Here is a 115343-nt window from a genome sequence, read left to right as displayed (position 1 = left end):
ATGGCCGCAGCGGTGCGGTTTCGGCAGCAGCCTTCGGTTCGGCCTCGATCCTGCCGATCTCCTGGAGCTATTGCCTGATGATGGGCGGCGAAGGCCTGACCCAGGCGACCAAGGTGGCGATCCTCAACGCCAACTACATCGCTGCCCGCCTCAAGGGTGCCTATGACGTGCTCTACAAGTCCAAGGCCGGACGCGTGGCACACGAATGCATCATCGACACCCGCCCGCTGGCCGCAAGCGCCGGCGTGACGGTCGATGATGTCGCCAAGCGTCTGATCGATTGCGGCTTCCATGCGCCGACCATGAGCTGGCCGGTGGCCGGCACGCTGATGATCGAGCCGACCGAATCGGAAACGAAGGCCGAGCTCGACCGATTCTGCGAGGCGATGTTGGCAATCCGCGAGGAAGCCCGCGCCATCGAGGACGGCCGGATGGACAAGACCAACAATCCGCTGAAGAACGCACCGCACACGGTGGAAGACTTGGTCGGCGAGTGGGATCGCCCCTATTCCCGCGAACAGGCCTGCTTCCCGCCCGGTACCTTCCGCGTGGACAAATACTGGTCTCCGGTCAATCGCATCGACAACGTCTATGGCGACCGCAACCTGATCTGCACCTGCCCGCCGCTGGAATCCTACGCCGAGGCCGCAGAATAGGATTTTTTGCAAAAAAGCGAAGCGGTTCAGTCGCTTCGCTTGAAACAGACATAAATCTATCGTGAAACTTGTCTATGAAAACGCCGCGTGTCCGAAAGGATGCGCGGCGTTTTTGATGACGCCACAGTGGGGCCTTGGAATTCAGATTTATGCCGGAACGATTCGACGTGGACAATCCCGACAACTACATCGCCGCCGCATTCGCCACGGACGATCCTGCTTCGATCGCCAAGGCTTTGGGCGAAGTCGCCCGCACGCGCAACATGAGCAAGCTGGCCAAGGATGTCGGCATGAACCGCTCGGCCCTCTACCGCGCGCTGAGCGGAGACGGAAATCCGGAATTCGCGACGATCCTGAAGGTTGTCAGGGCACTCGGCCTCAAGTTGACGCCGGTTCCGGCGCTTACCAAAGATTGCCAATTCTAGGCCGAGCGTCGCTAGCCGATCGCTTCTTCGAGCAGAAGCAGCACCAGAAAGCCCGCAAAGAACATGGCCGTCACCGCTGGGCTTGGCCGTGTATTGACGGCGACGGCGGCACCCGCAATGGCGACAGCCGCCGGAATCAGTGTGTAAGCCACGCTGCAGCCGCCATGAAGTTCTCCCGTTGCTCGCCATATCGACCTTATCCGGCTCAGCGGTTTAGCCAAGGAGACGGCAAAGACGGCATGCATCGATCAAAACATGAAATGCTGCGACGGGAAATATGGCGATATTTACCCTGGACTACCCGGTAACGCGGCTACCGACAATCACCAGATCACTTTAGACAATTCGGAAATAACCGGATTGCCGTAATCCGAGTCCTTCATGCTGAATTCCGCGTCACCTGACTTCAGATTGAAATTAAAATAGACTTCGGCCGCCTCCTCTCCGAGGAAGAGCTTTGTGGCGTACCAGTCTCCCGGACCGCCGCCGAAGCCGCCCTCGGGCAGGCGTCTAGTCGCTGCTCCGAGAAATGTTATGCCGAATGGCAGCGTTTCGAGCTTGGCGTTTGAAAAGCTGCTTACTTTTGCCGTCAAGGCTTTGGCCAATTGCTGAAAAAATCGTGTCGGGCGAGAACCGGGAACATGATGGAAGGCGCCACGCGAAAAACTTATCGGACCACCGACGTCAGCGCCTCGGTCGGAGCCACCCTCCGTATTATCCGGCCCTTGAATTTCAACGATAAACTTCGTTTCATCCTCACCGCTGCCGTAGGTAGCCATCAGTATGAGTGTTTCAGTATCCGAGCCGTGAGGTTGGAGAGCAACTCTGAAAGCGAGAGGTACGGGAAAATCATCAGCAGAAGGAACAGAGATTTCGATGCGATTCTGTGCCGACACCAAAAGACCTACTGGCAGAATCAGTACGGCGCGTCGTGTGATCATCCGACAGTCCGAAGTAGCGAATATCGTCGATCCCTCATATCGCGCCCGCGACCTGTCGCTGAGCCGCCAGCGCAGCGAGATCGGCGGGCTTTAGCTCGACGGACTCGCCGCAACCGCAAGCCGACGTCTGGTTCGGATTGGTGAAAATGAAGCCTGAGCGCAATGTTGTCGTCTCGAAGCCCATTTCCGTACCGAGCAGATAAAGCACGGCCGACGGCTCGACCCAGACCTTGGCGCCATCGCGCTCGATCAGATCATCCTTTGGGTTCGGCTCGGTGACGAGATCGATGGTATATTCCATGCCGGCGCAGCCGCCCTTTTTGATGCCGACGCGAACGCCCTTGGCATCAGGGCCGGAATTCTCGACGATCGCCTTGACGCGGGCTGCTGCCGCATCCGTCATGCTCATGACTGCAAAGCCCATGGGCTCATTCTCCTTCCACATCCGGGGTCAAGATCCGGTGCTTCGAGTCTTAATGTAAAGCCGGCGGCTTAAAGCTTCAATACCAACCCACCGCAACCTGCGCTTCTTCGGACATGCGATCCGGCGTCCAAGGGGGATCGAACGTCATCGAGACGTCGACGCCAGAAACGCCCTCAACGGCACCGACGGCATTTTCCACCCAGCCCGGCATTTCACCGGCAACCGGGCAACCCGGCGCTGTCAGCGTCATGACGATCTTCACCATGCGATCGTCTTCGATGTCGATCTTGTAGACCAGACCCAGCTCGAAGATATCGGCGGGAATTTCCGGATCGTAGACCGTCTTCAGCGCAGAAATAATATCGTCGCTGAGGCGCGCCAGCTCATCTGCGGGGATGCTGGAATGCACGATCCCTTCGCGCGCGTCGATCTTCTGTTCGCTTTCGTCGAGTGACATCGCTTGCCTCCTCAGGCAAAGAATTTCCGTGCATATTCCAGTGCATCGGCCAAGGCGTCCACCTCGGCGCGCGTATTGTACATGCCGAACGATGCACGGCATGTGGAGGTGACGCCGAAGCGTTTCAAGAGCGGCTGGGCGCAATGCGTGCCGGCACGAACGGCAACACCCTGTCGGTCGATCACCATCGAGACGTCGTGCGAATGAATTCCCGCCAGCTCGAAGGAGAAGATGCCGCCCTTGCCTGGCGCGGTGCCGATGATACGCAGCGAATTGATATCGCGCAGCCTTTCCGCCGCATAGGCGGCAAGATCGGCCTCGTGACGCGCAATCGCTTCCCGGCCGATGCTGTCCATATAGTCGAGCGCATAGCCAAGGCCGATCGCCTGAACGATCGGCGGCGTTCCCGCTTCGAAACGATGCGGCGGATCGTTGTAGGTGACGTTTTCCTCGGTGACATCGAAAATCATCTCGCCGCCGCCCTGGAACGGCCGCATCTCGGCAAGCCGTTCCTTCTTGCCGTAGAGAACGCCGATGCCCGAGGGACCGTAAAGCTTGTGACCGGTCATGACATACCAGTCGCAATCGATATCCTGCACGTCGACAGGCATATGCACAGCACCCTGCGAGCCGTCGATCAGAACCGGAATGCCGCGCTCATGCGCGATACGGCACACTTCCTTTACGGGAACGACGGTTCCGAGCGCGTTCGACATGTGGGTGATAGCCACGAGCTTCGTGCGCTTCGTCAGGCTCTTTTCAAAATCCTCGATATGGAACGCGCCCTCGTCGTCAACGGGCACCCATACCAGCTTCGCGCCCTGACGCTCGCGAATGAAATGCCAGGGTACGATGTTGGAGTGATGCTCCATGATCGAGACGACGATCTCGTCGCCCTCGCCGATCTCAGGCATGCCCCAACCGTAGGCGACCGTGTTGATCGCTTCCGTCGAGTTCTTGGTAAAGACGATGTCGTCGACCGATGGCGCATTCAGGAAACGGCGCACCTTTTCGCGAGCCGCTTCATAGGCTTCCGTGGCGGCATTGGACAGGAAATGCAGGCCGCGATGCACATTTGCATACTCATTCGAATAGGCATGCGAGATGGCATCGATGACGAGCTGCGGCTTCTGCGCGGAAGCGCCGTTGTCGAGATAGACCAGCGGCTTGCCATGCACCGTCTTCGCCAGGATGGGAAAATCCCGGCGAATGGCTTCGACGTCATAGGCCGTTGCCGGCACGATCTTGTCCACGAGCTTTGCCTCCAATCAGGCGTGCTTTTCCAGCCAGCCGGAGATAACGCCTTCCAGCGCCTCGACCAGGGCTTCGTCTTCCAGTTCTTCGACGATCTCGGCCACGAAGGCGTTGACCAGCATGGCCCGTGCCTTCTTCTCGGGGATGCCGCGCGCCATCAGGTAATAGAGATGGTTGCCGTCGATATCGGCAACAGTGGCACCATGGCCGCACTGTACGTCATCGGCGAAGATTTCAAGCTCCGGCTTCACCGAGAACTCGGCATCGTCGGACATCAGCAGCGTGTTGCAGGCCATCTTGGCGTCGGTCTTCTGCGCATCCGGTGCGACCCGGATCATACCCTGGAAGACGCCACGAGCGCGGTCGAACACGACGTTGCGGATAACTTCCGTGGAACCTGTGTTCGGAACGTCATGGCCAAGCACCATCGTCACATCGGTATGCGTATCGCCGCCGAGCAGGCTGATGCCGCGCAGCGTCAAATCCGCGCCCTCGCCCACGACCTTGATATACAGTTCCTGACGCACCAGCTTGCCGCCAGCGTTGATGACAAACAGCTTCAGCTTGGCATCTTCTCCGAGTTCGATGCGGAGTTGGCCAAGATGGGTGTCTTCACTGCCCTGCTCCTGCAGGATGATCCAAGTGATCTCAGATCCCTTGCCGATCTTGACTTCGCTGACCGAGGAAACCAGCGCGGCAGCGCCTTCGACCGCCTGATGACGCTCGATAAAGGTCGCCTTGACGTCAGCGCCGAAAGTAACCGGCAGACGGCTGTGGATCTGGCCGCCAGCATGGATGAACTGCACTTCGAGCGGCGCATCGAGTTCTGTGCCATCGGGGAAATCGATGACATAGCCATCGCGCACGAAGCTCGCATTGATACGCCCGATGGCGTCATCCTTGCCGAGCGCTTCGAGCCCGGCAGCAGCCGTGCCGTTGATCAGGCTGTCAGCATAGCGGCCGACCGTCAGGCTCTTGACCGAGGCCTTCTCGCTTGCCTTTCCCTGAAGGACGGCAATGACAGGCGATCCTTCGACCGTCGGCGGCAGCGCCTCGACTAGGCCCTTGCCGATATCGCTCGGAACCAGGCGCAGCAGGTTCTTGAAATCGGTATAATGCCATGCCTCGATCCTGCGCGTCGGCAGACCGGCGGTCTTCAGCTCGTCCAGAAGGCGATCGCGAACGGCGAAAACTTCGCCGTCGCCAGGCAGATCGCCCATCTGGTCGTTATACGCCTCGATCAGCGCCGTCTCCGCGGCGGTGAGGCGGTTCGTCGTCTGAATGTTCATCGACGTGTCCTTTCCGCCTCGATCAGGCTGCAGCTCCGATGATGTCGGCGTAGCCGTTGGCTTCCAGCTCATGCGCCAGCGTCTTGTCGCCGGACTTGATCACCTGGCCCTTGTAGAGGACGTGAACGGTGTCCGGAACGATATAGTCGAGCAGGCGCTGGTAGTGGGTGATGACGATCACGGCGCGGTCGGGAGAGCGCAGTGCATTGACGCCGTCGGCGACGATCTTCAGCGCATCGATGTCGAGGCCGGAATCGGTTTCGTCAAGCACGCAAAGCTGCGGCTCCAGGAGCGCCATCTGCAGGATTTCGGCACGCTTCTTTTCACCGCCGGAGAAGCCGACGTTCAGCGGGCGCTTCAGCATGTCCATGTTGATCTGCAGCTTGGCCGCAGCATCCTTAACGCGGCGCAGGAAATCCGGCGTCGTCAGCTCGTCTTCGCCGCGTGCCTTGCGCTGTTCGTTCAGGGCAACCTTGAGGAACTGCATGGTGGCAACGCCGGGGATTTCGACCGGATACTGGAACGCCAGGAAGATGCCCTTGGCGGCACGCTCGGCGGCATCGAGCTCCAGAATGCTCTCGCCGTTATAAAGGATGTCACCCTCGGTGACTTCATAGTCCTCGCGACCGGCGAGGATATAGGAAAGCGTCGACTTGCCGGAGCCGTTCGGGCCCATGATGGCGGCGACTTCACCGGCCTTCACGGTCAGGTTCAGGCCACGGATGATCTCGGTGCCGTCTTCGGCGATACGGGCGTGCAGGTTCTTGATTTCAAGCATTTGAGTATCCTATCGCAGGAATGAAGGTGCGGCGCGCGCGGCGCGCCAAAGCTAATTCTGTTTCGTGTGCGTCAGCCGACGCTGCCCTCGAGCGAAATGCCGATCAGCTTCTGCGCTTCGACGGCAAATTCCATCGGCAGTTCCTGCAGCACTTCCTTGACGAAGCCGTTGACGATCAGTGCGATCGCCGCTTCCTCGGGAATGCCACGCTGCAGGCAGTAGAACAGCTGATCTTCGGAAATCTTCGAGGTTGTGGCTTCATGCTCGAACTGCGCGGACGAGTTCTTCGCCTCGATGTAGGGCACAGTGTGCGCGCCGCACTTGTCGCCGATCAGCAGCGAGTCGCACTGCGTGAAGTTTCGGGCATTGGTCGCGCGGCGATGCGCCGAAACCTGGCCGCGATAGGTATTCTGCGAGACGCCGGCGGCAATACCCTTCGAGATGATGCGGCTCGACGTGTTCTTGCCGAGATGGATCATCTTGGTGCCGCTGTCGACCTGCTGATGGCCGTTCGAAACCGCGATCGAATAGAACTCGCCACGGCTGTCGTCGCCGCGCAGGATGCAGGACGGATATTTCCAGGTGATCGCGGAGCCGGTTTCGACCTGCGTCCAGGAGATCTTGGAGCGATGGCCGCGGCAATCTCCACGCTTGGTGACGAAATTGTAGATGCCGCCCTTGCCGTGCTTGTCGCCCGGATACCAGTTCTGCACCGTCGAATATTTGATTTCAGCGTCATCGAGCGCAACTAGTTCGACGACGGCAGCGTGCAGCTGGTTTTCATCGCGCTGCGGCGCCGTGCAGCCTTCGAGATAGGAGACATAGGCTCCCTCTTCGGCGATGATCAGCGTGCGCTCGAACTGGCCGGTGTTCTTCTCGTTGATGCGGAAGTAGGTCGACAGTTCCATCGGGCAACGAACGCCCTTCGGCACGAAGACGAACGAGCCGTCAGTAAAGACCGCGGAATTCAACGTCGCATAGAAATTGTCCGAGGTCGGCACGACGGAGCCAAGGTACTTGCGCACCAGATCCGGATGCTCTCGGATAGCTTCCGAAATCGACATGAAGATCACGCCGGCCTTCTTCAGCTCTTCCTTGAAGGTGGTGACGACCGAGACGGAATCGAACACCGCGTCAACGGCAATCTTCGACTTCTCGACGCCGGCAAGAATCTCCTGCTCGCGCAGCGGAATGCCGAGCTTCTCATAAGTCTTCAACAGTTCCGGGTCGACATCATCGAGCGACTTCGGACCGGCGAATTTCTTCGGGGCGGCATAATAATGAATGTCGTTGAAGTCGATCTTCGGGTAGTCGACACGGGCCCATGTGGGCTCTTCAAGGGTCAACCAGCGGCGATAGGCCTCGAGGCGCCATTCGAGCATCCAATCCGGCTCTTGCTTCTTGGCGGAGATGAAGCGGATAATATCCTCGGAAAGACCCTTGGGAGCCTTTTCCACCTCGATCGTGGTCTCGAAACCATACTTATACTGGTCCACGTCGATCTGGCGAACCTGATCGACCGTTTCCTGGACTGCAGGCATTTCGTTCTCCAATCTCGCCGGATCCAAGGTCCGGCAGCTTGTCAACGTTGCGGCAGACTTATGTCTGCCCTCTATGTAGTCGGCCAAAAGGGACTTTTCACCCCGCTTGACAAGCGGAAATTTCGGTTTCCGCAAAATTGTGGCCGTTAGGCCGCCGCACCCGCCAGCTTCCGCCTTCCCGCGATGCGGGCAAACGCGGCGATAGCGCGATCGATATCCGCTTCGGTCGTGGTCGGACCCAGCGAAATACGGAGCGCGCCGAGCCTGGGATCGCATCCCATCGCCACGAGCACATGGCTCTCTCCGACCTTGCCGGACGAACAAGCGGACCCGGCAGAAATCGCTACACCTTCGAGGTCGAAGGCGATCTGGCCGGTTTCGGATTTCAGTCCCGGCAGTGTGAAGAAGCTGGTGTTCGGAACACGCGCACCGCCTTTGCCATGAATGATGACATCGGGTGCCGCCAGTTCCATGCCCGCTTCCAGCCGGTTGCGCAAGGAACCGATCGCGGCATTGCGAACCTCGAAGTCTGCAGCAGCAGCCTCGGCAGCGGCACCGAAGCCGATGATGGCAAGCGTGTTTTCCGTACCCGAGCGATGGCCCTTTTCCTGTCCGCCGCCATGGATCAACGGCTTCGGCATCAGCACCTCGCCGCGAGAGACGAGCGCGCCGGCACCCTTGGGGCCGCCGATCTTGTGCGAGGAGACGATCAGGAAATCCGCGCCGATCGCATTGATATCGAGCGGCACCCGGCCGGCTGCCTGAACGGCATCCACCACGAAGAGACCACCCGCGGCCTGAACGAGCTTGGCCGCTTCGCCGACAGGCTGGAGAATCCCGGTCTCGTTATTCGCGATCATGATGGCAACCATCGGCAAGCCGCTGGCCTTGTCGTGGGCAGCAAGCATGGCCTCCAGCGCGAAAAGATCGACCGTACCGTCCGACGTTACCGGTATTTCGCTGACATTATCCCTGGTAAATCGTCCGCCTTCGCGCACGGCTGGATGCTCGACGGCCGATATATAAAGATGGCTGACGAGAAGCGGCGTGCGCCCCATGCGGAATTCCGGCGTCAGCACCATATTGGCCGCCTCGGTGGCGCCGCTCGTAAAAACGACATGGGCGGATTCGGCGCCGGTCAATCTTGCAACCTGGCGACGTGCAGTCTCGACAGCTGCACGAGCTGCCCTACCTTCACCGTGAACGGAATTGGGGTTGCCTTGAATATCCATCGCACGCAACATCGCATCGCGCGCCGCCGGATGGAGCGGTGCGGTAGCATTCCAGTCGAGATAGAGGCGTGTTGCCGCCATAATCTTCTTCCTGTGCGACTTTGCTTTGCTGCGCCCGGTTCATTTTCCTTGAAATTTCAGCCGGGCATGCCTTATGACACGTTCCACAAACCGTTGCGCAAACAACGCGCGGACCACCGCATCAAGTTTCGAATTGTTCTAAACTGCGTTCTAGAAAAGATGAGCGCATTCGTCAAGTCAACTTGCTGCGTACCGTAAGGTTTGAACGCAGAAAAAGAAGAGCCGGAGTATCGATGCCCGAAGTAATTTTCAACGGCCCCGCTGGTCGCCTTGAAGGCCGCTATCAGCCCTCCAAGGAAAAGAGCGCCCCGATCGCGATTATCCTTCATCCCCATCCGCAGTTCGGCGGCACGATGAACAATCAGGTGGTCTACCAGCTCTTCTATATGTTCCAGAAGCGCGGCTTCACCACGCTCCGCTTCAATTTCCGCGGCATAGGCCGCAGCCAGGGCGAATTTGACCACGGCGCCGGCGAGCTTTCCGATGCTGCCTCTGCACTCGACTGGGTACAGAGCCTCCATCCCGATTCGAAGAGCTGTTGGGTTGCCGGTTACTCATTCGGTGCGTGGATCGGCATGCAGTTGCTGATGCGTCGCCCCGAGATAGAAGGTTTCATGTCGATCGCGCCGCAGCCGAATATCTACGATTTCTCCTTCCTCGCACCCTGCCCGTCGTCCGGCCTGATCATCAACGGCGATGCGGACAAGGTTGCCCCGGAAAAGGACGTCAACGGCCTCGTCGAGAAGCTGAAGACACAGAAGGGCATCCTGATCACGCACAAGGTCGTGCCGGGCGCCAACCACTTCTTCAACGGCCAGGTCGAAACGCTGCTCGGCGAATGCGAGGACTATCTCGACCGTCGCCTGAATGGCGAACTAGTGCCGGAACCGGCCGCCAAGCGTATCCGATAAAGACGCGGCCCTTATCGAGCCATTCTGAACGTCGGGCAAGCGATCCCGTCGATCGTCATCGACGGGTGCTCCTGCATGCCGATCTTCCGCAAAACACGCTGCGATGCGACGTTCTGCGGATGCGTGAAAGCGATGAATTGCCGGGCAAAACCACGCTTGAAGAACCATTGCGCCAATGCGCCGGCAATTTCCGTCGCATAGCCGTTGCCCCAGGCATCCTTCTGAATGGAATAGCCGAGCTCGAACTCGCCCCTACCGCTTTCCCGATAAAAACGTGAGAAGCCGGCGCGGCCGATAAAGCGGCCGTCTTCACGCCGCAGCATCTTGTATTTGGTCGTGCCATCTCGCGCTTGTTCATCGAACCAGCTTTTCAGCCGTTCCTCTGCCTTCTCCAGCGTCCAAGGTGCCGCACCGGAAAGATAGCGGGTGGTCTCGATCGTCGAATGCAGCTGCCGAATCACTTCGGCATCACCCTTGTCCCACATCGTCAGAACGAGGCGCGGGGTTTCGAGTATGATGGTGTCACTCATCTGCCTGCCTGTTTTCGTGATGGATCTGCAGCCTGCCGTAACGTGCATGCCAGCGCCGATTGACAACCGGCGGCTCAGTGCTAACCGCTCGGCCTGATTTCAACAAGCCGGTCAAGCGACGATATTGAATGCGAAGGCCTGCCGAAGCGGGCCTCCAGATTACCGCTTGGTATTATCGGTCAGTGACATGCCGGCAGGCCGGGTGCGCCGCACTTCTTCTTTTCCGGAGGATTCTGCGGCGGAGGCGGAGGTGGTCTCTTCACCTGCTGCTGCACGACCTTCGGCTGCGGTTGCGGCTTCGGTTGAGCCTGTGGCTTGGGTGCCTGTGCCACTACATGGGGCGCGGGTTTGGGCTGTGCAGGAGCCGGATTGGCTTGCCGGGGCGGGGCGGCAGCGACATGAGGCTGACTGTTGACCCGAGCTTGGTTGCTGGGGACCGCCTTGGGCTTCGCCGGCGTTCTGGCGGCGACGGCCGGCGCTGCTGGGGCATGCGCATTGGGCTTCGGTGCAGCGGCAACCGGATTTGGTTTGCCGCTCGGCGCTGCTTGGGGTGCCGGGGTCTTGGCAATCTGGTTTTGCCCCTTCACGGTAGGTGCATTGCCAACCGCCGGCAGCGGTTGTCCCTTCGCGCCGGGAAGCGCATGGGCTTTGGCGTTCGGCGTGGTCTGAGGCTGTTGAGCCTGTTTCGTCTGAGCCGCGCCAGGGTTGGCTGGCTTGCCCGTGGCTGGCAAAGGCTGACCATTCGCGCCGGGAAGCGCGTGCGCATTGGCATTTGTGCCTTGCTGGGTAGGTTGAGTCGCAACAGCCGGATTATGCACCGCATTCGGCGTAGCTTGTGGCGATTGCCCCGGCTTCGTCTGAGCGGCTCCCGGATTGACAGGCAGCTTGCCACCAGCCGGCAGGGGCTGGCCATTGGCGCCGGGAAGCACATGGGCAGCAGCATTTCCGCCTTGTGGCTGGGCTGAAGGCGTGACCGCCGGAGCGGCTCCAGGCACCGTCTTGGCAGCCGCGGCAGGATTCTGCTTTTGCAGAACTGCCGCCTTCTTCTGTACCGATGGCGGCAAGGCAACATGCAGTGCTGCAGCCCCTGCTCCCGCGATGACGGCCGCACCGGCGAGTTTCTGGCCCGTCGTCAGCCCAGGGTTGGCAGATGCAGCGCCATTCTCGTTAACGGTGGTATTGTTGTTGATGACCGTCGTATTGTTCACGACCGTATTGTGGATGTTGTTGAAGATGATGTTGTTTTCCGGCGGTGCGATATCGCGTGGCTGCTCGACCCATTGAGGGACCGGAACGAAGGCCGGCGCCGGCAACACGTAGAGATCGACCGCGGGCTGAGGCGGCGGCAGCACGACGAAATCCGGCGGCGGTGGCGCAAGGAAAACGACGGGCGGCGGCGGGGCATAACCGAAATCGGCATCATCAAAATAAAGCACGGGACGGTCGACATAGACCACTTCCGGCGGTGGCGGTGGCGGAACATCATACTCGATGACGGTGAAGGATGGCGGCGGCTCGAGTGCTGCCTCGAAATGCTCGAGACGGCGGCGGGCATCCCACACATGGGGACCGCGCGGATAACGCCTCAGATAAGACCAATAGGCCTCAGGCGTATCGGCAATCCAGGTCTCGCGCCAGGTGATAGCCTCGCGGCGGGCGGCGACAATGGCGCGGACACGCCTTGCCATGGAGTCGTTCGGATAGGCGGCCAGAAAATCCTCATAGCCCTGCAGCGTGTCGCGATCGAGCGCGGCGAAATAGGCATCACGCTCGTCGAAATCGCGAATGGGCTTCGTCCGGTTTGCCACATCCTCGGTGCTCGACACTGCAGCAGCCGGTGCATTCGGACCGCGATCGAAGAAGGTAAAGGCGTTCTTGAACCTGGAGGCGTCCCAGGAAATTTCGGCACCCTTGGTCAAGTCGCCGACCCGCAACCGTGTGCGATCGAAGACGTCATCAAGCGAAAGGCCGCCAACACGGATCATCTCCGCCAGCGCATGCGCATAGGAACCATACGGACCGGCCTCCTGCGGTGCGACCGTGCCAGGCGCCGCATTGAAGGCAATCAGCTGGTTGACGTCGGGATCGACCAGCGCCAGACCGCCGGCCAGCGGCTGATTGGACTGCACGAACGGATTGGCCCTCGCCGCATCCAGCACGACGATGCTGCCACGATTGTTAATGGCGGACAGCGATTTGGTGAAGTCGCTCACGCGGACTGCCTGGACGGGGACATCCGTGGCATTGGCGATCTGTGCATCGACAGGCACGAAATAATTGTCGCCCTGATATTGCACACCATAGCCCGCCAGATAGACGAAGACGACGGTATTAGGACCTGACGCGTTGGCTTTCGTCAGAAAGTCGCGCATCGCGTCGCGCAACCCGTTCTGGTCGAGGTCGCGCGCGCCGATCACATCGAAGCCCGCAGCCTGCAGCGTCTGCGCGATCAGGCCGGCATCGTTGGCCGGCGTCGGAAGCGCACCCACCGTGTAGGCGGCGTTACCCACGACAAGCGCTATTCTCTTTTCAGGGGAACCTTGAGCTTCGGCCGGATTCGCAGCAGCGATACCGGCCAAAACCAACATCATGGCAAAAAAAGCCCAGATCGTCTTTTTGGATGACAATCCCATCTTCGAAAGCAGAGGCGACATACCGGTTTCTTTCACGAAACATGAGGTGCGTACGGGATCAACAGGAAATCATTAGGATTTGATTCGGGCGAATGCGCGACTTATTCCCGGCGGCTTCGCGGCGATGTTACGATCTATTGACGTTCGGAAACGCTCGTTTACACATCCCGCTGGCGCCGAAACTTGTCGTCCTCCCCACCAAAATGGTGACGCGCCGGTAAATCGGTGATAAACGCGCCCCGCGACATCAAACAATAGCGACTTCGCCGCGCCTTCCAGAGTTGCGGCATCGAGAGACCAAGATCATGGCTGAGTTCAAATCCGATTTCCTGCGAACCCTGCAAGAGCGCGGCTTCATTCATCAGATTTCCGATGAAGCCGGCCTCGACGACCTCTTCGCCAAGGAAACCGTGACGGCCTATATCGGCTTCGATCCGACGGCATCGAGCCTGCATGCGGGCTCGTTGATCCAGATCATGATGCTGTACTGGATGCAGGCGACCGGCCATCGGCCCATTTCGCTGATGGGCGGCGGCACCGGCATGGTCGGCGATCCCTCCTTTAAGGAGGAAGCCCGCAAATTGATGACCATCGACATGATCGAGGACAATATCGCTTCGATCAAGCGCTGCTTCTCGAACTACCTCACCTATGGTGAAGGCCCGAAGGACGCGTTGATGATCAACAACGCCGAGTGGCTGCGCTCGCTGAATTATCTGGAATTCCTGCGCGATGTCGGTCGCCATTTCTCGGTCAACCGCATGCTGTCCTTCGATAGCGTGAAGACGAGACTTGACCGCGAACAGTCGCTGTCGTTCCTCGAATTCAACTACATGATCCTGCAAGCCTACGACTTCGTCGAACTGGCCAAGCGTTATGATTGCCGCCTGCAGATGGGCGGCTCGGATCAGTGGGGCAATATCGTCAACGGCATCGATCTCGGTCACCGCATGGGGACCAAGCAGCTCTTTGCCTTGACCTCACCGCTGCTGACCACGGCGTCCGGCGCCAAGATGGGCAAGTCTGCTACCGGCGCAGTCTGGCTGAACGCTGACCTGCTGTCGGCCTATGATTTCTGGCAGTACTGGCGCAATACCGAGGATGCAGACGTTTCCCGCTTCCTGAAGCTATACACGACGCTACCGATGGATGAAATCGCTCGCCTCTCCGCGCTTGCCGGTTCAGAGATCAACGAAGTCAAGAAGATCCTCGCGACCGAAGTCACGGCGATCCTTCACGGCCGCGCGGCAGCCGAACAGGCAGCCGAAACGGCACGCAAGACCTTCGAGGAAGGTGGCCTGTCCGAAAACCTTCCGTCGATCGATGTTCCCTCCTCCGAACTCGAAGCTGGCATCGGCCTGCTGGCTCTGATCGTGCGCGCCGGTCTTGCCGGTTCGAATGGCGAAGCTCGCCGCCATGTTCAGGGCGGCGCAGTACGCATCAACGATCAGGCTATCAGCGACGAGCGCAAGGTGATTGGTACCGGCGAAGTCACAGCCGATGGTGTCATCAAGCTCTCTCTCGGCAAGAAGAAGCACATCCTGATCCGTCCGGCCGCTTGAGCGTCTGAATAGAAAGAGAACAAAGAGAGCCGGCGCCCTCGCGCCGGCTTTATCATTTGTGCCGGTGCAGATGCAGAACATTATCACCGCTGGCCGGATGATTTTTTCATCCCGATGTCGGATTACGGCCCGCCTATTCGTCCTCAGTCCAGATCGCATGCTCGGAGGTGACTTATGGATGAATTGCCGGTGATCAAAACGAGGCGCAAAGGCCGAAACCTTACGCAAAGCATGTTGATTCCCAGCGAGCAGATGCTCGCCCGCGCCCTCTGGGCAGCGCCACCGGGTCGGTTGTCCGATATTGCGGGAGTAAGACAGGCGCTTGCCAGGCAATATGGTGCCGACGCCTGCTGCCCTGTCACCGTTCAGCGACATTTGGTGCAGATCAGTCAAAACGGCACGGCTCCGTTTTGGCGCATCGTGGACCCCGATCGACCATTCGCACGGCGCATGAACGGCGGGCCGGAACGCATACGAGAGCGACTGGCGGAAGAGAAATAATCTGCGCTGCCTCTGCTATCGAAAGGCGGAGCCTAAGCTTCGCGCCGCTTCAATACTCAAATATCTGCCTGAAAACACCTGGCGCGATGATCGAGAGAGGATTGATCTGCAGGTTCGATTTCTCGATCGTACCGGTCAATCTGAAGGTAATGCCGATCAGGCCGCGATCGCTGCCATTGCCCAGGATGAAGCCGACGATCGGAACTTCCGCGAACAGCCGGTTCAGGCCATAGGCGGGCATGAAGGTCCCCGTCATGTCCATCTTGCCATCGGCGTCCTTCAGCACGCCCTGGAACGTCGCTCCGACCTGTACGCCCCGCACCACGCCATTTTCGACGGAGAGCACCCCATCGCGCATCACCAGCCGCGCAAAGCCGCGCTCGAAATTCTGCGAACGCGTATCGATATTCTGCTTCACGGCCGAATTCAGGCTCTTGCCGTTCTTTCCGCTCGGCGTCGATACGATGGTCGAGAGTTTCTTGTCGTCGATGATGGAGAAGTTGCGGATGTCGAGCGAACCGTCCCAATCATCCTGCCCGATCGAGCGCAGCGACAGATTGAGCAATCCACCTTGCAGATGCCTGTAGAGATCGGTGAAACGCGCAACGGCACCGGCATCGCCGCTCGTGATACGGATGACGCCGTTGGCGCCTTTGCTCATCTGGGTAACGAGCGCTTCGCCGCTACGGGTCACACCGGAAAAGTCCGCAGCCGTCGTCTTGCCGCCGGCGATCGAATAGACGCCCTTGACATTGCCGATGGTCTCATCGTTGAAGCCGATGACCTTGTCGAGATTGGCACGAACGGTCGCGCTCGCCGAAGCGTCTCCGTCCGAACTCTGCTGGCCGCCCGATGTGGACGCCTTCAGGCGCGCGAGGATCGGACGTATGTCGGCGGAACTGCCCGATATCGCCACGTCGTAGCCGCCACCCTTGCCCCGCTTCAGCGAGAGGGCAAAATCATCGAGCGCCGAGAGCTTCACGCTGTCGAAGCTTGCCGAGGTAAGGCTCCCCTTGCTGATCAGAAGATCGCCGCTGGCGCCGAACCCATCGCCCTTGAGCGTGAAATTCTTGAGCGTCGTCTGGCTGTCCGGACCGGAAGCCTCGAACTGCGCGGTCGCCGCAATGCCGCTGCCCTTCGACCAGCCCACCCACGGCACGGTCAGAGCCGCTTTGCCGAGATCGACCTTGACACCCTGGCGGTCGTCGTCGATGCGCGTCAACTCCACTTTGACGGGCCCATCAATTATATCCCGAAGTCCGGGTAGAACGGTGTTGCGCTGCGCATCGGTCAGCGTTGCTGTGATCACGCGGGCGCGCTTGACCGGCGATTTGCTGTCGGTCGGCTCCACCATGTCGATCTGGGCCGGAATACTGTCGATCTGGGCCTGGGCTTGCAGATGCACGGATTGCGGATCGGCCGAGATCACGCCGGTCAGATTGTCGATCTTGCGATTGTTCATCGGCTTCAGCAGGTCGACATTGTCGAGATTGAGCTTCGCCTGCCACTCCGGCGGGGGCGGCTGCTGATCCTTGATGAGCCCTATCCTGGCATCGACCTTGGCGACGATCTTGCCGTTGAAATCCTCCGGCTTGAACTCGGTCCGCTGCAGCACCTCCAGAGGTTTGTAGGTCAGAAGTTCGCCGATCGCATCGCCGGAGCCTGAAATCGTCAAATCAAGATCGGCCATCAGCGGCTTGTCGTAGGTCGCCGGGATCGAGAAGCTGCTGTCACTCAGCGTGATCGTACGCCCCGTTGGAAAATAGGAGGTGGCCGTGGCGATATCGACGACCATATTCGGACCGGTCAGATCGAAATGGGCCTTGGTATCGCGCAACGGCGGAATTTCGCCGGGAACGTTCATCCGTGCGCCATCTATGTCGAAGGCGATATGCAGCTCGTTTTTGCCAAGCTGCAGCTTGCCGGTCTGCGATGCCTCTCGCAGTCGTCCGGCCGGAATGAAGACCGATATGGCAGCATTGGTCACCGAGCCACCGAAAAGATTGCCCTCGACCCAGACCCGGGGTTTCGAAGCCATCCAGAAAGGCCAAAGCTGCTTGACAACAGTTGTGTCGAGTTTGTCCGCCCGGCCGCCGAAACTGATTTCCGGCGAGCTGTCGCCGAGTTTCATATGCAGAGAGCCGAAAAGGGCGCCTTGCGGCGTCGATATGCCGAGATTGTCGAACTGGAATTCCTTCGTTGCGGAAAAAAACCGCCCTGTGGCGCGGCCATCGAAGCTGACAGGCTTTTCCCCCGAGAGAGACGAAGCGGCAACACCGTCCTTGATCACGAAATCGATGCCGAAACCCTTGCCTGCACTGGCGTCGACACGATCGAGATCGATGACCGCGCCGGAAAAGGGCGCGATCGTCCGGAGGAACTGCGCTTTTGACGGCGCAATCTCCAAAGTCTGGTGATCGAAGTTGTAGGCGAGGTTGATATTGGCCTGCGTCAACTCCTGCATATCATGGTCCATATAGAGGACGCCGGGCTGGACATTGATGGTGGCGCTCAGCTTCGGATCGATGCCTGCCTCGCCCTTGACCGCCGAAAGCGTGATGTCTCCGAAGGTCATCAGACCCTGTCGCGGCGTCCCGTTCGGGTCATAGGTCATCGTGAGTGGCTTGAGATCGAGATTCGATATCCTCGCCGTCAGCGACGAGCTGTGACCGGTCTCGTTTTGATCCGCCCTCACATCCAGAAGCGCCACGGACCCGTTGAGCGCGACTTGGCCATATAAATGCAAAGAATTCGGTGCCGCCCGCTCAAATGTGAGGTTGTCGACGACGAGGGAGATCGGATCCCCCTCCTGTCGCGCCAGCTTCATCGAGAAGCCGGAAATGCGCACGGAATTCGTGCCGCCGCGCTGGACGAAGTGTTCGAGAAAATCGAGATTGTCGAAGGCCGCATTCAAGGCCTTGGGTAAAGCATCGACGCGCAAGGCGGTCAAATCCACCGGGTCGCCTTGCGGCAGCAGTGAGGTATCGAGCGCGATCCCCTCTGCCGCTACACTTGCCACTTCCACCCTGCCCTCGATGAGGGCCAAGGGGTCCAGCTCCATATTGACGGCTGACATCGTCGACAGATGCTTGCCGCTCTCCTGATCGACGACATTGACGTCGCGTGCCTCCAGTGCCAGGCGCAGGTCGGAGGTAAATCGGATCACGGTCGCGCCGACCTCTGCCTTGTAACGCGGGCCGATGGCCTGATCGAGAGCCGTCTGCGCTTTCTGTGACAGCGGCGCATCGAAGATACCGCCTTCGATGGTCGCGATGACGGCACCGAGAATAATGGCGAGAAACGCAAAGAAAACCAGCGTTATGCGGCAGACATGCCAAACATGCGATCGCCTGCGTCGACGGCGCTCCGGCACGTGCACGATCAACGGATCTTCGACCTGAGCGGACGGCAGATGGTCGAGCGACACGAGATCCTTTTTGCGGAATGTTACCTTTTCGCCTCGGATCACTCCTGCGCGTGCCTTTCACTTATACAATTTTGTTGGTGACGCTGCGTCCCATTGGACGGCACACGCGAGCAGTATATATGCCTTACCTCAAGTGTCATCTAAAAAACCGGCAAAAGAAAGGTTTTCCCGTGGCGGAAGTTTTTCCGATTCAACTGAACATCGGTGACAAGGCGCCGGATTTCGATCTTCCGCGCGATGGCGGCGATCGCGTTCACCTTGCCGATTTTGCCGGCAAGCCGTTGGTGATCTATTTCTATCCCAAGGATGACACCACCGCCTGCACGACGGAATCGATTACCTTCACGGCACTGTCAGCCGATTTCGCAAAGCTCGGCGTTGCCCTCCTAGGCGTCTCTCCCGATACTGTGAAAAGCCATGATAAATTCGTCAAGAAGCATGCGCTTTCCGTGCCGCTCGCCTCCGACGAGGAAAAGACCATGGCGATGGCCTATGGCGTCTGGCGCGAAAAAAGCATGTATGGCCGCACCTATATGGGTGTGGTGCGCTCGACCTTCCTGATCGGCGCCGATGGGCGCATCGCTGCAATATGGGACAAGGTCAAGGTCGCCGGACACGCCGAAGCCGTTCTGGCTGCGGCCAAGGAACTTTGAAGGCATGTCCGGCAGTCCCGAAACCATCACGTCGCTGCGCGGCGGCGCCATCGCCGCCATCCGTTCGGCCGATCTCGATATAAAGACCGAGCTCGCCCAGGAATCGGCGACACGTTGGTTTGCCCGCACCCTGTCGCTGCGTTCGCCGCTCGACCCGCCGCTCGCCGATCGGCCCGGTCGGCCCGAAAAGCCGGAGCTTGTGCCACCGAAAAACATGGAGAAGCGCTCGCTGCATACGCTGAAAGGCCGCATCGCGCTCCTGCATGCCATCGCCCATATTGAGCTGAATGCCGTCGATCTCGCATTGGACATTGTCGCGCGTTTTGCGACGGGACCGGTCCCCAATTCCTTCTTTGATGGCTGGATGCAGGTTGCCTTCGAGGAAGCCAAGCATTTTCGCATGGTGCGGGCGCGCCTGCGCGAGTTGGGTGCCGAGTATGGCGATCTGCCGGCCCATGACGGGCTGTGGCAGGCGGCCCATGCGACCCGCACCGATCTGACCGCGCGCCTGGCAGTCGTGCCTCTGATCCTCGAAGCGAGAGGTTTGGACGTGACGCCGGCCCTTCAGGCAAAGATGCGCGAAACCGGCGATCTCGAAAGCGCCGCCATACTCGACGTCATCTATAATGACGAGAAGGGCCATGTTGCCGTCGGTGCGAAATGGTTTCGCTTCCTGTGCGCGCGGGAAAAGCGCGATCCGGCCCGAACCTTCCAGGAGCTGGTGCGCGCTAATTTTCGGGGCTCGCTGAAGGCACCGTTCAACGATATCGCCCGGGCGGAAGCCGGACTGACACCCTCTTTCTACCGTTCACTGACATCTACAAGCAATGCTTGATATACTAACGTAAAATGGCTTTTCCGGTATTTAATACTGCCATAGAAAGCATTCATTAACCATAATGCCGTGTACTTCCATCGGGTGCCAAAGGGCACCGATTGGGAGAGTCTCGGTGACAGCAAAGCCTCAGAACCGGGTTTTCGGCAAGCAAAGGCGACATCACACTATCATCTTCGCCAGCGGCGATACGGTGCGCCACATGACCGTGCGCCCATGGATGGCGGCTATTGCCGTCTGCATGGTCGGAATTTTTTCGATCGGCTATCTCCTTGCTACGTCCTATCTTGTTCTGCGTGACGATCTGATCGGCGCGACGATGGCCCGCCAGGCGCGCATGCAATATGACTATGAAGACCGTATCGCCGCCCTGCGCGCCCAGGTCGATCGCGTCACCTCTCGCCAGCTTCTGGATCAGCAGGTGGTGGAGGAAAAGGTCGACAAGCTGATCGAACAGCAGCAGCAACTCTCATCACGCAACGGTAAGCTCAGCACCCTGCTCGACCGGGCAGAGAACTCCGGCCTGACCGGCAAGGGCGCGCATTCCGACGCCGACGCTGCCGCGCCAAAGAACGAACATGCCCAGCTGACGTCGCCCAAGGCAATCGAAAAGCTTCTCATGAGCGGCAAGCCGGCCGACGCCACACCCGACAACTCAACGCTTGCCTACGTCCCTGCCCCCGAAACCGTGGCCGACCGTGCCGATCGGGTCTTCTCCAAAGTGACGCTGTCGCTGAAGCATATCGAGCAGGATCAGTTGTCCCGCATCCACAATCTCACCGCCGATGCGTCGGAAACTGCCACTTCGATCCAATCGATCATGCAGAATGTCGGCATTAAGGTGCCGAACGAGGTCGCCGGCATTGCGCGTGACGATGCGGATGACGGTGTGGGCGGTCCATACGCACCTCCGGAAAATGTCGACCAGTTCGAACGATCCATGGCGGAACTCGACACCGCCCTGACACATCTGGAAACCGTTCGGGGGGCGGCCGAAAGACTGCCCTTCCGCAATCCTGCACCGGGCAAGCTCGTCACCAGCCCTTTTGGCAATCGCAAGGATCCCTTCTTCGGCACGCTGGCACTTCACACCGGCACGGATTTCCATTTCAGCCCTGGTGAAAAGATCAAAGCGACCGCCCCTGGCAAGGTGGTTTCGGCTGGATGGACCGGCGGCTACGGCAACATGGTGGAGATCGACCACGGCGACGGCATCTCCACTCGCTATGGGCATATGGAACAGGTGCTCGTCAAAGTCGGCGACAAGGTCGGCGCCGGCGATGCGATCGGTCTTGCCGGCAGTACGGGGCGCTCGACAGGAACACATCTGCATTATGAAGTGCGCGAGAACGGACATCCCATAGACCCGATGTATTTCATCGGCGCCGGCACGAAACTAGCAAGTTACATCAGCGGATTGGGCGCAATTTAGCTGCCGGAATTGTGACAAACGCGCAACAAAGATGGCACTAATCCAAAAATTGCGTTATGAATGAACTTCGAGGCTGTTGAAGCGCCTGCTTTCCTTGACTTCCCGGGTATTTGGTTCTATGTCGCGCTGCATTGCGGCACGCTCCTGCGTGTCGACTCATGGTGTTCGACTGAACCAAGACGGAATTAGATTTCCCTTTGACAACATTTGCTGACCTTGGCCTGAGCCAAAAAGTCCTTTCCGCGGTAACTGACGCGGGCTACACCACACCGACTCCGATCCAGGCCGGTGCAATCCCCTTTGCGCTTCAGCGCCGTGACATCTGCGGCATTGCCCAAACCGGAACCGGCAAGACGGCCTCCTTCGTGCTGCCGATGCTGACGCTGCTGGAAAAGGGTCGCGCCCGCGCTCGCATGCCGCGGACGCTTATTCTGGAGCCGACGCGCGAACTCGCAGCGCAGGTCGCCGAAAACTTCGAAAAATACGGCAAGAACCATCGCCTGAACATTGCCCTTCTGATCGGCGGCGTTTCCTTCGAAGAGCAGGATCGCAAGCTTGAGCGTGGCGCCGATGTGCTGATCTGCACGCCCGGCCGCCTGCTGGACCATTTCGAACGCGGCAAGCTGCTGATGAGCGCCGTCGAGATCTTCGTCATCGACGAAGCCGACCGTATGCTCGACATGGGCTTCATCCCGGATATCGAGCGCATTGCCAAGCTTATCCCCTTTACGCGCCAGACGCTGTTCTTCTCGGCAACGATGCCGCCGGAAATCCAGAAGCTAGCCGATCGCTTCCTGCAGAACCCGGAACGCGTTGAAGTCGCAAAGCCGGCATCGACCGCCAAGACCGTGACGCAGCGCTTCGTTGCCTCGCATGGCAAGGATTACGAGAAGCGCGCTACGCTGCGCGATCTCATCCGCGCCCAGACGGATTTGAAGAACGCGATCATCTTTTGCAATCGCAAGAAGGACGTTTCTGACCTCTTCCGCTCCCTGGACCGCCACGGCTTTTCCGCCGGCGCACTGCATGGTGACATGGACCAGCGCTCGCGCATGACCATGCTTCAGAATTTCAAGGACGGGAATCTGCAGCTGCTCGTCGCCTCCGACGTTGCTGCTCGCGGCCTCGACATCCCCGATGTCAGCCACGTCTTCAATTTCGATGTTCCGATCCATTCGGAAGACTACGTTCACCGCATCGGCCGCACCGGTCGCGCCGGCCGCTCCGGCGCCGCCTTCACCATCGTCACGAAGCGCGACACCAAGCATGTCGACGCCATCGAGAAGCTCATTGGTGAAGACGTTCAGTGGCTGAACGGCGATCTTTCGGCTCTGCCACCGGCAGACGAGAGCAGCGACGACAACCGTTCGTCTCGCCGCCGTGACCAGAAGGGCAAGGGCCGCGATCGAGATCGCAGCCGTGGAGGCCGCAACGCCTCGAGTCATAAATCTGATATCGACGTCGAGGATAATGACGTCGTAGCGATCGAAGCAGCACCAGCAAAGGCCGAAAGCGTGAAGAACGAGCGCAAGTCTGAGAACAACAATAACAGATCCCATAACGGTTCTCGCAACAACCACCGGCCCTTTCCTGCTGCCAATGACGATCACCGCGAGCGCCGCAACCGTTATCGCGATCAGGATGACGGTCCGACGCCAGTCGGCTTCGGCGATGATATCCCGGCTTTCATGCTCATCGTGGCAAACGCCAAGGCCTGATAGATTCCGCTCAGACACGCAGCAGATCGGCTTGCCGGATGTTGCGTCCAATCTCGGGATTTGAATATTGGGCAAGCCGGGCATCGATTTCCCAGGACTGGGAACCGGTCTCGCAATCTTGCAGGACGGCAAGCTTTTGCTCTATCGCCGCCTCAAGGCACCGGAAGCCGGATGCTGGAGCATCGTCGGCGGCAAGGTCGATCATATGGAGCCTGCCACCAAGGCCGCAATTCGCGAAGCGGAAGAGGAAAGCGGCCTCTCCATCGGCAGGATCGACTATCTTTGCACGCAAGAAGTCATCATCGAGGCCGAGCGGCAGCACTGGATCTCGCTGATCTACGTCTGCAAGGATTTTTCCGGCGAACCGCGCCTGATGGAGCCGGACAAGCTCTCCGATTTCGGCTGGTTCGGCCGCGGCGAGCTGCCGGCTCAGCTTTCCGAGTTCGCCAAGGCAACGATCGCCCATTTGAGCGAAGCAGATTTCCGCTGACGCCTATTTATCCGAGCGAAGCGCAGCCTCATACGCCAGCCGCACCCAACGCGCCATTTCATCCGGATCGTCGAACGCGTCGTCGGGTATCGACCAATAGGGCATGTTGACGGCCTTGCCTTTCTTGCCTTCGTAGGCCCAGCGTCGCGCGCCGGCGGCCTCAAATTGGGAGGCACTGGCATCGTCCGCTTTCAGGAGAATCTCGTCATCGACCTCGAGTGCCAATATTCGCCCCATATGATAAATTCCCTTCCCGCCGAACATCCGTTTGATGGTGATCGGCCCGAGCGACTGAAACATCTCCTCGATATCGATATTGTCCATTCCCTACTCTACCCCTTCAAAGTCCCACCGGCCGCAACAACGGCCTCAGGCGTATCGACATCGAGATGTGCCGCCTCGCCGATCTCGACATCAATGACCGGAAGCCCCGATGTTTCGATGATATGCCGGGCGCCCACATCGCCCTCCAGCCGCATCACGGCGTTCAAGACCGAGCGCGGCAGGATGACGGGATTGCCGCGCTTGCCGCTCGATACCGCCCGCACGATCGCCTTGCCGTTCGCCTCCCGGAAGGCGGCCATCAGGGCTTTCAGATCATCGCTGGTGACGCCGGGCATATCGGCCAGCATAACAAGAACACCATCGGCCCTACGTGCTGCCCGTGTGCCGACACCTGCAACCAGCGAACTGGCCATGCCCGAGCCATAATCCGGATTGAATACCGCCTCGACGGTGAGACCATTGAGTGCGGTTTCGATCTCATTGCGCCGGTGCCCCGTGACGACGACGATATCCGATATGCCGCTTGCAATGGCGATAGATGTCGACCGGCGTACCAGCGGCACGCCGTCGAATTCCGCCAAAAGCTTGTGCGAGCCCCCCTCACCCATGCGGCTCGCCTTTCCCGCAGCCAGCAGGACGATGGCAACCGAGATCTCCGACGGCGGTTTGTTGACGATGTCGCGCGGCCGCGGGCGTGATTGAATTTCCATGAGCAGCCCTCCAACGCCCATGGCACTGATATCCCGCCGCGTCGGTTGTTCGCCGGCTAATATGCGATCCAGCACCCAGTCGAAGCCATTCTCCTTCGGACTGCGCGCGCATCCCGGCGCCCCGACGACATAAATGTCGCCCACCCTGCCAAGCACCAGCAGATTACCCGGATCGACTGGCATGCCGACCTGAATGACCTCGCCGCCGGCAAGCCGGATCGCCTCCGGAATGACATCACCGGCATCGATGACAGCCGACGCTCCGAAAACGATCACCAGTTTCGCCAGCCGGTCCTGCGCAGCAAGAGCGCGACGGATCGCGCCGGCAACATCGGCTGCTCTATGGGCAACCCGCTCTTCCCGCTGCAACACACTGCCCGAAGGCTGCAGTCGCTGCGATAATATCCGCGCCGTCTTGTCCATCACCGAAGCCTTCAGCGACGGCAGCTCCGTGGCGACAAGCGATATGGCGTGCGGCATGAAGGGCTTGACCTCGAAAACCGGCATCCGCCGCAAAATTTCGACACCTGAAGCGATTTTGACTCCGGAAACGGCGAGCGGAATGATCTTGAAGGTCGCCACCATGTCGCCTGCTCGAACAGGTACATGGTCTGCAAGACAGGCAAGGGTGATCGCCGGATCGAGATTGTTGACGCGATCGACCGCTATACGATTTGCAACAAACAGGCCGTCGACGGTGCTATGGACATTCACCCGTCCCGTCGCGGCTTCAGAAAAAGTCAGATGATCGGGGGCGACTGCCCGCGCCAGCTGCTCGGCCGCCTCGTCTTCCATGAGGTCGCCCGGTTCGATACGCGCGGCGATAACGCGGTCAATTCCAGCCGCAGCGAGCCGCTCGATGTCTCCGCCGGTGAGCTTATGCCCCTTGGAAAAGCCGCCGTCCGCCAGCCGAACGGAATGCGCGAGAACAGCGCCCTCCGCCTCCATTGTCAAAAATTCGCCGAAGATCATGGATAGCCGCCTTTTGGCGACGAGACATCCCGCCCGCGAAGCGAGCCGATGATTTCAGCCAGGATGGCGACGGCGATCTCGGCCGGACTTGCAGCACCGATAGGGAGCCCGATCGGCGCATGGATGCGGCCAAGCTCAGCTTCGCTCACGCCTTCCCGCTTCAGACGTTCCAGGCGGCTGGCATGCGTCTTGCGGCTGCCGAGCGCGCCGACATAGAAACAGCCCGTCTTCAACGCCTGAATGATCGGCTCGTCGTCGATCTTGGGATCATGGGTCACGGCGACCAGCGCCATATAGCTGTCCAGCGGCCGCTCTTTCAGCGCATCCACGGGCCAGTCGGCAATTAGGTCTATGCCTTCGAAGCGCTCCGGCGTTGCAAAGGCGGTGCGCGGATCGATGATCGTCACATCGAAATCCGCTAGGGCCGCCATTCGCGCGAGAACCTGGCTGATGTGCACGGCACCGATGATAACGATGCGCGGCGGCGGCAGATGCACGTTGAAGAACAGGCTCTGTCCGTCCACCTCGAGAGCTGTTGACTTGCCCGAACGGAATGCCGATGCCGCGGCGTCGGCGAGTGAGCCTTCCAGCACATCGCCTTCAACGATGAGCCGATCCGGGCCTCCGGAGAGATCGGTGACAAGGATCGCCGCCTGCCGCCTGCGTCGCATCTCATTCAGCCGCGCCAGTATCTGCCGATCCATCAGGCGAGCCTTTCGACATAGACGCGGATGCGGCCGCCGCAGGAGAGACCCACGCGCCAGGCCGTTTCATCGGCGACACCGAATTCCAGCATGCGCGACTTGCCCGTTTCGATGACGTCCAGTGCCTCGGTAATGACGGCACCTTCGACGCAACCGCCGGAAACCGATCCGTGAAAATTACCCTCGCCATCGATCACGAGATGACTGCCCGACGGGCGCGGCGCGGAACCCCACGTATCGACAACGGTCGCCATCGCGACGCTGCGTCCCGCCGACACCCATTGCTCCGCAATCACGAGCGGATCCAGACTTTCGGATATATCTGACATCGGAGCCTCATTGCTTGCCGAGAAACCGTCGCGGATCATAGGAATCCGCGCGGCCGGCGGTGAGCGCCGATACGAGATCGGCTAGAGATAATAGATTGTGAACGGGACGGAATTCGTCAACATGCGGCAGCATTGCTTTTACACCGCGCGCTCGGGCCTCGAAACCCGCGAAGCGCAAGAGCGGATTGAGCCAGATGAGCCGCCGGCAGGAGCGATGCAGCCGATCCATTTCCGCGCTAAGCAATTCCACGCCTTCGCGCTCCAGCCCGTCTGTGATTAAGAGCACGATTGCGCCCTGCCCCAGCACGCGGCGCGCCCATAATCTGTTGAACTCCTTCAGCGTCTCGCCGATGCGTGTTCCGCCCGACCAGTCGCGCACAGCTGCCGCGCATTCGTCCAGCGCCTGATCCGGGTCCTTGTGGCGCATCGCTCTGGTGACATTGGTCAGGCGCGTTCCAAACAGAAACGTATGCACACGCCGGCGGCGCTCGGTCAGCACATGCAGGAAATGCAGGAAGATGCGCGTATATTGGCTCATCGAGCCTGAAATGTCCGCGAGTACTACCAGTGGCGGCTGGATTTCCTTCGGCTTCCGGAAGCGCGGCAGGATCAGCGCTCCTCCGGTGCGCAGCGCGGAACGCATTGTCGCGCGCGGATCGACCTTGGCCGCTGTGCGAGATGGTGCGAAACGGCGCGTGCGCACACGATCCAGTGGCAGTTGCAGCTTCTCCAGCTCCTTCTTGGCAACAACAATCTCTGCCGCTGACATCTGCGCGAAATCCAGATGGCGCAGTACCTCGCTGCCGGAGCTTGTAAATCGCGCATCTATCTCGATATCGGGCGTCTCGCGCTGCGGGCTCCGGTCGCTCCGATCGCTCAATAATGCATCGCTTGCCCGACTCTCGCCCGGTTTCGGCTTCTCCTTCTCGCGATGGTCAGGTGCGACCGGCGACATCATCGCGATCATTTTCGCAACGAGATCGCGCGAGCGCCAGAACAGCCGGAACGCCTCGTCGAAGACGACCAGATCTTCATGCCGCTTGACGAAAACGGAACAGAGGGCAGCATGAAACTCCTCGCGGGAACCGATGCCGATGGCCTCGACCGCTTCTATGGCGTCGGCAATCGCCCCAGGACCGATCTTCAGGCCGGCCCTGCGGAGCACCCGGCCAAATAGCACGATATTGTCAGCGAGGCGCCCGTCACCGGGCGGTGACGGCGCAACGATGATGCCATCGTCTACACTCGGCTCCATGGCTCATCCCGCCGCAAGCAGTTCGGATTTGACTTCGTCCAACACACGCTTGCCTTCGGCGCCCTGAATGCGGGCGATATCGTCCTGATATTTCAGCAAGGTGCCGAGCGTATCCGAAACGGTCTCCGGATCGAGCGCCAGCCGATCGAGCTCCGTTAAAGCGGTCGCCCAGTCGATCGTCTCGGCGACTCCCGGATTCTTGAAGAGATCGAGCGTACGCAGCTTCTGGACGTAAGCGACGATCTGGCGCGAGAGCACTTCATTGCAGCCAGGCACCTTGCGGCGGATGATCTCAAGCTCCTGTTCGGCCTCAGGATAATCGACCCAATGATAGAGACAGCGTCGTTTCAAGGCGTCATGCACTTCGCGCGTCCGGTTGGTGGTGATGATGACGACAGGCGGCTCTGCTGCCCGGATCGTCCCGAGTTCCGGCACAGTCACCTGAAAATCCGACAACACTTCCAGCAGGAATGCCTCGAAAGCCTCGTCGGTGCGATCAAGCTCGTCGATCAGGAAAACAGGTGCACGCCCGCCGACACCGGACAGTGCCTGCAATACCGGCCGGCGGATCAGATAGCGCTCGGAAAAGATATCGGCTTCGATACGGTCGCGGTCGGCGAGGCCGGATGCTTCCGCGAGGCGGATTTCCAGCATCTGCGCCGGATAGTTCCATTCGTAGACGGCCGAGGAAACATCCAGACCTTCATAGCATTGGAGGCGGATCAGCGGCCGGTCGAGCGCCTTCGCCAAGACCTTGGCAATTTCTGTCTTGCCGACACCAGCCTCGCCCTCCAGGAAGAGCGGCCGCTTCATTTTCAATGCAAGAAACAAAACGGTGCCGAGCGTGCGTCCGGCCAGATAGTCATGAGCGCCGAGCAACGCCATCGTCTCATCGATCGAACCCGGCAACGAAGGTAAAATCTGATCCGCCATGATAACTCCCTTGCAGGGGTTATAGCGCGTGATAGCCCCGGTTCATATAGAGGAGTGCCGGCTTCGGCTCGCTATAGCGTAGAGCCATCACCTCGCCAAAGATGATGTTGTGCGTAGAGGCCTGCTTGATCTCAATCACACGGCAATCGAAGGCGGCAAGAGCATCGGCAAGCACTGGCGCACCCGTCACCAGCGTCTCGAACTTGCCGGTAGCGAAACGTTCATCGACGGTCAGCTGCGTCTTGCCGGAAAAGGCATCGGCCAGGGCCTGATGATCCGCACCGAGCGAATTTAGAGCGAAAATGCCGCTTTTGAAGAAGATCTCGTTCTTAATGTTGCTGTTGTTGAGGCAGATCAGAACCGTTGCAGGGCTGTCCGATACCGAGCAGGCCGCCGTGATCGTCACGCCGCGCCGCTCAGCACCGAGCGCCGTCGTCACCAGTTGCACATGCCCCGCATAGCGGCTCATGGCATCGCGATAAAGCGCCGGGTCCATACGTTGCCTGTCTAGCACCACCGTCTCCTTTGTTGAGTCGTGCTTGCCTAACATTCAATATGACGGTCAGGTGTTAGCTTTTCTACAATAGCATTATTGAAAACAGAGCGATTTTGCTGCTTTTTCTTTGACGATGCCCCGCAGATGGATAAATAGGGCAGGAAAATTGTCCGGGATACTCCATCGATGAACGTTCTGCGTCGCCTTCCACTCCTGCTTGCGCTGCTTTCGGCAGCCGGCAGCAGCTATGCCGCAGGAATTCACATCGGCGTGGTCGCACCACAGGACGGCAATTTCGCAACGCTCGGGGCAGAGATAACCGGTGGCGCAAATTTCGCGATCCAGGCCCAAAAGGATACGGCGACCGTGGTCAACGAGCCTTGTACCGAGGATGGCGGCCGAGCCGCAGCTGAAGCGCTGGTAGCCGCCAAAGCACAAGTCGCGATCGGCTTTCTGTGCACGGAGACCTTGGAAGGCGCGCTGCCGCGCCTCAAGGATGCCGGCATTCCCGTCATCACCGTTTCCGTACGCTCGCGCATTCTCATGGAAGACGCGCTGAAGAATGGCTGGCCGCTCTTTCGCCTCGCGCCGGTCGATAGCGCCGAGGCGGCCGTGGCGATCGACACCATTTTGAAAAATTGGGCCGCGGAACCGATGGCGCTGATCGATGACGGTACGATACACGGTCGCGAACTGGTCGGCGCGATCCGCAACGCGCTCGAGGAAAAGGGGCTAAAACCGGTCTTCACCGATACCTATCGCCCCGGTCAGGATCAACAGATCGCCCTCGTGCGACGACTGAAAAAGGCGGGTGCGACACGCGTCTTCATCGGCGGCGACCGCAGTGATGTTGCCGTGATCGCGCGCGACGCTAAGAGCGAGAATATTCCGCTGGCCCTGATGGGCGGCGATGCCATGCGTGCCGCAGATCAGCCTCTTCCCTTGCTGGAGGGTGTGCAGGCAATCGCTCTGCCCGACTATGCCAGCCTGCCGGCAGCTCAGCCCACGGTACAGGCAATGCGTGCGGCCGGTACCGAACCTGACGGCTATACTCTGCCGGCCGCAGCATCGGCTCAGATTGCCAGCCAGGCAGCGGACAGCGCCAAGGCGGACAATAAACCCGTCGCAGAAAAGCTCGTGGGGACAGTTTTCCAAACAGCGATCGGTCCGATCTCGTTCGGACAGAACCACGAATTGACAGAAAATCCCTATCGCCTGCTGGAATGGCGGGGCAATGCCTTCGTGCCGGTGACGCCATCGAACTGATGGTAAGCCGTTCTGGCGGTTGTTTGCCCGCGATAGCGGTGCTAATCCAGGCGCGAAATAATCAGTTGGAGCTCAGCTACCCATGACCTTGCCGATCCGTATTGCCCCTTCCATTCTCGCCGCCGACTTCGCCAAGCTCGGGCAGGAAGTCAAGGATGTGACCGAAGCCGGTGCCGACTGGATCCATCTCGACGTCATGGACGGCCATTTCGTGCCGAACATCTCCTTCGGCGCCGATGTCATCAAGGCACTGCGCCCCTATACGACCGCGACCTTCGACTGCCACCTGATGATTTCGCCGGCCGATCCCTATCTGGAAGCCTTCGCCAAGGCCGGCTGCGACCGCATCACGGTTCATGCCGAAGCCGGCGTGCATCTGCATCGCTCGCTGCAGACGATCCGCCATCTCGGCAAGAAGGTCGGCGTCACCCTCAACCCGGCAACACCGCTTTCCGTGCTGGAAAACGTGCTCGATGATATCGACCTGATTTTGATCATGTCGGTCAATCCGGGCTTCGGTGGCCAGAAGTTCATTCCGGCCATGGCTGATAAAATCCGCAATGCCAAGTCCCTGATCGGTGACCGTCCGATCGAACTGGAAGTCGATGGCGGCGTCTCCGTTGAAACAGCCCCTCTGATCACCGCTTCCGGCGCCAATGTCCTCGTTGCCGGTTCGGCGATCTTCAAGGGCGAATCGGTCGACGCCTATCGTCAGACGGTCGGCGATCTCCGGGCTGCCGCCGAACGAGGCCGCGTTGGATCAAATTAATCCGACCGATGTCTTTATCGCGACGGGCCGAGTACGGACCGTCGCCTCGCATTGCCTGGAAGTTCTGGGTGGTGCTCTCTGCTGGGGTGCGGCCATGTCCACCTCGGCGATTACGGCGCTCTATTTGCGCAACGGATTGCTGACCAGCCACATTGCCGCCCTTACCCTCGTCTATTTCTTCGGCGGCGCCCTCTCCTGGCTCATCCTCGTGCCGCTCACCCAACGTTTTGCCCGTCGGCGGCCGACCGGCGCACGCTTTGCCGCCTTCTTTCTGGCCCTCTCCATCGGCACCGCGGCCATAACGGCCTTCCTCTTCGCCATGGACTACCGCTGGTTCTATTCGCGCTGGCATGCGCCATTCGGCTCGCTTATCTGGATCTTCCAGTTCCTGTTCACCGGCGCCAGTGCCGTCTACCAGTTCGCCGTCCTCGGCCTCACCCTGTTTTTGCCATTCGGCCTGCTATGCCTGACAGCTGTTTCGGCCTATCTTGCGCGACGGGCGCGTTGAAGTCCCGCTAAACATTGTGCCCATGAAACATTGTGATTACCGCCCGTCTTTGTTATGGGGGCGCCGAGTTCTCCTTGTCCCGTTAGCCAAGAAAGCTTTGAGCCTATGATCCCGCGCTACTCCCGACCGGAAATGGTCGCCATCTGGTCTCCCGAAACGAAGTTCCGTATCTGGTTCGAGATCGAGGCCCATGCCTGTGACGCGCTGGCCGCGCTCGGCGTCATTCCGAAATCGGCGGCGGATACGATCTGGGAAAAAGGTGGCAAGGCCACTTTCGACGTCGCACGCATCGACGAGATCGAGGCCGTCACCAAGCATGACGTCATCGCCTTCCTGACGCATCTGGCCGAAATCGTTGGACCGGACGCTCGCTTCGTGCATCAGGGCATGACCTCCTCGGACGTGCTCGACACCTGCTTCAATGTCCAGCTCGTGCGCGCCAGCGACCTGCTCATCGCCGATATCGACAAGCTGCTGGAAGCCCTGAAGCGTCGCGCTTTCGAGCACAAGGACACCGTCACCATCGGCCGTTCGCATGGCATCCATGCCGAGCCCACCACCTTCGGCGTCAAGCTGGCCCTCGCCTATGCCGAATTCGAGCGCTGCAAGCAGCGCCTGATCGCGGCGCGCGAGGAAGTCGCCACCTGCGCCATCTCCGGCGCCGTCGGCACCTTTGCCAACATCGATCCGCGCGTCGAGGAACATGTCGCCGCCGCCCTCGGCCTGAAGCCGGAGCCGGTCTCCACCCAGGTCATCCCGCGCGACCGCCATGCGATGTTCTTCGCCACGCTCGGCGTCGTCGCCTCCTCGATCGAGCGTCTCGCCACCGAAATCCGCCATCTGCAGCGCACCGAAGTTCTGGAAGCCGAGGAATATTTCTCGCCGGGCCAGAAGGGTTCTTCCGCTATGCCGCATAAGCGCAATCCGGTGCTGACGGAAAATCTGACAGGCCTCGCCCGCATGGTCCGCTCCTATTCCATCCCGGCCATGGAGAACGTCGCTCTATGGCACGAGCGCGATATCTCGCACTCCTCCGTCGAACGCATGATCGGCCCTGACGCGACCGTCACGCTCGATTTCGCGCTGGCCCGCATCACCAGCGTCATCGACAAGCTTCTGGTCTACCCGGACAATATGATGAAGAACTTGAACAAGTTCCGCGGGCTTGTTCATTCGCAGCGCGTGCTGCTGGCGCTGACCCAGGCCGGCGTATCCCGCGAGGATTCCTATCGCCTCGTCCAGCGCAATGCCATGAAGGTCTGGGAAGAAGGCAAGGACTTCCTCGAGGAACTGCTGGCCGACCAGGAAGTGCGCGCCGCCCTTTCGGAAGCAGATATCCGCGAAAAGTTCGACCTCGGCTATCACACCAAGCATGTCGACACGATCTTCAAGCGGGTTTTCGGCTAGAATTTCCCGCTTTCGATTGCGCTTTGCTTGAGGCGGTGCGGCTGACGCGCCGCCTCTTTCCTTTGTCGGCGGATTTGGCCGCGATAGCGCGGTCATACTCGATGCTCTCGCCAGCCTTGCCCTGACTTTGTCCAGGTTCGCGCTTTGCCGCCTTTTCGACCAGCCGGTCGAGGTGCTTCAGATCCTCTTCGTCAAGATTCTCGATCCCGACAAAGCGGTTCTCGGCCGCGCTCGTCAGGATGAGTTCGTTGAGCTTGGCCTGGATGGCCCGCGTATCGCGCGTCTGCGCATTCTGGAGCAGGAAAACCATCAGGAAGGTGACGATCGTTGTGCTGGTATTGATGACCAGCTGCCATGTGTCCGAGTAGCCGAAGATCGGCCCGGTCGCGCCCCAGAGAACGACGGAGAACAGGGCAAGCACGAAGATGGCCGGTTTGCCGGTCCATTCCGAAACGACAACCGCGAACCGAGTGAAAATATGCGTAAGTCGCGTCATGATCCGCATCTCCTGATGATGCGGATCAACGTAAGAAACCGCCCCGCGGTTCCAATGATGACGGCTTCGGCCTATGCCGATTTCGTCTAGCTCTCGGTCACAATCAGCTTGCGATAGAGATGCCAGGACGCGTGACCGAGAATAGGCATGACGACCGCCAGTCCGGCAAAGATCGGGATAGTGCCGATGACGAGCAGCGCCGTCACGATCAGGCCCCAGACCGCGATCGGTACCGGATTGGTCAACGTCGCCCGGATGCTCGCATCGACCGCGGCGACGACACCGACGTCGCGATCCAGCAGCAGCTGGAACGTAACGACCGTTGTCACCAGCGCGACGAGAGCGAAGAGGAAGCCGATTAGATCGCCCCAAAGCATCATCGCCATGCCCTCGCGCGTCGTCAGCACGCTCGACACGAAGGATGAAAGCGTCGGAGGAACACCGTCGCCGAAGTAGATGAAGTAGATGCTCTGCGCCACGAAGAGCCAGACGATGAACAGACCGAACAGCATGAGGCCGGCAACGATGATCGACGGCAAGGCCGATGAGAAGCGCACGTCGAACGCATGGCTCCATGACGTATCCAGCCCCTTTTCCCGCCGCCTGCTGATCTCGTAGAGGCCGATTGCGGCCAGCGGCCCGAGCAGAGCGAAACCGGACATCAGCGGAAACAGCAATGGCAGCAGATTCTGGTCGGTGCTCCAGATCGCCAGCGCAATGCCGGCAATCGGATACATCAGGCACAGAAAAACATAATGCGATGGCTTCTCGCTGAAATCGTCCAGCCCCATCTTCAGGGCGTCGACGAGATCGGCGACACCGATCTTACGGATGGCGGGGCGCGTAAAAGTGTGGTCTGCTCCAGCCATGACGTGAAAGGCCGTCATAATGCTCTCCTCCTCAACCGTGGTACTCGGCTGGCGGTTCAAGATGGCGGCAAACGGGGCGCCGACATCGTCATTCGCTACCGGCAGCGGCAATCCTAGCAAATTTTGCCGCAATTGTCGCCTTTTTCCCTTGACAGTTGGCCTCCCCTTTTCCACATCGGCGAAATCATGAAAGCCTCCGACGCAAACATCCTCATCATCCCCGGCTATACGAATTCCGGCCCCGACCACTGGCAGACGCGCTGGGAGCAGAAGCTCTCGACCGCACGGCGCGTGGAACAGGCGGAATGGTCGAAGCCCGTACGCGACGATTGGGTGGCCCGCATTGCCGAGGAAGTGAATGCCTCGGACAAGCCCGTCGTCCTCGTCGCGCATTCGCTCGGTGTTCCCTCGGTGATCCATGCGATCCCGCATTTCCGCAACAAGGTCGCTGGCGCCTTCTTCGTCGCGCCGCCCGATGTCGCCAATCCGGCCATCCGGCCGAAACATCTGATGACGTTCGGCCCCTATCCGCGAGACCCCCTACCATTTCCGTCGATCACGATCGCAAGCCGCAATGATCCCTTCGGCAGCTACGAACATGCGGATGATATTGCCAACAGCTGGGGCTCGCTGCTGATCGATGCCGGCGAATCCGGCCATATCAATACCGAATCCGGTCATGGGCCCTGGCCGGAGGGCACTATGGTCTTTTCGAAGTTTCTCAGCCAGCTGAAGCCGTAGTATTATTCATAAACGATGATGGATGGAGGCGTGCCTCGCCTCACTAGCCTGTGAAGTACCTGGCACTTTCATTCCATCGACAGATAAAAGCCTGTAAAACAGGCCATGACTGGACCCCGAATCTTGCATTGGCACCCCGCCAAGGCCGGAATTCCGAGGAAGGAGGCGCAGGCGGATTGTGAATTCGCTTCTTATCCGTTATGGGGACGCCCACATACGATCCACTTGCGCTGTCCCATGAGCGCCAAAGACAGAGAACAATACCAATGAACCGTCGCCGCCGTATTTACGAGGGCAAGGCCAAGATCCTTTACGAGGGGCCTGAGCCGGGCACGCTGATCCAGTTCTTCAAGGACGACGCCACCGCCTTCAACAAAAAGAAGCATGAAGTCATCGATGGCAAGGGCGTACTGAACAATCGCATCTGCGAGTATATCTTCAGCCATCTGAACAAGATCGGCATTCCCACCCATTTCATCCGCCGCCTCAACATGCGCGAGCAGCTGATCAAGGAAGTGGAGATGATTCCGCTCGAGATCGTCGTGCGCAACGTTGCCGCCGGCTCGCTCGCCAAGCGCCTCGGCATCGAGGAAGGCGTGGTTCTGCCGCGTTCGATCATCGAGTTCTACTACAAGTCCGACGCGCTCGAAGACCCTATGGTTTCCGAAGAGCACATCACCGCCTTCGGCTGGGCCAACCCGGCCGAGCTGGATGACATCATGGCGCTTGCCATCCGCGTCAACGACTTCATGACCGGTCTTTTCCTCGGCGTCGGCATCCAGCTCGTCGATTTCAAGATCGAATGCGGCCGCCTTTTCGAAGGCGACATGATGCGCATCATCCTCGCCGACGAAATCTCGCCGGACTCTTGCCGTCTCTGGGATATCGAAACCCGGGAAAAGATGGACAAGGACCGCTTCCGTCGCGACATGGGCGGCCTGCTCGAAGCCTATTCCGAAGTGGCTCGCCGCCTCGGCATCATCAATGAAAACGAACCCGTGCGCGGCACGGGCCCGGTTCTCGTCAAGTAAGTTCAGAAAGGACAATCGTGATCAAGGCTCGTGTAACCGTCACGCTGAAGAACGGCGTTCTCGATCCGCAGGGCAAGGCAATCGAAGGCGCACTCGGCGCACTCGGCTTTGACGGCGTCCATCAGGTCCGCCAGGGCAAGGTCTTCGATCTCGAGCTTGAAGGCACCGACAAGAACAAGGCGGAAGCCGATCTCAAGGCCATGTGCGAAAAGCTTCTCGCCAATACGGTCATCGAGAACTTCAGCATTTCGATCGACTGATTGTCCTCTTTCGCGAGCCATTCTTCCTTTGTCTGAGGCAATGGAGTATGGCTCACGAAGCACTTCCAGCGATTATCCCTTTGCCTATTGCGGGACCAGCATCATGAAATCAGCAGTCGTCCAACTTCCAGGCCTCAATCGCGATCGCGACATGATCGCCGCGCTGACCAAGATTTCCGGCCATGCGCCCGTAACGGTCTGGCAGACGGAGACCGAGATTCCGGATGTCGACCTGATCGTCATTCCCGGCGGCTTCTCTTACGGCGATTATCTGCGCTGCGGCGCGATCGCCGCCCGCATGCCGATCATGCAAGCGATCAAGGACAAGGCCGACAAGGGCGTCAAGGTCTTGGGGGTCTGCAATGGTTTCCAGATCCTGCTCGAAGCCGGCATGCTGCCGGGCGCGCTGATGCGCAACGCTTCGCTGAAATTCGTCTGCCGCGAAGTGAAGCTGGAAGTCGTCAATGCCGAGACGGACTTCACCGCTGCCTATGCCAAGGGCCAGGTCATCCGCAGCCCGGTCGCACATCACGACGGCAATTATTTCGCCGATGCTGAGACGCTGAAGGCGATCGAGGACAACGGCCAGGTGGTCTTCCGCTACGCCGAAGGCACGAACCCCAACGGCTCCGTCAATGACATTGCCGGCGTCATGAACGCCAAGGGCAATGTGCTCGGTATGATGCCGCATCCGGAGAACCTGATCGAGGCGGCCCATGGTGGCAGCGATGGCCGCGGCCTCTTCGCCTCCGCGCTTGGCGTGGTCGCAGCCTGATAACGACCGATCCCCTATCGGAACCATAAAATCGGCGTCTTTGCATAGAACAGCAGGGCGCCGCAAAGCGATCCGGTACACTTTAGCAGACCAGACCTAATCGCCTCATTGGAAAGAGATTGATGCGCCCTCGCCTCCTGACAGGACTTTATTCCGCCGCCGCCATCGCGATGCTTGGGCTGTTGGTCACGTCGTGCGGCCCGCGTCCGCCGAGCATCACTGCGACCGATCACAGCGCCCTGTCGACGATGGAGCGTATCATGCTCAACGCCAATGCCTGCTGGTTCAAGTCTTCGGACCCGGCTTTCGCGAATTATCAGCTCGCTCCGGAGCTCAACTCCTTCACCGGTCGCCCACGCATCCTCGTGGTCGACAAGAAGCATCCGACCGGTCGGCCATCGCTCGTTGTGCAAGCGGAAGGCAATCCCGCGCAATTACAGGCCTTCGGTCCGATGATGTCAGGCGCCTCCGGCGGCCGCATCACGGGCGACGTCAACCGTTGGGCTGCAGGCTCGAAGGGCTGCCAATAACGGTTCCGCCGCCGTCGTTCTGTTGCCAGCGAATAGGGTAGCGCTCGGCGCGAAACAAGCTCACCTTCAGGGTTTCCCAATCCACGCTTCGAACGCTTTGGGTTCGACATTGCCGCCGCAAAGAACGGTTGCCACAGTCTTGCCGGCGAAACGCCGTGGATCCTCAAGAATGGCGGCAACGCCCAGGGCGGCAGCGGGCTCCACGATAAGTCCGGAATGTAGGTATAGGAGTCGCATTCCCTCCTTGATGCCGTCCTCGCTGACCAAAAGAGCGTCGTCGGCGACGACCAATAGATCATCGAGAACTTCCGGGATCACATAGCGCCCGGCCACGCCATCGGCGATGGTGTTCGGGGCGCCCGCGTCCACGATCCGCTTGGCCTTGAAGGAAAGAGTCATAGCCGGTGCATTTCGGGGCTGGACTGTGATGATCTCCACACTTGGCTGTCGGCACTTCAGGACATAGCCGATACCGGTAGCCATCGCCCCGGCGCCCAGAGAAACCAAGACGGCATCCAGCGCTTGAGGAAATTCGGAAAGCTCGAGCCCGATGGTCGCGGCACCTTCACAAGTATCGAGGTTCTTGCTGTCCTCCACGAGGAAGGCACCCGTTTCCTCGGCGAGATCGGAGGCTGCTTGGAGCGCGGCTTCGATCTCCCCTTCGACCAACACCACATTTGCTCCGAATAGCCGCATCTTTTCCACTTTGAGGGCATTGGCGGCGACGGACGCCGTTACCGTGACGTCAAAGCTTCTCAGTCGGCCGCCATAGGCGAGTGCCTGGCCCAGATTGCCCGCGCTAGCGCAGACGACCGATTTCGTATCGCCTTGTGACTGGAGCCTAGCCAAAACCATCTCGGTGCCACGCCCCTTGAAGCAGCGCACAGGATTCATCGTTTCGACCTTGAGGACAATCCGGCAGCCCAGCGCCCGGCTCAAACTTTCGCAGACGTATTGCGGTGTATGCCGAAAGACCCAGTGTATGGTTGTGGCAGCAGTTTCGATTCGATCGATATCCAAGCGCATATGAGCCCCCATTGCGTTTCCTTATAGGGCCCAGGCGGTCGGCATTCAGGGCTGCGTTCCACGATGGTTCTCCATCACAATCCGCCAGTCGCGCAGCCACTGCAAACTCGTTCACAAGCTAGGCGATGTCAAGGATTTGAAATGGGCCGGATAAGAGGCACATTGGCCTGATATGCGGCTCAGCCCACTCAATCCCAGAAGAACGACTTATTGACTTCCTTTACCACCTCGCGACGCGTCAGGCCGATGTCGTGTAACTGATCATCGGTCAGATCTCTTAAAACCCGCCGTCCCTCGCGCTTCTCCAGCCAATCCCAATAGGACGTCCAGAGCCGGCGCAACATATGCGGCCTTGGCTGCGCCGCTCTAATTCCCACGCCCGCCGCGCAGGGGTCTCCCGCTTCGGTCGAACAGATTGTAGCCATTGTACTCATCTTCATTTCCACATGATGGTGACAATTTCGATGCATCGAGCCAAACGATGCAAATTGACTCATACTCTTGACTCGACGACAGGGACAATCTAAGAAATTGTCATTATGACAAATTGGCTTCCTGACATTTCCAGCGGAACCGGCCCGGTCTATATCCGCGTCGCCGACGCCATCGAACACGCGATTACCCATGGCGTCTTGCCGCCCGGCACCAAGCTGCCGCCGCAGCGCAATCTCGCCTATGATATCGGCGTGACCATCGGCACTGTGAGCAGGGCCTATGCCCTTGTGCATGAACGCGGTCTGGTCGCCGGCGAAGTCGGCCGCGGCACCTATGTTCTGGAACGTTCGAACGGCAAGCAGATCGAACTCGTGGATCCGATCACGCAGGCGCTTGCCGGCACGCGCGGCCTGAACACGCCGGATGCCAAGATCCGCTTCGATACGACCGCCGCTCCCGATATCGGTCAGGGCACGATCATCGGCAAGCTTTTCGCCGACATCAGCAGTGAGCATCAATCCGAGATCTCTTCTTATTCAAGGAATTTCCCGGCGAGCTGGTTTGAGGCAGGACAGATCTGGCTTGCCCGCAACGGCTGGCAGCCGGCAATCGAGACAATCGTGCCGACGCTCGGCGCCCATGCCGGCGCCATTGCCGTCATTTCGGCCGTTACCTCCCCGGGGGACAAGATCGTCTTCGAGAATCTCACTTATACGCAGATCAGCCGCGCCGCACGCCTGCTCGGACGCCGCACGATCCTGGTGGATTCGGACGAGCATGGCATGATCCCTGAGGATTTCGAGCGCCTGTGTCAGCAGCAGCATCCTCGCCTCGCCTTCCTGATGCCGACAGCCCATAATCCCACCCTGGTGACAATGCCCGAGGCAAGACGCCGCGCGATTGCCGCCATTGCGCGCCGACATAGTGTCTGGCTGATCGAGGACGATCTCTATGGCGGCATGACCGGCGACCAGAACCCGCTTATGGCCACCATTGCGCCGGAGCGAACTTTTGTCGTCAGCAGCCTTTCGAAATCGGTGACCGCTGGCGTGCGCGGTGGCTGGGTCGCCTGCCCGCCGCATTTCGCCCAACGCATCAAAGTCACCCATAAGATGACGACCGGCGGCCTGCCCTTCATCCTGGCCGAAACCTGCGCGCGGCTCGTCCTTGGTGGTCACGCATTGGAATTGCGTCGCAAGGCGGTCGAAGAAATCAAGGCCCGCGAACAACTTGCGCGCGTGGCATTGGCGGGCTTTGAATTCAATTCGCATCCGCATCTGCCCTTCCTGTGGCTGAAGCTGCCCGAACCCTGGCTGTCAGGCACCTTCAAGAACGCCGCCCTGACCGAGGGTGTGTTGATAGATGACGAAGACGAGTTCAAGGCGGCGCGAATCGAACGGGTTTTCCACAGGGTCCGTGTCGCCTTTTCGTCGCCCCCACAGCGAGAAGATGTTGCGGCCGGCTTTATGACATTACGCAGGTTGTTGGAAAACGGCTCATCGGGATACGATAGTCACATTTAAGCAAGCCTTATCAATTTATCGACGTACATCTTGCGCAAATGCGATTTCGCCGTCTCGACTCTTAGCACGCTACCATTCTATCAATGAAAAATGAGGATTCGCCCGCCACACCAGGGGGAGTGCATGGCTATTGCAAGCTTTTTCAGCAAACGTTTAGTTCCGAGTTTTCTGGTAATCAGTTCGGTATTTGTTGCAGGTCAATCGGCCGCAACCGCTGCAGATGCGGTGGCAGCTACTCCCGCCGCCCCAGTCAAGATTTTCGACGAATTGCGTTTCGGCGCGAGCGGCTCCATCCAGAGCGGCAACGAGCATGAAAGCGGTGTCTTCCCGGATGTCCAGGTACTTTTCAATCCGTTCGGCTATAATCCGACAGCAGATTGGAAGGATCAGCTGACGCATCCGCGTATCCACGTAGGCACATCGATCGGCACGTCAGGTTCCGCGACGCAGGTCTATGGTGGCCTTTCCTGGACGCTGACTCACAGCAACGGCATCTTCACCGAACTCGGCTTCGGCGGCACGGTGCACACGGGTAACCTGGACGACTGGCGAGAGCATGGTCCGATGCTCGGCTGCCGTCTGCTCTTCCACGAATATGCCGGCCTCGGTTATAATTTCGACAGCCATTGGAACGTGATGGCGCAGATCGCGCACTCCTCGCATGCCAATCTTTGCGATGGGCCTAATGGCGGGATGACGCGCGCCGGCATCATGGTTGGCTATAAATTCTGACCGCGCGAGGCGGTCTCCTATGGCCGCGCGCTTGATTTTCGTTGCATCTACGCCGGCGTGTTGTGAACGCCGGTGATTTTCCTGTCGCACGACAGGGAGACTTGCGCTAAAGAGACCCCGATCCCTGACCGGTCTTCAAATCCTTTACAGGCAAGGACACTCGAGCGCCCATGACCATTTCCAATTCGATCCAGATCACCCCCGAACTGATTGCTGCTCACGGCCTCAAGCCGGATGAATATCAGCGCATTCTGGATCTGATCGGCCGTGAGCCTTCCTTCACCGAGCTTGGCATCTTCTCCGCCATGTGGAACGAGCACTGCTCGTACAAATCCTCCAAAAAGTGGCTCCGCACTCTGCCGACCAAGGGACCGCGCGTCATTCAGGGCCCGGGCGAGAATGCCGGCGTGGTCGACATCGATGATGGCGATTGCGTCGTCTTCAAGATGGAGAGCCACAACCACCCCTCCTATATCGAACCCTATCAGGGTGCTGCGACCGGCGTCGGCGGCATTCTGCGCGACGTCTTCACCATGGGCGCCCGCCCGATCGCTGCCATGAACGCCCTGCGTTTCGGCGAGCCGGATCACCCGAAGACCCGCCACCTCGTCTCCGGCGTCGTTGCCGGCGTTGGCGGCTACGGTAATTCCTTCGGCGTTCCGACCGTCGGGGGCGAAGTCGAGTTCGATGCGCGCTATAACGGCAATATCCTGGTCAACGCCTTCGCGGCCGGCCTCGCCAAGTCGAATGCCATCTTCCTGTCGGAAGCCAAGGGCGTCGGCCTGCCGGTCGTCTATCTCGGCGCCAAGACCGGTCGCGATGGCGTCGGCGGCGCGACCATGGCGTCGGCTGAATTCGACGAATCGATCGAGGAAAAGCGCCCGACCGTTCAGGTCGGCGATCCCTTCACCGAAAAGTGCCTGCTGGAAGCCTGCCTGGAACTGATGCAGACGGGCGCCGTCATCGCCATCCAGGACATGGGTGCCGCCGGTCTCACCTGCTCCGCCGTCGAAATGGGCGCCAAGGGCGACCTCGGCATCGAGCTCGATCTCGACAAGGTGCCGGTGCGCGAAGAGCGGATGACGGCCTATGAAATGATGCTGTCGGAAAGCCAGGAGCGCATGCTCATGGTGCTGCAGCCGGAAAAGGAAGCCATCGCCAAGGCGATCTTCGTCAAGTGGGGCCTGGATTTCGCGATCGTCGGCAAGACGACGGACGACCTGCGCTTCCGGGTCATCCATCAGGGCGAAGAAGTCGCCAACCTGCCGATCAAGGATCTCGGCGACCAGGCCCCGGAATATGATCGGCCGTGGCGCGAGTCAGACAAGCGCGCCGCCCTGCTGGCCGATCTCGTTGCCGCGCCGGAAGACTACGCGCAGGCTCTGCTGAAACTCGTTGGCTCCGCCAACCAGTCCAGCCGCCGCTGGGTCTACGAGCAGTACGATACGCTGATCCAGGGTAACTCTCTGCAGCTTCCCGGCGGCGACGCCGGCGTCGTCCGCGTCGAAGGCCATCCGACCAAGGCTCTCGCTTTCTCGTCCGACGTCACACCGCGTTATGTCGAAGCCGATCCGTTCGAAGGCGGCAAGCAGGCCGTCGCCGAATGCTGGCGCAACATTACGGCAACCGGCGCCGAGCCGCTGGCTGCGACCGACAACCTGAACTTCGGCAATCCGGAAAAGCCTGAGATCATGGGCCAGTTCGTCGGCGCCATCAAAGGCATCGGCGAAGCCTGCCGCGCGCTGGATTTCCCGATCGTCTCCGGCAATGTCTCGCTCTACAACGAAACCAATGGCGTCGCGATCCTGCCGACCCCGACCATCGCCGGCGTCGGTCTCCTTCCGGACTGGAAAGCGATGGCCCGCATCGGCTCAGCCTCCGAAGGCGACCGCGTGTTGATGATCGGCCTCGACGGCAGCCATCTCGGCTCTTCGATCTATCTTCGCGATATCATCGGCTCGACGGATGGCCCTGCTCCGGAAGTCGATCTCTTCGCCGAACGCCGCAACGGCGATTTTGTGCGCTCCGCCATCCGCAACGGTCAGGTCACCGCCTGCCACGACATCTCCTCCGGTGGTCTGGCGCTCGCTCTGGCGGAAATGGCGATGGCTTCAGGCAAGGGCCTGCGGATCGATCTCGGCGAATGCAAGACATTGCCGCATGCAGCCCTGTTCGGCGAGGATCAGGCTCGCTATGTCATCGCTGTTCCGGCCGATGTCGCCGACTTCGTCTGCATCAATGCCGAAAGCGCCGGCGTGCCTTTCCGCCGCCTCGGTACCGTTGGCGGTGACGCACTCGTCGTCGACGGGCTGTTAACGCTTCCGGTTGAACAGTTGCGCGAGGCGCATGAATCGTGGTTTCCTGCCTTCATGGATGGCGGCGCGCTCGCCGCTGCTGAATAATCGAGGTACCACTCATGCCCATGAACCCCGGCGATATCGAAGACATGATCAAGGCCGGCATTCCCGGCGCCAAGGTGACGATTCGCGACCTGGCCGGGGATGGCGATCACTATGCTGCGGAAGTTGTCGCGGAAGCCTTCCGCGGCAAGAGCCGCGTGCAGCAGCACCAGATGGTCTATGATGCCCTGAAAGGCAATATGGGCGGCGTGCTGCACGCCCTTGCGCTGCAGACGTCAGCGCCCGACTGAGAGCGCCTGCGCCTCTTCGCCGGAGTTGAAGCTCAGCTCCGGCAATCTCTTCGGTGAGAATTCAGCGAAATCCGAGGCCGGCAGCGGACCGGCCGTTATCAGCGTGAAATCGAAAAACGCCTTCACATCGGGGCCGAGCACATATTGCCGGTGAACCCGCAGGAAATCGCGCTTAATCTTCTTGTAATGCGTCTCCGACAGCATCTGCTTGAAACGTATGAACAGGATCGAAGCCTGCCGGGCATCCTCGTGCCCGCAAACGGCGGCAACCTTTGTCTTATAAAAATGGATCGCATCGGTCAGACAGTGAACGTCGAGCCAGAAGATGTCCTTGCAGCGTGCGATCAATCCCACGCGTGAGCGCAGCACCTTTGCCGGCCGCATGAGGGCGCATTGCAGGATGGCACTGCCAAGCGTCGTAAATACCACGCGCTTGCCCAGCAGCAGCTCCGGCTCGCGCTCAAGCAACAGGCCGACCACGTGAGCTGCCACGGACGAGCCCATACTATGCGAGGAGATGACGAATTCTTCGACGTCGGGCTCATCCAAGGCTTGCCGGACGCTGACGGCGCTCGCTTCCAGCCATTGTTCTGCGCCTATTCCGTTCAGCCCCGCCATCGCGACTGCCATTTCCCAGTCGGAGAAAAGATGCAGAGTATGCAACTTCTCGGCCTGCGGCAGGAAGACATAGACGAAGAAGGCGACCGCGAGCGCGATACTGCCGATATGGCTCCAGGCCGGCAGTCCGAACAGGATTGGCGTAAACGCAATCGACAGGCTGAGAACAAGGCCTGCGAGCATCAGCAGAAAGGGAAAGATGAAGAACAGGCCGAAGCGCCATGCATGACGGAAATAGCCGGCCATGCCGCCCGAAATGGCAACCCTTGCGGCAGCGAGATAGCCCTGGATGAGCCGCGTAAAGAACGGCCTGCCGTTCAGGACGGCAACCAGATCGTTATGATCGACGATATGAATGCGGCTTTGGGTATGCCAATCCGCAGCCGTCGCCGTGACATCAAAATACGGTGCCCTGCCAAAATTCTTCAATTCTCCCACCGAGGCGGAAAAATCCCAGGTGGCGGCGCTCTGCCGGGCGGAACGCTCATAACGAGCCCGATGTGCGGCAGCATTCAGCGGCTCGAAGCCAGGGAAGTGGAGAACCACCCTCTTCTTGATAGAATTCATATTGTAGTCTGTCCCCGGGGCGCCAGTAGCACTGATGAAATCTGAAAATCAGCCAAGACCATGGCCTGCTGGCTTTTTCATGGCAGACCGCAACAAATCGTCCAAAAACAAAAAGATAGGGGCAAACGCTTATAATCGCGTCAGCCCGCATGACGGATGCACATCGTCCTCAGCCGGCTTTTTCGCCATGCCGAGGGTAAAATCCGAATTCCGGCATATCAGCATTCCCGGCGCGGATATGGAGAGATATCGGCACAGGAGTCCAGCGACGGCGCAGTTATTACTTTCTCGGCGACCGGCGGCGTGGTCGATTGCGGCGTCGGTGCGGTCGAGGCCCGGTAACCGAAAGCGATGCTCAGAATGAGCACGATGGCACTGACGGTCACGGTACTGTTCAGAATCGATGCTCGTGGTGTGCGCACATGCTCGTAATATTCCCGCTCGCCTTCGCTCGTATCTTCAGAGCTATAAAATTCCCGCTCTTCACCAACCTGCCCTTCGGAATAGTGATGGTGGCTCATGGAGTCCGCTCCCTCAAGAAATATGCGAATGCAATGCCGACAGGGACCGATACGCGCCAAATCGCATCAATCGGTAAACTCTAACAAACATACCGATGGTTTGTAAATTAGGTAGCATACTAATATTCATCGTCCCTTGATTTCAAATTCATGTGTGTTGTTCAGGGCTGGAGTTGAAGGGGTGATTTCAAAACGCACTGTTCAGAAAAGGCAGTCAATCGACACCTTTTGAACGTTCCTGTTAACGACTGATGCCGGAAATCTATTCATGCGATGAAAAAGACGGCACCTACGTTTTGCCGCTGGAAATCAAGCCGGACGCTTGCTATTTAAGGGACAGATGTAACGCTGCGGACCTTGACCCCGCATGTGAAAGGAACTGGACAATGAGCGGCATTCAGGAATTCATCGCCAACGAAGTTAAGAACAACGACGTCGTTCTCTTCATGAAAGGCACCCCCCAGTTCCCGCAGTGTGGTTTCTCCGGCCAGGTGGTCCAGATTCTCGACTATATCGGCGTCGATTATAAGGGCATCAATGTCCTAGCCGACGCTGAAATCCGTCAGGGCATCAAGGACTATTCCAACTGGCCAACCATTCCGCAGCTTTACGTAAAGGGCGAATTCATCGGCGGTTGTGACATCGTGCGCGAAATGTTCCAGGCGGGCGAATTGCAGCACCACCTTCAGGAACACGGCATCAGCGTTCGCGGCGCCGCCTGACCGGGCACCGGGCTCCCCGTCCGGTTTCCATAGTTCAATTTGATCGATAAGGCGCTGCCGCCGGGCGGCGCCCTTGACATGTTTATGGGAATAAAACCGTGACGACTTCATCCCAGGCCATGTCCCATGGGCAACTGCCCATGGGCAAACGTGAGTTCATCGCACTCGCGGCCTTCCTGATGGCGATTAACTCACTCGCAATCGACATCATGCTTCCCGCGCTGCAGCAGATCGGTTCCAGCCTCGGCGTGATGAATGAAAACCATCGGCAATATGTGGTAACAGCCTATCTGATCGGCTTCGGCTCGGCCCAGCTTATCTATGGCCCCTTGTCGGATCGCTTCGGCCGCCGCATGCCACTCTTGATCGGCATCACCATCTACGTGATTTCGGCGTTCGGCATCGCCCTCATCCCGTCTTTCGCCGGCCTGCTGGCACTCCGCTTCATTCAGGGCCTCGGCTCGGCGGCCACCCGCGTCATCACCGTCTCCATCGTCCGCGACGTCTTCGGCGGCCGCCTGATGGCCGAAGTGATGTCGCTCATCATGATGGTTTTCATGATCGTTCCGGTCATCGCGCCGGGAAGCGGCCAGATCATCCTGCTGGTCAGCACCTGGCATATGATCTTCGTCTTCATCGGCGCCATGGCAACCCTCGTCGGTCTCTGGATGTATTTCCGGCTTCCGGAGACGCTTAAGCCTGAAAATATCCGCCCCCTGACCATCAGATCGGTTGCCGCCGGCTTCAAGATCGTTCTGACGGACCGGGTAGCACTCTGTTACACCTTGGCGAGCACGTTCCTGTTCGGCGCGCTGTTCGGCTTCATCAATTCCGCCCAGCAGATCTACAACAACATCTACGGCCTTGGCATCTATACGCCGCTGGCATTCGGCGGCGTGGCGGCGTTCATGGCTCTGTCGTCTTTCGTCAACTCCCAATTCGTCGGTCGGTTTGGCATGCGCCGGCTGTCGCACACGGCCTTGCTCGGCTTTGTCGCCATCACCTTCTGTTGGCTGCTGGTGCAGCTTTACGGGCCATCACCGATGCCGTTCCCTCTGTTCATGGTCTTTTTCGCACTGGCCATGTTCCAATTCGGCTGGATCGGTTCCAACTTCAACTCTCTGGCGATGGAACCCCTCGGCCACGTCGCCGGCACGGCATCCTCCGTTCTCGGCTTTATGAGCACGGTCGGCGGCGCATCGATCGGCGCCTGCATCGGGCAGTTCTATAACGGCACGGCGACACCGATGGTCATCGGCTATTTCACCGTTTCTCTCATCGGCGTCGTCTTCGTGCTGATTGCCGAAAAGGGAAAGCTGTTCCGCCCGCACAATGCGCCGCCTCCGGCCGACCAGTCTCTCGCTTTACATTGACAGGCATATTCGAATGACAACCCCGCCTCAATCCCAGCAGCCGGCCCAGCAGCCTGCACAGTCCGGCTCCAGCCGCATCGGCCTCGGCATCGTGGAATTCATCCTCACGATCGCCCTGATGACGGCGAGCATTTCGATGGGCATCGACAGCATGCTGCCGGCACTGCCGAATATCGGCCAGTCGCTTCATGTCGCCAATCCGAATGACACCCAGCTCGTTATCGGCGTCTATTTCCTCGGTTTCGGCATCTGTCAGCTTTTCTTCGGCAGCTTGTCGGACACCTATGGCCGACGGTACATCCTGCTCGGCGGTCTGGCCTTCTATACGGTGACCCTATTTGCCGCAGCCTGGAGTGGCAGCCTGTTTGCCTTGCTGGCAATGCGTTTTGCGCAGGGCGTCGGCGCCGCGGCCGTGCGCATCACCACGCTTGCCATCGTCCGCGATTGCTTCGGCGGTCGCGAAATGGCCCGCGTGATGTCCTATATCATGATCGTCTTCATGATTATGCCGATGGTTGCGCCCTTCGTCGGCCAGATGATCGTCGCCTATTCCAACTGGCAGTGGATTTTCATTCTGCTCGGCATCGTCAGCGCCGGCCTTTTCTTGGTTGCCTTCTTCCGCATGAAGGAGACGCTGCCCGCTGAAGAGCGCCTGCCGCTCTCGGTCACCTCCGTACTGTCCGGTTTCAAGACAGTGCTGACCAACCGCATCACCTGCGGCTACATGATCGGCCTGACGCTCTACACCGGCATCATATGCGCCTACGTCGTTTCGGTGCAGCAGGTCTTCGGCGAAGTTTACGGGCTTGGAGACACGTTTCCGATCGCCTTTGCGGCAACGGCAGCCGGCACCGCCGTCGCACAGTTCGCTAATGGCTATTTCGTCCGCAGCTTCGGCATGCGCCGTATTTCCCACGCTGCCATGATCCTTTTCACCGTTTTAGGCGCCATCGGCTACATCGTCGGCATGTTCGGCCAGCCGAGCTTCACCTTCATCTATGTACTGATCTCGGTGATGCTGATGATGTTTGCAGTGATCACCACCAATTGCATGGCGATAAGCCTCGAGCCGATGGGACACCTGGCGGGTACGGCAGCCGCCATCACCAGCTCGATCTCCACGACGGTCGGCGTCCTGCTCGGCGGCATCGTCGGCCAGATGTTCGACGGCACGGCACAGCCGCTGCTTGCCGGCTTCACGGTGTTTGGCGCGCTGTCGATCGTCGCGACGCTATGGGCGGAACGCGGCAAGCTCTTCACCCATCCCGGCGATGCGCCGGCGCTGGAACCGGGCATGGGGCACGTTTGAGCGCGACGTGCCTCCCTTCCCTAGGCGCCGCTGCGCGGCCGACTGACCCAGCGCAACGCAGCGGCGATCGCAAGCCCGAAAAGCGGCCACATCGCCCAAGGTGTTCCATGCCAGGTGAAAAGGTTGATGGCAACGATCCCGACGCCAGTAATCACAAGGCTGGCAATCGCCATATCGATCTGTCTGTTGCTGCGGACGTAGCGGAACGCCGCACCCCATAGAATCGCGAGTATGGGCCATTTCGCCCAGAATTCGCCCTGCCAGGTCAGCCCATTGATGATGGCGAGAGCGACGCAGATGATGACGACGCCACCATAACTCCGCCGCCAGTCTTGCAGCAAGGGTTCCCGCATCGCCGGCTCGGGCGCCCGCGCGGGAGTGGGCTCCGGGGCGGAACGATAATCCGGCGTGGTATCTACGACCTGCACGCCGCCGATCCTCACAGCATAGCTCGGTACGCCGCCTTCGATGTTCTTGACCTCGAGCTGCCCGAGAAAATCGAAACCGACCGCCACCTTGTTGCGAACCTGATCGTAAACCGTGTTGGAAATGACAATTCCACCCGGAGCGGCGCGCGACTGCAGCCGGGCGGCAATATTGACGCCGTCGCCGTAAAGGTCATCGCCATCGGCGATCACATCGCCGAGGTTGAGCCCGATGCGGAACAGCATCTGCTTGTCGGGGTCGGCCACGGCATTGTAACCGGCAAGTTCGTTTTGCGTATCGATTGCAGCGCGCACGGCTTCGACAACACTTGGAAACTCGGCAAAGACGCCATCGCCCCAGGTATTGATGACCCGGCCGCCATGCGCTTCGATCAGCCGTTTCATCGCATCGCGGTAACGACGAAGAGTAGATAACGTCCCCTCCTCGTCCTTCCCCATAAGGCGCGTATAATCCTGCACGTCGGCGCAGAAAATGGTGGTCAGCTTGCGGCTCGTCTCGGACATCTGTCTCATCCCCGCGGCAAGCGCCGACCAAGGCTCTTGCCTGTTGAAGCAAAGATAGCCCCGCCGCAGTGACTTTCCAAGGGCCTCGCGGACTATCCTCGCGCGTGGCTCACCTTAAAGAGTGAAGACCTCGCGCCGGAGCAGCTCCCAGGTATCCTTGTCCGCCGCGACCAGCAGCCCGCCATCGAGATGATGCGGCAGATAGGGCGAGCCGTCGAAACGGCGGACATATGCGCCGGATTCGGCCGAGATCAGCGATCCCGCCAGATGATCCCAAGGCATCAGCTTGTTGTACATGAGATAGTGCACATAGCCGCCAGCGAGCGTGCGGTACTCATGCGCAGCACAGCGATAGCAGGTCGTGTAGCGCACCTTGGCAAGATTGCCCATGATTTCGGCGCGCTTTTCCTTCGGCAGGAAGCCGGTAGCCGCCATGCCGACCAGCTCTTCCAGCGGGACGGAAGGAGCAACGTTGAGACGCAGCGTCTCGCCATCCGGACGGCGTAGCCATGCGCCGCTGCCGCGCTCCGCAAGCACCCAGTCATCACCCATCGGATCGAAGATGATACCGGCAACGGTCTCGCCCTTCGACACGACCGAGGCCATGACGCCGAAAGCCGGAATGCCGGCGGCAAAATTGAACGTGCCATCGACGGGATCGACAATGATTGCGAGATCGGCATCCTGCAGCTTCTTCAGTAGCGACGGGTCGGCCGCAACCGATTCCTCGCCGATGAACAAAGCTTCGGGCCAGAGCCGGGCAACTTCTGCCTTGATCATGCGCTCAGCCCGTTCGTCGGCTTCCGTCACCAGATCCGTCGCCTCGCTCTTGGCGCGGACATCATCGCTGCCGAGCCTGCGAAAGCGCGGCAGTATCTCCGTCTGCGCCGCGCGGCGCAGCACATGAGCGAGCGTGGTAACGTCAACGAGCGATGTCATGCTTTTTCCTTTCGCGTCAGGCGCCGATGATCTCGCGGCGGATCATCCGCCAGCTTTCCTCGTCAGGCGCAGAAATGATGCCGCCGATCGTTTCGCCGGGCCTGTAGGGCGTACCATCGAATTTGGCGGTATAGCCGCCCGCCTCCTGATGCGCCAGCACGCCGGCCAGATGATCCCAGGGCATCAATTTGGAATGGCCGATGAAATGCCACTTGCCAGACGCCACCATCCAATATTCGTAAGCTGAGCAATTCACTGAGAAAGCCATGCGGGTCTTCGATAGATTGGCGCTGATCCGCGACCGGTCGGGCTCATCCATATGCCCCCAGGATATAGCGCCGGTCATAGCACTCAAAGGGGCAGGTGCGGCAACGGTGAGCCGCCTCGCCTCCCCGGTTTGCCGGCGCAGGAAAGTGCCGCCGCCCTTCATGGCAGTCACGGTGTCACCCAGCACGGGATCGTGGATAATGCTGCCGATCGTCTCGCCATTGGCAATGACGGCGACGATCGTTCCGAAGACCGGCAGTCCGGCCGCGAAATTGAAGGTGCCATCCACCGGATCGATTGTAAAAGCCAATTCCGCATGCGCCAGCGCCGGCACGACGGACTTATCCGCCTCATAGGCCTCTTCGCCAACGATCAAAGCGCTTGGAAACCGTGCCTTCAGCGCCGTGGTAATATGGCGTTCGGCCAGAAGGTCGGCCTCGGTTACAAGATCGATAGCCGAGGTTTTCTCCGATATGTCGCCGGCATCTAGATTGCGGAAGCGCGGCATGATCTCCTTTGCCGCCGCTGCGGCAACGGTCGTCATCACATAGTCGAAATCCGTATCGGAGAAGGTCATCGGAAGCCTCTGTTTTGAAAGGGCTTCCTCTTATGCCCGATTCGATGACATCGGTGTGGCAAAAGCGCCGAATTTACGCCGGATCGCTCGAAGAGCCCTGCGTCATCAACCCTGCAAAATCGAACAGCTTGGGATCGAGCAGGTGCGACGGGTTCACATGGGCCAGAGCGCGCAGCATCGTGTCCTTGCGGCCCGGCATCCGCCGCTCGATATCCGCGAGCATGTCCTTCATGGCATTGCGCTGCAGCCCGTCCTGCGAGCCGCAGAGATCGCAGGGAATGATCGGAAATTGCATGGCCGCAGCAAACTTGGCGAGATCGTCCTCTGCCGCATAGGCGAGCGGGCGCAGCAGCATGAGGTCGCCTTCGTCGTTGAGCAGCTTTGCCGGCATCGAAGCCAAGCGACCGCCATGGAAGAAGTTCATGAAGAAGGTCTCGAGAATATCCTCGCGGTGATGGCCAAGCACCAGCGCATCGCAACCTTCCTCGCGGGCGATGCGATAAAGATTGCCGCGGCGCAGGCGGGAACAGAGCGAGCAATAGGTTGCCCCCTCCGGCACCTTCTCCTTCACGATGGAATAAGTGTCGCGATATTCAATGCGATGCGCAACGCCGATCTTCGTCAGATATTCCGGCAGCACATGCTTCGGGAAATTCGGCTGGCCCTGGTCGAGATTACAGGCAATGAGCTCCACCGGCAGCAAGCCTCGCCATTTCAGATCAAGGAGCAGCGCCAGCAAACCGTAGGAATCCTTGCCGCCGGAAAGGCCAACCAGCCAGCGCTTCTGGCCCTTCAGCATCTGGAAATCTTCCATAGCCTGGCGCACCTGCCGCAACAGGCGCTTGCGAAGCTTGTTGAAAGAGACCGAACGCGGCGCCTCGAAAAACATCGGATGAACGGCAGAGCCGCCATCTTCAGCCTCGATATCGATGTCGTCTTTCACCGTGGTTGCGATATTCATTCCGTCATTCCTTGCGGCTCGCCACGCTGATAGCAGAAAGCGGAACGAGAAGACACCGTATCAATCGCCGAACACCGACCAGCCGGTGCGCACCGCCAGCATTTCCAATGCCACGGCGCCAAGCTGTGAATTGCCGACCTTGTTCAGGCCCGGCGACCAGACGGCGATCGAGCCAATGCCCGGCGCTACGGCCAGAATGCCGCCGCCGACGCCGCTCTTGCCCGGCAGGCCGACATGATAGGCAAAATCTCCAGAGCCATCATAATGGCCGCAGGTCAGCATCAGCGCATTGATACGCCGCGCCCGCTTCGGCGAAACGACGGAATGCCCGGTGATCGGATTGCTGCCGCGCGCAGCGAGATAGAGCCCCGCCTTGGCAAGCTGCTGGCAGCTCATCGACAGCGCGCATTGATGGAAATACACGCCGAGCACATGCTCGACCGGATGGTGGATATTGCCATAGGCCCGCATGAAATTGGCAAGAGCAAAATTGCGATACCCAGTCTGGGTTTCCGAACGCGCGACCTTGTCATCGATGCTGATCGTCTCATCGTCGGCCACATAGCGGACGAAGCGCAGCAGCTCGCCGATGGCCTCGCGCGGTTCGTGGCCGGCCAGCACGACATCGCTGACGGCGATGGCCCCCGCATTGACGAAGGGATTGCGGGGAATACCCTCTTCCCGCTCCAGCTGGACGATAGAGTTGAAAGCCGTGCCGGACGGTTCGCGCCCTACCCGATTCCACAAGCTCTCGCCGACCTTGCCCAGCGCCAGGGTCAGCATAAAGACCTTGGAGATACTCTGGATGGAGAAAGGAACGCCGGCATCACCGATGCTGTAGACTTTGCCGTCGATGGTGGCGATTGCCATCCCGAACTGCTTCGGGTCGACCTTTGCCAGCTCGGGAATGTAATCGGCGACCTTGCCTTCGCCGATGCGCGGCGAAAGCTCCGCATGAATGCCGTCGAGAATGGCCTGCAAATCCGTCATGAGGCGCTCCAAAGACAAAAAAGCCGCTCGAACCGAGCGGCTTTTCATTCATCAAGAAAGTTATCCGCTTATTAACGCGAATAGAATTCGACGACCAGATGCGGTTCCATGACGACGGCGTACGGTACGTCGCCGAGAGCCGGAACGCGAGCAAAGGTCGCAACCATCTTGTTGTGATCGACTTCGATGTAGTCCGGAACGTCGCGCTCAGCCAGAGCAACCGATTCGAGAACGGTTACGAGCTGCTTGGACTTTTCGCGAACTTCGATAACGTCGCCAGCCTTGCAGCGGTACGAACCGATGTTGACGCGAACGCCGTTAACGGTGACGTGGCCATGATTGACGAACTGACGGGCTGCGAAGACCGTCGGAACGAACTTGGCGCGGTAGACGATCGCGTCGAGGCGCGACTCGAGCAGACCGATCAGGTTTTCCGAGGTATCGCCCTTGCGGCGGTTGGCTTCGTCGAAGATGGCACGGAACTGCTTTTCACGCAGGTCGCCGTAGTAGCCCTTCAGCTTCTGCTTGGCGCGCAGCTGCACGCCGAAGTCCGAAAGCTTGCCCTTGCGGCGCTGACCGTGCTGGCCCGGGCCGTATTCGCGGCGGTTTACCGGGGACTTCGGACGGCCCCAGATGTTCTCGCCCATACGGCGGTCAATTTTATACTTGGACGATTCGCGCTTGCTCATCGCATTTCCTTTCAAGTGTTATGGCGGCCCGTTGCCGAACCGCGAAGGAAACACGCCCTCCTCTGAACTCCGTTTTCGAGCTCTGACAGGCCTCTCACGTTAGCGAACGGACGAGGCCACGGGACATGTCAAATGAAACACCGGACATTTCTGCCCGGCGTTGGCGCGGTCTGTAAGGGGTCGTCATGAAAATGTCAACAGCCCGCGCGGTTGCTGTTGAGAATGAAGCAACAAATGCTATATTTGATGCGTGATGACTGATGCTCGATCAAGGTGCAATGATGCGAACAACCCTTGCAATTGATGACGACGTACTTGCCGCGGCAAAGGCGATGGCAGAGCAGCAGCACCGCAGCATCGGTGATGTCATTTCCGACCTTGCTCGCCGATCGCTAAACCGCTCACAGCCGGCAAAGGAGCGGAATGGTATTCCGTTGCTCACGCCCAAGACAGGCAATCCCCCTGTTACGCTCGATCTTGTCAACAAACTTCGTGACGAGCTTCCGTGACATTTCTGTTGGACGTCAATGTTCTGATCGCTTTATTCGATCCGAGCCATGTATCGCATGATATCGCCCATGAGTGGTTTCACTCCCTAGGCGGCGACAGTTGGGCAACGTGCCCGTTAACGGAAAATGGCGTTGTCCGAATTCTCAGTCAGCCGAGCTATCCCAACTCGCCCGGTCCACCGTCGACGGCCGCGCTTCTTGTTGCCCAGCTTCGCCGTTTGCCGGGTCACCAATTCTGGGCCGACGATATCAGTCTGCTGGATGATACTCTGGTGGATTCGACACGCATTCTGACTCCTGGACAGATCACCGACACCTATCTGTTGGCATTGGCGAAATTCCATGGAGGCCAACTGGCAACGCTCGACCGGCGCCTATCGACTTCAGCCGTTAAGGACGGCAAAGCCGCACTCCATATCATCAGCAGCAACGCGTAACCCGGTAGCTATTCCGCCGCCGCCTGCTCGCCGCCCTCCAGATCGGGCGCATTGGCATCGCCCGGCGCGGTCTGCGAGCCCATGTCCGGAAAGGCGACGATACGCTTGCCCGAGAAATCCGTATGGACGACGACGCTGCCCTGTTCTTCGAAATAGCTCAGCAGTCGCCGTGCACGCCGTGCAGAATGGGTGCCGTAGGCGCGGGCGATGCGGGCGTCGGACGGGCATGGCTCGCCGCTGATGGCGGCTTTCGCTAGCATCAGGAACACGCCCTGCAAGTCATCGGTGACGCTGGAGGAGAGCGAGAGCGCGGTCGCCCATTGGTCCGTCGCCATGACCTCTTCGTCCGCACCGGAACGGACGATCGCCACGCGCCGACGGAACTCCGACAGGCTCATCGGCGCGCCGGGAACGCGGCGCATGCGCAAACGAACGAGAAACTCCTGATAGAGCACCGAATCCGTGCGGAAGCCGGAGGCCGGGTCGTCGAGGATTTCGGAGAGTACGGCGCTCACTCTCGCCTCGCGATCCTCGCTCGATAGTTCCGGCTGGCTGACCTTCGGCTCAGAAGATGCCGGGCTTGCCGCCGGCGCGGAGCGGGAAAGCTCTGCCAGAATATCGGTCGTCGGGCGTGGCGCGGGCGTGGCACGGCGGACAACGGGCCGTGTGAACTCTTCCGGATCCGGCGTGAAGATCAGATCTTCGACATCCTGCGGTGCATCCGGCAGCGGCATCAGCTTGGGGCTGGACGAGCGCGCCGAGGTTTCCACCGTGCCGATAGTGATCGGCAGCGGCCGGCGCGAGAGTGCCGGCCCGAGGGCTACGAAATTGCCGCGCTTCAGGTCGCGGAACATTTCCGCCTGCCTGCGATCCATGCCGAGAAGGTCGGCCGCGCGAGCCATGTCGATATCGAGGAAAGTACGGCCCATCAGGAAGTTGGAGGCTTCCGCTGCAACGTTCTTGGCAAGCTTCGCAAGCCGCTGCGTCGCGATGACGCCGGCAAGGCCGCGCTTTCGGCCGCGGCACATCAGATTGGTCATGGCGCCGAGCGACATCTTGCGCGCATCTTCCGAAACATCGCCGCCGACCGAAGGCGCAAACATCTGCGCCTCGTCGACCACAACAAGCACCGGATACCAGAATTCGCGATCGGCATCGAACATGCCATTCAGGAAGGCTGCGGCAGCGCGCATCTGCTGCTCGATATCGAGCCCCTCCAGTGTCAGCACGCAGGAAACGCGATGCTGGCGGATACGGTTGGCGATACCGGCAAGCTCGGCTTCCGTACGCTCGCCGTCGACGACCACATGACCAAACTTGTCGGCCAGCGTTACGAAATCGCCTTCGGGATCGATGATGACCTGCTGCACCCATTGCGCCGACTGTTCCAGCAGCCGCCGCAGGAGGTGCGATTTTCCGGAGCCGGAATTGCCCTGCACCAGGAGACGCGTCGCCAGCAGCTCCTCGATATCGAGCTGGGCGCTGGTCCCGCCGGACGCCGTTCCCATGTCGATGCCGACTTGCAATGCACTTCCCCTATGAGCAAGAATCAAATGTGGATGCATCCCATCTTTCTGAAAGGACGCGCCTCCGTCTAGCAAAGATTTCCAAGCTTCGCGCCCGTGGATTGAAAAAACCCACAGGCGATTGCGAGACCTACCTGAAGCGCAGGTTCGCGCGCGAAAGCTGGCTGACCGACGTGCAGCCCATCAGCTTCATGTCGCGCTCGACTTCCGTGCGCAGATGCCTGAGCGCCCGCTCCACGCCCGCCTGACCGGCAGCGGCCAGCGGATAGAGATAGAAGCGGCCGAGGCCAACGGCCTTGGCGCCGAGCGACAGAGCCTTCAGCACATGCGTGCCGCGCTGCACGCCGCCATCCATCATCACATCGATGCGATGGCCGACGGCATCGACGATCTCCGCCAGCTGGTCGAATGCCGAGCGCGAGCCATCCAGCTGCCGGCCGCCATGGTTCGACAGCACGATGCCGGTACATCCGATATCGACCGCACGCTTGGCGTCCTCGACCGACATGATGCCCTTCAGGCAGAACTGTCCGTTCCAATGCGTCACCATCTCAGCGACGTCGTTCCAGTTCATCGACGGATCGAGCATCTCGGTGAAATACTTGCCGATAGACATGGCGCCGCCGCTCATATCGACATGCTCGTCCAGCTGAGGCAGGCGGAATTTCTCATGGGTCACGTAGTTCAGCGCCCAAGCGGGCTTGATGGCGAATTGGGTGATCCCGGCCAGATTGAGCTTAAAAGGAATGGAAAACCCAGTGCGAAGATCGCGCTCGCGATTGCCGCCGGTAATGCTGTCGACAGTCAGCATCATGACGTTGACGCCAGCTTCCTTCGCCCGCTCCATCATTGCCCGATTCAGGCCGCGATCCCTGTGGAAATAGAATTGGTAGACCTGCGGTCCCTGATGCTTCTTGCGGATTTCCTCAAGACTGACGGTGCCGAGCGAGGAGACGCCGAACATGGTGCCGAGCGAAGAGGCGGCAGCTGCAACCGCATTCTCGCCCTGATGATGGAAGAGCCGCTGCAGCGCCGTCGGCGAGCAATAGAAGGGCGTCGCAAGCTTTTGTCCCATAACGGTGACAGACATGTCGATCTCGCTGACCCCGCGGAGAACGTTGGGCACGAGATCGCAGCTTTCGAAGCTCGTCGTGTTCCGCCGGAGCGTCACTTCGTCGTCGGCAGCACCATCGATATAGTTGAAGATCGGACCGGGAAGACGCTTCTTCGCGAGAAGGCGAAAATCATGGAAGTTATGGCACTCACGCAGACGCATAGCTTGCCCCGACAACACTGCAATCAATCTCAAAAGACATCAAATATCGCCCTCCCAATATTCCGCCACTCAGCCCAATCCTGCATTACAACCGGTGCAAGCGTGCCTCCCACTTGTAAAGCACATCCGGCTCCTTTTCCTCATTGCCTGCCCCATCCGACTCGTCAACCACGAAGAAGCCGTGCTTCTCGTAAAAGCGGCGCGCCGGCTCATTTCTCTGGAACGTCCAGAGCGAGAGCTGCGGATAGGCCGACTTGGCGATATCGAGAAGCCGGCTGCCGATGCCGCGCCCTTGCGCCTCAGGCAACACGTAGAGTTGGTCGATCCAATCCTCGAGAAAGGCGATGACGCCGACGAGACGACCGCCCTCTTCCGCACCCCAGATTTGGCAATCTTTGAAAACGACGGCACTCCAGAAGCCAACATCTTCTTCGGGCGTATGAAGCCCGGCAAGCGTCGGCAGCCTTTCGTTGAAGGAAGCGCGGTGAACGGCGGCAGCCGCCGGCATATCCGCGAGATTGAGTTTACGCAACGAGACCTTGTCTTTCATGATCAAGCCTTGAGCCCAAAGCCCTGCATCAGCCGGCGCGTGGGGAAATCCGGTGCCCCGGAGGTAAACACCGCAAAGTCGAGATTATCGGGATGGACGGCATCGGCCACCTGCGGCACCAGGCTGCGTGCGCGCCTTGCGATCGCTTCGGCAGGATCGAGCCAATCGACCGGCCAGGGCGCAAGGCGACGGAAAATATTCGCCATGAAAGGGTAATGCGTGCAGGCAAGCACCACGATATCGGTCTTGCGGCCATCCATCTCGACGAAGCACTGATCGATCTCGGTCATGACGGCCTCGTCTGTAATTGCATCACCGCGAATATAGCTCTCCGCCAGACGTGCCAGATTTTCCGATCCGACAAGCCGGACATGACATTGCGTGGCGAAAGACTGGATCAGGTCGCGTGTATAGGCGCGCTTCACAGTGCCTGGTGTCGCCAGCACCGAAACGAGGCCTGAACGTGTGCGCTCCGCAGCTGGCTTGATCGCTGGCACGGTACCGACGAAGGTCATCTGCGGAAAGGCGGCACGAAGAGCGGCTCCGGCCAGCGTGAACGCCGTGTTGCAGGCGATGATGCAGACTTCCGGATCATATTGCACGAGCAGCTGTGCGAAGAGATCGACGATGCGCTCCTTCAGCGCCGCTTCTTCCCAACTGCCATAGGGAAATGCGGCATCGTCGGCGATATAGATGAAACCCCGCTCCGGCATCAGCACGCGTGCTTCGCGCAACACCGTCAAACCGCCGATCCCTGAATCGAAAACGAGTATTGGTTTCAGCTCATTCGCCGCTGCTGTCATCGCTTGGAGCTTCCTTCGGTGCTTTCGAGGATCGGGGATGCGAGCCACTGCCGCGCGGGGACTTCCGCGAGAAGCGGTCGAGAGACGAGATCACCCCGCGCAAGACGCTGATTTCCTGTTCCGTGAAGGCCCGGCGCGAGAGGACGGCGCGGAGATTGTCCACCATTTTCGGCTTTTTCCCGGCAGGATGGAAATAATTGCGCGCATCCAGCGCTTCTTCGAGCTGGTCGAACAGACCGAAAAGCTGCTCCTTCGTCGAAGGCCGCTGCTCGATAGCCTGGAAAGGCACATCGCCGAGATCCTCCATGCCCGATTTCATCCATTCATAGGACATCAACAGCACGGCCTGCGCGATGTTCAAAGAAGCGAAGGCGGGATTGACGGGAAAGGTCACGATCTCGTCGGCCAGCGCCACTTCCTCGTTCGTCAGGCCCCAGCGCTCCCTGCCGAAGAGAATGCCCGTACCCTCGCCCGCCTTGAATTTGGTACGGAGCGTTTCGGCGGCAATGACAGGCGAACGCACCGGCTTGTATCCGTCCCGCTCCCGCGCGGTTGTCGCATAGACGAAATTGAGATCAGCGATCGCCTGCTCCAGCGTCTCATAGACCTTTGTCGCCTCGATAATATGATCCGCCTTGGAGGCCGTCGCCTGTGCCCTCTCGTTCGGCCACCCGTCGCGAGGATTGACGAGGCGCAACTCGGCAAGGCCGAAATTCGCCATGGCGCGCGCCACCATACCGATATTTTCGCCCATCTGCGGCTCGACCAGAATAATGGCCGGCCCTTCGGCCAGAAGTTGACGCTCGCTGTTCGTGCCTGCCATGATGCCTAAATCTCCGCGCGCGAAACCAATCGCGCTAATTCGAGCATGATGCCGAAAAGTGTCAGCGGTTTTCGGGCGACATCATGCTCAATGTCCTGATTCCGGTGTCGCAATAGCGAGACGCCAGCCGATCGGCAAGGTTTTTGCGCTTGAATGGCAGAACGAATCCCGCCCGATTATTCCGGATTGACGGGCTTCTTCTGATCCGACGGCTGCTGCGTCTGGTCTGCCGGCTGTTGCTGCTGCTGTTTGACAAGATCCACCATCACGCTCTTGAGCGAGCTCGGATTGCCGTTGTCGTCGTTGGTGACAATATCGTCCACCACGGGCCTGCCACCCTCTTCGATGACCTCGAAACGAACCGTGGTCACCTTCTGATAATCGGCGTCGGAGCCCATACAGGTCGATTTCTTGAAGGTCGCCAGCACCTCCGTCACATTGTTCTTCGGCGGCTGCGCGGCAATCTTCACGTCCTCCAGCGGGCACGCATCCTGCGCATTGACGATGACATCGTAGTCGAATGGCGAGATACCATCCTCGTCGGCGGCGGGAAATTGCGCCGCCGCCTGGTATTTCGCTCCAAAATCCTTGCTATAGATATCCTTGAGTTTGTCCTCGCCGAAAATATCCTGCCAATCGCTGTCGCCGCCCGCCCAGTTGGAGACGGTCGCGTCCATGATGGCCTTGACCGGCGTCGTCGCATCGGCCGCAAGCGCCATATGCGCGCCAAGCGAGAACTGAAAAAGCGTCAAGGCGAGTGCGGAGGCGGCAAATTTCTGCATGATTTGATTCCGTGGCAGCAGGCAAAACATGCGCGACATTAGACCCATGGATCGCTTTGGCAATGGCCGGACTGCAAAAAGCGGGTGATGTCACGAATGATCAAAAACGCGATGCCGAAGGCTCTATCGGCTTTGCGTTCCGCACTTGCGGTGCTATAGCCCTCGGGACTTCATATTACCCACAGGACCATCGGGTCCCATCAGCTTAAACGAGGCAGAAGCATGAAGAAGATCAAGGTCGCAAATCCCGTTGCCGATCTCGATGGCGACGAAATGACTCGCATCATCTGGCAGCTCATCAAAGAAAAACTGATCTTCCCCTACCTCGACATCGATATCGACTACTATGACCTCTCGGTCGAAAACCGCGACGCCACCAACGACCAGGTGACCGTTGACGCCGCCAACGCCATCAAGAAGTACGGCGTCGGCATCAAGTGCGCCACGATCACGCCGGACGAAGCCCGCGTGAAGGAATTCAACCTCAAGGAAATGTGGAAGAGCCCGAACGGCACGATCCGCAACATTCTCGGCGGCGTCATCTTCCGCGAGCCGATCATCTGCAAGAACGTTCCGCGCCTGGTTCCGGGCTGGACGCAGCCGATCGTCGTTGGCCGTCACGCTTTCGGCGACCAGTACCGCGCCACCGACTTCAAGTTCCCCGGCAAGGGCAAGCTGACCATCAAGTTCGTTGGCGAAGACGGCACGATCATCGAGAAGGAAGTCTTCAACGCTCCGGGCGCCGGCGTTGCCATGGCCATGTACAACCTCGACGAGTCGATCCGCGAATTCGCCCGCGCCTCGATGATGTACGGCCTGATGCGCAAGTGGCCGGTCTACCTCTCGACCAAGAACACTATTCTCAAGGCCTATGACGGCCGCTTCAAGGACATCTTCGAAGAAGTCTACCAGAACGAGTTCAAGGCTCAGTTCGATGAAGCCGGCATCACCTACGAACACCGCCTGATCGACGACATGGTTGCCTCCGCCCTGAAATGGTCCGGCGGCTATGTCTGGGCCTGCAAGAACTATGACGGCGACGTCCAGTCCGACACCGTTGCCCAGGGCTTCGGCTCGCTTGGCCTGATGACCTCCGTTCTGCTCACGCCGGACGGCAAGACGGTTGAAGCCGAAGCCGCACACGGCACGGTGACACGTCACTACCGCCAGCACCAGAAGGGTCAGGAAACCTCGACGAACTCGATCGCCTCGATCTTCGCCTGGACCCGCGGCCTCGCTCATCGCGCCAAGCTCGACGATAATGCCGAACTCGCGAAGTTCGCTTCCACGCTCGAAAAGGTTTGCGTCGACACGGTTGAAGCCGGCTACATGACCAAGGACCTGGCGCTGCTGATCGGTCCCGATCAGCCTTGGCTTTCGACCACCGCTTTCCTCGACAAGATCGACGAAAACCTCAAGAAGGCCATGGCTGCCTAAGCCTTGCCGGCATAAGCAGATACGGGAACCCGGCCTCAGAGAGCCGGGTTTTCTTTTGCCCGGAATCTTGCCGCCGGGGCTAAGCAGTGGCAAGAATGCGCGCAACAAAAAGGAGAGGCAGATGGCTGAGGAACTCGTTTTCTATACCAACCCGATGTCGCGCGGACGCATCGCCCGCTGGATGCTCGAGGAGATCGGCCAGCCCTATCGCACCGAATATCTCGACTTTGGCACGACGATGAAGGCCCCTGAATATCTGGCCGTAAACCCCATGGGAAAGGTTCCCGCCATCAAGCATGGCGATACGGTCGTCACCGAGGGTGCGGCCATCTGTGCCTATCTGGCGGAAACCTTCCCGCAGGCAGGTCTTGCCCCGACAGCAGCCGAGCGCGGCCGCTACTTCCGCTGGATGTTCTTTGCCGCCGGCCCGATGGAGATGGCGGTGACCAACCGCGCCCTCGGCTTTGAAGTTCCGACGGAACGCCTGCGCATGGCCGGCTGCGGCAGTCTGGACCATGTTTTCGATACATTGGAACAGGCGGTCACAGCCTCGCCCTTCATAGCAGGCGACCGCTTTACGGCCGCCGACGTCTATGTCGGTTCGCATGTCGGCTGGGGTCTCAATTTCGGCACCATTGAGAAGCGCCAAGCCTTCATCGATTATTGGGCCAGGGTCAGCGATCGCGACGCCTACCGCCGAGGCAACGATATCGACAATGCTGCTATGCCGAAGCCGGCCAATGCCTGACAATACGAGGCATTAAGAGGAAATCTTCGATCGAAGTCATATGCCTCTATTGCAGCGGCATATAGATATCGGTCAAAAGCTCCGTCGGCGGCACGTCGCGCGGATTGTTGATATATTCCTCGAACATGACGGTATCGCGCAACTGCCGACCCGAGGCTGGCAGCCATTGTGCATAGAGCCACTGATATGCCCTATGCATGTTTGCGTAAGGCCCTTTGTGGCGCAGCACGGCATATTCGCCACCATCGAGAGAGCGGCGCTCCAGCGGCGCCTCGACTGTTACGCTTTCACCGGCGGTGACACAGGCGTACGACCGCAGCTTCTCTGCCTCCACGGCATCGGGATCATCGAGATAGATGCCGACCATGCGCATGTCAGGCGCGGCAAGGCCGCGAGCAAAGATGGTGCCGAAGAGTGTTTCGAATGCCTGACCGATCTGCATATAGGAGCCGCGATGGGCGACACCGATCAGTGACATCCGGGAAATCGTGCGAAGCGTAACGTCGAACATAACCGTGATCCTTCCTTGGGTACTGGGTTCGAAGATCGTATGGCTTCCCTCATTCCGATATCGCGCCGGCGGCATGCCGTAGACGGATCTGAAGATGCGGTTGAACGATTGGAGGTTGGGATAGCCCGACCGCTTTGCAATGTCGCTGACGGATAGACGGGTGTTGACGAGATCGCCGGCGGCGCGATGCAGCCGCAGCCGCTTGACGGTCGCTGCTGCCGTCTCGCCATAGATCGCCCGATAGATCCTGTGCCAGTGATAGCTGGACATGCAGGCGATCTCGGCGAGCTTTTCCATATCGAGCTCATCATCCAGATGCTCATGGATATAGGCCGAAACCCGCCGCAGCCGGGTCTCGTAAAGCGTCCACGCCGTGCCGCCACTCATATTAAACCTCTTGCAAATTCGATCGGCCCGACAAGAGCATAACCCGATTTGACAAATCCTGCGGAGTTGTCCGGACAAAGAAAAATGGCGGACACCTAAGCATCCGCCATCCTTGTTTATCCATCGGAGATTAGCGTCTTAGCCGGCAAGCGCCGCCGCAATCGCCTCAACGGCTTCATCAGCTTTGGCGCCATCTGGGCCGCCGGCCTGAGCCATGTCGGGACGGCCGCCGCCGCCCTTGCCGCCGAGCGCAGCCGAAGCGACGCGTACGAGGTCGACGGCGCTGAAGCGGCCGACTAGATCTTCAGTGACAGCGACGACGGCGCTTGCCTTGCCATCATCCGAAACGCCGATCAGCGCAACGATGCCAGAACCGAGACCTGCCTTGGCTTCATCCGCCATGCCCTTGAGATCCTTGGGGTCGACGCCGGAAACCGGCTTGCCCAGGAACTTGACACCGTTGACGTCCCGTACCGCATCGGCCGAACCGCCCTGGCCGCCGCCCATGGCAAGCTTGCGCTTGGCGTCAGCCAGTTCGCGTTCCAGCTTGCGGCGCTCGTCCATCAAGGCTTCGACGCGCGAGACGACGTCGGCCGGCTGGACCTTCAGCGCCGAGGCGAGGCTCTTCACGCGATCGTCCTGTTCGGCGAGATAATCGCGCGCGGATTCACCGGTGACGGCTTCAATGCGGCGTACGCCGGCACCAACTGCGCTTTCGCCGAGAATACGCACGAGACCGATCTGGCCGGTGGCCGAGACATGCGTACCGCCGCAAAGCTCGACCGAGTAGGGCTTGCCGGCCTTGGCCCCACGCACGCCCTGCCCCATCGATACGACGCGCACCTCGTCGCCATACTTCTCGCCGAACAATGCCATCGCACCTTCCGCGATCGCATCGTCGACGCTCATCAGGCGGGTCGTAACCGGCGAGTTCTGCAGGACGATCTCGTTGGCCATATCCTCGACGACCTTCAACTCCTCAGCCGACATCGGCTTGGGATGCGAAACGTCGAAACGCAGACGCTCTGGCGCGACCAGCGAGCCCTTCTGCGCCACGTGGGTGCCGAGCACTTCGCGAAGTGCTTCGTGCAGCAAATGGGTGGCGGAGTGATTGGCGCGCAGGCGCGAGCGCCTGTTATGATCGACCGTCAGGACGACGGCATCGCCGACCTTGATCTTGCCTTCCGACACTTCCGAACTGTGAACGAAAAGGCCCTCGCCCTTCTTCTGGGTGTCGTTGACGGCGAGCTTGCCGTGGTCGCTGGAGATCACGCCGGTATCGCCCATCTGACCACCGGATTCGCCGTAGAAAGGCGTCTGATTGACGACGATCTGCACCTTGTCGCCGGCCGAGGCGCTATCGACTGCAACACCGCCCTTGACGATCGCCTGGATCACGCCTTCAGCAGATTCCGTATCGTAACCCAGGAATTCAGTGGCACCGTTCTTTTCCTTGAGCTCGAACCAGATGGTCTCGGTCGCCTTGTCGCCGGAACCGGTCCAATGCGAGCGCGCTTCAGCCTTCTGGCGCTCCATCGCATCCGTGAAGCTGGAAATATCGACGCCGATGCCGCGGGCGCGCAGCGCGTCCTGCGTCAGGTCGAGCGGGAAACCATAGGTGTCGTAGAGCTTGAAGGCAGTTTCGCCGTCCAAGCTGTCGCCCTTATGCAGGTCCGAAGTGGCATCGTTGAGCAGCGACAGGCCACGTTCCAGCGTCTTGCGGAAACGGGTTTCTTCGAGCTTCAGCGTCTCGGAGGTGAGCGCCTCGGCGCGAACCAGCTCGGGATAGGCGCGGCCCATCTGCTGGATCAGCGCCGGCAGCAGCTTCCACATCAGCGGTTCCTTGGCGCCGAGCAGCTGCGCGTGGCGCATGGCGCGGCGCATGATACGGCGAAGCACGTAGCCGCGGCCTTCGTTCGACGGCAGCACGCCATCGGCAATCAGGAAGGCGGAGGAACGCAGATGATCGGCGATGACGCGATGGCTGGCGCGATGCTCGCCCTCAGCCTTGACGCCCGTTGCCTCTTCCGAGGCTTCGATCAGCGCGCGGAACAGGTCGATGTCGTAATTGTCATGCTTACCCTGCAGCACGGCGGCAACGCGCTCGAGACCCATGCCGGTGTCGATCGACGGGCGTGGCAAGTCGACGCGCTGCTCCTTGGTGATCTGCTCGAACTGCATGAAGACGAGGTTCCAGATCTCGATGAAGCGGTCGCCGTCTTCTTCCGGAGAGCCAGGAGGGCCGCCCCAGATATGATCGCCATGATCGTAGAAGATTTCCGAACAGGGACCGCAAGGACCGGTATCGCCCATTGCCCAGAAATTGTCGCTGGTGGCGATGCGGATGATCCGGTCGTCGGAAAGGCCGGCGATCTTCTTCCACAGGTTAAAGGCGTCGTCATCGGTATGATAGACTGTGACCAGCAAGCGCTTGGCATCGAGGCCGAATTCCTTGGTGATCAGGTTCCAGGCAAGCTCGATGGCGCGCTCCTTGAAATAGTCGCCGAAGGAGAAGTTGCCGAGCATCTCGAAGAAGGTGTGGTGGCGCGCGGTATAGCCGACATTATCGAGGTCGTTGTGCTTGCCGCCGGCGCGAACGCATTTCTGCGCTGTCGAAGCCGTCGTATAGGGACGCTGCTCCAGACCGGTGAACACGTTCTTGAACTGCACCATGCCGGCATTGGTAAACATCAATGTCGGATCGTTGCGCGGCACCAGCGGGCTCGACGGCACGATCTCGTGGCCGTTTTTCTTAAAATAGTCGAGGAAGGTCGACCGGATTTCATTCACACCGCTCATATGGGGCCCTTCAGTCCTGCGCTCAGCAACTTGCATCAAAGTCAGTGGCTTTTATCGTCCGCTCCGGGCGCTGTCCAGCCGCACGAACAAAACCGGCCGCACATCCCTTGGACAATGCGGCCGGTTCCAATTCTTAATCTCGGTCTCAGGTCGGGAACTTCTCCCGAAAATCCTTATTCCCCGGAGGCGTCGCCATCATCGGCATCGGGACCGCCATTCTGCAGGAAGCGGTCGGCGATGAGACCGGCATTCTGGCGGAGCGACAACTCGATTTCACGGGCGAGATCCGGGTTGTCGCGCAGGAAGAGTTTCGCGTTTTCACGGCCCTGGCCGAGGCGCTGGCTATTATAGGAGAACCAGGCGCCGGACTTTTCGACGATGCCGGCCTTGACGCCGAGATCGACCAGTTCGCCGGTCTTGGAAACGCCTTCGCCATACATGATGTCGAACTCGACCTGCTTGAAGGGGGGCGCCATCTTGTTCTTGACGACCTTGACTCGGGTCTGGTTGCCGATCACCTCTTCGCGCTCCTTGACGGCGCCGATGCGGCGGATATCGAGGCGAACCGAGGCGTAGAACTTCAGCGCGTTACCACCCGTCGTCGTTTCCGGCGAGCCAAACATGACGCCGATCTTCATACGGATCTGGTTGATGAAGATCACCATGCAGTTGGACTTGGAGATCGAAGCCGTGAGCTTGCGCAGCGCCTGGCTCATCAGACGGGCCTGCAGGCCCGGCAGGCTGTCGCCCATCTCGCCTTCGATTTCGGCGCGCGGCGTCAATGCCGCAACGGAGTCGACGACGAGAACGTCGATGGCCCCGGAGCGCACCAGCGTATCGGTGATTTCAAGCGCCTGTTCGCCGGTATCGGGCTGCGAAATCAGAAGGTTTTGCAGGTCGACGCCGAGCTTGCGGGCATAGACCGGATCGAGCGCATGTTCCGCGTCCACAAAGGCGCAAATGCCGCCCTTCTTCTGGGCCTCTGCGATGGTCTGCAGCGCCAGCGTCGTCTTACCCGAGCTTTCCGGCCCATAGATTTCGATGATGCGCCCCTTCGGCAAGCCGCCAATGCCGAGAGCGATATCGAGGCTCAGAGAGCCGGTGGAAACCGTTTCGATTTCGACCGCGTTCTCGTTCGAGCCGAGTTTCATGATCGAGCCCTTGCCGAACGACCGCTCAATTTGAGAGAGTGCCGCTTCAAGTGCCTTGCTTTTATCCACCGATTTGTCCTCTACAAGCCGCAAAGAATTCTGAGACATTCGATCCACCTTTAGGTTATTGAAGCCGCTCTAGCAATGTCGCCGCCGATGAGAATTGTGTACTCGATTTGTTCTCATATCGCAAGGGCACAACAAGCGATTGAAAGAAAAAGGTAAAATGAATTTCGTTCTATTTTTGTTTTCTTCTTTCTTCCCAGGCACTTACATGCCAGAAACGGTGAATTGCGAGATGTTTGCGGCTCGCTCGATTCGCCTTTTCGACTGCTGAGGATAACCCTATGGCGAAAAAGATTCTCGTTCTTGGCGGTGCCCATATCGACCGGCGCGGCCGCATCTTCGGGGAGACGGCGCCCGGCGCCAGCAATCCCGGCGCATGGTTCGAGGAGCCCGGCGGCGGCGGCTTCAATGCGGCGCGAAATCTTGCCCGCCTCGGCTTCGACGTAAAGCTGATCTCGCCGCGCGGCGGCGATCCCTCCGGTGAAATGGTGGCGGAAGCCGCAAGCCATGCCGGCATCGACGACAAGCCCTTCGTTTTCCTCGATCGCAAGACGCCGAGCTATACGGCGATCCTTGAGAATGATGGCAATCTCGTCATCGCGCTTGCCGACATGGAGCTCTACAAGCTCTTCGTGCCAAGACGCCTGGCGATTCGCGCCGTTCGAGACGCCTTCGAAGAAACCGACCTTATTCTCTGCGATGCCAATCTGCCAGCCGAAACCTTAGGCGCAATTGCGGCAAGGGCCGTCTTTTGCGGCAAGCCGGTCGCTGCTATCGCCATCTCGCCGGCCAAAGTCGTGCGGCTGAAACCGAGCCTTGCCGGCATCGATCACCTGTTCCTCAACGAGGCCGAAGCCGCGGCGCTGACCGAAATCCGTCCGGAGGATCCGCGCGAATGGGTAAATGCTTTGCGTGCGCTCGGCCTGCGCAATGGCGTGGTCACCCGCGGGAAACGCCCCCTGATCGCATTCTCGCGTGATGCCATCGTCAGCCTGCAGCCGCCCATTGTCGAGGATGTTGCCGATGTCACGGGAGCGGGAGATTCGCTGGCGTCAGGCGTTCTTTCGGCATTGCTGGCCGGCCACGATCTCGCAGAAGCCGTCCGTCATGGGGCAGCGGCGGCAGCAATCACCGTCCAGTCCCCCTATGCGACGGCAGAAAATCTCTCTCCCGAGCTGCTAAAGGCGGCTTTGGCCCTTGTTCCAGAGGCCGAAATTCTGTCATGAAGCCTGCTCAAGACGCGTATACTGTTTCAGTGAATTGGAAACGACAATGACCCAGCCTATCTCGCCCCTGCTTCCGATCTCCTATTCGAAGGAAGTCGCTGCCGCCAAGCTGCGCGGTGCACCGATCGTCGCCCTGGAATCGACGATCATCACCCACGGCATGCCCTATCCGGGCAATATCGAGATGGCCCGCAGCGTTGAGGCGATCATCCGGCAGGAAGGCGCTGTGCCGGCGACTATCGCCGTCATTCACGGCACGCTGCATATCGGCCTTGAGCCGGAAGAGCTGGAAGCCCTCGCTAAGACGGAAGGTGCGATGAAGGTTTCGCGCGCCGACATCGCCTTTGCGATCGCCGAGCGCCGCACGGGCGCGACCACGGTCGCCGCCACGATGATCGCCGCCGCCCGCGCCGGCATCAAGGTTTTCGCCACCGGCGGTATCGGCGGCGTGCATCGCGGTGCCGAAGAGAGCTTCGATATTTCGGCCGATCTTGAAGAGCTTTCCCGCACCGGCGTCATCGTCGTTTGCGCCGGCGCCAAGGCGATCCTCGATATTCCGAAAACGCTCGAAGTGCTGGAAACCCGCGGTGTTCCGGTCGTCACCTACGACAGCACGGAATTCCCGGCCTTCTGGTCGCGCTCATCCGGGCTCACGAGCCCTTTGACGCTGAACAGCCCCGCTGCGATCGCCAACTTCCAGACGACACGCGAACAGCTCGGTATCGATGGCGGCATGCTGATCGCCAATCCGGTTCCGGAAGCCGACGAGATCCCGCGTGAGGAGATGGAAATCTACATCGAGCGCGCCCTCGACAGCGCGGAACGGGACGAGATCAGCGGCAAGGCGGTTACGCCCTATCTGCTGAGCACGATCTTCGACATTACCGAAGGCCGCAGCCTCAAGACCAACATCGCGCTTGTCGAAAACAATGCGCGCCTGGCCGCCGAGATCGCCGTCGCGCTCGCGGAATAATCAGACAGCAGCTACGAGAGCGGCCGGGCGCGTCAGAAGATCGCCCGGCCCCTTGTTTCAGGTGAGCGTGAACAAGCCCAAGGCGTCGCGCAATTCGGCAAGCGTCGCCTCCGTCCGCTCCCTCGCCTTTCGCGTACCCTTTCGCACGACTTCCATGACATAGTTCGGTTCGGCGGCATAATGCGCGCGGCGTTCGCGGATCGGCGCGAGCAGCGCTTGCAGGACGTCCTCGAGATGTCTCTTCAAGGTGACGTCACCAAGGCCGCCATGCCGATAATGCGCCTTCATCTCTTCGATGAATTGCCGATCCTCGCAGAAAGCATCGAGATAGGTGAAGACGACGTTTCCCTCGATCTTGCCGGGATCGTTGACGCGCAGGTGATCCGGATCGGTGTACATGCGTCGCACCGCATTCCTGATCTCGTCAGGCGATGCCGAGAGCGGGATCGCATTGCCCTGCGATTTGCTCATCTTCGCCCTGCCGTCGACACCCGGAAGGCGCCCGACTTTTGGCACCATGGCTGCAGCCTCGACGAGAATGTCTCGCCCGATCTGCCGATTGAGACGGCGAACGATCTCGTTGGTCTGCTCGATCAATGGCGCCTGATCTTCGCCGACGGGAACGACGGTCGCCTTGAAGGCCGTGATATCGGCGGCTTGCGCGACCGGATAGCAGAGAAAGCCGGCCGGGACATCGCGTTCGAAACCGCGCAGCTGGATCTCCGTCTTGATCGTCGGATTTCTCTCCAGGCGGCTGACCGTGACGAAATTCAGATAGAGCAGTGTCAGCTCCGCCAGCGCCGGCAAGGCGGATTGCACGCAGATCGTCGTCAGCGCCGGATCGATGCCGACGGCAAGATAATCGGTGGCGACCTCAAGAACGTTGCGCCGGACCTTTTCGGGATCATGGGCATTGTCGGTCAGCGCCTGGGTATCCGCCAGGAGCAGGAATTGCTCGTGACTATGCTGAAGTGCAACGCGGCTTTTCAGCGAGCCGACGTAGTGGCCGAGATGGAGTGGACCCGTCGTCCGGTCGCCCGTCAGGATGACAGGGCGGGTATCTATAGGGGAAAACATTTCGTTGCTCCGCAAAAGGAGCCGCCGCAATCGGGAAGGAAAAACGGAATGGACCATGCCTGCCGGATCACGGCGGCAGGGTCGATTTCAAGACATGACGACTGCCGCTCCTAGAAGGAGCGCCACCACATTTGGCAAATGGGCTTGGCAAGGTCGATCATGGGCGGTTGATTACACCGTTGCACCGCAATCGGCAACATGGAGAGGCGCGAAACGCCCCTCAGTTAGTTCTTGTCCAGCGTCTCGCGCACGACGACGGCAAGCTGCTTCAGCGAGAACGGCTTCGGCAGGAAGCCGAATTGCGCATCCGCTGGCAGATTGCGGGCAAAGGCATCCTCGGCATAGCCCGAAACGAAGATGAATTTCAGGTCCGGATATTTCTTGCGCAGTTCGCGTAGCAGCGACGGACCATCCATTTCCGGCATGACGACATCGGAGACGACGACATCGACCTGACCGTTGAGCTCGTCCATGATATCGAGCGCCTCGACGCCGGACCCGGCCTCGTGGACGGTATAGCCGCGCGTCTCGAGCATGCGCTTGCCGCCGCGACGCACCGCCTCCTCGTCCTCGACAAGTAGCACGACAGCGGACTTGCCGGTGAGATCGGCCGGTTCTTCTGCAGAGGTGGCTATACCGACACTCTGGTCCATGGCCGCGACATCGCGGCTTTCCGACACTTTCGTCTCGGTCACCGCGGGCATTTCCACGATGTGGCGCGGCAGGAAGATGCGGAAGGTCGTTCCCTTGCCCACTTCCGATTCCGGCTGGATATAGCCGCCGGACTGCTTGATGATGCCGTAGACCATGGCAAGACCGAGGCCGGTGCCCTTGCCGACTTCCTTGGTCGTGAAGAAGGGCTCGAAGATCTTGTCCATGATTTCGGGCGCGATGCCGGTGCCGGTATCGCTGACCTCGACGAGCACCATGTCCTCATGCGGAAGATAGGGATAGTTGAAGGCGCTGACATCGGCCGCAAGCAGATTGCGGGTGCGCAGCGTCAGCGTTCCGCCGCCCGGCATGGCATCGCGGGCATTGACGCACAAATTGATGAGCACCTGTTCGAACTGCGACAGGTCAGTTTTGACGGGCCAGAGATCGCGGCCGTAATCCACGTCGAGCTTGACATGCGTACCCGACAGCAGCCGGTCCACCAGCATGCGGAGATCGCCGATCACATCGGTCAGATTGAGAACCGTTGGCCGCATCGTCTGCTTGCGCGAGAAGGCGAGCAGCTGCCGAACCAGCACGGCCGCGCGATTGGCATTGCGCTTGATTTCCATCAGATCCGCAAAGCTGGCATCGGAGGGCCGCGCCTGAAGCAGCAGATGGTCTGATGAAAGCAGGATCGCCGTCAGAACGTTGTTGAAGTCATGCGCGATGCCGCCTGCAAGCGTGCCGACGGCATTGAGCTTTTGCGTCTGCGCCATCTGTGTTTCGAGCGCCTTCTGCTCGGTCACCTCGACCGCATAGACGATGGCAGCCTCTTCGGGCGCCTCATCGGTCTGGTCGATGACGGCATTCACGTAGAAGCGGAAATGCCGCGTTTCGTCTTTCGGATTGCGGGAGTCGATCGGCGGAATATCGCCCTGCCGGTCTTTGGCGGCCGCCAGCGCCTGCCGCAGCTGCGGCCGGTCACTTTCGTTGACGACGCTCTCGAGGGCAGCACCGCGCTCGATATCGTCGCGCGACACCAGATCCGAGAAGAGCTTCAGGAAAGGCGCATTCGTCCGCAGAATGCGGCCGTTGCCATCGACGGATGCGATCGCCATCGGCGTATTGTTGAAGAAGCGGCTGAAGCGCATCGCGGCGGCGGAGGCCGATTGCTCGGTATCCGCACCATTCTGGCGAGTCAGGACGATGGTGCGGCTCTCACCGGGCGCGCCGTCGCGCATCGACGTGACACTGTGGACGATCTGTACGGGTAGGCTCTGGCCATTAGACCGGCGCAGATCGAGATCGAGCGTCACCGTCTTCTTGAGACCCGGTTCCGCCTGCACCGATTGGATCAGCGCCAGCCCCTCGCCGGCGACGAGATCGCCTATGGTCAGCGAGCCCGGTACGAACTTGGTCAGATCGAAGCCCAGCCATTCGGCAAGCGTTGCATTGAGATAGAAGATCTCGCCCTTGCGTCCGGCGGAAAAAAAGCCGGCCGGCGCATGGTCGAGATAGTCGATCGCGTTCTGCAATTCCTTGAAGAAACGTTCCTGGTCGTCACGCTCGGAGGTGATGTCGGTGACCTGCCAGATATGTAGCACCTTGCTGCTGCCCTGCTCCGGCGGTAGCACCCGCGCTTTCAGCCGGTACCAATGTGCACTATTGCCGCTTCCATCAACCGGGCCGAGCGGCTTCAGCAGGCGAAACTCTTCCGATCCCTCATTGCCATCGCGCAGGCCATTAGCAAGACGATAGAGAGCCTCGTTGGATTCGCGATTTCGCGACAGCAGCATTTCCAGCGACTGCACTTCCGTCGCCTTCGTCGCACCGGTCAGGCGGCCGTAGGCGGCATTCGCGTAGACGATGCGGCCCTTCTCGTCGGTGATCAGTGTCCCGTCGGGATGGCTATTGAGGAAGGACCGCGCCAAACTGTCGGACTGCGGCTGCGGCATGACCTCGACGAAACCGATGATCGAGGAGACCAGGAAGAAGATGCCGACCATGGCAAGAATGCCGAGACCGCCGAGAACCGCTTCATTGTCGAGCTGGTTCTTGAAGACGACAAAGGCCGCCGCGGCGGCCACGAGAACGAGCGCGAGCAGGATGATGCGCAGCACGGTTCCAGAACGAACTCCGCGATCCACCAGCGGCACGCTATACTCGTCGGACGGACGCTGCTTCGTCATAAACCCCTCGTACCGGCCGTTCTCCTCGCGACATGTCATACACCTTGGGGTCGCCGGAGCCGGACCTTTCGAATCTTCTTTATCAATTTGCGTCATCCGCAAAAAGCTTTGCCGGACCAGAAAGACTTGAATTCACAAGCAATAGAATACAACAGCCTGCAATCGCATCTTGTCTCCGGCGCAATCCTGTTCATATGATCGCGATATAGAAGGGTCACGGTCAAAGCATTACCCGCAACAGTTGCGCCTACTGCATAATTCCTTAAATAGGATTCGATTTAAGGGTAAAATTATGCAGTGGATTTAAAGTACTACAGCGACCTTTGCGCGTCACATCTGGCGCGCTGCGCTGTAAACCGCGACATCGGGGACAATTACGGAGTATCTCGATATGTTGGACGATATCGCCGGAGCCTATGGCAGCCGCTTCTTTCTCGCAGCCGGTGGAGTTGGCATTGCCCTGCTCGTACTCATTGGCATTCTGTGGATCATGCGCAACCGAGCGCCTTCTCCCTTCGTGCGCGGCGGCAAGAACCGTCAGCCTCGCCTGCAGGTGCTGGATGCCGCCGCCGTCGATGCCCGCCGCCGTCTCGTGCTCGTGCGACGCGATGGGATCGAACATCTGATCATGATCGGCGGCCCAACGGACATCGTCATCGAATCGGGCATTTCCGATGCCACCCGGGCTGGAACCGCCGCGACGCCGGTCGAGATTCCCATGGCATTTGAAGAGAGGCAGTCGCCGCAGCAGAAGGCGACTGCGGTGGAAGCTCCTCCCGCAGCGCTTCCGCAGCGCCAGCAATCCGCCGAAGACAAGATCGAAGCCTATTTACGCAACGAACCCCGCCTTGCGCCTGCAACGGAACCCGCTCCAGTGCCGCAGGTGGCCGAGCACCCACAAGCAGCCCCTGTCAAGCCGCCGCAACCCGCCCAACAACCCGCTCCGGCAATCAGCGAGGCTGAGGCAGCCGACATATTGGATGCTGCTCGCCACGTTGTCCTGCCGCAGCAGCAGCCTGCTCCCGCGCGCCAAGCGGCAGTCGAACCCACCGTCGCATCGGTGCCGACGCCTGTTGCCGAGCCCGGCAACGATTTCCAGCGCATCCTCGAAGCGGAAATGTCGAAGAATTTGACCGCCGAACGGATCATTCCGAACGCGCCGGCACCACGGCAGGTACAGCAGCAACCAAATGCCGCGCCATCCCCAGTCTCAAACCCCGCAAAACGCGTCGAACCCGAACTTGCACCGCTGACCGGAGCCGACAGCGCCCTTCAGAAAGAAGTCGCTCGCATCTTCGGGGAAATGAGCGTCAGCCGCGACAAATAGGGCGCGTCCTCGCAACCGCCGGAATGGAAAAAGGCACGACGGATATCCCCGTCGTGCCTTTGTTCTATAAGCCCCGTTAAAACCGAAGCGCCATTCACTCGTCGCGGTAAACCTTTTCGCGGCGCTCGTGGCGTTCCTGTGCTTCGATCGACAAGGTGGCAATGGGACGAGCGTCCAGACGCTTCAAGCCGATCGGCTCGCCGGTTTCTTCGCAATAGCCGTAAGTACCATCTTCGATACGCTGCAAGGCGGCATCGATCTTGGAAATGAGTTTGCGCTGGCGGTCGCGAGCCCGAAGTTCGATGGCTCTGTCGGTTTCCGAGGAAGCCCGATCAGCGAGATCGGGATGATTTGCGCTTTCTTCTGCAAGATGATCCAGGGTTTCGCGCGCTTCTCTAAGGATGTCGTTTTTCCATGCTATCAGCTTCGCTCGAAAATAAGCTCGCTGGTTCAGATTCATGAACTCCTCGTCTTCCGAGGGCACATAGTTGCTAAGATCGATCTTCTCACTCAACGCGATTCTCCTGAAGAACATCTCATATGGCTGGGGTGTATATCCCAACCAATAGTACCGATTCAAGCCAAATAGATGCTGTCAACTGATTTTTAAATTTGTCATAAAATTCGGCTAAGGGTCTATTTTTTCATCACTTCTTCTCGCCAGCCCCGATTCTCCGCGCTCGTAACCTTCCCGTGAAGACGAGGCATTTCGCCCTCTCGCGGATCGCCTCGCAGTTGACGGCGCATGCGAACAGACGCTACCTCATTGAGGAAATCGAGCCCCGGAATTTCGCCATGACCAGAATTTCGCCGCCGCCGTCCAGGATCTATCTTCTACGCCATGCCGAGGCCCGGCAGGCTACGCCCGGACAGAAGGATTTCGATCGCCCTTTGAGCGACAATGGCTATGCGGCGGCCGAGATCGTCGCGGAGAAAGCGGTCGGCAAAGGCTATAAGCCGGACCTCGTCATTTCCTCCACTGCCTTGCGCTGTCGTCAGACGGCCGCAGCCATGCGCCGCGCCGTCACGCCCTCAACGGAATTCCGCTTTGTCGACGCGCTCTATAACGGCACGCCGGATATTTATCTGTCGCTCATTTCGGCGCAGACCGACCAGGAATCCGTCATGCTGGTCGCGCACAATCCGATCATCGAGCTGACGCTCGCCGCGCTGATCGGACATGAGGCCTTCGCCGATGCCCTCCCACGTGGTTTTCCGACAGCCGGCCTTGCTGTAATCGATGCGACATCGTCAGGCTGGACTCTGACGGATTTTGTCACCGAGTAGGGACTTGCCAATATGAGCCGCAATCCCGCTCGCGAGTGATTGCAGAGCCATATCTGCTCACCTTTTCGGCGCGAGTTTCGATCCCTATATTCACCGCCACGCTGTCATCCAGGGATCCCGCCTTGCCCCCAAGCCTGACCTCTTTTACCGACGACGCCCTCATTGCCTTTGACAATCTGGCCGATCGCGCCGCCGGCCTCGTCAATCCGACGATCCGTCTGGGTGTTACAGGCCTCTCCCGTTCGGGCAAGACCGTTTTCATCTCCTCATTGGTGCATAATCTCCTGAATGGCGGACGTCTGCCGCTGTTCGAGCCGGTGCAATCCGGTCGCGTCTCCGCCGTCCGCCTCGAGCCGCAGCCGGACGATGCCGTGCCGCGCTTTCAATACGAGGACCACATCCGTGCCCTGGTCAAAGACCGCATCTGGCCGGATTCGACGCGTGCCATCTCCGAGCTGCGTATCACGCTGGATTATCAAAGCGCCAGCGGCTGGAACCGCCTGTTCTCCCCCGGCCGCCTCTCCATCGATATTGTCGACTATCCCGGCGAATGGTTGCTCGACCTGCCGCTGCTCGCCAAGGATTTCCGTACCTTCAGCGAGGAAACGCTGGCTCTGGCAAACACCGGCATTCGCGCCGAGCTTTCACGTCATTGGCTTGCCATGACGGAGGCGGCAGACATCGCAGCATCGGCGGATGAAATGAAAGCACGCGACCTCGCCACCGCCTTTGCGGACTATCTCAAAGCCTGCAAATCCGATGAGCGCTCACTCTCGACATTGCCGCCCGGCCGTTTCCTGCTGCCTGGCGATCTTGACGGCTCGCCGGCCCTCACCTTCGCGCCGCTGAAACTGCCCCCCGAAGGTAGCGCGCCGAAGGGCTCACTCTGGGCGATGATGGAACGCCGCTACGAGGCTTATAAGTCCGTTGTCGTCAAACCCTTCTTTCGCGAACATTTCGCACGCCTCGACCGGCAGATCGTCCTTGTCGATGCCCTGCAGGCCATCAATCGCGGCCCGGAAGCCGTGCAGGATCTGGAACGGGCGCTGACGGACGTACTGGCCTGCTTCCGACCCGGCACGAATTCGCTCATTTCCTCGCTGCTCGGCCGTCGGATTGACCGTGTGCTAGTGGCCGCGACCAAAGCCGACCACCTCCATCATGAAAGCCACGACCGCCTGGAGGCTCTCACTCGCCGGCTCGTCGAGCGTGCGATCGAGCGCATCGGCATGGCGGGTGCCGGCATAGAGGTCATGGCCATAGCCTCGGTGCGCGCAACCCGCGAGGCAACCGTGACCCGCGACGGCCAGACGCTTCCCGTCATCGTCGGCACGCCGATGGACAAGGAAACTATCGCTGGCGAGGCTTTCGACGGCAATCGCAAGACGGCGATCTTCCCTGGCGATCTGCCGGAAAACCCGCGCTGGCTGTTCGAAGCCCTTGAATCGGATGGGGCGAAGGTCCATCTGCCCGAGGTGAACGTTGTCCGGTTTCGCCCGCCGGAGCTCGACGAAACCGGTGAAGGCATCAAGCTTTCGGTGCCGCATATCCGCCTCGACCGCGCCATGCAGTTCCTGTTCGGAGACCGTCTCGCATGACGAAATCGACCGAAAACGAGCCGAACGGCAATCGTCGTCCCAGCGCTTTCACAGTGGAACCTGAAACCTCCAGAACAGAAGCGACACCACCAACGGTTCGCAAGCCGCAAAGCTTCGATACCGACATCGTGCTGACGCCCGACGCGGAAGATCCGTTCATCAATCCGGCCCTCGGCGCCGATTCGGATGCAACTGCCATCGCCAAGCCCCGCCGCAAGAGATTCTCCTTCGGCAAGGTGGCGCTCGGTGCGCTCGGCATTCTGGTGTCCCTCGCCTTCGGCCTCTGGACGGATCAGCTCATCCGCGACCTGTTCAGCCGGGCCGACTGGCTTGGCTATACCGCCCTTGCGGTCGTCGCCATCGGCATTCTGGCCGTCCTTGCCATAGTCATCCGCGAGACCGCAGGAATGATGCGGCTCGCCGCCGTGCAGACCATCAAGGCGGAGGCGGAAGCTGCCATCGTCGAAACCCGACCGGCGCGCGCCAAAGCATTGGTCAAGCGACTCTGCACTCTACTCGAATCCAATCCAGACACGGCGAGAGGCCGCGCAACCCTGAAGGCGGCAGAAGACGACATCATCGATGCGCCTCAGCTCATTGATCTTGCCGAACGCGAGCTGCTCGGCCCACTCGACCGCCGCGCCCGGGCGCTGATTCTTGGCGCGTCGAAACGCGTGTCCGTCGTAACAGCCGTCAGTCCCCGCGCCCTCGTCGATATTCTCTACGTTCTCTATGAAGCGGCCAAACTGGTCCGCGCCATGGCCGAACTCTATGGCGGCAGACCCGGCACGCTCGGCATGGTCAGATTGATGCGCGATGTGATCGCTCATCTCGCCGTCACCGGCTCCATCGCAGTCGGCGACAGCATTGTCCAGCAGTTGATCGGTCATGGCTTGGCGTCGAAACTCTCCGCACGCCTCGGCGAGGGCGTCGTCAATGGCATGATGACCGCGAGAATCGGCATCGCCGCCATGGACCTTTGCCGACCGCTCCCCTTCAAGGCGCTCAAACGTCCGGGCATTACCGATTTCGCCGGCGACCTCACGCCGAATGTCACCGGCCGCAACCCGGCGTGATGACCTGCAAATTAGGGACTTCAGCACCTTCGGAAACCAAGCATTAACCATTCTCGGGCAAAAGTGACAACCAGTTTCACGGTTTCGCCTCGCTAGGGAATGTCCATGTTTTCGCGTCGATTTCTTCTTGTAAGCAGCCTTGCCGCCGCAGCCATCTCCACCGGCGCCTGGACGCAATCAGCCGAAGCGGCTCCCCGCGACAAGGCGTTCTTCCAGTCGATCTCGGGCACATGGAGCGGCCCCGGCGAGATCGTTGCCGGCAAGTACAAAGGCACGAAGTTCACCTGCAATCTCACGGGCAAGCCATCCGATGGCAGCAGCGCCGGCGTCAAGCTCGACGGCACCTGCCGCGTCGGCGTCTTCCAGCAGCCGATGTCGGCCGAGATCACGCAGAGCGGCGGCTCCTATAGCGGAAAATTCCTGGATGGTGCTGCCGGCAAGGGCCTCGATGTCACCTCCGGCACAGTCAACGACAATACGGTCGTTCTTGGACTGAACCGTCAGAAGCTGAACGGTGCCATGATCGCCCGCATTCCGGACAGCAAGTCGATGAACGTCACCATTTCGGTGAAGGTCGGCGAACAGATGGTGCCAGTCATCGGCGTCACGCTGAAGCGCGCCGACGTCGACCAGATGGCGGTTGGATCGATCCAATAAGCGTCCGGCAGCAGCTCACAAAGAGAAAGGCCGGCAATTTTGCCGGCCTTTCTCTTTATAGTCATATGGTCCAGCTCAGGCCGTTCGCCACCAGTCACGGTTTTCGTCCGCGACCTCGATACCTTCGACATCAACATCCCGCAGCCAATCGGCGATTGCCCTCCCATTGACCACAAGATCCGCGGCGAAATCGGCAAGCGGCATCAGCACGAAACCGCGCTCGACCATTCGCGGATGCGGAATGGTGAGCAGCGGCTCGACCTGTTCCAGATCTCCATAGGTCAGCACATCGATATCGATCGTTCGCGGCCCCCAGCGCTCGATCCGCACCCGCTTCATCTGCCGCTCTATGTCGAGGCACACGTCCAGCAAGGCTTCCGGCGTGAGGGTCGTATCGACCGCAGCACAGGAATTGTAGAAGAAGGATTGGTCCGTCTTGCCCCAGGGCGGCGTACGATAAAGCCGCGACACCGAAATCACCTGACAATCGGCACGCGCATCCAGGATGCGCAAGGCGAGCGCCATGGCGCGGACCGGGTTGTCCAGATTGCCACCCAAACCGAGCGTCGTCCGCACGGCTACACCTTCAGGCAAAATGCTCAATGCTCACCTGCACATAATCGAGAACGCCCGGAACCGGGGCATTGGGCTTGCGTACCGTGATTTTGGCGCGGCGGATACCCGGAAAACGACGGCATAGTTCCTTCGCCACATCGAGCGCCAGCGCCTCGATCAGATAGCGTCGGCGCCCGGTCACGATTTCCTCGATGACGCTGAATGCGATGCCGTAATTGACAGTGTCATCGATCGAATCACGCTCCAGCGCATCGCCGGCTTCGACATCGAGTTCGGCATCGACGAAGAAGCGCTGGCCAAGGAATTCCTCCTCATCATGGACGCCGTGCCGGGCAAAGAAGGCGCAATTCTGCAAAGTAATGGTGTATGTCACAGCGCTCATGGCGTCTCTCCGTTTCGAACAGGCGCGATCGGGTCCGAAAACCGCTCCCTGCATTCGAGCATTATGCTTTAAGTCTCGCGCGCGTCCTGAGAATAGCATCCGCAACCGCCAGCGCGTCCCTGTTGATTGCGACATTGTGCACGCGGAATATCGCAGCCCCCTGCAACCGCAGGATCGCGCTGGTTGCGGCAGTGCCGACGTCCCGATCGGCTGCGTCGCGACCCGTTATAGTGCCGACGAACCGCTTGCGCGAGGTGCCGACCAACAGGGGCAGCTCGAAGCGCAGCAGAGCATTGAAACGCGTCATCAGCTCGAGATTTTCCTCGGCATTCTCCTTGGCGAAGCCAAAGCCCGGATCGAGCACGATCGTCTGCCTGTCGACGCCGGCCGCAGCGGCAATCTCCAGCGAGCGATTGAGAAAGAAAAGCTGGTCATCGATCACATCAGGCAGCTTCTGCCGCTCACGCCCCGTATGCATAATGCAGAGACCAGCACCCGTTTGCGCCGCCACGGTGGCAATATCTGGCTCGCGCTGCAGACCGAACACATCGTTGACGATATGCGCGCCGGCGCCGATCGCCAATCGCGCCGTATCGGCGCGATACGTATCGACGGAAATCAGCGCATCGGTCCTGCCGCGCAAGGCTTCGATGACGGGCAGTACCCGCCCCTGCTCCTCGCTGGCATTGACGGCCGCGGCACCCGGTTTGGTCGATTCGCCGCCGATATCGATGATGCCGGCCCCGTCCTCGACACAGGCCAGCGCATGGGCAACAGCCGCATCAACGGCCTCATAATGCCCGCCGTCGGAGAAGGAATCCGGCGTCACATTGACGATAGCCATGATGACGCTCTGTCCGCCGACATCGATGCTGCGGCCATGCGCGACATGCCAGGTTTGGCTGCGAAGCTCCGTCACGAACCGTCCATCCCATTGAAAAGGAAAAAACCTCGCGCTTGATATTGCGCTCACAGTGGCTATGCCGCAAGGTTCGCCGAAGTTCAACATGGTAGCGACACGAATGCCGCTTGCATCCCATAAGTTCAGTCTTTCGTGTGCATTGCTGCTCGCGTTCTGCATACCCAATGTAGCCGGCGCGGAAGTCATCGCCCGCAAATCCATTTCCTATTTCGACATCAAGGGCAGCACCGCCGACGAGCTCGATGCCGCCCTGAACCAGCGCGGACCGCTGGCGATCGGCTCCAGCAGTCACCATCCCGGTGCGACGAGAATCCGCTTCGGCGGCAATGCGACCTACAGCGAAGCAAACGGCCGCTGCTATATTTCCGGCGTCAAGGTTACGGTCGATACGGAAATCATTCTTCCGCGCTGGCGTGACCGGCGGCATGCCAGCAAGCAGCTTTCCATGATCTGGGATACATTGGCCGCCGATATCCGGCGCCATGAGGACCGGCATGTCGAAATCGCCCGTCAACATGCGCGGCAGATGGAAAGGCAGATCCTATCTCTGCCGTCAGCCGGCAATTGTGATGCGCTTCAGGAAAAGGCGAATGAGGTGACGTCGCGGGAAACCGACCGGCACGATGCCGATCAGGCGCGCTTCGACCACATCGAAGCGATCAATTTTACGAGCCGGATGCAGAGGCTGCTCCACTATCGCAGCCGCCAAGGTGCCTGGCAGTAGCCTTTCAAAAACTACCTTCGGTGCAAAAGGCGATCAGAAGCGCCAACTGTGGGAAATCAGTCACTATATCCTGTGAATCGTGTGATCTCGTCGCTCTTTGAACTTTACGAGAATCTGAAATAGGTTTTTCCTATCAATTACAGAGACAAACGCACTGGTTGATTCGAAGAAGACCGGGCGGATGTCGCAAAAGGATCGATTTTGAGTACCTGCGTTGGCGGGTTTCTTCGCTCTTCGGCGCAGTCGGGTTTGTTTCTTAAAGCATGCGCTAAGTGTTCTCCTGGCGCGTCCTGAAGCCGCAGGTGTTTCCTCCCTTGCCTGCGGTGATGCGCCCGCCTCGCCTCGCTCGCTGCACCAGCTGAGCGGGGCATCTTTTTTGGGCATTCGACCCTCAGCGGGATTATCGCAACGGATCGAGGGGGACGTGCCAGAGGTCAGGTGTTAGGCCTGCCGCTCCGGCACGTGGACAACAAGGCCGTCCAGCGCACTCTTCATCTTGATCTGACAGGAGAGCCGCGAGTTTGGACGAACGTCGAAGGCGAAGTCGAGCATGTCTTCTTCCATGGCTTCCGGGCCGCCGACCTTCTCGGTCCATTCCTCATCGACATAGACATGACAGGTGGCACAAGCGCACGCACCGCCGCATTCCGCTTCGATGCCTGGAACGGAGTTGCGTACGGCATTTTCCATCACGGTGGAGCCCTCGTCGACATTGAGGTCAAAGCGCGTCCCGTCGAAGGCGACGATGGTCAATTTGGTCATGTGGGTGAATTCCGATATTTCGTGAATGAAGGGTGATCGGAATTTTACTTCCAACAAATCGATGGGGCAGTCAACATTTGCGCCGCCGAAACGGTTTGTCCCGTCCGGCGGCGCAAGGGTGCACATCATTGATCCTCGAGCGGATCGGCTCAGCGCGAAAGCTTCAAAATGAAGTTTTCGGCCTCGATGACGCTGGTTGTGACCGCTGCCATGTGAGCGGCGTCGCCGACATTGCTTTCGAGCGCTCCAGCCGCATCCGCCACGCGAAAGGCACCAACGGCGCTGGCAGCGCCCTTCAGCTTGTGCGATGCGGCCTCCACTCGCTTGGGATCGCCGCTGCCGATCTCCTGCAGACAGGAACGGGCCTGCCTTGCAAACATCTGCAGCACCTCGACCTCAAGTGCCTTGTCGCCCATCGTCTGCTTGCCGAGATGGACGAGATCGATCGCCCGCTCCCGCGACGGAGCCGCGCCCCGCGAATTATCAGGAGATTCAAATGCGATGTTCAAAGCTGCCATGTGCCAATGCTCCCGTCATTTATCTATGACTGTTTTAGGGACCTGCCGCATAGTTGCGGCTCGGGCATGGCCATCCAGTTAAATTTTGGCACATTGAGGGCCGAAAACTCCAGACATGGTTAACGTGCGTTAAACATGCTCAAAATCTTGGGTTTTCATGGCGTTGAACAGATAAACAGGGTTAATGTCACCTTAACGATCCACTGGCTTTAAGGTGGAATTAATTGTCATGACTAGGGGAATGTGTCACTACGATACTAGTAAATTGGGTAGATGGCACATGCCTTTGCCCCGGAAGTGGATGATGGTAATGTTTTCATAACATCCGTTTGAAAAACCAGTTATCCACTCTGAATGTAATGGGAAATCCAAATTCGATGTTGATCGAAGGCGGAAGACCCGCGGGAGGCAGGGTTTGTCTTTTCCGGACGCGGCGGAATTACCGGAAAAGACACGGCAAGCCCGAGTGAGTTGTAACGAGGCGTAACCGCATGGCGAACAAAAAGTACATCGAGTCGGTCGAGGACAAGGCCTTTCAGGCATTGGACGAAGCGCTGCAGATCGATTTCAGTGACGAGAGCTTGGAGTCCCGCAGCGGCACTACGCCCGATGTCCCGGAGCGAAATGTGTCTGAGCCGCCGAAACAGCCGATAAAGCAGACCAGGGATGATGCCGCCCGCAAGAATGGCGGCGCACGCAGCACCGCCGCCCCTGCTACCCCGCCCCGCCCCGCCGAGGCGCCGAAGAACCCGAACCTTGCAGCCGCCAATGACGGCAGCCGGGCGAGTTCCGCTAGCATATTGAGAGCGCTCGACGGAGCCTCGCAGAGCCACGCGGTGCGAAACGCCACGATCTTCTCGCTGTTCTGGATCATCGGCGGTGCCGGCCTCGCCTTCATGCTCTATGGCACGCAGATCCGAAACATCCATTCGATCGCGGATCTCGCAGCCCTTCCAGGCGTCATCGCCTGCATAGTCGGCATCATCGTTCCGGTGCTGCTCTTTTATGCTTTCGGCATGATGATTTCGCGTGCGCACGACATGCGCAATGCAGCCCGCTCCATGGCGGAAGTCGCTCTGCGTCTCGTCGAGCCGGAAACCGTTGCATCCGAGCGTATCATGACGGTCGGTCAGGCCGTGCGCCGCGAAGTCTCGGCCATGAACGAAGGCATCGAACGCACCATTGCGCGCGCCACGGAGCTCGAAACCCTCGTCCATACCGAGGTCAATGCGCTGGAGCGCAGCTACGCCGACAACGAATTGCGCGTGCGCAGCCTGGTCCACGAGCTGGGTACCGAGCGTGACGCCATCGTCAATCACGCCGAGCGGATCCGCTCGTCAATCTCCGGCGTGCACGATCAGATCAAGGAAGACCTGTCGCTGGCGACCGAGGAAATCGCCGTGCGCCTCTCGACCTCGGGCGAAGCCTTCGCATCGATGATCGATACGCGCGCCGCCGCGCTGATGGAGAAATCGGATTCCGCCGTCCAGGCCCTCGGTACCCTGCTTGCCGCCAAGACAGACAGCCTGCTTCAGAACCTCAACGCTTCGGGCCTCGCTCTCAGCCACGAATTCGACACCCGCCTGGAATCTCTGTCCTCGACCCTTGCCGAACGCGGCAACGCGCTGCTCGGCCAGTTCGAAACGCGCGCGTCGACGCTCGATGCGAACACCGAAAAGCTGAACTCTGCACTGAATGAACGTGCGCGCCAGCTCAACGAAACACTGGTTGCCCGCACCCGGGAAATCAGCGAGAGCCTCACCGGTGGCGAACGTTCCATTACCGGGACGCTCGACACTGTGCTGTCCCGCCTCAACACGGCCCTCGACGAAAAGGGCGCGAGCTTCCGTCAAAGCCTACAGTCGACTGCGGATGATGCCATCATGGACATCGATCTGCGCTCCGGCTTCTTTGACGAGCGCTTCCAGTCGACCATCGCGCAGCTTTCGACGGCGTTCGACGAGCGTGTATCGGAATTCACCTCGGCCTTCGATAAGCGCGCCGGCACCCTGGACACCAAGCTCACGGAAAGCCTCGCTCGCATCAATCAGTCGCTCGGCAGCAATTCCGATGCGCTGGAAGGCATCCTGACCTCCAGCATCGAGCGCCTGGGTTCGCATCTCACCGATCAGTCCCTCGCACTGGCAACGACGCTGGCAACCGGACAGGAAGTGCTCGAAAGCGCCATCGGTTCCAAGGCGAACGAGATCACGTCGGCGTTGCAGAACGCCACGACTGGCATTTCCTCGGCCCTCACCTCGGGCACGAGCGAACTCAACACCACGCTCGCGTCGCATGCCGGCGCCTTCACCTCCGCCGTGCAGGGTGTTACGCGCGACGTCTCCGCCGCCCTGCAAAGTGGCACGGAAGAACTGACCTCGGCCTTCACCGGTCGCGCCAATGACATCAACAATACCCTCTCTGCCCGCACCAGCGAGATCACGCAGGCTTTGAGTTCCGCCCATGAGCGCGTCGATGCCGTGATGGCCGCTCGCAGCAACGCGCTTTTCGGCGCCCTGGCAGACAACCAGTCTCGTTTCGAGCAGACGCTTGCCGAACGTTCGGAAGCGATCACCAATGCCGTCAGCGGTTCTCACGAGCATCTGACCGCCGCGCTCGACGAACGCACCTCGATGCTGGCCATTTCACTGGCCGAAAGCCAGTTGCGCCTCGAAAACACGCTGGCGAGCCGCGCCGATGCCATCAACAGTGCCATGGCCGACACCCATAGCAAGCTGGCCGACACGCTCGACGACAAGACGATGGCGCTTGCTATTGCGCTTTCCGAGGGCCAATCCCGCCTGGAAGACACCGTTTCCGGTCATGCGGAACACGTTGCCGGTACCCTGGATGCGAAGACCAAGGACCTTGCGCGTGCGCTCGCCGAGGGTCAGGCTCGTCTCGAAAGCACGGTCTCCGGTCACGCCGAAAGCGTCACCAATGCCCTCGACGACAGGACGATGGCGCTCGCTATCGCGCTTTCCGAGAGCCAGGCCCGGCTGGAGGAAACCGTTGCCGGTCACGCCGATCGCGTCGCCGACACGTTCGAAGGCAAGACCAGTGCGCTCGCGGCCGCTCTGACCTCCGGCCAATCTCGTCTCGAAGAAACCCTCGCCAACCGCGCCGAGGCGATCATCAAGGCATTTGCAGGCAACCACAATGCTTTGACCGAGGCGCTGGACGACAGAACGATGGCGCTCGCCATCGCGCTGAGTGAAAGCCAATCCCGCCTGGAAAGCACCATAGCCGGACACGCGGAAAGCGTTGCAAGCACTTTGGATGACAAGACGATGGCATTGGCCGTTGCCCTCTCCGAAAGCCAGGCCCGCCTTGAAAACGCCGTTTCCGGCCATGCGGAAAGCGTCGGCGCCACACTGGACGACAAGACGATGGCACTCGCCATCACGCTGTCGGAGGCCCAGGCCCGTCTCGAAGATACCGTCTCAGGCCACGCCGAACGCGTTGCCGATACGCTCGAAGGCAAGACACGGGCACTCTCCGATGCGCTGACCTCCGGCCAGTCGCGCCTTGAAGCAACGCTTGCCAACCGCGCCGAGGCGATCACCAACGCATTCAGCAGCAACCACAACGCGCTGGCCGACGCACTGGACGACAAGGCGATGGCGCTTGCCATTTCGCTCTCCGACACCCAGTCACGCCTCGAGGATGCGGTATCGAGCCGTCTCGACGCCCTTTCCGAAACGGTTGCCGGCACTCACGACAGGATCGTCAACAGCCTCGACGACCGGACGATGGCCCTGGCTATCGCCCTTTCGGAAGGCCACGCGAAGCTCGAAGACACTCTTTCCAACAGCGCCAAGGCCATTGCCCATACCGTCACCAGCGGTCATGAGGCACTGACCAACACGCTCGATGACAAGAGCATGGCCTTCGCGATCTCGCTCGCCGAAAACCAGAACCGTTTCGAAAGCGCCCTGGAAGACCGCGCCAACGCACTCCTGGACAGCGTCTCCGGCGCAGAGTCCCGCGTCGCCGGCGCCTTTGGCGACAAGGCGGATGCCATTCGTGCCGCCTATAGCGAAAACCAGGATCGCCTGGACCGCTCGCTCGCTGCCCATACGAGCGCCCTCTCCGAAATGCTTGGCAGCAACAGCGATCGCGTCGAGACCGTTCTCGGCACCACCACCCGTCAGCTCGAAAACACCCTCGGTGCCGGTCTGTCGCAGATGGATCAGAACCTGGCCTCGGCCTACGAGCGTATGCGCTCCACGCTGGAAGATCGCAGCAATGCGATCAATCTCGCCCTGCGTGACGCCCATGCGCAGATCGACAATACGCTGATGGAGCAGACGACCGCTATCGGCACCTCGATCGCTACCAGCGCCAGCATGCTGGAAATGTCGCTGGAAGATCGCGAGGCTTCTCTGCGCCAGACGATCGACGCGAGCGCAAAGATGTTGGAAGAGCGGCTGAATAGCGGCGCGGGCGACATTGCCGGCCGTATCCAGCAGGCAGCAGGCGACATCGCGCGCTCGGCCGAAACCTTCTCGTCCAACCTCAACCAGTCGATCGACGGCATGACGAACCGCTTTGCCGAGACCGGCTCGCGGGTCGAGGCTAGCCTGTCGGCTCTTGAAAACCGCATCAATGAAGGTGTTACAGGCGTTGCCGCCCAGGTCGACGCTGCCGGCAACCGCCTCTCCGATACGCTGGCGAGTGGCGCGGCGAAGATCGACGACAGCGGCAGCCAGGCATCCGCCCGCATCGAAGAGCGCCTTTCAACGATGGACCGTGCCCTCAATGTCGGCCTCGAAGCCGTCAATCGGACGATCGAAGGCAAGGCCGCCAATCTGGCCACCACGCTGCGCACGGCCGTCGCCGACGCCGCGCAAGGCATGGACACGGAGGCGACGCGCACGGCCGAGCTGCTCGCCAACACCGGCCAGCAATTCGCCGAAAACCTCGGCAACCACAGCGATGCCTTCGCCCGCGCCATGACCGAGCGCTCCAACGACCTCGTCAACCGTGTCTCGGAGACGCAGAACCGGTTGGCAAGCCAGGCTGCGGCCGTCGCCCAGACCTTCTCGGAAGCCGGTAATGCGATCGTCAACAAGGTCGCCGAAGCCGAGGGGCTCGTCAGCAATCAGGTCAATACGATCTCGCAGGCCCTGTCTTCCGCGGAACAATCGCTGGAAGCCCGCGGCGCAGCTATTCGCAACACGCTTGCCGGCGGCAGCGAGCAGATTGCTGCCTCCATGGCCCAGGTCGAGCGCGCACTCGACGAGCGCAGCACCGCGATCCGCAGCTCTCTGGAAGAGCGAGCCCGTGAAATCGGCTCGACGCTTGCCGATGTCGACAAGGCGCTGGAAGCCCGTGGCACATCCATCCGCACCTCGCTTGACGAGCGTACCCGCGAGCTGAATTCGATGCTTGCCGGACGTTCTACCGAGCTGTCGCGCCTCATCGACGAAAAGGCTCGCCCGATCGTCGATCGCTACGCGGCAACGGGTCAGGAAGCCGCAGCTCTTATCTCTGCAGCAGCTCAGGAAAGCACGGAGCGCCTGCGCGCTGAAAACGCCGCTCTCATCAACGCGATCTCATCGCGCACAGAGCATGCGGTCAACACGGTCAGCGCGCTCGAAAACAACCTGCTTGCAAGCGTCAACGGCATCATTGCGCGCTTGGCGGACAACAACTCGGCGATTGCCGGCCTGTTGTCCAATGCGGCCACCGAATTCGCAAACGTCGACGATCGCCTCACCGCAACCTCGTCGCGCTTCGCCGAATCTGCCGCGAAAGCCGGCGAGATGGTCTCGGCGTCGAGCCGCCTCCTCGAAGGCAAGGTCGACAAGCTGTCGGAGATAACCGGCCAGACCCTGTCGCAGGTCGGCAGCATCGTCGGTCGTTTCGACGATCACTCCAAGGTGCTGACGCAGGCATCCCAGCTCCTGGGCGCCGCCCAGTCAAACCTCGTATCGACGCTGGAAGAGCGCGAAACGGCACTGCAGAATCTGGCCGTCGGCCTCGTTCAGCGCTCGGAGGAGATCGAAAACACCATGCGCGCCCTCGGCTCGATGGTGGAAACAGCCTTCGATCGGGCGGAGCAGCGGTCGAACCAGGTGACCGGCAACCTTCGCCAAAGCGTGCAGTCCTCCTTCGGCGATATCGGCCGCGTTCTTTCCGACGCCGAGAAACGCGCCGAAGATGCGGCAGAAAACATGCGCGCCGCCTTGCAGAAGGCCGGCGAGGAAGCGAACCAGGCTGTCGAAAACACATTCGCCAATGCCGAGCGCCGCTCCAGCGATCTCACCAATCGCCTGCGTGGCGGTCTCACGGCCTCGCTGTCAGAGGTCGAGCAAATGCTCGCGGACGCCGGCAAGACCTCCGAGACGGCAGCCCAGCAACTGCGCGAAACCCTGCGCGTTGCGGTCGATGACGCAATCGGCCGCTTCGCCGGTGCGACGGATGAGATCCGCCGCTCGGCCGGTGATATTCGCCGCGAGCTTGACCTCACCCGCAGCGAACTGAAGCGGGGCGCCTTCGACCTTCCGGAAGAGGCAAAGGAAAGCGCCGCCGCCATGCGTCGCGCCGTTGCTGAACAGATCAAGGCCCTGCAGGACATCTCGCAAATTGTTGGCCGCTCGACGCAGCAGCTGGAGATTTCCGAGCCGACCGCTCGCGCGCTGGCCGAAGCACAGCCTGCTCCACGGCCGCAGCCCGCCGCACCTGCCCCTGCCGCTGCAGCTCCGCGGCAGCAGCAACCGGTGCAACAGCCGCCGGTCGCCCAACAGCCCGCACAGCGCCCGGCCCCGGCACCGCAGCCGCAGCCGCCCTCGATCGAGTCCCTCGGCTTGCGCGGGTCGATCCCGGCCGAGCGCCCGGCGGCACAGCCGCAGCGTCCGACGGAAACAGCAGCTCCTGCCCGTCAGGAAGCAGCCGGCGGCGGATGGATCAGCGATCTGCTACGCGGTGCTTCGCGTGACGAAAACGCCGGTCTGCAGCCCGCACGCCAGACGACTGCGAAAGCCCCGGCGGAACAGGCTCCTGCTCCTGCCGCACGCAACCCGCGCCATGTCGTGGAATCGCTGAACTCGCTTTCGGTCGATATCGCCCGCGCGATCGATCATGACGCCTCGGTCGATCTGTGGCGCCGTTACCAGCGCGGCGAACGCGACGTGTTCACACGCCGCCTCTATACACTCAAGGGCCAGCAGACCTTCGATGAGATCAAGCGCAAATACGACCGCGAGCCGGAATTCCGCACCGCAGTCGATCGCTACATCGCCGATTTCGAAAAGCTACTCACCGACGTTGCTCGCACCGATCGCGACAAGACGGTCACGCAATCCTATCTCACATCAGATACCGGCAAGGTCTACACCATGCTGGCCCACGCAGCAGGCCGCCTGAGCTGAGATAGACAAAGAACGAACAAGCGATCCCCGGCAGAGATGCCGGGGATTTCTGTTTCAGGCTGCTCCAAAGTTTTAGGGCACGGAAAAGGGCGGTTCTCGGCCGCCCTTGCTTTGCTTGGCAGTAGCCCCATCCGGGTTTACCGCGCCTCATGCACCTTCGAGATCAAACCGCTGGTAATGCCGACGAGGAGAAAGTTGCTCTTGAGGCGAACCCAGTGATAGCCGCGCGGAGGCGCGGACAGCTGGTAGGCGCGGTAGTCGATTTCCGTTGCACGCCGCCGGTCGGAGGCCGACAGGCGGCGTCCCTTGACCCAACCGCCCTTGCGGATGACGACCTTCTTCTTCACCACTTCCTTCTGGACGACGGCCTGCTTGCCAGCGGACGCAGCCTTGACTTGTGCAGTCGCAGCCAGCGGCATTCCGATGATGGACGCTGCAAGAAGGACAGTGAAGATTTTTCTCATTGGTTGTTTCCTCATTTCAGAATCTGCACGCGAATTTATCGTGACAGACATGAAACGAGTCTGACAGTCGAATTACAATTCCGTAATGGGCGCGATTGGTTCGGCCAGGCGCCTGCTCCGCTGGAAGTCTTATAGCTCATCATAGTTGAACCAGTCGAAATCCGCCGTCTTTGCCCGGCCGGATGTGTCGAAAGCAAACATGCCGATGAAAGCACCGGTGAAGGAGCCATGCTCGCCGCGCCCGCCCTCATCCGAGATGACGCCAGCATCCAGCACAGGCCCGATCGCCTGCCATGCGCCCATGCCCTCGGCCTGCCAGAAGAACTGCAGATCGTTGTCCCGCACCTCCATGGCAAGCTGGATCCGCCCATGGGGCACTGCGACGCCACCCTCGATCGGAAAACTCAGGCGGCCGTTCGGATAGTCTCCGGCGCAGGTCATGATGGTGACGCAGCGGCCGAGCTTCTCATGCAGGGTCACGGCGATGGCATGCAGTTTGAAGCGATTGTAGTAATGGGTCAGGCCGGCAACCTGCTGGTAGGTGTCGGGCTGGAAATCGACGACGGTTTCGGCGCGGAAACTGTGATGCTCCTGGCGACGGGCGACGAGCGCCTGCTCGAACCAGGAACCGATGCTTTCGCGTGCGAAAAGCCGCAAATGGCCGGGGCGGTCCGTCAGGCTGAAAATGCGTTCCGGCTGCGGCGTGCGCAGCCACTGAAAATCCGTTGGCAGTCTGGCCTGATCGAAATTGTAACCGCTACGGCGCGGCCTCTCGATCGGCACCGCACCGTTCAGGCTGGCCACATTGACATCGGGAACGCTGGTGCCGTTTTCGAGATAGAGCCAGCCATCCTCTTTCCAGACGCATTTCTGCAGAGCGGTCTCGCGGCCGAGCGTGCAGCGGCGATGCGGCGGCAGAGGCCGCCCGCAAAGATGCGTATGATAGAACTGTCCGTCATGCGTCTCGACATATTGTCCGTGGCCGGCCCGCTGTAATGCCGCTTCCGGATGGTCCTTCGAGGTGATCAGGTATTTGTTGGGATGCAGTTCGTACGGCCCGGCAATGTCGCGGGAGCGCGCCATGGTCACGGCATGATCGTAACCAGTGCCGCCTTCTGCCGTGGTCAGATAATACCAGCCGTTGCGCTTGAAGAGATGCGGCCCCTCGACCAGTCCCAGCTCCGTGCCGGCAAAGATGTTCCTGATCGGCCCTTTCAAGGATTTCGTCGCTGGATCCCATTCCTGCAGCAGAATACCGTCGAAGGCCGGCGTCTTCGGCGAGCCGCCATAGCTCTCCGTGCGGTGGTTCCATTGCATGTTGACGAACCACTTGCGTCCGTCATCGTCATGGAACAGAGACGGATCGAAACCGGAGGAGTTGACATAGACCGGCTCGGACCATTCGCCTTCAATCGTCGGCGAGGTCACGATGTAGTTATGGGCATCCTTGAAGTTGCCGTCATAGCGCTTGACGTCGGTATAGACGAGCCAAAACAGACCATCCGCATAGGAGAGGCAAGGTGCCCAGATGCCGCAGCTGTCGGGTTCGCCGCGCATGTCGAGCTGCGACGCACGCTCCAACGGCCGCCTCACCAGGGTCCAGTTCACGAGGTCGCGCGAATGATGGATCTGCACGCCCGGATACCATTCGAATGTCGAGGTCGCGATGTAGTAGTCCTCGCCGACGCGGCAGATGGACGGATCCGGATTGAACCCCGGCAGGATCGGATTGCGGATCATGAACTCTCTCCTCCGGAGACCATGGCAAGCGGCAAAGGTAAAACGCCCGGAAACCAGTTCCGGGCGTTTCAGAATGTTCAATCGCGTTCGGCCGATTTGGCCCAGAGATTGATGTCAGCTTCCTTGGCATAGACATCGATCTGCTTCAGCTCTTCGGCGGTGAAGTCGAGATTATCGAGCGCCTTGACACAATCGACGATCTGCGACGAACGGCTCGCGCCGATCAGGGCAGAGGTGATACGGCCGCCGCGCAGAACCCAGGCGATCGCCATCTGCGCCAGCGTCTGGCCGCGCTTCTCGGCGATCTCGTTGAGCTTTCTGATATTGTCGATGATCGACGGACGGATGAAGTCGCGCTTCAGGAAGTGGTTTTGCGCGGCACGGCTGTCTTCCGGAATACCGCCGAGATACTTGGTCGAGAGCATGCCCTGAGCCAACGGCGAGAAGACGATCGAACCGATACCGAGATCTTCGAGCGTATCCACCAGACCGTCGTCCTCGATCCAGCGGTTGAGCATGGAATAGCTCGGCTGATGGATCAGGCATGGCGTGCCGAGATCCTTGAGGATGGCGGCAGCGTCGCGCGTGCGCTGCGAGTTGTAGGAGGAAATGCCGACATAGAGCGCCCTGCCCGAGCGGACGATGTGATCGAGCGCACCGCAGGTTTCTTCGAGCGGCGTGTCCGGGTCGAAGCGGTGGGAATAGAAGATATCGACATAGTCGAGGCCCATGCGCTTCAGGCTCTGGTCGCAGGAGGCGATCAGATACTTGCGGCTGCCCCATTCGCCATAGGGACCCGGCCACATGTCATAGCCTGCCTTGGAGGAGATGATGAGCTCGTCGCGCAAGCCGGCAAAATCGGTGCGCAGGATCTCGCCGAATGCGGTTTCTGCGCTGCCGGGAGGCGGTCCGTAATTGTTGGCGAGATCGAAATGGGTAATGCCGAGGTCAAAGGCCGTGCGGCACATGTCGACCTTGCGGTCATGCGGTGTGTCGCCGCCGAAATTGTGCCAGAGCCCCAGCGAGACCGCCGGCAGCTTCAGACCGGAACGACCGGTCCTGTTGTATTTCATTTTTGAATAACGATCGGATGCCGGTTGCCAGGCCATGATGGAATTCCTTCGAGATGAAAAGCGCGCGGGTTGGTCACCCGCGCGCAAACTAGCTCTTCCGGCGCTTACTTCAAGAGCGCTTGTGCCTCTTCGATGCCGAGGGCTGCCGGCTGCGTGCAGGTTGTCGTCAGATCGATGAAGCGGCCTTCTTCGCCAGACTTCAGGATCGAAGTCATGACGTCGACGCCATGCAGCGTGCGGTCGAGCGAGCAACGCGCATCGCAGCCGTCGATCAGTGAGGCCGCCATGTCGGCAAGCCCGGCCGTGCGATAGTTGGCCCGGGAGCCGTTCGGGCTTTCCTGATTGACGATACCGAAAGGATGCGCCCAGTTTTCCAGCGGCTTGATGTCCTTGTCGCGGCCACTCGCCTCGACGGTGCCGCCGAAGAAGTTCGGATCGGGCACATAGAGGGAGCCCTCGGTGCCGTAAAGCTCCATATTGGCATGGCGGTGTGACCAGACATCCCAGCTTGCCGTCAGCGTGATCCGCGCGCCGCTGACGAATTCGAGCAGCGCCTGGATGGTCGTCGGCGTCTTCACCGGGATGATCTCGCCGTTGCGCGGCTGGCTGGTGATCGTGCGGGTCGGCGACGCCATCGAGGTCATCGCACCGACACGCTTTACAGGACCGATCAGGTTGATGAGGTTGGCGACATAATAGGGGCCGAGATCGAGAATCGGGCCGCCGCCGGGCAGGAAGAAGAAATCCGGGTTCGGATGCCACATTTCCATGCCCGGGCTCATGACATAGCATGCGCCCGAAGTGACGCGGCCGATACCGCCGTCATCGATGAATTTGCGGGCAAGCTGGTGAGCGCCGCCAAGGAAGGTGTCCGGAGCGCAGCCGACGGCCAGCCCCTTTTCCTTGGCGATGCGGCGCAGCTCTTCGCCCTGCTCCAACGTCAACACCAGCGGCTTTTCGGAGTAGACGTGCTTGCCGGCTTCAAGGATGCGCTTCGAAACCGGGAAATGCGCGTCCGGGATGGTCAGGTTGACGATGACATCGAGCTCGTCATTAGCGAGCAGTTCGTCGATGGTCTGGGCCTTGACCTTATATTCTTCGGCGCGCGCCCGCGCCGCTTCCATGTTGATATCTGCGCAGGCCAGCACCTTCAGGCCTTTGAAGAGCGGCGCGAGCGAGAAATAGGTGGTTGAGATGTTGCCGCATCCGATGATGCCGACGCCAAGTTCCTTAGCCATGTGGAAATGCCTCAAAAGCTCTTGAAGGATGCGATGGAGCGGGTGATCAGGCGATCGACATCGCTCGGATTGTCGTGTTCGACGACGAAGTGCTTGGCCTTGGTGCCGGCGAGCGCCTTGAACAGCTTTGCCCACGGAACCGTGCCATGACCGACATCGGCCCAGCCGTCTTCATTCTTGTTCTCGCCAGCTGGCGCGATGTCCTTGACGTGAACGGCCGTGATGCGCGGACCGAGCTTTTCGATCCAGGCAAAGGGATCACCGCCGCCGCGGATGACCCAGGCGATATCGGCTTCCCAGGAAATATCCGGAGCTCCTTCGAAGATCTGCTCGATCGGCAGCGAGCCGTCGGCCTGTTTGACGAATTCGAAGTCGTGGTTGTGCCAGCCGAATTCGAAGCCCGCATCCTTGTAGGGCTTGCTCATCTCATGCAGGCGCTTGCCGAAGGCGCGCCAGCCGGCCGCATCCTTCGGGCGCTGGTCGGCGCCGATATGCGGCGCATAGATCGAATCCATGCCGAGGGTCTTGGCAATGGTGAGCGACTTCTGCACTTCGCCATCGAGGAAATCCGGGCTGAAATGGCCGCTTGCCATCCGCAGGCCGTTCTTGTCGAGTTCGGCGCGCAGGTTCTTGAGGCCGGTCTCGTCGAGATCGGCATAGATACCGCCAAAGCCCTCGACTTCGGCATAGCCGGCCTTGCCGAGCTTGACGAAGATCTCTGAATAGGGCTGGAAATTGCGGGCGCTATAAAGCTGAAATCCAAGTTTCGTCATCGATAGTCCTCCAATGGCCTCCCGGCCGTCTGTCTTGGGCTTGTGGCCCCGAAAGCGCCGCCTTAACGGCGCGATAGCTCAATCCGTCGGTTGCTGGCCACCGGCTAGCTGTCCACCGACTGACTGGATTGCAGATCATAGATGCGGAATTCGGGCACGCCGCTTGTGAGCGGCTTGGCCGGCGTGAAGACGATGCGGCGGCTCTCACCGGCAGCGAGATCGAAGGCGTTGTCGGAATAGCGTCCGTCCGTCTCGCTCTCGATCATCACGAACAGCGCAAGTCCCTTTGCGGTGACAGTGAGTTCCACAGTCCCGTTTTCCTCTTTCTCCTCCCTCAGCACCGTCAGGCCGGCGGGCTGAAGCTCGAGCGCCTTGTAGGTGCCGTGAACATAATGCCCCTCGCCGCCCATGCCGTTCGATGCGGTGAAACGCCACGCCAGCAGGCAATCGGCCGGCACCTGATCCGCGTCGATCGACAATGCCGTCACGGCCGCATCCGGCGTGCAGACGGCATGCGCCGTCGTCAGCGGCACGCGCTCGCCGTCGAGCTTCAGCAGCGATGCCGAAATATCGGCCATGATGTCGGCATTGGTATCGTTGACCAGAGAAAAGCGGATCGTCTTGTTGTCTTCGGAGGGAATGGCCGCAACGGATACGGGCTGGAAGAAGCGCCGCACCAGATAATGCATCACCTTCCACCGGCCGCCGTAATCCAGGCTCGACCACGAAGCCACCGGCCAGGTGTCGTTGAGCTGCCAGTAGATCGTACCCATGCAATGCGGCTTCAGCGACCGCCAGTATTCCACGGCCGTCTTGATGGCGAGACCCTGCTGGACCTGGCTCAGATAGACGAAATTCGGGAAATCCTTCGGGAAGCGGAAATAGCGGAACATCGTGCCGGCAATCCGCTCGTTGCCGCCGGCATTCTTCTGGTGCAGCTCCATGACCGGAGAGGCGATATTCATATCCTTCGCCTCGGCATAGGTCTTGATGATGGGTAGCGAGGTATAGGACTGGAAGCCGAACTCCGAGCAAAAGCGCGGACGCACGGTCCGATAGTTATCGAAGGACTTGTTCTCGTGCCAGACCGACCAGTAATGCATGTCGCCGGAACCATCGGCATGCCAAGCGTCGCCGAAGTTGAGATAGCCCGAAGCCGGGCTCGACGGCCACCAGATCGCATCCGGCAGAGCCTTCTTCATCGCCGTCTCGATCATCCTGTTCAGGCGATCGTAGGAGACGAGATAGCGATCCCGATCTTTGCGGGACTCCTCGAACCAGGTAAGCGCGCCCACCAGCTCATTATCACCACACCAGAGAACGATGGAGGGATGCGTCGCAAGCCGGCGAACCTGATAGCCAACCTCCTCCTCGACATTCTCGAGGAAATCACCCGTCGAGGGATAGAGATTGCAGGCGAACATGAAGTCCTGCCACACCATCAACCCCAAGCGGTCGCAAGTGACATAGAACCAGTCATGCTCGTAAAAGCCACCGCCCCAGACGCGGATCGCATTCATATTGGCATCGACGGCCGATTGCAGCAGATCCTCGGTCGCGGCCGGATTGGAACGTGAAAACAGCGCGTCGGCCGGAATCCAGTTCGCGCCACGGGCAAAGATCTCGCGGCCATTGACCTTCAAGGCAAAACGGCTGCCAGCTTCATCCTCGGTGGTGATCAACTCGACCGTGCGCAAGCCGATCTGCCGCGTGACGGTTTCGAAATTGGTTTCCACTGAAAGCGCATAGAGCGCCTGCTCGCCATTGCCGGCCGGCCACCAGAGCCTGGGCTTGTCGATATGGAAGAAGTGGGTGATCGATGTCTCGCCGGCATTGACGCCGACATCGAGGCGCACGCGCTCGTCGTCGAGCGAAAAATAAAGCTGCGCAATCCCCGTTCCCTTGGCAAACAGCGCCACCGTCACCTTGAGGTCGACCGAACCGTCATCATTGTGAACCTGCTGGGTGACGACATTCTCGATACGGGCGATCTCGAGCTTCTTCAGCGCGATGGTGCCATAGAGACCGAGCGGCGCGATCGCAATGTTCCAATCCCAACCGAAATGGCATTGCGGCTTGCGCAGCATGTTGCCATTCGGGATCGGCGAATTGCCAGTGCTGTAGGGGATATAGAAAGGCTGTTTCGCCTGAAGGGCAGCACCAGCGGAAATGCTCGAATGCAGGACGATGCGAATGGTATTTTCGCCCGCCTTCAGCGCCTTCGAGACATCGGGGCGATACCGCTGGAAGCAGTTGTTGGCCTCCAGCACGAGCGTATCGTTGACATAGACGCTGGCGACGGTGTCGAGATAGTCGATATCGAGATACCAGTCGCCGCCGGCATCATCGAGCGTGAAGCTGCGTGTCAGCTCCCAATCCTGCTGGGCAACCCACTGCACGACTTCTTCGTTGCGCGCGAAATAGGGATCGGGAATAAGCCCTTCCGCATGTAGCGCGGAATGAATATCACCGGGCAGCGACATGGAGAGGGAATGATCGCTGTCGGGAGAGGTCAGCCTCCACGAACCGACGAGATCGATGGCAAGATTATCATTGATCGAAGACGACATCGGACCTCCCCGGACCGCTGTAGAGAAGGAGGCGGTCAGACCGCCTCCGGGCATGCGATTATATTCTGAGTTCTGTCTGCGCATCAAAGAGCGATGCGAGCGACATATCAAAGCTAAGCTTTACGGCTGAACCGGGGCCAAAGCGCCGGGCACCGTTGACGCGAACCGACATCGTATGTCCGGCATGCTTCAGCCACAGCAAGTTATCGGCACCCATCGGCTCCTCGATATCCACCGTGGCATCGTGAACCTCCGCACCGGGAGCGGTCGCTTCATTGACCTTGATGTGCTCCGGGCGAACACCGAGCACGACCTTGCGCCCCCCTTGAAGAGCCTCGCCAGCCTTGTAGCCATCGAGCGAAAACAGCACGTCGTTGGTCGCGAACACGACCTTGCCTTCGCGGTTGACCAGCTCGCCCTTGAGGAAGTTCATCGAGGGCGATCCGATGAAACCGGCGACGAAGAGATTGCGCGGCGCGTTATAGATCGTCGTCGGGTCATCGAGCTGCATGATGACGCCGTTCTTCATGATCGCGATGCGGTCGGCGAGCGTCAGCGCCTCGATCTGATCGTGGGTGACGTAGATCATCGTGTTCTTCAGCGACTGGTGCAGCCGCTTGATTTCCACGCGCAGCTCCGAACGCAGCTTGGCGTCGAGGTTCGATAGCGGCTCATCGAAAAGGAAAACGTCGACATCACGCACCAGGGCACGGCCGATCGCGACGCGCTGGCGCTGACCGCCCGAAAGCTCGGCCGGCTTGCGCTTCAGCAGCGGCTCGATCTGCAGGATTTCGGCAGCGCGCGCAATGCGCTTGTTGATCTCGTCCTGCGGCACCTTGGCAACGCGCAGGCCGAAGGAGAGGTTCTTCTCGACCGACATCTGCGGATAGAGCGCATAGGACTGGAACACCATGCCGATGCCGCGATCCTTGGGCTCTTCCCAGGTGACATTCTTGCCCTTGATGAAGATCTGTCCCTCGCTGATATCGAGCAGGCCGGCGATGCAGTTGAGCAAGGTCGACTTGCCGCATCCCGATGAGCCGAGAAGCACCAGGAACTCGCCGTCATTGATCTCGAGATTGAGATTTTTCAGAACGTTGACCGCACCGAAATTCAGCGAAAGGTCTTTGATGGAAACGCTACTGTTCATGAATTACCCCTTCACTGCGCCGGCGGCGATGCCGCGGACGAAGAGCCGCCCGGACACGAAATAGACCATAAGCGGCACCGCGCCCGTCAGCAGCGTTGCGGCCATGTTAACGTTGTATTCCTTGACACCCTGCACGGCGTTGACGACGTTGTTCAGCTGCACGGTCATCGGATAGTTTTGCGTGCCGGCGAAAATGACGCCGAACAGGAAGTCGTTCCAGATGCCGGTGATCTGGATGATCATGCCGACGACGAAGATCGGCAGCGACATGGGCAGCATGATGCGCAGGAAGATCTGCCAGAAGCCCGCACCGTCGACGCGTGCCGCCTTGAAGAGTTCAGGCGGAAGCGAGGCGAAGTAGTTGCGGAACAACAGCGTGTTGATCGGCATGCCGAAGATGGTGTGCACGAGGACGATGCCGCCGAGCGTCGAAAACAGCCCAAGCTCACGCAGCACCATGACGAGCGGATAGAGCATGACCTGATAGGGAATGAAGGCGCCGAACAGCAGGATGGTGAAGAAGATTTCCGATCCCTTGAATCGCCAGTTGGCGAGCGCATAGCCGTTGACCGACGCAATGGCGATCGAGACGATGACGCTCGGAACGAGGATCTTCACCGAATTCCAAAAGCCGACCTGGATGCCGTGGCAGTAAAGGCCGGTGCAGGCTTGCGACCAGGCTTTCACCCAGGGCTCGAAAGTAATCTCCATGGGCGGAGCAAAGATATTGCCCATGCGGATTTCCGGCATGCCCTTGAGCGAAGTGACGACCATCACATAGAGCGGCAGGAGATAGTAGAGCGCGGCCAGCCCAAGTATGCCATAGAGCATGATCGTGCGCGGGGCAAAGCGGCGCCTGGGCTTGGTGCCCGAAGGTTCGATGGTAGCGGCAAGTGCCATGGTTTCCTCCCTTACCGGCGCTTCTGGCGGAACTCGATGAGAGCCCACGGCACGACGAAGATGAACACGGTCACCAGCATGACGGTGGAGGCGGAAAGCGCCTGACCGAGATTGGAGCGCTGGAACATGAAGTCGTAGACATATTTAGCCGGCATTTCGGACGCGAAGCCCGGCCCGCCTGATGTCATGGCGACGACGAGATCATAGACGCGCACGATGCCTGAAGCGACGATGACGAGCGTGGTGACGAAGACGCCTCGCATCATTGGAATGACGACGAAGATATAGGTCCGCCAGGCTGGAATGCCGTCAACGCGCGACGCCTTCCAGATCTCGCCGTCAATCCCCCTCAGGCCCGCCAGCATCAGCACCATGACAAGGCCGGTGCCCTGCCAGAGACCGGCAATGACGAGCGCATAAAGCACGGTCTTCTGATTGCCGAGCAGAGCGAAGTTGAAACTTGTAAAGCCCATATCCTGCATCAGCTTCGGCAGCCCGAGCGCAGGATCGAGGATCCACTGCCAGACGAGGCCGGTCACAATGAAGGACAGAGCGAAAGGATAAAGGAAAATGGTTCGGAACGTATTCTCGAAGCGGATTTTCTGATCCATCAGCACGGCCAGAAAGAAGCCGACGACGAAAGCGAAAACCAGGCTGAGAATGCCGTATGTCGCAAGATTGCCGATCGAGATGTTCCAGCGATCGGTACCCCACAGACGCTGATACTGCGCCAGACCGACAAAATTGGAGCTCGGCAGCAGCCTTGAATCTGTGAACGAATAGATGACGGTCCAGAGCGTGCAACCGACGAAGACGACGATCACCGTCAGCACCATAGGAATGGCGGCGATCTTCGCATTCAGGTTACGGAACAGACCCAGTGGCCGGACAGCGTTAGCCATCGATACCTCCGTTGGTGACCTGCCTCAGGACAGGCGAGATCCCTCGCCCGCCCCGATGCCGGCCATCGCGATTGATAGATGGTCGTCTTGCTTACTGCGCCTGCTTGAAGATGGCGGCCTGCTTCTCGATCGCCTCATCCACGGTCATCTTCGACGAGAAGAACTGCAGTCCGAGATCGGTCATCTGACCGCGCGTATCCGGGTCGATCAGCTGAGTGACACCCGGCACCACGTTGTCCGGATTCTTGAGGATTTCCAGACCCTTCTTCATGCAGCTGCTGGCCGCGCTCAGATCGATATCGCCACGCACCGGCAGGGAGCCCTTGGCGAGGTTGAACTTGACCTGGGTTTCCTTGGAAACCAGCATGCTGGCAAGCTCGAGCTGCGCCTTGGTAATGTCAGGATTGCTGTTCTTCGGGAAGTAGAAGCTATCACCGCCGGTATCGAGCAGGCCATGGAAGCCTAGACCCGGAAGGCAATCATAGTCCTTGCCGGCAACCTGCTTGGCAACGCCAAACTCGCCCTGCGCCCAGTCGCCCATGATCTGTGCGGCGGCCTTGCCTGTGATGACCATGTTGGTGGCGACATTCCAGTCGCGGCCGGAATAGCTCTCATCAACCAGATCGCGCGCCTGCGCGAAAGCGTCCCAAACCTTGCGGTTTTCGGGGCTCTTCACAGCGTCTGCGTCTTTCTTCTGGTAGATCGCCAGATAGGTCTCCTTGCCGCCGATGCCGATCTGCATGACGCTGCGCATGCCGTCAACCTGCCACGGGGCGCCGGTCGCAAGCGGGGTGATGCCCTTCTCGCGCAGCTTCGGCGCGTCGGCAACGAATTCATCCCAGTTGGCCGGGACCTTCATGCCGTTGTCTTCGAAGACGTGACGATTGACCCACATCCACTGCCAGGAGTGAATGTTGAGCGGCACGCAATAGACCCGGCCCTCATAGGTGCAGGAATTGAGGAGGCTGGCCGGACGAATGATGTCCTTCCAATGTTCCTTCTCGGCAAGGTCGGTCAGATCGGTCATCAGGCCGGCCTTGACCAACTCTTCGGCGTCGCGGCCCGTGTTGAGCTGCGTTGCACCCATGGGATTGCCGCCCAGGATACGGCTGACGATGAGGGGCGTTGCGGTCGAACCGGATCCGGCGATCGCGCCGTCGACCCAGTGATTGTCGCCCAAGGCGTTGTATTGCTCAGCCAGAACCTTCACGGCAGCTGCTTCGCCGCCCGATGTCCACCAATGCGTTACCTCAAGATCGGTCGCATTTGCTGAGAAAGCGGGAAACGCGACAGATGCAAGCAAAGCGGCAGCCATCAAACGAATATTCATGAGTTCTCCTCCCTCACTGAAACGTTGCCGGAAAAACGTATTCGAATCATTTTCAACGCGCAACCGCCTGACCATAAATTTTTCATGACTGCGTGAATATACAATCATTGATTACATTTTACCTGTGGAAGATAACTTCATTCCATCGTGATATTGGTCGCCAAAAAATCTGAAAACTCTCCACAAATAGCTGATATTAAATATTTTATCTCGGGGACGCACTCATGCGGCCCTCTTGCATAATCTTGGTCGACTCAATTTTCGAGACAGGAGTCGCGAATACAACCACGAGAATAGGCATGAAAATGGGCGTAAAAATAGGGCTCGACTTTTCAACTGTATCGTTACAGTTTTTCTCATCGCATTGGCGAAGCCGCATGGCGTCTATGCTTGCGGTGGCCATGTAGGCAATATAAGCGGATTGGCTGCGGGAGGCGGCCGGGAGGCAAGCGTGAGCGAAATGGACAATAAAAAAATGTCAGGGAGCGGCGCGCCAGCCACTCCCGAACGGCCGACATTGAAAACAATCGCCTTCATGACGGGGTTAGGGATCACCACCGTTTCTCGCGCATTGAAGGATGCCCCTGATATCGGAGCCGAGACCAAGGAGCGGGTGCGCATGGTCGCCCGACAATTGGGTTATCAACCGAACCGCGCGGGCGTGCGCCTGAGAACCGGCAAGACCAATGTGATTGCCCTGGTGCTGAGCATCGATGAAGAAATCATGGGCTTCACCAGCCACATCGTCTTCGGCATTTCCGAAGTTCTCGCCGGCACGCAATATCACTTGGTCATCACGCCGCATTCGCACAGCAAGGATCCACTGGTGCCGGTGCGCTACATTCTCGACACCGGCTCGGCCGATGGCGTCATCATATCGCGTACGGAGCCGGATGATCCGCGCGTCGAGCTCATGCATGAGCGCGGCATGCCTTTCTCGACGCATGGGCGGACGGATATGGGCATCATCCACCCCTTCCATGACTTCGACAACGAGGCCTTCGCGCATGAGGCCGTGCGGGCACTGGTCGCAAGAGGTCGGCGCCGCCTGGCCTTGCTGCAGCCCTCCAGCAAGCTGACCTATTATTCGCACACCCGCATCGGCTTCCAGACGGGCTTGCATCAATATGGCGCCGAAGAAATCCCCTTGAGGATTACGACCGACAACGCGCTGGCCGATATCAAGGACACGGTCGAGGCGTTGATGCGCTCACCGCATGCGCCTGACGGGATCGTCTGCTCCAGCAGCGGCGGTGCGATTGCCGTCAATGCCGGCATCGAGGCGGCCGGCTTCCGCCTGGGCCGCGATATCGACATGGTCGCCAAACAATCGACAGACGTGCTGAGCTGGATCAGGCCCGAGATCATTACGGTATCGGAGGATTTCCGCCATGCCGGCCGCGAACTCGCCAAGGCGGTCATCGCCCGTATCGACGGTGTCGAACCGGAACTGCTGCAAAGCATCAGCCCACCCGTCTGGCCGACGAGCTGACAGCGAAAAGCCCGCCGGATTCCTCCGGCGGGCTCTTTCATAATCCCATCCGACTGTTTTCTCAGCCCTGAGCCCCGCTGCCCCATGGGCCATGGTGAATGTCCTTGCCGTCGACGCGGTCGAAGCCGTGTGCGCCGAAAAAGTCACGCTGGGCCTGGATCAGGTTGGCGGTGCCGCGCGCCTGGCGATAGGCATCGAAATAGGTCAGCGCCGAAGCAAGGGCTGGAACCGGCAGGCCGGATGCGGTCGCAGCCGAAACGATGCGACGCAGCGACGGGATCGATTCCTTGACCATCTCGGCAAAGGCCGGGGTGACGATCAGGTTCGCCGCATCCGGGGTCTTGGTGAAAGCGCTGGTGATCTCGTCGAGGAACTGCGAACGGATGATGCAGCCGGCACGCCAGATCTTAGCGATGACAGGCATCGGCAGCGACCAGTTGAACTCCTTCGAGGCCTCGGCCATGACGGCAAAGCCCTGGGCATAGGCGCCGATCTTGGCAGCGAAGAGTGCCAGCTCCAGGTCCTTCAGTAAGTCGGGACCGAAGGCGATCGGGAACTTGTAGTCGGGCGTGCCAAAAATCTTCTCGGCTGCTTCGCGCTGGCTCTTGATCGCCGAGAGGCTGCGGGCGGCAACGGCAGCCTCGATCGCCGTCGCGGGAATGCCCATGTTCTGGGCTTCGATAGCAGACCACTTGCCGGTACCCTTTTGGCCGGCCTTGTCGAGGATGATATCGGGCATGGCGCTGCCGGTTGCCGGGTCCTTCGCAGCCAGAACCTTCTCGGTGATCTCGATGAGGTAGGAGTTGAGGCGACCCTTGTTCCAGTCGCCGAAGATCGAGCTGATCTCGGCCGCGCTCTTGCCGAGACCGTCACGCAGGATGCCGTAGATTTCGGCGATCATCTGCATATCGGCATATTCGATGCCGTTGTGGATGGTCTTGACGAAGTGACCGGCGCCATCATTGCCGAGCCAGGCAACGCATGGATCGTTGTTGTATTTCGCAGCGATCGAGGTCAGCACCTTCTCGACGCGCTTGTAGGACTCTTCCGTGCCGCCGACCATGATCGACGGACCATGACGCGCCCCTTCCTCGCCACCGGATACGCCCATGCCGATGAAGGTCAGGCCGGTATCTTTCAGACGATCGAAGCGAGCGATCGTATCGCGGAAATTGGCATTGCCGGCATCGATCATGATGTCGCCCTTGTCGAGATAGGGCTGCAGCGCCGCCATCTGCTGGTCGACCGGCTCACCAGCCTTGATCATGATGATGATCGGCCGTGGCGGGCGGATCGCCTCGACGAATTCCTCGATCGTCTTGCAGGGAATGATCTTGTCCTTGAGTGCGCCCGCATTCGCATAGAATTCATCCGTTACCTGAGGTGTACGGTTGAACACCGCGATCTTGTTGCCTTTCTCGGCGATGTTGAGCGCCAGATTCGATCCCATCACAGCAAGACCGATCAGCCCGATTTCTGCCTTTTCCACGACAATCCTCCAATGAGCCGTTGACTGCGCCCGGCCCCACCCTGAAGACCCGGAAGACACAGCAACATCCGATATGACGCAATGCCACCGACGCTCGACGCGACCGGCGACAGCCCTGCGTTGGGGCTGTTGTTGCACTCCGGACGGAAAACGGCAAGTCTTCGAAAGCCGTGAATCGTTCTCTTTGCAGGACTGTGCAACAATGTTGCGGAATTCGCGATTCATCCGTTTCCGAACTAACGTTTTTTCTGCCGATCGCAGTCCTATGAGGGTGATATAGAGGAGGAAACCATCATGTCGACCATGAGCGCGCAGATCGTACATGTCTCCATCGCTCGCGACTGGAGGGAGGTCTACGACTACGCCAGCCGCCCGGAAAACATGCCTTTCTGGGCCTCTGGCCTGGCATCGGGACTGACGCAGGATGGGGACGACTGGATCGCCGAAGGCACGCTCGGGACTGCACGCGTGCGCTTCGCGCCTCACAATGACTTCGGCGTCATCGATCATTGGGTAACACTGGAATCGGATTTGCAGGTCTACAATGCCTTGCGCGTCGTACCGAACGGCGACGGTTGCGAGGTCATGTTCAATGTGCTCCAGCTACCAGGCATGGATGAAGCAAAATTCGCAGCCGATGCCGCGCATGTCATGCGCGATCTGAAGACACTCAAAGAGTTGATGGAGCGCTGATCGCCCTTACAGCGAGCGCAATGTCCAGTCGACGAGTTCGCCGGTCACGCCAGCAAATGCAGCGTCGAGCGCGCGGACGAAATCGGGATTGCTGCCACCACTGACCGGCACGACCTTCCGGAACACGTTCTGGGCCTTCACCGTGCCGGTGCGATCGTTCAGGATCTTTTCGGAGATCTCGACGATTGCCGTCTTCTGGCCGCCAGACGCATTGATTTCGAAGGAGCGGATATCGGTGACGATCTGATAGTCGATCGCAAGCCCCTGCCCTGGCACGCCGACGCCGCCGAGCTTGCCGGTGTTTTCGAAGGCCTCGACCAGTTTCGATTGCACCATCTTGCTCAGCTTGTCGCTCCATTGCGATTTGCCGAGGTATTGAATTTCCGAGGGCGAGACACGAATGACGATCTGATTGCTGTCCAACGCCTGCAGCGCGGTTGGCGGCGGGATGAGGATCTGGCGGCTTTTGACCGAAGGTCCATTCGCCTTCGCCGACGCGGAAAGATCGTAGGTATCGTTGTTGGAGGAAGTTCCACAGCCCCCCAGCAAAGCTGCAAGCAACGGCAACGCGATCACAGCTTTCCACACCTGATGACGCTCACTCGACACGCAACCGACCATATTTCGCTTATCCCCTGGAGACCAGATGTCGCTCTTCATCAATGCCGCGCGCGGCCGTCATAAGTCTTGACCGTATCCCCGCCGAAAATCAGTCGTTGCGGATTGCGATCGAAATTAGTGATTGTACTATTCAGGTTGTCAACCGTGCCCCGCATGTCGTTGATGAGGGTCTGGGCATCGCGCAAGCCGCTGCTCGAAAATTTCTGCAGATTGTCGGCGATCGGCCCAATGCGGGAATTGAGATTGTCCGCCATCTTCTTGAAGGATTCGAGCGTGTCCTTGGCTTCTGCGAACAGTGATTTCGTACTGTCGTCGCCGAGCAGGGAATTGACCTTGGTCAGGATGCCGTCGACCTTGCCGGAAGCCGCGTTGAGTTTGGTGGAGATGTCGCGGGCATTGGCGATCGTCTGGTCGATATCCTGCTGATGCGCGGCAACGGAATTGGCGACGTCGCGGATCGATGCGACCGCCGTGCGCGCCTGTTTCGTCACGTCGGCAATATCATCAACCGATCCCTTGATCTTGGCCGGATCGATCTGTGCGACGATCGCATCGACCCGGTCCAGCGTCTTTTGTGCATTCTGACCGAACGTCGTATAGGTGTCGGCCGTCTGCTTGAAGCTCGCAATCGTCGCCTTCAGGTCGGTCGTCGCGTCGGCAACATTGGCCGTGATCTTGTCGGCATTGGCGATGACGTCGTTGACCTTCTGGGCATCGACCGCACGCACCAGCTTCTCGATCGCATCCAATGTCGAATCCACGCGGACCGAAACCGTCTTGAAGGTATCGGAAAGCTGCCCGACGCTTGCCAGGAACTTGTCAATATTGTCGGAATTGTCGGCGATGGCCTTCGAGAATTTCTGCGCATTGCGCACGGTATCCGTTAGCGGCCCGCGCGAATCCGAGACGAAGCCCTGAATGTCGCCAATCGTATCATTGGCGCGGTTCAGGATCTTATCGGCCGTCGTCAAGAGATTGGTGACGCTCGATTGATCCGCAAGCAACACCGCCCGCTTACCCGTATCGATCGAACGCTTCAAAATATTCTCGTCGCCATTGCGTCCGCCCGAAAGCTCGATATAGGCGGCGCCCGTCAGACCCTGGATCTCAAGAATGGCCTTGGTCGAGGTATAGACGGGCGCATCTGCACGCACCTGCGTGAAGGCAAGCGAATAGTTCGGATCGTCGGCATCGATCGACAGACCCTGCACCGAACCAACCTGAATACCGTTGAAGCGAACTGGCGAGCCGACGCTCAAGCCGTTTGCCGAGCCGGGAATGCGCACGACGAGCTCGACCATCGGGCCGCCGCGGCCATACTCGGCCATCCAGTAGACGAAACCGAAGGCAGCCGCGATGACGAGCAGCGTGAAGAACCCAACGATCGTATAATTGGCTTTGGTTTCCATAGTCTCCAGTCACTTCTCGCGGCTGTGGGCGCTTGCGCCTTTGTCGTCGTTGTGCCCCTTGATGTCCTCGCGCGGCACGATCGAACGTGCGCGTTTACCCCTGAAGTAGGATTGCACCCAGGGATCATCACAGGCGAGCATGTCCTCAACCGTACCTTCCACCAATACCCGCTTCTGTCCGAGGACAGCAATACGGTCACAGACGGAAAATAGGCTGTCGAGGTCGTGAGTCACCATATAAACGGTCAGGCCGAGCGTGTCGCGCAGCTTGGCGATCAGTTCATCGAATTCCGACGCACCGATCGGATCGAGACCCGATGTCGGCTCATCGAGGAAAACGAGATCAGGGTCGAGCGCCAGCGCTCTGGCAAGCGCCGCGCGCTTGATCATGCCGCCGGAAAGTTCGGAAGGATATTTGTCGGCGGCATCAGCGGCCAGACCCACCATGCGGATCTTCATCAGCGCCAACTCGTCCATCATCTCCTTGGGCAGGTCCAGATATTCCCGCATCGGCACCTGGATGTTTTCCTTGACCGTCAGTGAGGAAAACAGTGCGCCTTGCTGGAAGAGAACGCCGAGCCGCATGTCGAGGCGGTTGCGGTCCTGCTCGTCGAGCTTGTCGTAATCTTCGCCGAGAATCTCAATCTTGCCCGAGCGGCGCGGCAATAGCCGCAGCACCGTTCGCAGCAGCACGGACTTACCCGCCCCGGAAGCGCCGACGAAACCGAGAATCTCGCCGCGATAGATGTTGAGGTTCAGTTTGTCGAGGACGATTTTCGATCCGAAGCCAACGGTGACATCCCGTGCCGACAGCACGATGTCCCTGCCCTGCTCATCCTTTTCCAACGGGATTTCCGAGTGAAGCGCGCTCATCGTTATCTTCCCTCAGAAATCGATTGCTGCGTAGAACATGGCGAAGAGCCCGTCCATGAGGATAACGACGAAGATCGACTTCACCACCGATGACGTCACGTGCTGACCAAGAGACTCGGCACTGCCTCCCACCTTCAATCCCTCGACCGCCGCGACGATGCCGATAACGAGCGCCATGAACGGCGCCTTGATCATGCCCGAAATGACCGTCGAAAGGCTGACGGCCTCATGCAGTCGCGAGATGAAGGTTGCAAACGTGATGCCGGAATATGCCCAGGACACCAGGGCGGCACCAAAAAGCGCAGCGAAGTTGGCAATGACGGTCAGCAGCGGCAGAGCAACCGTCAGCGCCACCAGCCGTGGGAAAATCAAAACACCAATGGGATTGAGACCCATGACCTTCAGCGCATCCACTTCCTCGCGCATTTTCATGGAGCCGATTTCGGCCGTAATTGCGCTGCCGGAACGGCCGGCGATCATGATCGCGGTCAGAAGCACGCCGATTTCGCGCAATTGCAGGATTCCGACGAGATCGACCACAAAGATTTCCGCGCCGAAATAGCGCAGCTGGAAAGCGCCCTGCTGAGCGATGATCGCACCGATCAGCGACGACATCAGCAGGATGATTGGAACGGCGCGCACTGCCATGTGGTCGATCTGATTGATGATCGAGGCCGGCGAAACGCCACTGCCGCGGCCGAATTTGAGCTGCGCGCCGCGGACGGCGGAACCCAGAATGTACATGGCGGCAACGAGATTGCCCCAGATCTCGTAGACGGTTTTGCCGATGGGCGCCAATATGCGCTCCGCCAATGATGTCCTCGGCTTTGCAGCCGCCGCCTCATCGTCCGGATGCGCATCGAACGCGGTCAGCAATTCATCGATATGCGGATTGGAACCCTCGATCGTGACATGGGCCTTGTGCGCTTCCTGACTTTCCTTCAGCCGGCGGATCAGCAGCGCACCCGCCGTATCGACATCGGAAAGACCGGAAAGATCGATCACGACGTCGCCGCCGGAACTGCGCTTGGACAGCTGCTCGATCTGCCGCAGCACGCCATGCACACTGGCGCTGCGCCAATTGCCTTGCAGCCGATAGCGATGGCCTGCGCCCTCGGGCGCATCATCGATCTTCGGTGCATCGGACCTTTGCTCGGCTGCTTTCAAACTCATGCGTCTTTCAAATCTGGCACAACATACGCCGACTCGGTGAGTCCGCATGGTCAGTGCTTAATACACCGACTATGCATGGAATTTCCATCTCGCGCCGGCGCCAACATATGTCACGGCTTTTTGATATCCAAATGAATTTGTTGCACCGCGTCAGGATACGCCGTGAGCGCCTCCGCCGATTGCCGGCTTTCTCGCCTGCAGCCCATAGGCAAAAACGACCATGGCGAGCCCAAAGGCGGCGATGCCGGCCATGACATAGTAACTCGTCAGGTCGAGCCAGGCGTAGAGATAGCCGGATGCAAGCGTCATCAATCCCAGGAACATGCCATTGTAGAAATAATAGGCGCCTTGAGCCGATGATTCCTGCGTCTCATGGACGGACGCCACGATACGACGCTGAACGCCGGTATGGACGCAGGCATAGGTGCATGAATGAAAACATTGCAGCACAAAATAGCCGATGAAGCCGAAATTGCTCGGAAACAGGACCCAGCGCAGAATGCACATGGTCGAACCGAAGAAGATGAGCGTCCAGGCGCTGAACCTCCTGCTCAGTTTTCTCGACAGGAAAAACACCATCACCTCGGCCGTGACGCCAATGCTCCACAGCACGGCTATCTCGGCGCCGGAAAAGCCGAGCTTATGCCAGTAGATCGACGCAAATGTATAGAGCATCGCATGGCTCGATTGCTGTATCGATACGCCGATCATGGTTATAAGCAATTGCGGCGAGCGCAGATTTCCGGTCGGCGATTGCAGATTGATCGGTTGGTTGCGCCGGCGCGTCGGCCCGATACGTGGCGCGAAAAAGCCCATCATCGTCGTCAGAATGAACCCCGCCACCATCACGGGCAATACTGTCGTGCCGCCCCACATGCCGATCAGCTGGCCGCCGAGAAGGGTCGACAGGATAAAGGTGATCGATCCCCAGACCCGCATGGAACCGTAGTCGAAACCCCAGCGGCGCACACCCGACATGGCAATCGATTCGACCACCGGTACGTAAGGCGCGTAAGTAGCGCCCTGAATGCCGTAGACCAGAAGCACCGGCCAGAAATCGCTGGTCCAGTAAAGCGCGATTGCCGTCAGCAGCGACAAGGCACCCGACCATAACAATACATCGGCCCGCTCTCTCATGTGATCGGCCAGTACCGCGATGATGGGTGTCACGAGGACGCGCACGACCATGGGAATGGCGATCACCAGGCCAATCTCGTGATCGTTGAAATTCAGCCCCGCCAACCAGACGGGAAAGAAGGGTACGGCAATGCCGTTGACGAACAACGGAGCGCAATAGGACAAGGCGGCGCGCAAGCGGAAATAAGGAGGCGCACCCTCGCCCTGGAAGGACTTGATCGCGGGAATCATGACAGACCTGAAGGGGAACGTACTTGTCCCTATCATGCTATCGAGAATACGACTATGGCGAGAAATGGCCAAAACCGTAACGTTTCGGAAAAATCCGAAGCCAGGGCTGTCTTGCAGCGATCAATAATTATGACAAGCCATTATCAAGCCTGTGAAGAGCCAGAAATCAGGCCGCCTGTGCGCCGAGGGCCTGCGGTATTTCTCCGACCTGCGAGCCGACTGGCTGCGTTTCGAGAATATTCTGCCACGTGATCAGCTCGAACGTGCCGTCTTCGTGTTCGGCAATCGCCGTGCAGCTTTCCACCCAGTCGCCCGTGTTGATGTAACGGATCCCATCGAGATCCTCGATCACGGCATGGTGGATATGACCGCAGATGACGCCATCTGCATCATTGCGCTTGGCCTCTTCGGCCACGACACGCTGAAACTCGCCGATGAAATTGACGGCGTGCTTCACCTGCAGCTTTGCCCAGGCCGAAAAGGACCAATAGGGCATGTTCAGGCGTCGGCGCACCGCCGCAAGTCCGATATTGATCAAGATGGCCATGTCGTAAGCCCAGTCTCCGAGATAGGCGAGCAGGCGGGCATTGCGGACAACGACATCGAATTCGTCGCCGTGCAGGATGAGATATTTCTTCCCGTCGGCCGTTTCATGCATGGCGCGCTGCGCCACCTCGATACCGCCGAAGTGCATTCCGGGGAAGTCACGCAGGAATTCGTCGTGATTGCCGGGGATATAAACGATGCGCGTGCCCTTGCGCGCCTTGCGCAGGAGCTTCTGTACGACGTCGTTGCAATCCTGGGGCCAGTACCAGTTTCGCTTCAGCCGCCAGCCATCAACGATGTCGCCAACCAGGAAGATGGTATCGGCCTCGTGATAACGGAGAAAATCGAGCAGGTAATCCGCCTTGGCGGCCTTCGAGCCGAGATGCACGTCAGAAATGAATAGCGTTCGGAAATGCCGGGGGTCCATGTTTTCATTCACGAACTTTATGTCCGTGCCCTATCCTACATTGGCTATTCCAAAACCAGACTCGTGTTTCAGGAAGATGACAAACCCTGTGCTTGGCGGCCCAGCGGCGACGTTCAACCAAGTTTCGCGGCAACTGCGAGGTCAGGACGATTGCTTGTAAAGCTGGCGATACCAAGGCGAAACATGGCCCGCGCCGCCTCGCTTGGATGAGCCGCCCATCTGTGCACTTTCACGCCATTCTTTCCAAGATGACGCGTTCGCAGCCTTCGACTTGCGGAAAGGACATCGCGCGATCTGCGATCATTGCGGAAAAGGCAATTCAGTTTTGCCACGACAAAAACGCCTTGTGACCTCAATTCCATACTGTGAAGGCGAAGCGATTGATGTATGCAGAAGACTCAAAGCGCAGGCAGGAATGGAGACGCAAGTTGGATACGAACGACACTTCGAAAGCAGCCAAGAACATGGCGAGCGGAAATTTCGACGAGCAGGCGCTTTATTTCCATCGTTATCCCCGTCCCGGCAAGCTCGAAATTCAAGCGACCAAGCCGCTGGGCAATCAGCGCGATCTGGCACTTGCCTATTCCCCCGGCGTCGCTGCCCCCTGCATCGCCATCCGCGACAACCCCGAAACGGCAGCTGACTATACATCCCGCGCCAATCTCGTAGCGGTGATTTCCAACGGTTCCGCCGTGCTCGGGCTCGGCAATATCGGTCCGCTCGCTTCGAAGCCTGTTATGGAAGGCAAGGCCGTTCTCTTCAAGAAATTCGCCGGCATCGACGTCTTCGACATCGAAATCGCAGCACCGACGGTCGATGAGATGGTCAATACCGTCTCGGCGCTCGAGCCGACCTTCGGCGGTATCAATCTCGAAGACATCAAGGCGCCGGAATGCTTTGACGTCGAGCGCCGCCTGCGCGAGAAAATGGAAATTCCGGTCTTTCACGACGATCAGCACGGCACCGCCATCATCGTCGCCGCCGCCATCCTCAATGGGCTGGAACTGGCCGGCAAAAAGATCGAAGAC

General features: G+C 59.8%; 107 protein-coding genes and 1 riboswitch (2 of these 108 cut by a window edge). Of the genes, 42 read left to right on the top strand and 65 right to left on the bottom strand.

Annotation, left to right across the window (positions count from 1 at the left end; translation table 11 throughout):
• On the top strand, positions 1-656 hold the final stretch of the coding sequence (gene gcvP / locus AC13QY_RS15550; protein ID WP_488493649.1) for an aminomethyl-transferring glycine dehydrogenase. Its footprint begins 2209 nt before the window's first position; only the last 656 of its 2865 coding nucleotides appear in the window; its start codon lies off the left edge, out of view; its stop codon occupies positions 654-656.
• A 149-nt stretch (positions 657-805) separates the two neighbouring features.
• A complete protein-coding gene (locus tag AC13QY_RS15545) occupies positions 806-1081 on the top strand; it encodes an addiction module antidote protein (RefSeq protein WP_145317296.1) in 276 nt (91 codons plus the stop codon).
• Between the two features lie 11 nt (positions 1082-1092).
• Here the strand turns inward: AC13QY_RS15545 and AC13QY_RS15540 are convergent, their stop codons facing one another.
• From AC13QY_RS15540 to AC13QY_RS15500, 9 genes are all read right to left on the bottom strand, one after another.
• Positions 1093-1233, bottom strand: coding sequence for a hypothetical protein (locus tag AC13QY_RS15540; RefSeq protein WP_210252940.1), 141 nt, complete (start codon positions 1231-1233; stop codon positions 1093-1095).
• A 171-nt stretch (positions 1234-1404) separates the two neighbouring features.
• A complete protein-coding gene (locus AC13QY_RS15535) occupies positions 1405-2022 on the bottom strand; it encodes a hypothetical protein (RefSeq protein ID WP_113355575.1) in 618 nt (205 codons plus the stop codon).
• Between the two features lie 34 nt (positions 2023-2056).
• The gene (sufA, locus tag AC13QY_RS15530) at positions 2057-2446 is read right to left on the bottom strand and encodes a Fe-S cluster assembly scaffold SufA (RefSeq protein WP_112721254.1); all 390 of its coding nucleotides are present in this window, start codon (positions 2444-2446) and stop codon (positions 2057-2059) included.
• A 76-nt stretch (positions 2447-2522) separates the two neighbouring features.
• Complete coding sequence (locus AC13QY_RS15525) at positions 2523-2903, bottom strand: SUF system Fe-S cluster assembly protein (RefSeq protein ID WP_069612273.1); 381 nt, start codon at positions 2901-2903, stop codon at positions 2523-2525.
• 11 nt (positions 2904-2914) lie between these two features.
• A complete protein-coding gene (locus tag AC13QY_RS15520; RefSeq protein ID WP_488493648.1) occupies positions 2915-4156 on the bottom strand; it encodes a cysteine desulfurase in 1242 nt (413 codons plus the stop codon).
• 15 nt (positions 4157-4171) lie between these two features.
• Entirely contained in the window at positions 4172-5446 is a 1275-nt protein-coding gene (gene sufD / locus AC13QY_RS15515; protein ID WP_113355573.1) for a Fe-S cluster assembly protein SufD, read from the bottom strand.
• A gap of 22 nt (positions 5447-5468) precedes the next feature.
• Entirely contained in the window at positions 5469-6224 is a 756-nt protein-coding gene (sufC, locus tag AC13QY_RS15510; protein WP_092716448.1) for a Fe-S cluster assembly ATPase SufC, read from the bottom strand.
• A gap of 71 nt (positions 6225-6295) precedes the next feature.
• On the bottom strand, positions 6296-7765 hold the full coding sequence (gene sufB / locus AC13QY_RS15505; protein WP_069612982.1) for a Fe-S cluster assembly protein SufB: 1470 nt from the start codon (positions 7763-7765) through the stop codon (positions 6296-6298).
• Between the two features lie 146 nt (positions 7766-7911).
• The gene (locus tag AC13QY_RS15500; RefSeq protein ID WP_113355571.1) at positions 7912-9078 is read right to left on the bottom strand and encodes a cysteine desulfurase family protein; all 1167 of its coding nucleotides are present in this window, start codon (positions 9076-9078) and stop codon (positions 7912-7914) included.
• Between the two features lie 233 nt (positions 9079-9311).
• On the opposite strand from AC13QY_RS15500, the gene AC13QY_RS15495 reads away from it, so the two are divergent.
• Positions 9312-9989 (top strand): alpha/beta hydrolase, encoded by a 678-nt coding sequence (locus AC13QY_RS15495; protein WP_004108794.1) that lies wholly within the window; start codon positions 9312-9314, stop codon positions 9987-9989.
• Between the two features lie 11 nt (positions 9990-10000).
• Here the strand turns inward: AC13QY_RS15495 and AC13QY_RS15490 are convergent, their stop codons facing one another.
• Positions 10001-10519 (bottom strand): GNAT family N-acetyltransferase, encoded by a 519-nt coding sequence (locus AC13QY_RS15490; protein ID WP_113332558.1) that lies wholly within the window; start codon positions 10517-10519, stop codon positions 10001-10003.
• Between the two features lie 179 nt (positions 10520-10698).
• Positions 10699-13173, bottom strand: a complete 2475-nt coding sequence (locus AC13QY_RS15485) for a caspase family protein (protein ID WP_113355569.1) — start codon at positions 13171-13173, stop codon at positions 10699-10701.
• 284 nt (positions 13174-13457) lie between these two features.
• On the opposite strand from AC13QY_RS15485, the gene tyrS reads away from it, so the two are divergent.
• Both tyrS and AC13QY_RS15475 read left to right on the top strand, forming a co-directional pair.
• A complete protein-coding gene (tyrS, locus tag AC13QY_RS15480) occupies positions 13458-14714 on the top strand; it encodes a tyrosine--tRNA ligase (RefSeq protein ID WP_113355567.1) in 1257 nt (418 codons plus the stop codon).
• 174 nt (positions 14715-14888) lie between these two features.
• Complete coding sequence (locus AC13QY_RS15475) at positions 14889-15215, top strand: hypothetical protein (protein WP_113332561.1); 327 nt, start codon at positions 14889-14891, stop codon at positions 15213-15215.
• A 49-nt stretch (positions 15216-15264) separates the two neighbouring features.
• Here AC13QY_RS15475 and AC13QY_RS15470 read toward each other — a convergent pair whose 3' ends face one another.
• A complete protein-coding gene (locus tag AC13QY_RS15470; RefSeq protein WP_113355564.1) occupies positions 15265-18684 on the bottom strand; it encodes a YhdP family protein in 3420 nt (1139 codons plus the stop codon).
• A gap of 128 nt (positions 18685-18812) precedes the next feature.
• Between AC13QY_RS15470 and AC13QY_RS15465 the strand changes: the two genes are divergently transcribed.
• The 5 genes from AC13QY_RS15465 (at position 18813) to AC13QY_RS15445 (ending at position 23770) form a co-directional block, all read left to right on the top strand.
• The gene (locus AC13QY_RS15465; protein ID WP_113355561.1) at positions 18813-19295 is read left to right on the top strand and encodes a peroxiredoxin; all 483 of its coding nucleotides are present in this window, start codon (positions 18813-18815) and stop codon (positions 19293-19295) included.
• 4 nt (positions 19296-19299) lie between these two features.
• A complete protein-coding gene (locus AC13QY_RS15460) occupies positions 19300-20130 on the top strand; it encodes a ferritin-like domain-containing protein (RefSeq protein WP_113355559.1) in 831 nt (276 codons plus the stop codon).
• Between the two features lie 115 nt (positions 20131-20245).
• Complete coding sequence (locus AC13QY_RS15455) at positions 20246-21562, top strand: M23 family metallopeptidase (RefSeq protein ID WP_113389976.1); 1317 nt, start codon at positions 20246-20248, stop codon at positions 21560-21562.
• A gap of 197 nt (positions 21563-21759) precedes the next feature.
• Positions 21760-23280 carry a DEAD/DEAH box helicase gene (locus tag AC13QY_RS15450; RefSeq protein ID WP_095434991.1) on the top strand — a complete coding sequence of 507 codons (1521 nt, stop codon included), beginning with the start codon at positions 21760-21762 and terminating at the stop codon, positions 23278-23280.
• 67 nt (positions 23281-23347) lie between these two features.
• Positions 23348-23770: an NUDIX domain-containing protein gene (locus tag AC13QY_RS15445; protein ID WP_113355552.1), complete on the top strand. Its 423-nt coding sequence runs from the start codon at positions 23348-23350 to the stop codon at positions 23768-23770.
• 3 nt (positions 23771-23773) lie between these two features.
• Here the strand turns inward: AC13QY_RS15445 and AC13QY_RS15440 are convergent, their stop codons facing one another.
• From AC13QY_RS15440 to AC13QY_RS15410, 7 genes are read right to left on the bottom strand one after another with little or no spacing between them, the layout of a single operon-like run.
• The gene (locus AC13QY_RS15440) at positions 23774-24094 is read right to left on the bottom strand and encodes a TfoX/Sxy family protein (protein WP_069612994.1); all 321 of its coding nucleotides are present in this window, start codon (positions 24092-24094) and stop codon (positions 23774-23776) included.
• An 8-nt stretch (positions 24095-24102) separates the two neighbouring features.
• Complete coding sequence (locus AC13QY_RS15435; protein WP_488493647.1) at positions 24103-25737, bottom strand: NTP transferase domain-containing protein; 1635 nt, start codon at positions 25735-25737, stop codon at positions 24103-24105.
• Positions 25734-26441 (bottom strand): XdhC family protein, encoded by a 708-nt coding sequence (locus AC13QY_RS15430; RefSeq protein WP_488493646.1) that lies wholly within the window; start codon positions 26439-26441, stop codon positions 25734-25736. Before AC13QY_RS15430 ends, AC13QY_RS15435 begins: the two co-directional genes overlap by 4 nt.
• The gene (locus tag AC13QY_RS15425; RefSeq protein ID WP_113332612.1) at positions 26441-26770 is read right to left on the bottom strand and encodes an XdhC family protein; all 330 of its coding nucleotides are present in this window, start codon (positions 26768-26770) and stop codon (positions 26441-26443) included. Before AC13QY_RS15425 ends, AC13QY_RS15430 begins: the two co-directional genes overlap by 1 nt.
• Before the next feature lie 7 nt (positions 26771-26777).
• Positions 26778-28025 carry a vWA domain-containing protein gene (locus tag AC13QY_RS15420; protein WP_488493645.1) on the bottom strand — a complete coding sequence of 416 codons (1248 nt, stop codon included), beginning with the start codon at positions 28023-28025 and terminating at the stop codon, positions 26778-26780.
• A gap of 3 nt (positions 28026-28028) precedes the next feature.
• Positions 28029-28958 (bottom strand): AAA family ATPase, encoded by a 930-nt coding sequence (locus AC13QY_RS15415; protein WP_488493644.1) that lies wholly within the window; start codon positions 28956-28958, stop codon positions 28029-28031.
• 19 nt (positions 28959-28977) lie between these two features.
• The gene (locus AC13QY_RS15410) at positions 28978-29472 is read right to left on the bottom strand and encodes a flavin reductase (RefSeq protein WP_152092784.1); all 495 of its coding nucleotides are present in this window, start codon (positions 29470-29472) and stop codon (positions 28978-28980) included.
• Between the two features lie 168 nt (positions 29473-29640).
• Here AC13QY_RS15410 and AC13QY_RS15405 point away from each other — a divergent pair, with 168 nt between their 5' ends.
• The 4 genes from AC13QY_RS15405 (at position 29641) to purB (ending at position 33404) form a co-directional block, all read left to right on the top strand.
• Positions 29641-30720: an ABC transporter substrate-binding protein gene (locus AC13QY_RS15405; RefSeq protein WP_488493643.1), complete on the top strand. Its 1080-nt coding sequence runs from the start codon at positions 29641-29643 to the stop codon at positions 30718-30720.
• 82 nt (positions 30721-30802) lie between these two features.
• Positions 30803-31489, top strand: coding sequence for a ribulose-phosphate 3-epimerase (gene rpe / locus AC13QY_RS15400; RefSeq protein ID WP_113355534.1), 687 nt, complete (start codon positions 30803-30805; stop codon positions 31487-31489).
• A gap of 16 nt (positions 31490-31505) precedes the next feature.
• On the top strand, positions 31506-31997 hold the full coding sequence (locus AC13QY_RS15395) for a hypothetical protein (RefSeq protein WP_371864915.1): 492 nt from the start codon (positions 31506-31508) through the stop codon (positions 31995-31997).
• 105 nt (positions 31998-32102) lie between these two features.
• On the top strand, positions 32103-33404 hold the full coding sequence (purB, locus tag AC13QY_RS15390) for an adenylosuccinate lyase (protein ID WP_092716414.1): 1302 nt from the start codon (positions 32103-32105) through the stop codon (positions 33402-33404).
• Here the strand turns inward: purB and AC13QY_RS15385 are convergent.
• Both AC13QY_RS15385 and AC13QY_RS15380 read right to left on the bottom strand, forming a co-directional pair.
• Positions 33385-33900 (bottom strand): low affinity iron permease family protein, encoded by a 516-nt coding sequence (locus AC13QY_RS15385; RefSeq protein WP_145631027.1) that lies wholly within the window; start codon positions 33898-33900, stop codon positions 33385-33387. The two genes, purB and AC13QY_RS15385, sit on opposite strands and share 20 nt — an antisense overlap.
• 86 nt (positions 33901-33986) lie before the next feature.
• The gene (locus AC13QY_RS15380; RefSeq protein WP_488493642.1) at positions 33987-34787 is read right to left on the bottom strand and encodes a DUF2189 domain-containing protein; all 801 of its coding nucleotides are present in this window, start codon (positions 34785-34787) and stop codon (positions 33987-33989) included.
• A gap of 168 nt (positions 34788-34955) precedes the next feature.
• On the opposite strand from AC13QY_RS15380, the gene AC13QY_RS15375 reads away from it, so the two are divergent.
• The 5 genes from AC13QY_RS15375 (at position 34956) to AC13QY_RS15355 (ending at position 38106) form a co-directional block, all read left to right on the top strand.
• Entirely contained in the window at positions 34956-35510 is a 555-nt protein-coding gene (locus tag AC13QY_RS15375; RefSeq protein ID WP_069613004.1) for an RBBP9/YdeN family alpha/beta hydrolase, read from the top strand.
• Positions 35511-35776: 266 nt separating this feature from the next.
• Positions 35777-36541: a phosphoribosylaminoimidazolesuccinocarboxamide synthase gene (gene purC, locus AC13QY_RS15370; protein WP_069613005.1), complete on the top strand. Its 765-nt coding sequence runs from the start codon at positions 35777-35779 to the stop codon at positions 36539-36541.
• 17 nt (positions 36542-36558) lie between these two features.
• Positions 36559-36801, top strand: a complete 243-nt coding sequence (gene purS / locus AC13QY_RS15365) for a phosphoribosylformylglycinamidine synthase subunit PurS (protein WP_069613006.1) — start codon at positions 36559-36561, stop codon at positions 36799-36801.
• Positions 36802-36904: 103 nt separating this feature from the next.
• Positions 36905-37576, top strand: a complete 672-nt coding sequence (gene purQ, locus AC13QY_RS15360; protein WP_095435003.1) for a phosphoribosylformylglycinamidine synthase subunit PurQ — start codon at positions 36905-36907, stop codon at positions 37574-37576.
• Between the two features lie 122 nt (positions 37577-37698).
• Positions 37699-38106 carry a hypothetical protein gene (locus AC13QY_RS15355; RefSeq protein WP_113355527.1) on the top strand — a complete coding sequence of 136 codons (408 nt, stop codon included), beginning with the start codon at positions 37699-37701 and terminating at the stop codon, positions 38104-38106.
• A 66-nt stretch (positions 38107-38172) separates the two neighbouring features.
• On the opposite strand, the gene AC13QY_RS15350 is transcribed toward AC13QY_RS15355, so the two are convergent.
• Entirely contained in the window at positions 38173-39132 is a 960-nt protein-coding gene (locus AC13QY_RS15350) for a threonine ammonia-lyase (protein ID WP_113355606.1), read from the bottom strand.
• A 21-nt stretch (positions 39133-39153) separates the two neighbouring features.
• Positions 39154-39234, bottom strand: a riboswitch (ZMP/ZTP riboswitch).
• Between the two features lie 86 nt (positions 39235-39320).
• A complete protein-coding gene (locus AC13QY_RS15345) occupies positions 39321-39566 on the bottom strand; it encodes a DUF1127 domain-containing protein (protein ID WP_113355525.1) in 246 nt (81 codons plus the stop codon).
• A 105-nt stretch (positions 39567-39671) separates the two neighbouring features.
• Here AC13QY_RS15345 and AC13QY_RS15340 point away from each other — a divergent pair, with 105 nt between their 5' ends.
• From AC13QY_RS15340 to AC13QY_RS15325, 4 genes are all read left to right on the top strand, one after another.
• Entirely contained in the window at positions 39672-41090 is a 1419-nt protein-coding gene (locus AC13QY_RS15340) for an aminotransferase-like domain-containing protein (protein ID WP_113355521.1), read from the top strand.
• A gap of 225 nt (positions 41091-41315) precedes the next feature.
• On the top strand, positions 41316-41822 hold the full coding sequence (locus tag AC13QY_RS15335) for an acyloxyacyl hydrolase (protein ID WP_233788699.1): 507 nt from the start codon (positions 41316-41318) through the stop codon (positions 41820-41822).
• A gap of 170 nt (positions 41823-41992) precedes the next feature.
• Positions 41993-44224: a phosphoribosylformylglycinamidine synthase subunit PurL gene (gene purL / locus AC13QY_RS15330; protein ID WP_113355520.1), complete on the top strand. Its 2232-nt coding sequence runs from the start codon at positions 41993-41995 to the stop codon at positions 44222-44224.
• 14 nt (positions 44225-44238) lie between these two features.
• On the top strand, positions 44239-44472 hold the full coding sequence (locus tag AC13QY_RS15325) for a BolA family protein (RefSeq protein WP_004108912.1): 234 nt from the start codon (positions 44239-44241) through the stop codon (positions 44470-44472).
• Here the strand turns inward: AC13QY_RS15325 and AC13QY_RS15320 are convergent.
• Positions 44458-45657 carry a hypothetical protein gene (locus AC13QY_RS15320; RefSeq protein ID WP_113355519.1) on the bottom strand — a complete coding sequence of 400 codons (1200 nt, stop codon included), beginning with the start codon at positions 45655-45657 and terminating at the stop codon, positions 44458-44460. The two genes, AC13QY_RS15325 and AC13QY_RS15320, sit on opposite strands and share 15 nt — an antisense overlap.
• Before the next feature lie 218 nt (positions 45658-45875).
• Positions 45876-46178, bottom strand: coding sequence for a hypothetical protein (locus AC13QY_RS15315; protein ID WP_113332585.1), 303 nt, complete (start codon positions 46176-46178; stop codon positions 45876-45878).
• A gap of 386 nt (positions 46179-46564) precedes the next feature.
• Here AC13QY_RS15315 and grxD point away from each other — a divergent pair, with 386 nt between their 5' ends.
• The 3 genes from grxD to AC13QY_RS15300 all read left to right on the top strand — a co-directional run bounded on the left by grxD (position 46565) and on the right by AC13QY_RS15300 (position 49582).
• Positions 46565-46900, top strand: coding sequence for a Grx4 family monothiol glutaredoxin (gene grxD / locus AC13QY_RS15310; RefSeq protein WP_113332586.1), 336 nt, complete (start codon positions 46565-46567; stop codon positions 46898-46900).
• A gap of 140 nt (positions 46901-47040) precedes the next feature.
• A complete protein-coding gene (locus AC13QY_RS15305) occupies positions 47041-48273 on the top strand; it encodes a multidrug effflux MFS transporter (protein ID WP_113355518.1) in 1233 nt (410 codons plus the stop codon).
• 13 nt (positions 48274-48286) lie between these two features.
• Entirely contained in the window at positions 48287-49582 is a 1296-nt protein-coding gene (locus AC13QY_RS15300) for a multidrug effflux MFS transporter (RefSeq protein ID WP_113355602.1), read from the top strand.
• Positions 49583-49602: 20 nt separating this feature from the next.
• Here AC13QY_RS15300 and AC13QY_RS15295 read toward each other — a convergent pair whose 3' ends face one another.
• The 6 genes from AC13QY_RS15295 to rpsD form a co-directional block, all read right to left on the bottom strand.
• Positions 49603-50532, bottom strand: a complete 930-nt coding sequence (locus tag AC13QY_RS15295; RefSeq protein ID WP_113355517.1) for an adenylate/guanylate cyclase domain-containing protein — start codon at positions 50530-50532, stop codon at positions 49603-49605.
• A 114-nt stretch (positions 50533-50646) separates the two neighbouring features.
• Entirely contained in the window at positions 50647-51471 is an 825-nt protein-coding gene (locus AC13QY_RS15290) for an inositol monophosphatase family protein (protein ID WP_113332590.1), read from the bottom strand.
• A 16-nt stretch (positions 51472-51487) separates the two neighbouring features.
• Entirely contained in the window at positions 51488-52315 is an 828-nt protein-coding gene (locus AC13QY_RS15285; protein WP_113355516.1) for an inositol monophosphatase family protein, read from the bottom strand.
• Positions 52316-52388: 73 nt separating this feature from the next.
• Positions 52389-53276 (bottom strand): tRNA 2-thiocytidine(32) synthetase TtcA, encoded by an 888-nt coding sequence (gene ttcA, locus AC13QY_RS15280; protein WP_113355514.1) that lies wholly within the window; start codon positions 53274-53276, stop codon positions 52389-52391.
• A 60-nt stretch (positions 53277-53336) separates the two neighbouring features.
• Complete coding sequence (locus AC13QY_RS15275; protein WP_113355512.1) at positions 53337-54266, bottom strand: glutaminase; 930 nt, start codon at positions 54264-54266, stop codon at positions 53337-53339.
• Positions 54267-54337: 71 nt separating this feature from the next.
• Entirely contained in the window at positions 54338-54955 is a 618-nt protein-coding gene (rpsD, locus tag AC13QY_RS15270; protein ID WP_069613020.1) for a 30S ribosomal protein S4, read from the bottom strand.
• Between the two features lie 281 nt (positions 54956-55236).
• Here rpsD and AC13QY_RS15265 point away from each other — a divergent pair, with 281 nt between their 5' ends.
• Both AC13QY_RS15265 and AC13QY_RS15260 read left to right on the top strand, forming a co-directional pair.
• Complete coding sequence (locus tag AC13QY_RS15265) at positions 55237-55464, top strand: CopG family transcriptional regulator (protein ID WP_069613201.1); 228 nt, start codon at positions 55237-55239, stop codon at positions 55462-55464.
• Positions 55461-55901: a TA system VapC family ribonuclease toxin gene (locus tag AC13QY_RS15260; protein ID WP_113355510.1), complete on the top strand. Its 441-nt coding sequence runs from the start codon at positions 55461-55463 to the stop codon at positions 55899-55901. The genes AC13QY_RS15265 and AC13QY_RS15260 overlap by 4 nt, the downstream gene beginning before the upstream one ends.
• A gap of 8 nt (positions 55902-55909) precedes the next feature.
• Here AC13QY_RS15260 and AC13QY_RS15255 read toward each other — a convergent pair whose 3' ends face one another.
• From AC13QY_RS15255 to AC13QY_RS15230, 6 genes are all read right to left on the bottom strand, one after another.
• Positions 55910-57427 carry an ATP-binding protein gene (locus AC13QY_RS15255; RefSeq protein WP_113396151.1) on the bottom strand — a complete coding sequence of 506 codons (1518 nt, stop codon included), beginning with the start codon at positions 57425-57427 and terminating at the stop codon, positions 55910-55912.
• 130 nt (positions 57428-57557) lie between these two features.
• Positions 57558-58703 carry an alpha-hydroxy acid oxidase gene (locus tag AC13QY_RS15250; protein ID WP_113355505.1) on the bottom strand — a complete coding sequence of 382 codons (1146 nt, stop codon included), beginning with the start codon at positions 58701-58703 and terminating at the stop codon, positions 57558-57560.
• Between the two features lie 85 nt (positions 58704-58788).
• Positions 58789-59253, bottom strand: a complete 465-nt coding sequence (locus AC13QY_RS15245; RefSeq protein WP_113355503.1) for a GNAT family N-acetyltransferase — start codon at positions 59251-59253, stop codon at positions 58789-58791.
• Positions 59254-59255: 2 nt separating this feature from the next.
• The gene (murI, locus tag AC13QY_RS15240) at positions 59256-60056 is read right to left on the bottom strand and encodes a glutamate racemase (protein WP_113355500.1); all 801 of its coding nucleotides are present in this window, start codon (positions 60054-60056) and stop codon (positions 59256-59258) included.
• Positions 60037-60879 (bottom strand): RNA methyltransferase, encoded by an 843-nt coding sequence (locus AC13QY_RS15235; RefSeq protein WP_113332597.1) that lies wholly within the window; start codon positions 60877-60879, stop codon positions 60037-60039. Before AC13QY_RS15235 ends, murI begins: the two co-directional genes overlap by 20 nt.
• 176 nt (positions 60880-61055) lie before the next feature.
• Entirely contained in the window at positions 61056-61661 is a 606-nt protein-coding gene (locus AC13QY_RS15230; RefSeq protein WP_488493641.1) for a hypothetical protein, read from the bottom strand.
• Between the two features lie 222 nt (positions 61662-61883).
• Between AC13QY_RS15230 and AC13QY_RS15225 the strand changes: the two genes are divergently transcribed.
• Together AC13QY_RS15225 and AC13QY_RS15220 are read left to right on the top strand one after the other, a co-directional pair.
• The gene (locus tag AC13QY_RS15225; protein WP_113332598.1) at positions 61884-63098 is read left to right on the top strand and encodes an NADP-dependent isocitrate dehydrogenase; all 1215 of its coding nucleotides are present in this window, start codon (positions 61884-61886) and stop codon (positions 63096-63098) included.
• A gap of 121 nt (positions 63099-63219) precedes the next feature.
• Complete coding sequence (locus tag AC13QY_RS15220) at positions 63220-63846, top strand: glutathione S-transferase family protein (RefSeq protein WP_488493640.1); 627 nt, start codon at positions 63220-63222, stop codon at positions 63844-63846.
• A 46-nt stretch (positions 63847-63892) separates the two neighbouring features.
• Here the strand turns inward: AC13QY_RS15220 and AC13QY_RS15215 are convergent, their stop codons facing one another.
• The 3 genes from AC13QY_RS15215 to recA all read right to left on the bottom strand — a co-directional run bounded on the left by AC13QY_RS15215 (position 63893) and on the right by recA (position 68802).
• On the bottom strand, positions 63893-64744 hold the full coding sequence (locus AC13QY_RS15215; protein WP_113332600.1) for an AraC family transcriptional regulator: 852 nt from the start codon (positions 64742-64744) through the stop codon (positions 63893-63895).
• Between the two features lie 138 nt (positions 64745-64882).
• The gene (alaS, locus tag AC13QY_RS15210) at positions 64883-67543 is read right to left on the bottom strand and encodes an alanine--tRNA ligase (protein WP_183811103.1); all 2661 of its coding nucleotides are present in this window, start codon (positions 67541-67543) and stop codon (positions 64883-64885) included.
• 173 nt (positions 67544-67716) lie between these two features.
• On the bottom strand, positions 67717-68802 hold the full coding sequence (recA, locus tag AC13QY_RS15205) for a recombinase RecA (RefSeq protein ID WP_069613031.1): 1086 nt from the start codon (positions 68800-68802) through the stop codon (positions 67717-67719).
• Between the two features lie 239 nt (positions 68803-69041).
• Between recA and AC13QY_RS15200 the strand changes: the two genes are divergently transcribed.
• Together AC13QY_RS15200 and AC13QY_RS15195 are read left to right on the top strand one after the other, a co-directional pair.
• The gene (locus tag AC13QY_RS15200) at positions 69042-69986 is read left to right on the top strand and encodes a carbohydrate kinase family protein (RefSeq protein ID WP_488493639.1); all 945 of its coding nucleotides are present in this window, start codon (positions 69042-69044) and stop codon (positions 69984-69986) included.
• Positions 69987-70032: 46 nt separating this feature from the next.
• Positions 70033-70959 (top strand): pseudouridine-5'-phosphate glycosidase, encoded by a 927-nt coding sequence (locus AC13QY_RS15195; RefSeq protein WP_095435030.1) that lies wholly within the window; start codon positions 70033-70035, stop codon positions 70957-70959.
• A gap of 57 nt (positions 70960-71016) precedes the next feature.
• Here AC13QY_RS15195 and trpS read toward each other — a convergent pair whose 3' ends face one another.
• Together trpS and cckA are read right to left on the bottom strand one after the other, a co-directional pair.
• Positions 71017-72036, bottom strand: coding sequence for a tryptophan--tRNA ligase (gene trpS / locus AC13QY_RS15190; RefSeq protein WP_113355489.1), 1020 nt, complete (start codon positions 72034-72036; stop codon positions 71017-71019).
• A gap of 224 nt (positions 72037-72260) precedes the next feature.
• Positions 72261-74879, bottom strand: coding sequence for a cell cycle histidine kinase CckA (cckA, locus tag AC13QY_RS15185; RefSeq protein WP_488493638.1), 2619 nt, complete (start codon positions 74877-74879; stop codon positions 72261-72263).
• 391 nt (positions 74880-75270) lie between these two features.
• On the opposite strand from cckA, the gene AC13QY_RS15180 reads away from it, so the two are divergent.
• Positions 75271-76206, top strand: coding sequence for a flagellar biosynthetic protein FliO (locus AC13QY_RS15180; RefSeq protein WP_113355483.1), 936 nt, complete (start codon positions 75271-75273; stop codon positions 76204-76206).
• 94 nt (positions 76207-76300) lie between these two features.
• Here the strand turns inward: AC13QY_RS15180 and dksA are convergent, their stop codons facing one another.
• Positions 76301-76720 (bottom strand): RNA polymerase-binding protein DksA, encoded by a 420-nt coding sequence (gene dksA, locus AC13QY_RS15175; protein ID WP_004109001.1) that lies wholly within the window; start codon positions 76718-76720, stop codon positions 76301-76303.
• Between the two features lie 281 nt (positions 76721-77001).
• On the opposite strand from dksA, the gene AC13QY_RS15170 reads away from it, so the two are divergent.
• The 4 genes from AC13QY_RS15170 to AC13QY_RS15155 all read left to right on the top strand — a co-directional run bounded on the left by AC13QY_RS15170 (position 77002) and on the right by AC13QY_RS15155 (position 80824).
• Positions 77002-77493, top strand: coding sequence for a SixA phosphatase family protein (locus tag AC13QY_RS15170; protein WP_069613203.1), 492 nt, complete (start codon positions 77002-77004; stop codon positions 77491-77493).
• 122 nt (positions 77494-77615) lie between these two features.
• The gene (locus AC13QY_RS15165; RefSeq protein ID WP_113355600.1) at positions 77616-79091 is read left to right on the top strand and encodes a YcjX family GTP-binding protein; all 1476 of its coding nucleotides are present in this window, start codon (positions 77616-77618) and stop codon (positions 79089-79091) included.
• On the top strand, positions 79088-80167 hold the full coding sequence (locus AC13QY_RS15160) for a YcjF family protein (RefSeq protein ID WP_113355480.1): 1080 nt from the start codon (positions 79088-79090) through the stop codon (positions 80165-80167). The genes AC13QY_RS15165 and AC13QY_RS15160 overlap by 4 nt, the downstream gene beginning before the upstream one ends.
• 105 nt (positions 80168-80272) lie before the next feature.
• A complete protein-coding gene (locus tag AC13QY_RS15155; RefSeq protein ID WP_113355475.1) occupies positions 80273-80824 on the top strand; it encodes a hypothetical protein in 552 nt (183 codons plus the stop codon).
• A gap of 75 nt (positions 80825-80899) precedes the next feature.
• On the opposite strand, the gene folK is transcribed toward AC13QY_RS15155, so the two are convergent.
• From folK to folP, 3 genes are all read right to left on the bottom strand, one after another.
• Positions 80900-81427, bottom strand: coding sequence for a 2-amino-4-hydroxy-6-hydroxymethyldihydropteridine diphosphokinase (gene folK / locus AC13QY_RS15150; protein WP_442966420.1), 528 nt, complete (start codon positions 81425-81427; stop codon positions 80900-80902).
• Positions 81411-81782 (bottom strand): dihydroneopterin aldolase, encoded by a 372-nt coding sequence (gene folB / locus AC13QY_RS15145; protein WP_069613040.1) that lies wholly within the window; start codon positions 81780-81782, stop codon positions 81411-81413. The genes folK and folB overlap by 17 nt, the downstream gene beginning before the upstream one ends.
• 61 nt (positions 81783-81843) lie before the next feature.
• Positions 81844-82701, bottom strand: coding sequence for a dihydropteroate synthase (gene folP, locus AC13QY_RS15140; protein WP_113332609.1), 858 nt, complete (start codon positions 82699-82701; stop codon positions 81844-81846).
• 103 nt (positions 82702-82804) lie between these two features.
• Here folP and AC13QY_RS15135 point away from each other — a divergent pair, with 103 nt between their 5' ends.
• Entirely contained in the window at positions 82805-83428 is a 624-nt protein-coding gene (locus AC13QY_RS15135) for a DUF922 domain-containing protein (protein WP_113355597.1), read from the top strand.
• A gap of 441 nt (positions 83429-83869) precedes the next feature.
• Here AC13QY_RS15135 and AC13QY_RS15130 read toward each other — a convergent pair whose 3' ends face one another.
• Both AC13QY_RS15130 and AC13QY_RS15125 read right to left on the bottom strand, forming a co-directional pair.
• Positions 83870-84190, bottom strand: coding sequence for a 2Fe-2S iron-sulfur cluster-binding protein (locus AC13QY_RS15130; RefSeq protein WP_015340086.1), 321 nt, complete (start codon positions 84188-84190; stop codon positions 83870-83872).
• 149 nt (positions 84191-84339) lie between these two features.
• Positions 84340-84708 (bottom strand): Hpt domain-containing protein, encoded by a 369-nt coding sequence (locus tag AC13QY_RS15125; RefSeq protein ID WP_113389954.1) that lies wholly within the window; start codon positions 84706-84708, stop codon positions 84340-84342.
• Positions 84709-85199: 491 nt separating this feature from the next.
• Here AC13QY_RS15125 and AC13QY_RS15120 point away from each other — a divergent pair, with 491 nt between their 5' ends.
• Positions 85200-92084, top strand: a complete 6885-nt coding sequence (locus AC13QY_RS15120) for an apolipoprotein A-IV repeat region-like domain-containing protein (RefSeq protein WP_488493637.1) — start codon at positions 85200-85202, stop codon at positions 92082-92084.
• 137 nt (positions 92085-92221) lie between these two features.
• Here AC13QY_RS15120 and AC13QY_RS15115 read toward each other — a convergent pair whose 3' ends face one another.
• From AC13QY_RS15115 to AC13QY_RS15070, 10 genes are all read right to left on the bottom strand, one after another.
• Entirely contained in the window at positions 92222-92548 is a 327-nt protein-coding gene (locus AC13QY_RS15115; protein WP_488493636.1) for an RcnB family protein, read from the bottom strand.
• Positions 92549-92677: 129 nt separating this feature from the next.
• Positions 92678-94288: a glycoside hydrolase family 43 protein gene (locus AC13QY_RS15110; protein ID WP_488493635.1), complete on the bottom strand. Its 1611-nt coding sequence runs from the start codon at positions 94286-94288 to the stop codon at positions 92678-92680.
• 77 nt (positions 94289-94365) lie between these two features.
• Positions 94366-95397: an L-glyceraldehyde 3-phosphate reductase gene (gene mgrA / locus AC13QY_RS15105; protein ID WP_488493634.1), complete on the bottom strand. Its 1032-nt coding sequence runs from the start codon at positions 95395-95397 to the stop codon at positions 94366-94368.
• Between the two features lie 68 nt (positions 95398-95465).
• The gene (locus AC13QY_RS15100) at positions 95466-96599 is read right to left on the bottom strand and encodes a Gfo/Idh/MocA family protein (RefSeq protein ID WP_488493633.1); all 1134 of its coding nucleotides are present in this window, start codon (positions 96597-96599) and stop codon (positions 95466-95468) included.
• 11 nt (positions 96600-96610) lie between these two features.
• Complete coding sequence (locus tag AC13QY_RS15095) at positions 96611-97372, bottom strand: sugar phosphate isomerase/epimerase family protein (RefSeq protein WP_488493632.1); 762 nt, start codon at positions 97370-97372, stop codon at positions 96611-96613.
• A gap of 104 nt (positions 97373-97476) precedes the next feature.
• Complete coding sequence (locus AC13QY_RS15090; protein WP_488493631.1) at positions 97477-99942, bottom strand: beta-mannosidase; 2466 nt, start codon at positions 99940-99942, stop codon at positions 97477-97479.
• A 58-nt stretch (positions 99943-100000) separates the two neighbouring features.
• Positions 100001-101092 (bottom strand): ABC transporter ATP-binding protein, encoded by a 1092-nt coding sequence (locus AC13QY_RS15085; RefSeq protein ID WP_113333118.1) that lies wholly within the window; start codon positions 101090-101092, stop codon positions 100001-100003.
• Between the two features lie 3 nt (positions 101093-101095).
• Positions 101096-101992 (bottom strand): carbohydrate ABC transporter permease, encoded by an 897-nt coding sequence (locus AC13QY_RS15080; RefSeq protein ID WP_488493630.1) that lies wholly within the window; start codon positions 101990-101992, stop codon positions 101096-101098.
• An 11-nt stretch (positions 101993-102003) separates the two neighbouring features.
• Complete coding sequence (locus AC13QY_RS15075) at positions 102004-102894, bottom strand: carbohydrate ABC transporter permease (RefSeq protein ID WP_113333117.1); 891 nt, start codon at positions 102892-102894, stop codon at positions 102004-102006.
• Positions 102895-102985: 91 nt separating this feature from the next.
• Positions 102986-104224, bottom strand: coding sequence for an ABC transporter substrate-binding protein (locus AC13QY_RS15070; RefSeq protein ID WP_152096060.1), 1239 nt, complete (start codon positions 104222-104224; stop codon positions 102986-102988).
• A gap of 460 nt (positions 104225-104684) precedes the next feature.
• Here AC13QY_RS15070 and AC13QY_RS15065 point away from each other — a divergent pair, with 460 nt between their 5' ends.
• Positions 104685-105716, top strand: a complete 1032-nt coding sequence (locus tag AC13QY_RS15065; protein ID WP_113333115.1) for a LacI family transcriptional regulator — start codon at positions 104685-104687, stop codon at positions 105714-105716.
• Between the two features lie 61 nt (positions 105717-105777).
• On the opposite strand, the gene gndA is transcribed toward AC13QY_RS15065, so the two are convergent.
• A complete protein-coding gene (gene gndA, locus AC13QY_RS15060; protein WP_069613054.1) occupies positions 105778-107205 on the bottom strand; it encodes an NADP-dependent phosphogluconate dehydrogenase in 1428 nt (475 codons plus the stop codon).
• A 294-nt stretch (positions 107206-107499) separates the two neighbouring features.
• Between gndA and AC13QY_RS15055 the strand changes: the two genes are divergently transcribed.
• Positions 107500-107898, top strand: a complete 399-nt coding sequence (locus AC13QY_RS15055) for an SRPBCC family protein (RefSeq protein ID WP_113355283.1) — start codon at positions 107500-107502, stop codon at positions 107896-107898.
• A 6-nt stretch (positions 107899-107904) separates the two neighbouring features.
• Here the strand turns inward: AC13QY_RS15055 and AC13QY_RS15050 are convergent, their stop codons facing one another.
• The 6 genes from AC13QY_RS15050 to AC13QY_RS15025 form a co-directional block, all read right to left on the bottom strand.
• A complete protein-coding gene (locus AC13QY_RS15050) occupies positions 107905-108519 on the bottom strand; it encodes an ABC-type transport auxiliary lipoprotein family protein (RefSeq protein WP_112721200.1) in 615 nt (204 codons plus the stop codon).
• Positions 108520-108557: 38 nt separating this feature from the next.
• A complete protein-coding gene (locus AC13QY_RS15045; RefSeq protein ID WP_095435055.1) occupies positions 108558-109928 on the bottom strand; it encodes an MlaD family protein in 1371 nt (456 codons plus the stop codon).
• A gap of 9 nt (positions 109929-109937) precedes the next feature.
• On the bottom strand, positions 109938-110801 hold the full coding sequence (locus AC13QY_RS15040; RefSeq protein WP_113333113.1) for an ABC transporter ATP-binding protein: 864 nt from the start codon (positions 110799-110801) through the stop codon (positions 109938-109940).
• A gap of 12 nt (positions 110802-110813) precedes the next feature.
• Entirely contained in the window at positions 110814-111974 is a 1161-nt protein-coding gene (locus tag AC13QY_RS15035) for an ABC transporter permease (RefSeq protein WP_113355279.1), read from the bottom strand.
• Positions 111975-112124: 150 nt separating this feature from the next.
• Positions 112125-113342, bottom strand: coding sequence for an MFS transporter (locus AC13QY_RS15030; RefSeq protein ID WP_113355277.1), 1218 nt, complete (start codon positions 113340-113342; stop codon positions 112125-112127).
• 166 nt (positions 113343-113508) lie between these two features.
• The gene (locus tag AC13QY_RS15025; protein WP_069613061.1) at positions 113509-114315 is read right to left on the bottom strand and encodes a UDP-2,3-diacylglucosamine diphosphatase; all 807 of its coding nucleotides are present in this window, start codon (positions 114313-114315) and stop codon (positions 113509-113511) included.
• Between the two features lie 464 nt (positions 114316-114779).
• On the opposite strand from AC13QY_RS15025, the gene AC13QY_RS15020 reads away from it, so the two are divergent.
• On the top strand, positions 114780-115343 hold the start of the coding sequence (locus tag AC13QY_RS15020; RefSeq protein ID WP_113355273.1) for an NADP-dependent malic enzyme. The gene runs 1713 nt beyond the window's last position; only the first 564 of its 2277 coding nucleotides appear in the window; the start codon lies at positions 114780-114782; its stop codon lies beyond the right edge, outside the window.

This window comes from Martinezella sp. CNPSo 3795, from assembly GCF_057784475.1.
The sequence above is the reverse complement of the archived record's forward strand: the minus strand, read 5'-3'. Positions and strand labels throughout refer to the sequence as shown.

Excerpts from the sequence above, each read along its gene's own strand:
- AC13QY_RS15375 (WP_069613004.1), top strand. The coding sequence starts at position 34,956 with ATGAAAGCCTCCGACGCAAACATCCTCATCATCCCCGGCTATACGAAT.
- AC13QY_RS15200 (WP_488493639.1), top strand. The coding sequence starts at position 69,042 with ATGGCGAAAAAGATTCTCGTTCTTGGCGGTGCCCATATCGACCGGCGC.
- trpS (WP_113355489.1), bottom strand. The coding sequence starts at position 72,036 with ATGTTTTCCCCTATAGATACCCGCCCTGTCATCCTGACGGGCGACCGG.
- AC13QY_RS15135 (WP_113355597.1), top strand. The coding sequence starts at position 82,805 with ATGCCGCTTGCATCCCATAAGTTCAGTCTTTCGTGTGCATTGCTGCTC.
- AC13QY_RS15130 (WP_015340086.1), bottom strand. The coding sequence starts at position 84,190 with ATGACCAAATTGACCATCGTCGCCTTCGACGGGACGCGCTTTGACCTC.
- AC13QY_RS15535 (WP_113355575.1), bottom strand. The coding sequence starts at position 2,022 with ATGATCACACGACGCGCCGTACTGATTCTGCCAGTAGGTCTTTTGGTG.
- murI (WP_113355500.1), bottom strand. The coding sequence starts at position 60,056 with ATGACAGCAGCGGCGAATGAGCTGAAACCAATACTCGTTTTCGATTCA.
- AC13QY_RS15080 (WP_488493630.1), bottom strand. The coding sequence starts at position 101,992 with ATGGCACTTGCCGCTACCATCGAACCTTCGGGCACCAAGCCCAGGCGC.
- AC13QY_RS15085 (WP_113333118.1), bottom strand. The coding sequence starts at position 101,092 with ATGAACAGTAGCGTTTCCATCAAAGACCTTTCGCTGAATTTCGGTGCG.
- AC13QY_RS15235 (WP_113332597.1), bottom strand. The coding sequence starts at position 60,879 with ATGGCAGGCACGAACAGCGAGCGTCAACTTCTGGCCGAAGGGCCGGCC.
- AC13QY_RS15350 (WP_113355606.1), bottom strand. The coding sequence starts at position 39,132 with ATGCGCTTGGATATCGATCGAATCGAAACTGCTGCCACAACCATACAC.
- tyrS (WP_113355567.1), top strand. The coding sequence starts at position 13,458 with ATGGCTGAGTTCAAATCCGATTTCCTGCGAACCCTGCAAGAGCGCGGC.
- AC13QY_RS15035 (WP_113355279.1), bottom strand. The coding sequence starts at position 111,974 with ATGAGTTTGAAAGCAGCCGAGCAAAGGTCCGATGCACCGAAGATCGAT.
- AC13QY_RS15225 (WP_113332598.1), top strand. The coding sequence starts at position 61,884 with ATGAAGAAGATCAAGGTCGCAAATCCCGTTGCCGATCTCGATGGCGAC.
- AC13QY_RS15415 (WP_488493644.1), bottom strand. The coding sequence starts at position 28,958 with ATGGCGGATCAGATTTTACCTTCGTTGCCGGGTTCGATCGATGAGACG.
- AC13QY_RS15295 (WP_113355517.1), bottom strand. The coding sequence starts at position 50,532 with ATGTCCGAGACGAGCCGCAAGCTGACCACCATTTTCTGCGCCGACGTG.
- AC13QY_RS15435 (WP_488493647.1), bottom strand. The coding sequence starts at position 25,737 with ATGATCTTCGGCGAATTTTTGACAATGGAGGCGGAGGGCGCTGTTCTC.
- AC13QY_RS15070 (WP_152096060.1), bottom strand. The coding sequence starts at position 104,224 with ATGAATATTCGTTTGATGGCTGCCGCTTTGCTTGCATCTGTCGCGTTT.
- AC13QY_RS15545 (WP_145317296.1), top strand. The coding sequence starts at position 806 with ATGCCGGAACGATTCGACGTGGACAATCCCGACAACTACATCGCCGCC.
- recA (WP_069613031.1), bottom strand. The coding sequence starts at position 68,802 with ATGTCTCAGAATTCTTTGCGGCTTGTAGAGGACAAATCGGTGGATAAA.
- AC13QY_RS15380 (WP_488493642.1), bottom strand. The coding sequence starts at position 34,787 with ATGACGGCCTTTCACGTCATGGCTGGAGCAGACCACACTTTTACGCGC.
- AC13QY_RS15325 (WP_004108912.1), top strand. The coding sequence starts at position 44,239 with ATGCCCATGAACCCCGGCGATATCGAAGACATGATCAAGGCCGGCATT.
- AC13QY_RS15300 (WP_113355602.1), top strand. The coding sequence starts at position 48,287 with ATGACAACCCCGCCTCAATCCCAGCAGCCGGCCCAGCAGCCTGCACAG.
- AC13QY_RS15095 (WP_488493632.1), bottom strand. The coding sequence starts at position 97,372 with ATGACGAAACTTGGATTTCAGCTTTATAGCGCCCGCAATTTCCAGCCC.
- AC13QY_RS15315 (WP_113332585.1), bottom strand. The coding sequence starts at position 46,178 with ATGAGCCACCATCACTATTCCGAAGGGCAGGTTGGTGAAGAGCGGGAA.
- AC13QY_RS15245 (WP_113355503.1), bottom strand. The coding sequence starts at position 59,253 with ATGAAAGACAAGGTCTCGTTGCGTAAACTCAATCTCGCGGATATGCCG.
- AC13QY_RS15155 (WP_113355475.1), top strand. The coding sequence starts at position 80,273 with ATGTTTTCGCGTCGATTTCTTCTTGTAAGCAGCCTTGCCGCCGCAGCC.
- AC13QY_RS15050 (WP_112721200.1), bottom strand. The coding sequence starts at position 108,519 with ATGGTCGGTTGCGTGTCGAGTGAGCGTCATCAGGTGTGGAAAGCTGTG.
- grxD (WP_113332586.1), top strand. The coding sequence starts at position 46,565 with ATGAGCGGCATTCAGGAATTCATCGCCAACGAAGTTAAGAACAACGAC.
- sufC (WP_092716448.1), bottom strand. The coding sequence starts at position 6,224 with ATGCTTGAAATCAAGAACCTGCACGCCCGTATCGCCGAAGACGGCACC.
- AC13QY_RS15425 (WP_113332612.1), bottom strand. The coding sequence starts at position 26,770 with ATGTCAGATATATCCGAAAGTCTGGATCCGCTCGTGATTGCGGAGCAA.
- sufD (WP_113355573.1), bottom strand. The coding sequence starts at position 5,446 with ATGAACATTCAGACGACGAACCGCCTCACCGCCGCGGAGACGGCGCTG.
- AC13QY_RS15345 (WP_113355525.1), bottom strand. The coding sequence starts at position 39,566 with ATGAGTACAATGGCTACAATCTGTTCGACCGAAGCGGGAGACCCCTGC.
- AC13QY_RS15025 (WP_069613061.1), bottom strand. The coding sequence starts at position 114,315 with ATGGACCCCCGGCATTTCCGAACGCTATTCATTTCTGACGTGCATCTC.
- AC13QY_RS15430 (WP_488493646.1), bottom strand. The coding sequence starts at position 26,441 with ATGGATCGGCAGATACTGGCGCGGCTGAATGAGATGCGACGCAGGCGG.
- AC13QY_RS15490 (WP_113332558.1), bottom strand. The coding sequence starts at position 10,519 with ATGAGTGACACCATCATACTCGAAACCCCGCGCCTCGTTCTGACGATG.
- mgrA (WP_488493634.1), bottom strand. The coding sequence starts at position 95,397 with ATGGCCTGGCAACCGGCATCCGATCGTTATTCAAAAATGAAATACAAC.
- folB (WP_069613040.1), bottom strand. The coding sequence starts at position 81,782 with ATGAGCGCTGTGACATACACCATTACTTTGCAGAATTGCGCCTTCTTT.
- rpe (WP_113355534.1), top strand. The coding sequence starts at position 30,803 with ATGACCTTGCCGATCCGTATTGCCCCTTCCATTCTCGCCGCCGACTTC.
- AC13QY_RS15230 (WP_488493641.1), bottom strand. The coding sequence starts at position 61,661 with ATGCAGAAATTTGCCGCCTCCGCACTCGCCTTGACGCTTTTTCAGTTC.
- AC13QY_RS15195 (WP_095435030.1), top strand. The coding sequence starts at position 70,033 with ATGACCCAGCCTATCTCGCCCCTGCTTCCGATCTCCTATTCGAAGGAA.
- ttcA (WP_113355514.1), bottom strand. The coding sequence starts at position 53,276 with ATGAATATCGCAACCACGGTGAAAGACGACATCGATATCGAGGCTGAA.
- AC13QY_RS15420 (WP_488493645.1), bottom strand. The coding sequence starts at position 28,025 with ATGGAGCCGAGTGTAGACGATGGCATCATCGTTGCGCCGTCACCGCCC.
- AC13QY_RS15125 (WP_113389954.1), bottom strand. The coding sequence starts at position 84,708 with ATGGCAGCTTTGAACATCGCATTTGAATCTCCTGATAATTCGCGGGGC.
- AC13QY_RS15100 (WP_488493633.1), bottom strand. The coding sequence starts at position 96,599 with ATGGCTAAGGAACTTGGCGTCGGCATCATCGGATGCGGCAACATCTCA.
- AC13QY_RS15275 (WP_113355512.1), bottom strand. The coding sequence starts at position 54,266 with ATGACGGATTTGCAGGCCATTCTCGACGGCATTCATGCGGAGCTTTCG.
- sufB (WP_069612982.1), bottom strand. The coding sequence starts at position 7,765 with ATGCCTGCAGTCCAGGAAACGGTCGATCAGGTTCGCCAGATCGACGTG.
- AC13QY_RS15115 (WP_488493636.1), bottom strand. The coding sequence starts at position 92,548 with ATGAGAAAAATCTTCACTGTCCTTCTTGCAGCGTCCATCATCGGAATG.
- AC13QY_RS15320 (WP_113355519.1), bottom strand. The coding sequence starts at position 45,657 with ATGAATTCTATCAAGAAGAGGGTGGTTCTCCACTTCCCTGGCTTCGAG.
- purB (WP_092716414.1), top strand. The coding sequence starts at position 32,103 with ATGATCCCGCGCTACTCCCGACCGGAAATGGTCGCCATCTGGTCTCCC.
- rpsD (WP_069613020.1), bottom strand. The coding sequence starts at position 54,955 with ATGAGCAAGCGCGAATCGTCCAAGTATAAAATTGACCGCCGTATGGGC.
- AC13QY_RS15170 (WP_069613203.1), top strand. The coding sequence starts at position 77,002 with ATGACCAGAATTTCGCCGCCGCCGTCCAGGATCTATCTTCTACGCCAT.
- AC13QY_RS15340 (WP_113355521.1), top strand. The coding sequence starts at position 39,672 with ATGACAAATTGGCTTCCTGACATTTCCAGCGGAACCGGCCCGGTCTAT.
- AC13QY_RS15250 (WP_113355505.1), bottom strand. The coding sequence starts at position 58,703 with ATGCGTCTGCGTGAGTGCCATAACTTCCATGATTTTCGCCTTCTCGCG.
- AC13QY_RS15180 (WP_113355483.1), top strand. The coding sequence starts at position 75,271 with ATGTTGGACGATATCGCCGGAGCCTATGGCAGCCGCTTCTTTCTCGCA.
- AC13QY_RS15110 (WP_488493635.1), bottom strand. The coding sequence starts at position 94,288 with ATGATCCGCAATCCGATCCTGCCGGGGTTCAATCCGGATCCGTCCATC.
- AC13QY_RS15215 (WP_113332600.1), bottom strand. The coding sequence starts at position 64,744 with ATGAGTGGCGGCACGGCGTGGACGCTTTACGAGACCCGGCTGCGGCGG.
- AC13QY_RS15460 (WP_113355559.1), top strand. The coding sequence starts at position 19,300 with ATGTCCGGCAGTCCCGAAACCATCACGTCGCTGCGCGGCGGCGCCATC.
- AC13QY_RS15475 (WP_113332561.1), top strand. The coding sequence starts at position 14,889 with ATGGATGAATTGCCGGTGATCAAAACGAGGCGCAAAGGCCGAAACCTT.
- AC13QY_RS15290 (WP_113332590.1), bottom strand. The coding sequence starts at position 51,471 with ATGACATCGCTCGTTGACGTTACCACGCTCGCTCATGTGCTGCGCCGC.
- AC13QY_RS15385 (WP_145631027.1), bottom strand. The coding sequence starts at position 33,900 with ATGACGCGACTTACGCATATTTTCACTCGGTTCGCGGTTGTCGTTTCG.
- AC13QY_RS15355 (WP_113355527.1), top strand. The coding sequence starts at position 37,699 with ATGCGCCCTCGCCTCCTGACAGGACTTTATTCCGCCGCCGCCATCGCG.
- AC13QY_RS15090 (WP_488493631.1), bottom strand. The coding sequence starts at position 99,942 with ATGTCGTCTTCGATCAATGATAATCTTGCCATCGATCTCGTCGGTTCG.
- AC13QY_RS15440 (WP_069612994.1), bottom strand. The coding sequence starts at position 24,094 with ATGGACAATATCGATATCGAGGAGATGTTTCAGTCGCTCGGGCCGATC.
- AC13QY_RS15065 (WP_113333115.1), top strand. The coding sequence starts at position 104,685 with ATGGACAATAAAAAAATGTCAGGGAGCGGCGCGCCAGCCACTCCCGAA.
- AC13QY_RS15040 (WP_113333113.1), bottom strand. The coding sequence starts at position 110,801 with ATGAGCGCGCTTCACTCGGAAATCCCGTTGGAAAAGGATGAGCAGGGC.
- AC13QY_RS15160 (WP_113355480.1), top strand. The coding sequence starts at position 79,088 with ATGACGAAATCGACCGAAAACGAGCCGAACGGCAATCGTCGTCCCAGC.
- AC13QY_RS15030 (WP_113355277.1), bottom strand. The coding sequence starts at position 113,342 with ATGATTCCCGCGATCAAGTCCTTCCAGGGCGAGGGTGCGCCTCCTTAT.
- AC13QY_RS15075 (WP_113333117.1), bottom strand. The coding sequence starts at position 102,894 with ATGGCTAACGCTGTCCGGCCACTGGGTCTGTTCCGTAACCTGAATGCG.
- AC13QY_RS15500 (WP_113355571.1), bottom strand. The coding sequence starts at position 9,078 with ATGGCGGCAACACGCCTCTATCTCGACTGGAATGCTACCGCACCGCTC.
- AC13QY_RS15265 (WP_069613201.1), top strand. The coding sequence starts at position 55,237 with ATGCGAACAACCCTTGCAATTGATGACGACGTACTTGCCGCGGCAAAG.
- AC13QY_RS15495 (WP_004108794.1), top strand. The coding sequence starts at position 9,312 with ATGCCCGAAGTAATTTTCAACGGCCCCGCTGGTCGCCTTGAAGGCCGC.
- AC13QY_RS15485 (WP_113355569.1), bottom strand. The coding sequence starts at position 13,173 with ATGTCGCCTCTGCTTTCGAAGATGGGATTGTCATCCAAAAAGACGATC.
- AC13QY_RS15220 (WP_488493640.1), top strand. The coding sequence starts at position 63,220 with ATGGCTGAGGAACTCGTTTTCTATACCAACCCGATGTCGCGCGGACGC.
- AC13QY_RS15045 (WP_095435055.1), bottom strand. The coding sequence starts at position 109,928 with ATGGAAACCAAAGCCAATTATACGATCGTTGGGTTCTTCACGCTGCTC.
- sufA (WP_112721254.1), bottom strand. The coding sequence starts at position 2,446 with ATGGGCTTTGCAGTCATGAGCATGACGGATGCGGCAGCAGCCCGCGTC.
- AC13QY_RS15120 (WP_488493637.1), top strand. The coding sequence starts at position 85,200 with ATGGCGAACAAAAAGTACATCGAGTCGGTCGAGGACAAGGCCTTTCAG.
- AC13QY_RS15525 (WP_069612273.1), bottom strand. The coding sequence starts at position 2,903 with ATGTCACTCGACGAAAGCGAACAGAAGATCGACGCGCGCGAAGGGATC.
- AC13QY_RS15305 (WP_113355518.1), top strand. The coding sequence starts at position 47,041 with ATGGGCAAACGTGAGTTCATCGCACTCGCGGCCTTCCTGATGGCGATT.
- purC (WP_069613005.1), top strand. The coding sequence starts at position 35,777 with ATGAACCGTCGCCGCCGTATTTACGAGGGCAAGGCCAAGATCCTTTAC.
- AC13QY_RS15405 (WP_488493643.1), top strand. The coding sequence starts at position 29,641 with ATGAACGTTCTGCGTCGCCTTCCACTCCTGCTTGCGCTGCTTTCGGCA.
- AC13QY_RS15285 (WP_113355516.1), bottom strand. The coding sequence starts at position 52,315 with ATGACCTTCTCCGATACGGATTTCGACTATGTGATGACGACCGTTGCC.
- AC13QY_RS15055 (WP_113355283.1), top strand. The coding sequence starts at position 107,500 with ATGTCGACCATGAGCGCGCAGATCGTACATGTCTCCATCGCTCGCGAC.
- alaS (WP_183811103.1), bottom strand. The coding sequence starts at position 67,543 with ATGAGCGGTGTGAATGAAATCCGGTCGACCTTCCTCGACTATTTTAAG.
- purQ (WP_095435003.1), top strand. The coding sequence starts at position 36,905 with ATGAAATCAGCAGTCGTCCAACTTCCAGGCCTCAATCGCGATCGCGAC.
- cckA (WP_488493638.1), bottom strand. The coding sequence starts at position 74,879 with ATGACGAAGCAGCGTCCGTCCGACGAGTATAGCGTGCCGCTGGTGGAT.
- purL (WP_113355520.1), top strand. The coding sequence starts at position 41,993 with ATGACCATTTCCAATTCGATCCAGATCACCCCCGAACTGATTGCTGCT.